Origin of the sequence: Brevibacillus borstelensis, from assembly GCF_003710865.1 — a bacterium.
Classification (GTDB): Bacteria; Bacillota; Bacilli; order Brevibacillales; family Brevibacillaceae; genus Brevibacillus; species Brevibacillus borstelensis.
In genome coordinates this window covers 57,672-172,569 of sequence record NZ_RHHO01000031.1, presented here as the reverse complement: position 1 = coordinate 172,569, position 114,898 = coordinate 57,672, and the positions used below count along the sequence as shown (strand labels likewise).

Below are 114,898 nucleotides of genomic sequence, written 5' to 3'. Positions count from 1 at the left end.
ATCTGGTTGACACAGGAAAAGAAAAAGTCTCACCAGGGGAACAAGCGGGTGTACATGTCGGGGACAGTATCATTAAAATGAATGACTTGTACATCAATGACATGAACGATGTCAAAAAGCTGGTAAGTGAAGCCGGCGAAAAGCAGACACCTTTGCAGCTCCTCATCGTCCGGGGCAAAGAGAAAGTAAATGTGACGCTGAGGCCTGCTAAAGACAAGAAGGATGAGGAGTACCGGATGGGTTTATACATTCGTGATTCGGCTGCAGGTGTCGGTACGCTTACTTTTTACGAGCCGAATTCGAAAGCTTACGGAGCATTGGGCCATGTCATCTCCGACGTGGACACTGGACAGGCCATCGTTGTCGGCGACGGTCAAATCGTACGGGCGAGTGTGACCTCGATTGAAAAAGGGCAGAGCGGGAATCCGGGAGAAAAGTTTGCCCGTTTTTACAATGAAAGCGAAGTGTTGGGCAACATTACGAAAAATTCGCCGTTTGGCATATTCGGGAAAATGAACGAGGAGCCAAAAAGAAGCTTTTATCCCGAGCCCATTCCCATCGCTCTGGCCGAACAGGTAAAAGAGGGACCAGCCAAAATCCTTACCGTGGTAGAAGGTCAAAAGGTAGAAGAGTACTCCATTGAGATCGTGAATGTCGTGAAGCAGCATTTCCCTGCCACGAAAGGCATGATCATCAAGGTGACAGATAAGCGATTGCTCGAAAAAACCGGTGGGATCGTGCAGGGAATGAGCGGAAGCCCGATTATCCAGGATGGAAAGATGGTCGGTGCGGTTACCCATGTATTTGTGAATGACCCGACCTCCGGCTATGGTTGCTATATCGAATGGATGCTGCAGGATGCAGGATTGCAGGTTCGTCCGGGACAGCAATCCAAACCGTCCGGAAGTGCAGCGTAAGCAAAGACGAGGTCGTCTCGCCAAAAGGTGAGCCGACCTTTCACTTTTTGAGCAAAACGTGGAAATCATTGTCGAAATATCGGAAAAATCATTCAATCTTTCGTCATTGGCAGGAATGCCACTGGCATTGTCGAATTATTTTTGGAGTGAAAAGATGGTATGGGCATATGTTGAGGGATTCATTACTTCTGAGAATACTTCCACCTTTTTTCCCAAACAGACCGTTGATTGTAAGGAGGAACGACCTTGAGCAAGATTGAAGTGTTGTTGGCGGATGACAATCGGGAATTTGTGAACCTGCTGGAAGAGTACATAAGCAGCCAGCATGATATGAACGTGATCGGTGTGGCGTATAACGGAAATGATGTCATTCGCCTGCTCCAAGAACGCATTCCGGATGTCCTTATTTTGGATATTATCATGCCTCATCTGGATGGATTGGCCGTATTGGAACAAATCCAAGCCATGAGACTCACTCCTCAACCAAAAATTATTATGCTGACGGCATTCGGGCAAGAGGAAATCACCAAAAAGGCAGTCGAATTGGGGGCCGCCTATTACATCCTGAAGCCTTTTGACATGGAGGTCTTGGCACAGCGAATCCGTCAGATGACGAATAGCAAGCCTTCAAGCTCTTTTGTGACCGCTGTCAAGTCGCAAAACCCATTGCAGATCAGAGGGCGCAATCTTGACGCCAGCATCACCAGCATTATCCACGAGATCGGGGTTCCAGCGCATATTAAAGGATATCTGTATCTGCGGGAAGCGATCACGATGGTGTACAACGACGTGGAATTGCTGGGGTCCATTACGAAAGTGCTGTACCCTGATATCGCCAAGAAGTTTAATACGACTGCAAGCCGTGTAGAGCGTGCCATCCGTCACGCGATCGAGGTGGCCTGGTCCCGCGGAAATCTGGACTCCATCTCCAGCCTGTTCGGCTACACGATTTCCAACACCAAGGCGAAGCCGACGAATAGTGAATTTATCGCCATGGTGGCGGACAAGCTGCGGATTGAGGCGAAGATCTCATAATTGCGATATTACAAAAGGTAATGACCGCAAGCCTTCCGCTGTTTGGCGCAACTTTTATGTTGAGCATTGCGAGGATTCCGCTAAACCGTTACCGGGAAATGTATGGTATTTGATGGCGTGCCGACCGGAAGGCTTTGCGCGATTGAAGACCCCGTATGGGTGTCCGTAACGTACGAAGGCATATCTGTGGCCTTGCAGTACAAACGGACCTGATACGGGGCTTTTTATCGAAGTTGGGGCGATTGCATGCTATTTCGTCTTTCTTAAAGAAAAGGCGAGGAAGATGACATCCAATGAAAGACAGAACCAAGAAAAAACAAGTAGAAAAGTTTGTATTTACCAACTGCTTACTATGATAAACCAGTTTTCAGCGATTAAGTTTTTCAAGTACCTGTGTTTTTAAATAGCTGTACTGTTTATCATTGGTATCACTGAAAGCTTCCTCTCGATTGGAAGGAATGTCTTGGTGGTGAGGTATTTCAGAAAGTTGAGATTCTGTAAAATCACAACGTATTCCGTCAATTTTGTTGTAATAATGCCATCCTTCAGGGGTTTTCGTTTTCAAGATTTCTCCACCAAAAAGATCGTTTACAACCAGTGCAGTTACTCCACATTGTCCATTGGCAGGGTTTTGGGAGGACCATTTTGAACTAGATTCAATCGACCAAACCTTTAGCAATATTTTTGATAAATCGCTAAAACGTTCTTCAATAAGCACAGTAGATTCTCCTTCACAGTGTAAATGGTCCGCGCAATCCCAATATAACACATTGTGTATCGTGTCGATCCAAATCTTAAGATTTACTGTTCTGGAGGATGAGAGTAAAGGCGTAAGCCAAGACTATCCCACTTTCTGGAGGTTCCACATGAGACTGGCTGTCCTGTCAGATACACATGGAAATGCAATTGCTTTTGAAGCCGTTATCCAAGACTTAAACAGTCAAAGCCCCGATGCCATCGTATTTCTCGGAGATATCGTCATGCGGGGACCTCAGCCAAGCGAATGTATACACATGGTAAGGTCATTGGAGCCTCTAGCCGTTATTCGCGGAAATTACGACGATATGTTTACCCGATTCCCAGCACCTGGGTGGGTCCCAAGCAACGACAAGGAAGAGCTGGTCTTGCGGGCCTACGAGTACGACTGTAAACGGATTGCGCACGATGATCAGGAATGGTTGGCAAACCTTCCTGTGGAGCGAGCCTGGACATTTGAAGACGTCCCTACGGAGATGTATCATGCTGGACCCGATTCGCTGGTCAATGTCGTCTATCCGTGGGCAAGCCTGGATGAAATGGACATATTAAACCGGAGTGAGCATACCAGGCTTGTCCTGTTTGGACATGTACACCATGCGTATGCGCGTCAGGGAAAGGGAAGATTGATCGTCAATTGCGGGAGTGTCGGCCTGCCGTTTGATGGCGATAATCGAGCAAGCTACGCCATTGTGGACTTTAACAAAAGGGACATTGCCGTTCAACTCAGAAGAGTTGCCTACGACATCGAAAAAGCGCTTGCCACCGCAAAAGCATTGAAAATGCCGGACGTGGAAGCGTATGAATACGCTCTCAGATTGGCTCGTTATCCGTACAACGATTATAAGAAATTGATACAAACGACTTCATCATGAATGAAAGTGATTTTCTTACAGCAGATGGCGATCGTGCAAAAAAACGGCTGAACGAATGAAGAATGAAAAGGGAATATCCTTCGAGCAATCGGGATGAATATGCAATACGGTTGCACACCGGGAAGAACCATGTAAAATAAAAATGAGAAAAACGGGAAAGGCAGGTGCCGACCAGTGAACATCATTGACGAAATTCTGGCGCATAACCGGGCATTTATCGAGAACAAGGAATACGAGAAATATCAGACAACGAAATTCCCTGACAAGCGATTAGTCGTGCTGTCCTGCATGGATACCCGGCTGGAAGAATTGCTTCCAAAGGCAATGAATTTGCGAAACGGCGATTTCAAGCACGTAAAAAGTGCGGGAGCTGTCGTTTCTCATCCGTTCGGCAGTATCATGCGGAGTATTTTGGTTGCGATCTACGAGCTGAACGCTGAAGAAGTGGTCGTGGTAGGTCACTACGATTGCGGGATGAGCGTGATCAATGCCGACAATATGATGGCGAAAATGAAAGCAAGAGGGATCACAGAGGAAACCTTCAATATCATCAAACATTCTGGCTTCCGCCTGCACTCCTGGCTGCGCGGCTTTGACCACGTGGAGGATAGTGTGAAACAAAGTGTGGAAGTGATTAAAAACCATCCGCTGCTGCCAAAAGAGGTTCCGGTTCACGGCCTCTTGATCGATCCGGTTACAGGCAGACTGGATCGGGTAGTAGATGGATATGAACTGGCAACCCCGGTTAAGTAATTCCAACGCTTCGCATGTTACGCGCAGAACCTTTATGCAAAAAGCGGCACGCTGGTTTTTTGGGGCAATTGGGCTGGGAATAGCGACGACAGGTTACGCCTATGGTGTAGAGAGACACAGGCTCGAGGTAGTCAGTCAACCGGTTGCCATTCCGGATCTTCCGGAGCAATGGAAGGGCGTGCGTATCGTTCATTTCAGCGATTTGCATTTGGGACACTACCTGGGCGTTGAAGAACTTGAAAAGGTTGTTGACCGGATTAATGAACAACAGCCGGATCTGATCTGTTTTACCGGAGATTTGGTAGACAAAAGCACTAGATTGCTGTCTTCCGCGATCCCGATCCTGGCTCGGCTGCACGCGCCTCTCGGCAAATTTGCTGTTCTCGGAAATCACGATTGGCGATACGGAGAACAGGGAATCGTCCGTCAAGCTCTTCTGGATTCAGGATTTTCGGTTCTGATCAATGAGCACATCAAGCTACAAAAAGAAGGCGACGCACTTTTTGTAGCGGGGATGGACAACGTGCTGCACGGCGTTCCCGATCCGCGGAAGGCTCTGGACGGAATAGCTGAGGGAGATACGGTGATTTTGCTCGTCCACGAGCCTGATTTCGCGGAAGAAGCAGCCAAGCACCCTTTTGCCCTGCAGCTTTCCGGCCACAGCCATGGCGGGCAGGTGAGGCTGCCGCTCCTGGGACATGTCATTACGCCCCCCATGGGACAAAAATTTGTGCAGGGACTGCAACACGCGGGAGATGGCAAGCTGCCGGTGTATATCAATCGGGGAATCGGTACGACGATATTGCCGGTAAGACTTTTCTGCCGGCCGGAAATTACTGTACTCACTCTTGTTTAATAGACTTGCTTGATCCATTGGACGAATGGCATGAATGCCTCGTCCTCTTTTTTTGCATGCAGATAAGCAATTAGCGTGGGGCGGGTAAATTCGCCGTGAGAGATATCGAGTGCAGCAAGTCTGCCTGCACGCACCTCATCCTGAACCGTCCGCTCGGGAAGCATCGTCACGCCCAACTGCTGCTGCACCATTTTGATGACGGCGCTAAAGCTGTCCAGCTCCATAATCACATTGGGAAAGACGCCATGCTGAGCGAGGAACCGATCGACGCGCTGGCGAAAAGGAGCGCTTTGACTGCCAAATGCGATGACGGGCTCCGAACCCCAGCGCCCAAATCCGGGAAATGTGTCCGCCCATGGATGTTCGGGTGAGGTGACCAGCATGACGCGATCGCTCGGCAAAAATTCCTGGTGTATGTGGGGATGGTAGACTTCGTGGCCGAGGAAGGCGATGTCTGCCGTACCAGTCAACAGGGAAGAGATGGATTCCTCGTAGAGGGTAGAGCGGACGTAGCAGGTAAAATGCGGATGCTCCTTGCGATACTGCCCGAGCAGGCGGGGCAGTTCGTAGGAGGCAAACGCTTTTCCGGCAACTACGGTGAGGGACTGACGTTCTTCGCGATGAGTCGAAAAGGCGCGAAGCTGTTCCACTACGGTCGCGGCAACAGGCAACAGGCGTCGTCCTTCAGCTGTCAGGCTTACCCCGGTGCTTGTACGGGTGAACAAGGGAGTTCCTACCTGTCTCTCCAATTGCTTCAGCCTGTGCGTTACCGTAGACTGCGCCAAAAAGAGTGCGTGGGCTGCTCGATTCAGCGAGCCGTGCCGGGCAATTGCCAAAAAAATCTCCAGACTGTCCAGATCCATACGGCTTCCTCCCGCAGAATGATTGGTTATCTGATTTCTCGATAACCTGCTATCGATATTCTATAACAAATGGCTGAAAAAAGGGAATATTATGGATGCAGGAGGTGGTCTTCGTGGAGAAAGAAGCGAAAATCAAGCGACAAGTCCAAGAGCAGTTCGGCAAAAACGCCAATGCCTATGTGACGAGCGAGACGCACGCAAAAGGGGAGGATCTTCCGCTCATCATCGAATGGACGCAGCCTCAACCGGAATGGGTGGTGCTGGATGTCGCGACTGGGGGAGGACATGTAGCCAAGACATTGGCTCCTCACTGCAAATGGGTAGTTGCTACCGATCTGACTGGACCGATGCTGGAAGCAGCGAGGGCGGCTCATCAAGCAGCGGGGTTGAGAAACATCGGCTATACGGTGGCTGACGCCGAACGCCTGCCTTTTCTCGCGGACTCCTTTGACGCTGTCTTGTGCCGAATTGCCGCCCATCACTTTCCCAACCCGGGAGCTTTTGTCCAGGAGGCAGCACGTGTACTTCGACCCGGCGGCGTGTTTGTCTTCATAGATAATATCGTTCCCGATTCAGAGGAAATAAGCAGCTTCATCAACCGTTTTGAGGCGATGCGAGACCCGAGTCACGTCCGCTGTCTCTCCCGCACGGAATGGATCAGCCTGGTGGAACAAGCAGGTCTGTCGGTCCAAAGGGAGCGGCAGCGAAAAAAACGGTTTTCCTTCCCCGAGTGGGTAGCACGGACGTCTGAATCGCGGGAGCAGGAAAAAGCCGTTGAACAGTTGCTCATACATGCTTCCAAGGACATTCACGACTATATGGGTGTGACGTTAATCGATGGGCGCGTAGCCGGGCATGAGATCGATGAATGGATGGCAGTCTGCAAAAAGGAAGTCTAAGGAAAAACGAGGAGAGATGCGAGATGCACACATGGTTGGGATTGGATCATGTACAATTGGCAGCGCCGGTCGGATGTGAGGAAGAGGCGCGAAGCTTTTTCAGCGGGATATTGGGAATGAAAGAGGTGCCCAAGCCGGAAGCACTGCGCAAACGGGGAGGGGTCTGGTTTCAATGCGGGCCGCAGACCATTCACATCGGGGTAGAGGAGGGGTTCACCCCAGCGAAAAAAGCGCATCCGGCCTTCCTTGTAAAAAATATCGAGGGATTGCGCCATCGTTTGCTCGAGGCGGGGGTGACGATAAAGCAGGGAGAAGAAATTCCGGGTGTCATTCGCTTTTTTGCAGATGATCCCTTCGGCAACAGGCTGGAGTTTATGGAGGTGACGACAGAATGAGCATTGATTTCCATGCATCCGAAAATCGAAGCTCGTATATCGGCCGTTCAGCCGACAAAGGCTGGCTGAAAGCGATGGCGGAAATCGTCAACCCTGTCGGCAAGAACGTGATCGATATCGGTTGTGGCGGCGGCATTTATACGGCAGGCTGGGCTGAGCTGGGAGCAGAGCGCGTCATGGGAGTCGACTTTTCTCAAGTCATGCTGGAAACCGCACGGGAGAACACCGCTTATTTGCCTCAAGTCTCCTTTCATTGGGGGGATGCTTGTCAGACTGGTCTTGCCGCCGGCTGTGCAGATATTGTCTTCGCCCGTGCCTTGATCCACCACCTGGACAGTGTAGACAGCTTTGTGGCGGAGGTGAACCGGATTTTGGCGCCGGGGGGGATGTGCATCATTCAGGATCGGACGATGGATGATGTATCCGTCCCCGGGTCGACAGAGCATTTGCGAGGGTATTTCTTTGAAGCGTTTCCCCGTCTGCTGCAGAAGGAGGAAAAGCGCCGCCCGTCTTTGACCGAGGTGCAAGCAGCTTTGAAAAATGCGGGCTTCTTCTCTGTACATACAAGCCAGATGTGGGAGATTCGGAAGAGATACAGCACTTGGACGGAGCTGGAAAGCGATCTTCGAAAAAGGACTGGACGCTCGATCCTCCACGAGCTGAATGATGACGAACTGGAAAAGCTCATCTCCTTCGTCAAAGAGAAGCTGGGCGGTCTGCTGCCGATCGTCGAACAGGATCGCTGGACCATTTGGAGGGGAGTAAAGGGATAAATGGCATAATTGTGAAATCGTCTGTCACAATTCCTGATTCGACTTGTATACGTCTGGGGTATTCTATATAATGAAGGTGCTATTCTCTTCCCGTACGTTTTACTTTTTGCCAAAGGAGTTGTGTAGTTCATGAAAGTAACTCTGTTTGATTTTCTCATGTTCGTGTTCACGTTCTTCATCGCGATGGGTGTTTTCCGTTCGATCCGGGCGAAAAATAAATTCGCGGTTGGCTTTGGAATCATTGCCCTCGCCGTATTCCTCTTTGCAGATGGCTTGATCATTTACTTTGCAACGAAAGGCGCGTAAAGCCGGAGGATACATATGTTCAAGAGACTGTGCGCATGCTCGCACAGTCTCTTTTTCATTTTCTGGAAAAACCTGCATGGCCATCCTCCATTTTTCGCATAATAAGGATGGAGGTGGGACAGGTGGGCAAGCAGCGATGGCCTCACAGGTTTTCATACGTCGGGAAGATTGCGGCAGACCGGAAAACGAAGAACCTTTGCAACCGGATCAATCCTTCAGACATTGCTGTCGTCGATCACCCGGATATGGATGAGATTGCCGCTCTGGCACTTGTGAGAGCGAATGTGCGAGCCGTCATAAACCTCTCACCGTTTTTGACAGGGACATACCCGGCTGAAGGCGCCAGACGCCTGTTGGAGGCTGGCATCCCTCTCTATGAAACAGCCAGCGCAGACAAAAGCATATTGGATCAAGCAGATGGCAGACCCGGGGCTGTATGGAAAGAACAACTGTGGGTTTGCTCTGACAAGGGCTGGTTTCGTCAAGCTGAGCTGAGACGGCTGACCACAAAGGAGATCGGCCAGCGATGGCAAGAAGCAAATGAGCGATTGAATGACGTCCTGTCCGCTTTTATCGACAATACGTTGAGATACGCGAGTGCAGAAAAAGAGTGGTTTTTGCGCCCGCTGAAAAAACTCCCGCTGCGTACGAGGCTTTCTGACCGCCATGTCGTCGTGGTCGTCAGAGGCCGGCATTATCGGGAAGATTTGCGGATGCTTTCCTCTTACATTCGCGATTACAATCCTGTTTTGATTGCGGTGGACGGGGGAGCGGATGCTTTGCTGGAAAACGGCTACATCCCCGATATGATCGTAGGGGATATGGATAGTGTCACAGATCAAGCATTGCTGTCAGGTGCAGAGATAGTCGTGCACGCTTTTCAAGACGGGCAGGCTCCCGGGAAGGCAAGAGTGGAGAGGCTGGGGATCAGCTGCCATTTGCTGCCCGCGCCGGGGACGAGCGAAGACATTGCCATGCTGCTCGCCTTTGAGGAAAAAGCCAAATTGATTGTTACGATCGGTACACATTCCACGATGATCGATTTTCTCGAAAAAGGGAGAAAGGGCATGGCGAGCACGCTGCTGGTAAGGACCAAAATCGGTTCCAGGCTGATCGATGCCAAAGGCGTCAGCCAATTGTATCAGCCGCGCTGGTCATGGAATTGGACCGGGTGGCTGGTAGCGGCCACACTCGTGCCGGTCATGGCGGTTCTCTCGCTTCATCCCATCACCCGGCATGTCATGCAGTTGTGGTGGATGCAGTGGAGGAGCTGGGCATTTTTAGGAGGGTAGGCATGATTCCTTTTCGTCATCACCTGATTTCGCTTGTGGCCGTATTCTTTAGTCTCGGGATTGGCATTTTGCTCGGAGGAATGACAGGCCACTCGTGGTTTTCCGTCGAGGAGCAGGCTGTGCTCAGCAAAATGGAGACGAGGTATAGCCAGGCTCTCAAAAGCAACAATGAACTGAAGCAGCAGTTAAATCGGCTTTTGATCGAGATGGAGCGAAACAATGAAGAGGCTGCCCATCTGATGGCAGTCCGTTACGCTGACGCCATGCAGGGCAACAAGGTGTATGTCTGGCAGTCCCCGGAGCTCCAAATCGGGAGACTACTGCGGTTGTTTGAGCAGGTCGGCGTTGAGATCGTTCCGTACGGTCAAGGCAGTGTTCCGTTGGATGGACCGATTCTCGCGCTGGGGAAAACGAAGCCAGACTGGTTGGAACAGCTTCCGGGCGAATGCCGCTGGTTATTTGTGGACAAGGTGCCAGAGACCTTCTCCCAGCAATGGGGGCTGTTGGATCGGGTGCAAAAACTGATGGCGGAGATGAGAGTGGAACGTGAAAAGAGTTAGTGTCATCGTCCCGGCTTACAATGAGGCAGAGTGGATTGTCCCGACTCTGGCGGCGATACGGCAGCGCCTTGTTTGCGACGAGGTGATCGTTGTCGATGACGGGAGCGCGGATCAGACTGCGTTACTGGCCGAGGAGTGGGCAGACCGCGTCATCCGGCATCCGGTCAATCTGGGAAAAGGGGCGGCTCTGCAAACCGGCTGGAGACAGTCCAGCGGCGAGGTGCTTTTGTTTTTGGACGGAGATTTGAAAGAGAGCGCGGGGGAAGCCAACCTGCTGCTTGCCCCGGTCATAAACGATGAATGCGACATGGCTATCGCCGTGCTGCCGGCGCTGCGGCGGAAGGTCGGCTTGGGCCTGGCAAAGGGATTGGCCCGAGGGGGGATACGGGCACTCACCGGATTTTCTTCGGAGGCGCCGCTATCCGGTCAACGGGCAGTGAAACGACAGGTGCTGGAACGCATTGGTCAATTGGAAGGAGGCTTTGGAATCGAAGTGGGACTGACCATCGAAGCGCTCCGCCGCGGGTACCGCTTGACCGAAGTTCCTGTACCTTTTACGCACCGGCAGACGGAAAATGATTGGACAGGCTATCGGCATCGGGGAAAGGAATTCGTTGAAATCGGGAAGGCATTGGGGAGAAAATGGTGGGAGGGAGTGCGTTGGACGCGAACCTGACGAGCGCCTGGGTCCTGGGAGTGGCAGGGCCTTTTTTGTTGCACCGGTTCTATTTTCGCGCCGCATGGGAAAAGCTGCATAATGCCGCTATCACCAGAACCAACTACAGAGGCGAACAAGTGGTTACGGCTGGAGGAGTGATACTGGCTGGGTACGCGGGATTGATCCAATTTGCCCTGTTGGCCTGGGGAGCGGCTTCGGGCTGGAGCTACCAAATGCTTGAATCCGGGCTGCTGCTTTTCTTCGGATCTCTCGCCGTGGCATTATGCGGCTGGCTTGACGACCGTTCGGCAGATAAAGCGCCGAAAGGCTTTCGCGGGCATCTGGGGGTTCTCTGGCGGGAACGGCGAATGACGAGCGGCATGTGGAAGGCATTCGGGGGAGGCGGGACCGCTTTGGCCGTCAGCCTGTTCCTTTTTACCGGCATACCGGGGATTATCGTCGGAACCGGTCTTTTGGCGCTTTCCCCCAACCTGTTAAACCTGTTTGACGTCAGGCCAGCCCGGGCGATTAAGGTGTTTTGGCTTTTGATCGCCGCAGCTGCCTTGTGCATGCCGATGTCCGCGGCTGCTGCAGCTTGCTGGATTTGGATATTGCCGGTCTTGACCGCAAGTGTCCTCTTGTTTCCGTACGATGCACAGGCTTGCTTGATGCAAGGGGACACGGGAGCCAATTATCTCGGGTTTGTTGCGGGCTTTGCGCTCGTGACAAGCGTTCCGTTCGGTGGACAGCTGGCGCTTTTGCTATTTTTCGCAGGGCTGCACCTTTTGGCCGAGTTCGTTTCGTTTTCCCGGGTGATCGAAAACACGCGCTGGCTCAATCGATTGGATGAGTGGGGAAGATCTGCGGAGACAAAATAAAAAAACCGGGAAGCATACCCGGTTTCTGACGTTTGGTCTGTTGCTCGATCATATCCTAATCTTCTTCCGGCTCGCGCTTCATAAACCGGGGTTGGACGCGGTTGCGCTTGCGGTCGTGATGCAGGACAAAGCCGGCGATGAAAAGGACCGGAACGACAAACAACAACACGCCCAAGACGAACTGTCCCCAGAGAAATCCGGTCTCCGATGATACCGAGTAGAAAAATGCATCGCGGATGAGCTTTATCCCAAACATGGCGATCAGTGCCGGGACGACCATGATCAACAGAGCTACCAGTTTCTGACCGATCAAGGGTGTTTCTCCCCTTTCCATCATGCTACCTTCCCATCATATCGGATGGGTAGCTCCTTGTCCAACATCTCCTGTGCATTCCAGCCGGGTTGAGTTACAATGGAAACAGTTTGATTCACTGGAAAGAGGGATTGTTTGCATGCACAAGCTGCTCATCGTTGGAGCCGGCCAGGGAGGAACAGCGCTCTTGAAAATGCTTAGCAATATGGAGCGGATGAAAATCGTGGCCGTCGTGGATGAGCGGGCGGATGCGCCAGGACTTGTCCTCGCCCGCTCTTTGGGAATTGAAGTGGGAACTGACTTTCGTCCGTATTTGTCGAGCGACATCGACGTGATACTGGAGGCGACCGGAGACTCTGCGGCATTCGAAGAAATTTTGCGTCTCAAACAGGAAAAAACGGTGTTAATCCCCGGAACATTTACAGCAATCATCATGAAATTGATAAGTGAACGGGACGAATTGATTGCAGCCTTGACGCAAAACCAGCGCGAGCGGGAAATCATGCTGAACTCTACCCATGACGCGATCATCGCGGTCAACAGGGAAGGGATCGTCACTCTTTTCAACAGAGCGGCAGAACGCCTGATGGGCATTGAAGCCCACGCTGTATTGGGAACGGCAGTTTCCGAGCGCATACCCAATACCCGATTACATATTGTATTAGAGACGGGACAGCCAGAGTTGAACCAGGAGCAGATCCTGCCGAATCAGACGCGGATCATTACCAACCGGGTACCTGTTCGAAACGAACGGGGCGAGGTGGCGGGAGCAGTCGCGATCTTCCGGGATATTACCGATATCATGGCGCTGGCCGAGGAAGTAACCGATCTGAAGGAATTGAAAAGCATGCTTCAGGCGATCATCAATTCTTCGGATGAGGCCATTTCCGTTGTGGATGCAAAAGGAAACGGCCTTTTGATCAACCCGGCGTACACGCGGATTACCGGTTTGACTCATCAGGACGTGATCGGCAAGCCAGCCACTGTCGACATTTCCGAAGGCGACAGCATGCACATGCAGGTGCTGAAAACAAAGAAGCCTGTGCGCGGCGTACATATGAAGCTGGGACCGAAGAGCAGAGACGTGGTGGTAAACGTCGCTCCAGTCATGGTAGACGGAGAATTAAAGGGAAGCGTCGGGGTCATCCATGACGTCTCGGAGATTAAGCGTTTGACCGAAGAACTGGAGACGGCCCACCGGATCATCAGGACGCTGGAAGCGAAGTACAGCTTTGAAGACATCATCGGGTACAGCGAGCCGATGCAGGCGGCGCTCGAGCAAGCGCAAAAAGCGGCATTGACACCTGCCACAGTGCTGCTGCGCGGCGAATCCGGCACGGGAAAGGAGCTGTTTGCCCACGCCATCCACAATGCGAGCAGCCGCAAGTATAAACAGTTTATTCGCGTCAACTGCGCAGCCATTTCCGAGAATCTTTTGGAAAGCGAGCTGTTCGGATACGAAGAGGGCGCATTTACCGGAGCCAAACGAGGCGGCAAGCGCGGATTGTTCGAGGAGGCCAGCGGCGGGACCATTTTCCTTGATGAGATCGGCGAGCTGTCGATGAGCATGCAGGTAAAGCTGTTGCGCGTTCTCCAGGAGCGGGAAGTAGTCAGGGTTGGTGGTACGAAGGCGGTTGAAATCGATGTGAGGGTCATCGCGGCTACACATGTCAATTTGGAATCTGCGATTTCGTCCGGCCGTTTTCGCGAGGATTTGTACTACCGGCTTCATGTCGTCCCCATTTACATACCGCCGCTCCGTCAGCGATTGGAGGACATCCAGCCGCTGGCCAAGCATCTGGTGCGAAAATACAACCAGGAATACGGAAGAAATGTGGAGGACATCGCGGCAGGCACTTTGCAAATGCTGCTTGCCTACCAGTGGCCGGGCAACGTCAGGGAGCTGGAAAATGTGCTGGGGCGGGCCATGATCCACATGAAGTTCGGCGAGCGAGTCATTCTGCCAGAGCACTTGCCCCCCTTGGAGAGAAGGAGCGTACAGTCCGCCGCTTTGACACCGCATTTGCAGATGGAACAGGCTTCCGGCAAGACATTGAAGGAAGCGATGGATGAAGCGGAGCGGGCACATATTTTGCGAGAGCTTGCCGCAGCAAAGGGAAACCGGACGCTGGCGGCGAAGAGGCTCGGGATTTCGATCCGCAGTCTTTACTACAAGCTGGACAAGTGCGGCATATCTGATGAACAGCCGTAATGAACAATAAGTGCAGGCGAATATCCGTGATCAAATTGTGAGCAATCGGGCTGAACAGAGACATAACTGCAATTTTTTGCATGCAAAACATTGCTTGATCCTGCAAAAATGTGCAGAATAGAGGGCAGGCCCAAAAAACAACTGTAGAAAAATGAAGCGCTTTCAAACTGGGGATTTTTTGGCACGATAATTGCAACGTGGTACATTGCTGGGAAATTCTCCAATAGGAGACCTCAGACAAGCAGCACGATCGACGCAAATGAACAAACTAGGGAGGTTTCTTCATGAACATCTTTGACTACATGCAAAAGTACGACTACGAACAGCTTGTTTTTTGCCAGGATGAGAATTCCGGACTGAAAGCAATCATCTGCATTCACGATACAACATTGGGGCCTGCATTGGGCGGCACCCGCATGTGGCCGTACAAAACGGAAGAGGAAGCGATTATCGACGTGCTCCGCTTGGCTCGCGGCATGACCTATAAAAATGCCGGAGCCGGCCTGAACATCGGCGGCGGAAAAGCGGTCATCATCGGCGATCCGCGCAAAGACAAGAGCGAAGAGCTGTTCCGTGCCTTTGGCCGTTACATTCAAGGCTTGAATGGCCGCTACATTACAGCCGAAGACGTAGGTACGACTGTTGCCGATATGGATATGATCCACCTTGAGACTGATTATGTAACAGGCGTATCTCCAGCCTTTGGCTCCAGCGGCAACCCTTCTCCTGTGACTGCCTACGGCGTGTACCGCGGGATGAAAGCCGCTGCCAAGCTCGCGTATGGCAGCGACGACCTGTCTGGCCGCGTAGTAGCGGTTCAGGGCGTGGGGAACGTAGCCTACAACCTCTGCCGCCATCTGCACGAAGAAGGCGCACACCTGATTGTTACCGACATCAATGAAGAAAACGTAAACCGCGCTGTCAACGATTTTGGCGCCAAAGCAGTAGGCGTGGACGAAATTTTCGGCGTGGACTGCGATATTTTCTCTCCATGCGCCCTGGGAGCCATCGTCAACGACGACACGATCCCGCTTTTGAAGGCGAAAGTAATTGCAGGAGCGGCCAACAATCAGTTGAAAGAAGAAAGACATGGCGATATGATTCATGAGATGGGCATCATCTACGCACCCGATTACATCATCAATGCCGGCGGCGTGATCAATGTAGCCGACGAGCTGCAAGGCTACAATCGCGAGCGCGCACTGAAAAAGGTAGAGACGATTTACGACAACATCCTGAAAGTATTTGAAATCGCTGAACGCGACGGGGTGCCTTCCTACAAAGCGGCAGACCGCATGGCCGAAGAACGCATCGCCAGCCTGGCCAAATCGCGCAGCACCTTTTTGCAAAATGGAAAATCGGTTTACCACCGGTAAGCTGATCGTATAAAAAGTACTTATTTCCGGGGCCGCACCTGCTCGCAAAGCAGGCGGTTCCGGTATACATAACCTACTTGTACCTGTTATTATGATCTAGTCATATGAGCAGCCATTTACTGATCGTCCAGCAAGCCACTGACGGTCATGGCGCGTTCACAAGCAATGCAGTTTGCCATCAGAGGGGGAAGAAAAACATGTCGCAGGAATATGATCTCGTCGTGTTGGGAGGAGGAACGGGGGGCTACGTAGCAGCAATCCGTGCCTCACAGCTGGGAATGAAGGTAGCTGTCGTGGAAAAGGGCAAAATGGGTGGCACCTGCCTTCATCGCGGCTGCATTCCCTCCAAGGCGCTGCTTAGAAGTGCGGAAGTATTTGCTACGCTGAAAGAGGGAGACAAATACGGAGTCACGGCTGAAAAGATCGGCCTTGATTTTGCGCGCGTTCAAGCTCGCAAAGAGGGAATCGTCGAGCAATTGCACAAAGGCATCCAGTATTTGATGAAAAAAGGCAACATTACGGTAATCGAAGGATTTGGCCGCGTCATGGGTCCCTCTATCTTTTCGCCGCAGGCAGGCGCAGTCCGGATCGAAACGCCGTCTGGCGAACAGGAAATGCTGGTGCCGCGCTTTTTGCTTCTCGCTACCGGTTCGAGACCCCGTACGCTTCCAGGACTGACGATCGACGGAAAGCAAGTTGTGACCAGCGACGAAGCGCTGCAATGGGAGCAGCTGCCCTCTTCGGTGGTCATTGTCGGCGGTGGTGTCATCGGGATCGAATGGGCCTCGATGCTGAATGATTTCGGCGTTGAGGTCACAGTCGTCGAGTACGCAGACAGGATTTTGCCGACCGAAGATGAGGAAATCAGCAAGGAAATGGCACGTCTGCTGAAGAAACGGAAAATAAACATCGTGACAGGAGCCAGGGTGCTGCCGGAATCACTGGAAACATCAGAGGGAAAGGTAGCCATTCAAGCTGAAACCGCAGGCGGCGTGCAGAGCTTTTCTGCCGAAAAACTGCTCGTGTCCGTTGGCAGACAGGCCAACGTGGAAAATATCGGCCTGGAAGCGACAGAAATCAAGGTGGAAAACGGCTTTATCAGCGTGAACGAATACTTCCAGACCGCCGAGTCCCATATTTACGCGATCGGCGATGTGATCGGCGGTCTGCAGCTCGCTCATGTGGCATCGCACGAAGGGATTCTCGCCGTCGAGCACATGGCAGGTCTAGCTGTCGAGCCGCTTGATTACACCAAGGTGCCGAAATGCACGTACGGCAGGCCCGAAGTTGCGAATGTCGGCTTGACCGAGGCGGAGGCCCGCAGTCAGGGCTTTGACGTAAAAGTGGGCAAATTCAGTTTCAAGCCGCTCGGAAAAGCGCTGGTGCACGGTGAAAACGACGGCTTTGTCAAAATCATAGCCGATGCGAAGACAAACGATTTGCTCGGCGTGCACATGATCGGTCCGCATGTCACCGACATGATTTCCGAGGCCGGGCTGGCACGCGTGCTGGACGCGACGCCATGGGAAATCGGACATACCATACATCCCCATCCGACTTTGTCGGAAGCCATCATGGAGGCTGCTTTGACAGTAGACGGAAAGGCAATTCACAGCTAGCGAAAATGATAAGGAGGGTATCCGAACATGACAAGCAAACGGCATGAAGAAGTAGGCTTGACTGACGCGCAAGTGCTGGAAATGTATTATTACATGCTGCTGGCTCGCAAAATCGATGAGCGTCAGTGGCTGTTGAACCGGGCGGGAAAAGTGCCATTCGTCATTTCCTGCCAGGGGCAGGAGGCTGCACAGGTTGGCGCTGCGTTTGCGCTGGAAAAAGGGAAGGACTACCTGTGTCCTTACTACCGTGATCTCGGATTAGTCCTGGTATTTGGTCAATCAGCAAGAGATTGCATGCTTTCCGCATTTGCCAAAGCCGAGGACCCGAACAGCGGCGGCCGGCAGATGCCAGGTCACTTCGGTGGCAAAAAATGGAATATCCTGACAGGCTCGAGCCCTGTGACCACGCAGGTACCTCATGCAGTCGGAATCGCACTGGCCGGCAAAATGCAAAAGAAAGACCACGTTGTCTACACCTCGTTCGGAGAAGGCTCCAGCAACCAGGGGGATTTTCACGAAGGAGCAAACTTTGCGGGTGTGCACAAGCTTCCCGTCATCTTTTTCTGTGAGAATAACAAATACGCCATTTCCGTTCCGCTGAAAAAGCAGTTGGGCTGCGAAAGTGTGGCTGACCGTGCGATCGGCTACGGCTTCCCTGGTGTCAGCGTCGACGGCAATGATCCGATCGAGGTCTACCGCGTCACGAAGGAAGCGGTGGAGCGAGCTCGTTCCGGCCAGGGCCCGACTCTGATCGAAGCAGTCATGTACCGTCTGGTCCCTCATTCCAGCGATGACGATGATCGCACCTATCGCACGCGGGAAGAAGTGGAAGAAGCGAAGAAAAAGGACCCGATCCTCGTATTTGGCAACTATCTGAAAGAGGTAGGACTTCTCGATGATGCCAAGGAACAGGAGCTGCTGTCCCGTGTTCAGAAGGAAGTCGACGAGGCTACAGATTATGCCGAACAGGCGCCTTATCCGACACCTGAATCTACGCTTACCCACGTATACGGGGAATAAGGGGGAATCCAAATGGCAGTCATCTCATTTATTGATGCGATCACTATGGCGATGCGTGAGGAAATGCGCCGCGATCCGGGTGTGTTTGTCCTGGGGGAAGACGTCGGCGTTCGGGGTGGCGTCTTTCGGGCCACAGTGGGACTGATCGAGGAATTCGGCGAAGAACGCGTGATTGACACGCCGCTCGCCGAGTCGGCAATTGTCGGTGTTGGAATTGGCGCTGCCGCATACGGGATGCGTCCGATCGCCGAAATTCAGTTTGCTGATTTTATCATGCCTGCTGTCAACCAGATCGTCAGCGAAGCGGCGAAAATGCGCTACCGCTCCAATGGCGACTGGACCTGCCCGATTACCATCCGCGCTCCATTTGGAGGCGGGGTGCACGGTGCACTGTACCATTCCCAATCGGTGGAAGCGATGTTTACGAATGTACCCGGGCTAAAGGTAGTGGCGCCTTCTACGCCGTACGATGCAAAAGGCCTGCTGAAGGCGGCCATCCGCGATAACGATCCCGTCCTCTTTTTCGAGCACAAGCGCTGCTATCGCTTGATAAAAGGAGAAGTGCCGGAAGAAGATTACGTGCTGCCGATCGGCAAGGCGGATGTCAAACGGGAAGGAACGGACATTACAGTCATCTCCTACGGCCTGACGCTGCATTTTTGCTTGCAGGCCGCTGAAAAGCTGGCTCAGGAAGGCATCAGCGCGCATGTACTCGACTTGCGGACACTGTACCCGCTCGACAAGGAAGCTATCGTCGAAGCCGCTTCCAAGACCGGAAAAGTATTGATTGTTCACGAGGACAACAAAGAGGGCGGCGTAGGCGGTGAAGTGGCTGCGATCATTGCGGAGCATTGCCTGTTTGACCTCGATGCTCCGATCAAACGTCTGTGCGGTCCTGATGTGCCGGCCATGCCATACAGTCCGCCAATGGAAAAATACTTTATGTTGAATCCGGACAAAGTGCTGGAAGCAATGCGGGACCTGGCCCACTTTTAAAACCAAGGAGGACCATCGAACATGGCGACAAAAGTGCTAATGCCCCAACTGGGAGAAAGTGTGACAGAGGGCACCATTACCAAGTGGCTGGTGAAAGTGGGAGATCAGGTCAAAAAATACGATCCGCTTGCTGAAGTCTCCACGGACAAGGTAAATGCGGAAGTGCCTTCCACGGTTGCCGGCCGCGTGACGGAGATCGTTGTGCCCGAAGGTGACACGGTTGCGATCGGTACCTTGATCTTGTACATCGAAGAAGAGGGGGGAGGGGCCGATCAGCCGGAAAATACCCCCGCTGTCAACAGTGCTGACACCAGCCAGCAGGCAAAAACGGTTCCTGCTCAAGCGGCAGAAGGCAGGGCGGCTGTTTCGGCCAATCTGGCGGCCAATGCTGCTCCAGCTGCAGCAGGGCAGGCTGTTTCCGGAGTAGGTCCGGACACGAACGGTCAACAGGCCCAGCGCGGAAAACAACGCTTTTCCCCAGCCGTGATGAGGCTTGCCCAGGAGCATGGAATTGATCTGTCCCGCGTGCAGGGAACGGGGATGGAAGGGCGCGTGACGCGCAAGGATATTCAAGCGATCATTGACAACGGCGGACAGCCGGCTGCGGCAGCCCCAGAGGCAGCGCCGGTTGTGAATACGCCAGTAGGGGTGCCGGCTTCCGCGGCAGTGGGGCAAAGCCCGCAGCCCGTCCAGGCAGCAGCAAGGGAAGTTCCCGCAGCCGCAGGCGATCAGATCATCCCGGTCACGCCCATTCGCAAGACGATCGCAAACCGCATGGTGCAGAGCAAACACGAGGCACCCCATGCGTGGACGATGGTAGAAGTAGACGTGACCAAGCTCGTCGCTTTCCGCAATCAGGTAAAAGACGAATTTAAACGCAAAGAAGGAGTAAACCTCACCTTCCTGCCGTTCTTTATCAAGGCGGTAGTCGAAGCGCTGAAGGAGTACCCGATGATCAATTCCACCTGGGCTGGGGATAAAATCATCGTCAAGAAAAACATCAACATCTCGATCGCCGTGGCGACAGAGGATGCTCTGTTCGTTCCGGTCATCAAGGACGCGGATCAGAAGTCGATTCTCGGCATCGCCAAGTCGATCGAAGATTTGGCGGCGAAGACGAGGGCAGGCAAATTGTCCGTAGATGACATGTCCGGAGGGACGTTTACGGTAAACAATACGGGCTCGTTTGGCTCGGTCCTGTCGATGCCGATCATCAATTCGCCGCAGGCGGCGATCCTCAGCGTCGAGTCGATCGTGAAGCGGCCTGTCGTGATCGATGACATGATTGCCGTCCGCTCGATGGTGAACCTGTGCCTCTCGCTGGATCACCGGGTTCTCGACGGACTGGTGTGCGGCCGTTTCCTGCAAAGCGTCAAGCAAAAGCTGGAGGCGATCGGGCCGGATACAAAGCTGTACTGATCGACAAAAACAACGCTGTGCCAGCAGCAGGAGGGATGGACTTCTCTCTTGCTGCTGGCTTTTTATTTTTTCGTGTAACTGCTTTGTAACCTTTTGCCATGTTGCTTCGTCATACCATATGAATGCTGTCATGCCTATCATTTTTATGCGAATAGATTCCCTCTATTTCGTAAATATGGTAAACTGATAGCGTTTCGACAAGAAAAGTTTGATCGATTTCAAGAGAAGTATGGGAGGAAGAACATGGAGAAGAGCAAAAAAGCACTTCCAATTATGCTGGCTACAGCCTTGGCAACGACGCCGTTTGTCATCGCTCCGCAGTCCGCTAGTGCAATCACCGATATCTCGATTGATCCAGACGATGACGAGGAAGGTGCGGACAGCAAATATACGATTGACTTTACGATTGAAAAAGCTTTGGATTCCGGAGACAAAATTTATATCACGTTCCCAAAAGGCTTTGATGTCGACAGCAGCATGGACGAAGACGATATCGATGCTGATTTTGAAGTGAAAAGCGTTAGTGTCAGCGGGAGAGAAATTACAATCAAGGTCGACGAAGAACTTAGTAAAGGCTCGGACCTAAGGATAAAAATCACGGACGGAATTACGAACCCCGATAAAAAGGGTACATACTCTATCGACATCAGCACTTCGGCTGAGAGCGAAGAGTCTGAGGATGTGAAAATTACAAGTGGAAGCAGCAGTAGCAAAGGAAGCTCCGATGACTACTCTGTCGATATCGACGACAAAACCGAAAAGAAAGAAACCGAGTATGAAATCGGTCCAATCAAGCTGAAAGACAAATTGACCAAAGGCGACTATATCACTGTTACGTTCCCAAGCTCGGATATGCTGCCAAGCAAGATTTCCAAGGATGACATCGATATTAATGAATACACACCTGATTCTGTAAGCGTCTCCGGCAAAAAAGTAGAGATCAAGGTTCCGTCTAAAGCAGACGGAAAAAAAGAACTGACGCTTAAGTTTTACAAAAGCGCACGAATCACTAACCCATCTGCTGGCGATAAATATACCATTGATGTGAAATGGGATGGAACAACCTATACATCTAAGAAGTTTGACATTAAAAAATCTGGTTCTTCTTCCAGCTCTTCCACTGCGAGTGATTTTACTGTATCCCTTTCTGACAGTTCAGCAGGTGCTCGCACCAGCTTCAGCTTCGAAGCTGACTTCGGAAAGACAGAATTGAAGGCGGACAGTGATGTCATTATCGAGTTCCCATCGTCTGGTATGATTCCAGGGTATTTGAATCCAGATGATTTCAAAATCAACGGAAAGACGCCTAAAAGAGTCGGTTTTGCCGGAAACAGTATTGCATTGACTGCGCCGTCCAACTTTTCTTCCAGCAAAAATGTAAAAGTAGATATCGACTACAACGCTTGGATTACCAACCCGAAAGCTGCGGGCGATTATACGCTCAAGATGACGGTTGACGGCAAAACGGCAACGTCCAAAACGTTCCGGATCAATGGTGCAGGGGCGGTAACGCCGACACCAACGCCAACTCCAACGCCAACGACACCTGGCACTACTGCACCGGCAAACAACAGCACGGCAACAATCACCTTGACCAACACAGCGGTAGGGAAGCAAACTGGCGTCAACATCGCCGTGAAAGCATTTGGCGCTCCGCTGGTGAAACAGCGCGATTTCATTGAAGTCGTATTCCCGGTTGGGTACAAGGTGCCAGCATACATCGCACCGGCAAGCGTTTCTGTAAACGGCGTTGCCGCCAGCTTTGTTGCCGTTCGCGGACAAAACGTGCTGGTTTACCCGGCTCAAGACATCGCTGCAGGAACTGGAGCCAACATCGTGATCGGGGCAGCAGCCAACATCGTGAACCCTGCGGCGAAAAACACGTACACGATCAATGTCTTCAGCTCTGAGGAAAAAGGATTGCTGTTTGGACGTGCAGTTGGAGTGGGCGTGCCTCAACCGGCGCAGCCAGCTCAACCGGCTCCGCAGCAGCCGCAACAGCCACAGCAGCCACAGCAGCCACAGCAGCCGCAGACAGCAGTCCCGGCGAACGCTGCACTGTTTAAAGTAAACAACAAATCGTTTACGTTGCATGGAAAAGTATATCCGTTGCAGGAAGCTCCTTATCTGGCGAACGGAAATACAACAATGGTGCCAGCTCAGTTCTTCAAGGAAGCCATGGCGTTGACTACCCAATGGAACAACCAGACGGTAGCGATCATTAAAGGCAGAACAGTGGTCCGTTTTACAGTTGACTCCAACAAGGCATACGTAGGAAGTCAGGAATTTACCCTGCCAGCGCCAGTTGCGTTGAAAAACGGAATGCCGATGGTTCCGATCCGCTTTGTAACCGACAATCTGGGCTACAAAGTAGGCTGGGATGCCAAAACATCCAGCGTATTCGTCTATCAATAAACAGCAAAAAACCCTTCCCGGTCGGGAGGGGTTTTTCTTATGATGAACCGTCTGGCTGCCCAGAGGGCCTCTGATCATCGGAAGTAAAAGAACGTTGGAACCACGAGAGCGGCAATCATAATAAAGACCATGATTTTTACCAGTGTTGAATGTTTCGGCATATCGAACCTCCTGAATAGCGCGATTGAAAAATTTACTGCACGAAAAGTGGAAATTGTCGCGTTATTGTGTAACTCGCTGTGCTAGAATTATTGGAAGGAGGAGAAGTTCCTTCCTTCGTTTAGACGATCGGTCATTACATGGAAAACGAGGTGTTTGCAGGTGACTACTAAAGATTGTACCGAACTGTACCGAAAGTGGCAACAAGAGCTGAATGAACGGCTGGCCAAGTCGCCCGAAAGAAAACAGCAGTTTGCCACCTCGTCCGCGATCGAGATCGATCCGCTGTATGTGCCGGATCAGATCGATGATGCTTATATGGAAAATGTCGGATTCCCGGGAGAGTATCCGTATACGCGGGGCGTTCAACCCAATATGTATCGAGGAAGACTGTGGACGATGCGGCAATACGCCGGCTTTGGTTCTGCCGAGGAAACGAATAAGCGGTTCCGCTATCTTCTTGAACAGGGGCAGACCGGGCTGAGCGTTGCCTTTGACCTGCCGACACAGATCGGCTACGACTCGGATGACCCGATGGCAACAGGCGAAGTCGGGAAGGTCGGTGTAGCCATCGATTCGCTGGAGGACATGGAAGTGCTGCTGAACGGCATACCGCTCGACAAGGTAAGCACCTCGATGACGATCAATGCACCAGCATCTGTTTTGCTTGCCATGTATATCGTAGTAGGAGAAAAACAGGGCGTACCGGCAGAGAAGCTGTCAGGTACGATTCAAAATGACATATTGAAGGAATACATTGCCCGGGGCACATATATTTTTCCGCCGCAGCCGTCCATGCGTTTGATTACGGACATCTTTGCCTACTGTGCAGAGAACGTGCCCAAATGGAACACCATTTCCATCAGCGGCTATCACATTCGGGAAGCCGGGTCGACTGCCGTTCAGGAAGTCGCGTTTACGATCGCGGACGGCATCGCATACGTGGAAGCTGCGCTCCAGGCCGGTCTCGACATTGACCGTTTTGCTCCACAGCTATCGTTTTTCTTCAACGGACACAATCACTTTTTCGAAGAGATTGCCAAATTCCGTGCAGCCCGGAGAATGTGGGCTCGCTTGATGAAAGAGAGATACGGAGCAAAAAATCCGAAGTCGTGGCAATTTCGCGTTCATACCCAAACGGGCGGTTCCACGCTGACGGCGCAGCAGCCTGACAATAACATCGTTCGCGTCACCCTGCAGGCACTGGCAGCAGTCCTTGGCGGCACGCAAAGCCTGCATACGAATTCCCGCGACGAGGCGCTCGCCTTGCCGACGGAAGAATCTGCCCGCATCGCGCTGCGGACACAACAGATCATCGCGTTTGAAAGCGGCGTAACAGATACAGTCGACCCTCTGGCAGGTTCCTACTTTGTGGAGTATTTGACAGACCAGATAGAGGCCAAGGCACTTTCCTATTTGGAGAAAATCGAGCAAATGGGCGGTGCCGTAGCTGCTGTGGAAGCGGGGTATATGCAGCGGGAGATTCACAAGCAAGCCTATGAAACGCAGCGAAAAATAGAATCCGGCGAGGAAAAGGTAGTGGGAATGAACTGCTTTCAGCTTGAAAACGAGCCACAGCCGGAGCTGCTTCGCGTAGACCCTGAGCTTGGCAGGAAACAAAAAGAGCGGCTAGATGCACTGCGGGCAAAAAGGAATCAGCAATCAGTTGAACAAACGCTCAATCAGTTGCGCGAAGCAGCACAGGGCAAAGACAACCTGATGCCGTACATTATCGAATGCGTCCGCCATTATGCCACGATTGGAGAGGTCTGCGGCGTATTGCGAAGCGTATTTGGCGAGTACCGGGCGGTTTAGTCAGCAAACAGGAAGGTTCTAGTGACAAGGGGGAGCTATTGATGGAACAGAGGATTCGCGTACTGGTTGCCAAACCAGGGCTCGACGGACACGATCGGGGTGCATTGGTAGTGGCGCAGGCCCTTCGCGACGAAGGGATGGAAGTAGTGTACACGGGGCTCCGTCAGACACCGGCCCAGATCGCCGCAGCTGCGATACAGGAGGATGTCGATTGCGTGGGACTCTCCTGTCTTTCAGGGGCTCACAATGAGCTCTTTCCAGAGGTTGTCCGTCTGCTCAGGGAACAGGGAGCGGATGACATCTTGGTCGTTGGGGGAGGCGTAATTCCACAGGAAGATATCCCCTACTTGAAAGAACACGGAGTAGCGGAAGTTTTCACGCCAGGCACGCCTACCAGTGTGACCGCTGACTTTATCCGTGCCCATGTGAAAAGAAAGCAGTTGACCTTTCAAAAAGCCCCGAAAAAGATTGCCCATATCGGCATAGCTGTGAAAAATCTCGATAAGGCTCTGCCATTTTACACCGAGCAGCTTGGGCTTAACCTGCTCGGGACAGAAGCGGTGGAGAGCGAGCAGGTTCGTGTCGCTTTCCTCGGGGTCGGAGAAAGCCGGATCGAACTGTTGGAGCCGATGAGTGCGGACAGTCCGATCGCCAAATTTATTGACAAGCGCGGCGAAGGCATTCACCATATCGCCTTTGATGTCGAGAACGTGGCGGAGCGTCTGCACCATTTGCAGGCAAACGGCATTCCGCTTATAAATGAAGTGCCCAAGCCGGGAGCGCATGGCGCGCAAATCGCCTTTATCCATCCAAAGGCGGCTGGCGGAGTTCTGTTCGAATTGTGTGAGTATCCGGATACATCTGCAGGTAAGGAGGAAGGCAACGATGAGTGAAGCGATGTTCGAAAAAATCGACGAGATGTACGAGCGAAAACGGAAAGTCGAGATGGGCGGCGGAGACGAGCGCATCGCTGCCCAGCACAATCGCGGCAAGCTGACGGCACGGGAGCGTATCTCGCTTCTGCTCGATCCGGACACGTTTGTCGAGCTGCAGCCATTTGTCAAACACCGGGCGACCAACTTCGGGATGGACAAACTCGACGCTCCAGGCGAAGGGGTAGTGACAGGCTACGGCAAAATCAACGGCCGGCTCGTCTATCTGTTCGCCCAGGACTTTACGGTTTTTGGTGGAGCGCTTGGGGAAATGCATGCCAAAAAAATCGCCAACATTATGGATCTCGCGGCCAAAAACGGCGCACCTGTCATTGGTCTTAACGACTCCGGCGGGGCGCGGATTCAGGAGGGGGTCGTCTCCCTCGACGGTTACGGGCATATCTTCTACCGGAACTCGATCTATTCAGGCGTGATTCCGCAAATCTCCGTCATTCTGGGACCTTGCGCGGGCGGGGCAGTCTATTCCCCGGCGATTACCGATTTCGTTTTTATGGTGGAAAAGACGTCACAGATGTTTATTACGGGACCGAAAGTCATTGAAACGGTAACGGGCGAAAAAATATCCAGCGAAGATCTGGGCGGCGCTTCTGTCCACTCTGCCATCAGTGGAAACGCGCATTTTACCGCCGCAACAGAAGAAGAGGTGTTGCTGCAAGTGCGCAACCTGCTGAGCTTCCTGCCGCAAAATTACCGGGAAGAACCGCCGGTAAAAGCATATAGCGGGGATGAGGGGGACTGGCTGGAAGAGCTGATCGACCTGGTCCCGGTAGCGGGCACCAAGGTGTATGACGTAAAAAAAGTGCTGGAAAAGATTGTGGATCATGGAGAGTTTTTAGAAGTACAGCCGGATTTCGCCCGCAATATCGTGGTCGGCTTTGGGCGTATCGACGGACAAAGCGTGGGGCTGATCGCCAACCAGCCAAAGGTGATGGCAGGCGGTTTGGATATCGACTCATCCGACAAGCTGGCACGGTTTATCCGGACATGTGACTGCTACAACATTCCGTTGATTACATTCGTCGATGTGACCGGCTTTTTCCCCGGCATTAACCAGGAACACGGCGGGATCATCAGGCATGGTGCAAAAATATTGTTTGCTTACTCCGAGGCGACAGTGCCGAAAATCAGTGTCATTACGCGAAAAGCGTACGGCGGTGCTTACGTGGCCCTCAATTCCAAGGCCATCGGTGCAGACGTCGTCTATGCCTGGCCGAATGCCGAGATCGCGGTCATGGGCCCGGAAGGAGCGGCCAACGTGATCTTTGCCCGCGACATCGAACAGAGCGCTGATCCGGTGGCTACCCGCCAGGCCAAGATTGCCGAGTATCGCGAGCGCTTTGCCAATCCGTATGTGGCAGCAGAAAACGGAATGGTGGATGACGTGATCGATCCGCGGGAAACCCGCAAATATTTAAAACGGTCGCTGGAAATGCTGAGAAACAAAGAAGAGCGCCGTCCTTCCAAGAAACACGGAAATATCCCCCTGTAAACAAGCAGAAAAAGGCTGGCACGACATGGTAGAAAAAATTTTTTTGCTGTATACTTGTAACAGGTAGACAATGCTATCATCTGGCATTTTCATTAGACAAGCCCCGCGGGTTGCCGTATTGGCCCTGCGGGGGCTTTATTCGGGAGGAATTGTCGTGATCAACCAGGAGCGATTGCTAAACGAGTTTTTGGAGCTCGTACAAATCGACAGTGAAACCAAAAACGAAGAGCAAATCAACAAAGTGCTGAAGGACAAGCTGATTGAAATGGGCTTCACCGTTGAGGAAGACGACGCAGCGGCCAAGACGGGCCACGGCGGAAACAACCTCATTGCCACGCTGGAGGGAAATGCCAAAGGTCCGGCTATTCTGTTCAGCAGCCACATGGATACGGTCGTTCCAGGCAACGGCGTCAAACCGCAAGTTCGTGACGGCTACGTCTACTCCGACGGGACTACGATTTTGGGTGCGGACGACAAAGCCGGGATCGCAGCGATTTTTGAAGCGATTCGGACACTGAAGGAAAAAAATCTGCCGCATCCGACTATCCAGGTTGTCCTGACTGTCGGTGAAGAATCCGGTCTCGTCGGTTCACGCGCCATGGATTCCAGCCTGCTGAAGGCCGAGATGGGCTTCATCCTCGATTCGGAAGGTCCGGTCGGAGCGATTACGGTAGCAGGGGCTGGACAGTATCGTATCGTGACCAAAATTCACGGAAAAGCCGCTCACGCAGGGGTAAATCCGGAAGACGGAATCAGTGCGATCACGATTGCCAGCAAAGCCATTTCCCGCATGTCCCTGGGTCGCATTGACGCCGATACGACGGCCAATATCGGCCGATTTGAAGGCGGCAAGGCATACAACATCGTGACGGACTATGTAGAGGTATGGTCGGAAGCGCGCAGCCTTGTAATGGATAAGCTGGAGGCGCAGGTAAAAAGCATGACTACCGCTTTTGAAGAGGCAGCTGCGGAAATGGGCGGGAAGTGCGAAAACGATGTCATTTTTATGTATCACGGCTACAAGTTTAATGAAGAAACGCCTGTTGTTCAAAAAGCGATTGGCGCAGTGAAGCGCATCGGCCGCAATCCCGAGCTGGTATCGAGCGGTGGCGGCAGCGACGGCAACGTCTTTAACGGCTACAACATCCCGAGCGTAAACTTTGCGATCGGCTACGAAGACATCCATACCAAGAACGAGCGGATGCCGATTGCTGAGCTCAACAAAGCGTCCGAACTCGTGTTGGCGGTTATTGCAGAAGTTCTTGAGTAAAGCGAAAACGATACAATTAAAATGAAGAAGCACAACGCGAAGTGCCGGGTCTTCCATGGGGAGACCTGGTTCTTTTTTTTGCCTGATTCCCATAATTTATCAAAAAGGTACTGGTCTTTGCCGAATTGGTGTTTTGATCAAGGAAGCTGGCGAAAGCGGGGGGATGTGCAGTGCTTCGCCTGGAATCGGGGGTTGTGAAGCAGGTTCTGCTCAAAAGACAAGGCATGCAGGTTCTGGAGGTTTTTTTGCCTGAAACCAGCCAAACCGAACACGCTATTTCATACTCGCAGGAGCATTACGAGGAAGGCGAGGAGCTCCTGATAAATACGACAGCCATTCGACTCCAATTGGGTACGGGAGGGTATCATATTGTAGTAGGAAAATCGGCAGAGAAAAATCCGGTCGATGTATATCCGAGCACGTGGGGCCACGTCATGAAAATGCGGTATGCTCCGTGGCAATTAGCTGTGGATAGCGTGGAAGAGCAGCATAGCCCCTATCACGCGCTGTTCAACAATGAACAGGTCTCATTGGAGGGGACCCCTGTATTGATCGGAGAGCTTCACAGTCTGCTGCCGGCAGTGGCGTCAGCAATCAAACAAACCGACTCAGACCTGAGAGCTGTCTATGTCATGCCCGATGCGGCATCATTGCCAATCGGCTTGAGCCAACAGGCAGACCATTTAAAGCGGAAAGGGCTGCTTGGCAGCACGGTCACGACCGGACATGCGTGGGGCGGAGATTTGGAAACCGTTTCGATTCACAACGGTTTATTAGCTGCCCGTCACGTAGCACAAGCTGACATCATTCTATGCATCTTGGGGCCCGGTGTGGCAGGGACGGCCACTACATTCGGCTTTTCAGGAATGCAGTTGGCTGAAGTAACGCATGCTGTCAGCCTGCTTGGAGGCGTCCCGTTTTTTATACCGCGCATCAGTTTTTCCGACCCTAGGGAGCGGCATCTGGGCGTAAGCCATCACACGATTACGGTGCTGAAAAGGTTTGCGCTTCGTCCAGCCATCGTACCCGTCCCCGTATGGGATGACGAACGCGATAGCCGTATCGCGAGGCAAATGGACGGCATCTGCCAACAGACAGACCATCTTGTCCTGCGTGCAGCCGCACCAGCAGAGGAAGAATTGGATGAGCTGGAGCGCATGTATGACCTGCACTTTTCCACGATGGGCCGAGGCTGGCGGCAAGACCCGGCACCGTTTCAGACAGCTGCTTTGGCCGGGGTGCTTGCGGCAAAGAGCATTCCCTACATAAAAGACAGCATTAGCGACGCGACGAATTGCTGCGTCGGGCGAGATATTCTTGCAAGGTTAGGTCTTTTTTTGACCAGGAGCGGAGTGTAGCGCGAATTTCCCACGCTTTTCCTACCATCCGAATCTGCTTTTCGTCCACATAGGTTTTCATCCTCTCTCTCCTCCTATACAATATGGATTGGACAAGTGTCTTGCTCAAAGCATATGGAGAGACATTCCTGTTTAGAACCAGCCAAACGCAAAGGGTGATGAACCGATGAAGGATACACAGCATTTGTACGAGAAAACGATTTCCAGCCAGACGATTTATGAAGGCAAGGTCATTACGTTGAAAGTGGATGAAGTGCTGCTGCCCAACGGCCATACAGCGAAGCGGGAGATTGTCACCCATCAGGGGGCCGTTGCCGTTATGGCTTTGACCGATGAAGGAAAATTGGTAGCGGTCCGCCAGTTCCGCAAGCCGCTGGAGCAAGTGATCGTCGAGCTTCCTGCTGGAAAGCTTGAGCCCGGCGAGGAGCCGCTTGCATGTGCCAAGCGCGAATTGCAGGAGGAGACGGGGTACCAGGCCAAAGATTATACCCTTCTCAGTTCTTTTTACACCTCTCCAGGGTTTGCCAATGAAATTCTCCACCTCTACCTGGCAACCGGACTGACAAAGGGAGAGAGTCAACCCGATGAAGACGAGTTTGTAGAGGTTTTGGAGCTTACATTGGAAGAGGCCCACGAGCTTCATCGACTCGGGGAGATTCGGGATGCAAAAACAGTAGCGGCATTGTTCGCGTGGGAAAATCGGTTGTTGCATGGCAAAAAATAAGCAGAGCGCGCTGCCGGAGTTTTTTTGTGACATGCATATCCACGTCGGGGGGACATGGACCGGAAAGCCCGTCAAAATCACGGCTTCGCGGCAAATGACTTTGACGAGAATCCTGGAAGAGGCGTCGGAGCGAAAAGGCATGGACATGATCGGGATTATCGACGCCCATTCGCCGGAGGTGCAGGAGGAGCTCCAGCATCTCATCGACCAAGGACATGCAGCAGAGCACAAGGATGGAGGCGTGCAGTACAAACAGACCATGCTGATCCTAGGCTGTGAGGTGGAGATCAAGGAGACAGCCAGAGGAGAAGCGCATTTTCTCTGCTATCTGCCCGATCTGGCAAGGATGAGGCTGTTTACGAAATGGCTTTCCCAGCGCTGCAAAAATGTGCAGCTCAGCTCGCAGCGCATTCGTACGACATTGCGGGAGCTGCAGCAGGTGATTGCCGATTGGGGCGGAGTCGTTGTTCCCGCACATATTTTCACCCCGCATAAAGGCTTATACGGAAGCTGTACGGATTCGCTGGCTGAATTGATGGATCCGAGCCTGATTTATGCGGTGGAATTGGGGCTTAGCGCCAATACGAAAATGGCGGATCGCTTGCTGGAGCTGCATGAAAAGACGTTTTTGACCAATTCCGATGCACATTCCTTGGCGAAAATCGGCAGGGAGTACCAATCCATTGCACTGGGTGAACGCTCGTTCCTGGAATGGGTGAAGGCGCTGCGCAGGGAAGAAGGGCGCGGGGTCAGCGTAAACTATGGCCTTCATCCCCAGCTCGGGAAGTACCATCAGACTGCCTGTCAATCGTGCCAATCGACACAGCCGGCGAACGAGCAGGGACGCTGTCCGCAATGCGGATTCAAGCGTGTGGTTCGAGGTGTATACGACCGGATCGCCCAACTGGCAGATGCGCCTGCAGGAGTGCATCCTCCGTTTCGGCCGCCGTATATAGAGCAGGTCCCGCTGGAGTTTATCCCTGGAGTAGGTCCGAAGCTGCGGGAAAAACTCTATGAGCGCTTTGGAACGGAAATGTCCATCTTGCATCGGACAAGGCAGGAGGAGCTCGCGAGCATTACAGGAGACCGTATTGCAGAGCTGATCGTTTTGGCCAGAGAGGGGCGGCTGGTGGTAAAAGCAGGTGGGGCCGGCACGTATGGCAAGATCCTCCCTTTGCGCGAGGACAAGTCATAGGCGACAGCCCGTCCGCATAAGCTGTATAAGAATCAGCGAAGCGGGAGGCGAGCTGCTGTGCGGTCGCGAATTGGACAAACAATCCACGTATATTCGAAAGAGCACCAATCACTCTACTGGTTTACGATCGTTCTGTTTACGATGGGAATTATTTTTGGCGCGGTTATCGTCAATTCACTGCCGCTCGCGCAAAGGCAAGAGCTGTTCGGATTTCTCCAGTTTTTTTTCAGCAGTATCGGGGAAAAGGGCATTCCCGAACCGAACATGCATTTTCAGCAGTCGTTCGGCTACTATGCAAAAACAGTCGGGATCATGTGGGTGCTGGGGTTGTCCATAATCGGCCTGCCGATGATTTTGCTCCTTCTGTTTTTAAAAGGCGTAGTCATCGGCTTTACGGTCGGTTTTCTCGTCAACCAGCTGCAATGGCAAGGAGTCACCTTTGCGCTGATGGGCGTATTGCCGCAAAATCTGTTGGTTGTTCCGGCCTTGATGATCGTGGGAGTAAGCGGGATTTCTTTTTCACTCAGGTTGATCAGAACGAGGTTGTTATCCAAACGAGATGTGATCATGCCTCATTTCATGGGGTATTCCTTGCTCGTGCTTGCGATGCTGGCGGTTCTGACGATTGCGGCGATGTTTGAAACCTTTGTCTCGCCGAAGCTGATGCAGATCGTGCTCAATCAATAATTATTCTCAAGTAAGAACTTATGTATTTGACTTCTAGGATGCCCCTCTACTATAATAGGAGCAGGTTTCATGTGAGCGGGGAGGGGCAAGCATGTTGGAAGAAAAGTTAGAGAAGATCAAGCAGCAACTTCATTCCCAAAACTATAAACTGACGCCACAACGTGAAGCCACTGTTCGCGTGTTGCTGGAGAACGAGGAAGATCATCTGAGTGCGGAAGACGTCTATCTGCTCGTGAAAGAAAAAGCCCCTGAAATAGGCTTGGCTACGGTCTATCGTACGCTGGAATTGCTGAGTGAGTTGAAGATCATCCACAAGATGAACTTTGGAGACGGAGTCGCCAGGTACGACCTGCGTGACGATAATTCTGAGTATCACCATCATCACTTGATCTGCAACAACTGTGGCTCGGTAGATGAAATTTTTGAGGACCTCCTTGTATCCGCAGAAGAAAAGGTAAAGAATGTTTACAACTTTTATATTACCGATCACCGCCTGTCATTCTACGGCATTTGCAGCCGCTGTATCGACAAGGTCAACGTGGAGGACTTCAAGTAAAAAACTTCTCTTTCAAAAGGAGAAGTTTTTCTTGTTTTGACGCTTTTGGCTGTTAGAGATTCACTTCGGGAGGCATCATAAGGAAAGTGAATGCCAAGTGAAGGAGGCGGCAAAAGCGTGATTATTGGAGTCCCAAAAGAGCTGAAGAACAACGAAAACAGGGTAGGATTGACCCCGGCAGGCGTAAGCGCCTACAGGCAGGCGGGACATCGGGTACTCGTGGAGACACTGGCTGGAGCGGGCTCTGGCTTTTTTGATGAGGACTATCTCGCGGCCGGTGCGGAAATCTTCAGCAGCGCCAGGGAAGTTTGGCAGCATGCAGACATGATCTGCAAGGTAAAGGAACCGTTGCCGGAGGAATACGCATATTTTCGGGAAAATCTGATCCTGTTTACATATTTGCATCTCGCACCGGAAAGAGAGCTGACAGCAGAGCTGTGCGCCAAAAAAGTGGTGGCGATCGCTTATGAAACGATCCAGACCGATGACGGGTCGCTGCCGCTGCTCATGCCGATGAGCGAGGTGGCAGGACGGATGTCTGTACAGATCGGCGCCCAATTTTTGGAGAAGCCTCACGGCGGAAAGGGCATCCTTTTGGGAGGGGTGCCAGGTGTTCCGCCGGCGCACGTAGTCATTGTCGGTGGCGGCATTGTCGGGACGAATGCGGCCAGAATGGCTGTCGGAATGGGGGCAAGGGTAACGCTGCTTGATATTCATGCAGGCAGGCTGCGTGAGCTGGATGACCTGTTCCGGGGGCGTCTGCATACGCTCATGTCCAATCACTACAATATTGCCGAGGCTGTACAATCAGCGGACCTTTTGATCGGTGCGGTCCTGATTCCGGGAGCAAGGGCTCCCAAACTGGTCACGGAGGAAATGGTAAAATCGATGGCTCCCGGTTCCGTCATCGTGGATGTGGCGATTGACCAGGGGGGATCGATCGAGACAATCGACCGGATTACGACCCACAGCGATCCGACCTACGTAAAGCATGGAGTCGTCCATTATGCGGTTGCCAACATGCCTGGAGCGGTTCCCCGCACCTCAACCATCGCCTTGACCAATGTCACCATTCCCTACGGGCTGATGATTGCCAACAAAGGGTACCGCACTGCTATCGCCCAAAGCCGGGCGCTCGCTCGCGGGGTCAATGTGCTCAACGGCCACGTCGTGTATGAAGCAGTAGCCAGATCCTTGAACGTTCCCTTTGTACCGCTTGACGACGTCCTCCAAGACCTTCCCACATAAGCGGGCTGAATGGATTTTTCAATGGCGCATATATATGGAAGGAACGATAACAGGGAGGAAGTCGGCACATGCGAATACCGGTTCGACGATTCATGGAGATCTTGCGCTTTTTTCTCCTGTTTGTCACCTGCACATTGATTTCGTACGGGATTATCTCTCTGCTTACCGATAAACTGTGGTCCGGGAACCAATACCGGGAGCCAAACGGCAATGCGGTAAAAGTCGTGAAGCTCGTCAATACATCTGCTCCAAAGGATTTGGACGGATATATGGCGAGGCTGCAGCTGTTCTATCTGACAGGGGAATAGAGGGGCATTTTTCCTCCAAAAAAGAGGACTTTTCCTTTTCGTGTGGAAAGCAATACGAGATACTTTTCACCTGAAGGGGACAACTTCATGGACATGCTGATTGATCATTTTATCCATTTTCTTTCCGTCGAAAAGGGGCTTTCACCAAATACACTGGAATCATATCAACGGGATATGGTTGCCTATACCAACTATCTGCGGGAGCAGGGAATCACCCGGATAGAAGACTCTACCCGGACACAGATCATCGGGTATTTGATGAGTTTGCAGGAAAAAGGCAGGGCTACGGCGACACTTTCCCGTAATATGGCTTCGATACGGGCCTTTTATCAATTTCTCGTACGCGACAAGTTTATCGACAAAGACCCGTCGATTCATTTGGAAACGCCCAAAATTGAAAAAAGGCTGCCCAAGGTATTATCGGTGGAAGAGGTGGAGCGTCTGCTCGACAGCCCGCCCATGAATCATCCCGCAGGTCTACGCGACAAAGCGATGCTGGAGCTTCTGTACGCCACAGGCATCCGCGTGTCGGAATTGGTGAATCTCAGCGTCTTGGATGTGAATCTGGAGATGGGGTTTGTCAAATGCATGGGCAAAGGGTCAAAGGAACGCATCATCCCGCTCGGTTCGGTCGCCATTCAAATGGTACGGCATTATTTGCAGGCAGGGCGGCCCCGGCTTGTAAAAGAGCAGGGGGAGACTGCGCTGTTCCTGAACCATGTGGGCAAGCAGATTACCAGGCAGGGCTTTTGGAAAATTATTAAGCGATATGCGCAAAAAGCAAATGTCAGAGCAGAAATTACTCCGCATACCCTGCGCCATTCCTTTGCCACGCATCTGCTCGAGAACGGTGCAGATCTCCGTTCCGTGCAGGAAATGCTCGGCCATGCAGACATTTCTACGACCCAGATTTACACGCACGTGACCAGAACCCGGATTAAGGATATTTACGCAAAAACCCACCCGAGAGCATAGTCTCTCTTTTTTTCCTCGTCAGACGTCTGACGACTATCCTTACACCTGGGTGCATTCTTCATACTTACTTGTAGGAGGCGGTTTTTTTGCCACGTTTTTCTCGTGTTTTCTTGATTGTGATGGACAGCGTCGGGATCGGCGAATTGCCTGACGCCCCCCGTTTTCAAGACGAGGGTGCCCATACGCTCGGCCATATTGCCGAACGAGTAGAAGGCTTTGCTCTTCCGCATTTGCAAGCACTGGGCCTGGGGAATATCGCTCCTTTGGCCAATGTCCCTGCTGCGCAGCAGCCAAAAGCCCATTATGGGAAAATGAATGAAGTTTCTATCGGAAAGGACACAACGACAGGGCATTGGGAAATTATGGGTCTGCACGTATCCACACCGTTCCGCACATACCCGGATGGTTTTCCGACCGAGCTGATCCACGAGTTCGAAGAGAGGATCGGACGCAAGGTGCTGGGCAACAAGGTCGCTTCCGGCACAGACATTCTCGATGAGCTGGGCGAAGAGCATATGCGGACTGGCAACGTCATTGTCTACACTTCTGCGGACAGTGTGTTCCAGGTGGCAGCCCACGAGGAAGTGGTCCCGCTGGAAGAATTGTATCGCATCTGTCAGGTTGCCCGGGAGCTGACTTTGCGTGACGAGTTTGCCGTCACCCGCGTCATCGCCCGCCCGTTCGTAGGCCAGCCCGGCTCCTTTGTCCGTACAGCCAATCGGCATGATTACTCCGTTAAGCCGTTCGCGCCGACAGTGATGAACCGGCTCCAGGATGCGGGACTGGCTTCTATTGCGATCGGTAAAATCAGTGATATTTACGCAGATGAAGGGGTTACGAAAGCGATTCGGACCAAGGACAATATGGATGGGGTCGATCAATTGCTGGGTACGATGAAAGAGTCGTTTACCGGCCTCAGCTTCGTAAACCTGGTCGACTTCGATGCGAAATTCGGACATCGCCGCGATCCGGAAGGGTATGGCAAGGCGCTGATGGAATTTGACGCACGCATCCCTGAGCTTATCTCTTCCCTGGGGGAGGAAGATCTGCTGATCATCACTGCCGATCACGGAAATGATCCGGTTCATCACGGAACCGACCATACGCGCGAATACGTTCCGCTGCTCATTTACCACAAAGGGATAGCCACAGGCAGCCATTTGGGCATTCGCAGCACATTTGCCGACATCGGCGCAACCATCGCGGACAATTTTGGCGTCCAGCCGCCAGCCATTGGGGAAAGCTTTCTTTCCAAACTGTAAATGCGGGCATGCAATACGCAATCATTTCGATAGTATGAGAGGAGTTTGACAGATGACAACATATCAAGACGCAATCCGCTACATCGAACCAAAGCTGAGCGAGAAGCCTACCATTGGGCTTGTTCTCGGGTCTGGTCTGGGCGTACTGGCAGACGAGATCGAAAATCCGGTGATCATTCCGTATCATGAGATTCCTGGCTTCACGGTTTCTACCGTCGTCGGACACAAAGGCCAGCTTGTCATCGGCAAGCTGCAGGGCAAACAAGTGGTCGCGATGCAGGGCCGCTTCCATTACTACGAGGGACACGGGCTTGATGCGGTCGTCTTCCCGATCCGCGTCATGAAAATGCTCGGTGTTGAAACGATTATTGTTACGAATGCCGCAGGGGGCATTAATGAAAACTACCAGCCCGGAAACCTGATGCTGATTGCCGATCATATCAATATGACGTTCCGCAACCCGCTCATCGGACCAAACGACGAGCAATTGGGAGCGCGCTTCCCGGATATGTCAGAGGCGTATTCGAAGGCGCTGCGCGGATTGGCAAAAGAGGTAGCTGCCGAGCAAGGCATCGAGCTTCAGGAAGGGGTCTATGTCGGACTGCTCGGCCCATCCTACGAGACTCCGGCAGAAATCCGCATGCTGCGCATTCTCGGCGGAGATGCGGTCGGAATGTCGACAGTACCGGAAGTGATTGTGGCGAAACACATGAAAATGAACGTTCTCGGCATCTCCTGCATCAGCAACATGGCTGCCGGAATTCTGGAGCAACCGCTGTCTCACGAGGAAGTCATGGAAACGACGGAAAAAGTGAAAGCGCAGTTCCTGTCGCTGATTAACGGCATTGTCGCAAAGCTGTAAGAGCGGTGGAAAGGAGGGTATGTTCATGCTTCATACCCTTCTTTCCTGTTGCTCCCTGGGCTTGGGGAAAGACTGTCTACGAGGTGAATAATCATGCGCATGGTCGATATCATTGCGAAAAAAAGAGATGGCCTGGAGCTTTCCAGCGAGGAAATTCAATTCCTGGTTAGCGGTTATACAGACGGAAGCATTCCGGATTATCAGATGTCCGCTTGGGCGATGGCAGTCCTGCTGCGCGGCATGACTCCGCGTGAAACGGGCGACCTGACGCTGGCTATGGCGGGTTCGGGCGAGCAGCTTGATTTGTCCTCTCTGAAAGGAATCAAAGTTGACAAGCACAGTACAGGCGGCGTTGGTGATAAAACGACGCTTGTTGTGGCTCCTCTCGTTGCCGCGGCCGGGATTCCCGTTGCCAAAATGTCAGGACGAGGCCTGGGGCACTCCGGAGGGACGATTGACAAGCTGGAGTCGTTTGCCGGCTTCCAGGTGGAACGGACGAGAGAACAATTTTTGCAGCAAGTACGGGAAATCGGCGTATCGGTGATCGGCCAATCGGGGAATCTGACCCCGGCAGACAAGAAGCTATATGCCTTGCGGGACGTGACCGCAACGGTAGAAGCGGTTCCGCTGATCGCGAGCTCCATCATGTCCAAAAAAATAGCGGCCGGGGCCGATGCGATCCTGCTGGACGTAAAGGTCGGCAAAGGCGCTTTCATGAAGACGCTGGAACAGGCGGAAACGCTTGCATCAGCCATGGTCCAAATCGGCACGCAGGTAGGAAGAAGGACGGTCGCAGTCATCAGTGATATGAATCAACCTCTCGGCTTTGCTGTGGGCAACGCATTAGAGGTCAAAGAAGCGATTGACACACTCGCTGGAAGAGGACCGAAGGATTTGACCGAGCTGGCGCTTGCGATCGGAGCGCATATGCTCGTACTCGGCGAGCTCGTGGCAGACGTCGAAGAGGGCCGAAAGCGCCTGGAAGAGATTATGGACAGCGGGAAAGCCGTGGAAAAGCTCGCCCAGATGATCGAGGCCCAGGGTGGTAACAAAGAGGATGTATACAACCCTGACCGACTGCCCAAGGCGTCTTTGACAGCCGAGGTGAAAGCGAGCCAGGACGGTTATATCTCTGCAATTGATGCGGAGACAGTCGGGCATGCGTCGGTAGTGTTGGGGGCGGGCAGACTGACCAAGGAAATGCCGATTGATCTGGCTGTCGGCATCGTGCTGGCCAAGAAGCGGGGCGATCAAGTGCGCAAGGGCGATGTACTGGCTACCGTACATGCCAATGACGAGATATTGCTCAAGCAAGCGGTAGAAGAGTTGAAAGGCGCATATACTTATGATAGCGAGTCATTGATCGATCAACCATTAATTTACAAAATCATAACCGAATAGGTTTCCTGTAAAACAAATAACGTCGGACGAAATGTCCGGCGTTTGTTCTCCAGGAGATTTGCTGAAAACGCTTTCCCAAACTTTGGAAAATCGAGTGAAGACACTGGTTTATGCGCATTTCGAAGAGCAGGCCTCGAAAAAAGGCATCGTTCGGAAATAAATATGCTAGCATTCGATAAAAAATACGTCTTTCTCGATAAATTTTTATTGATTAATCAACTGAATTGCGGTTCAATAGAGTAAAAGATAGTAAGTGTGAAATGTTAAAAAATTATTTATTGTTCGGATTCACTTTATAATTTTTTATAATTCTACTTGTCAAATTTCGTTGACACCGCTATCATTTCGGATTATGTTTAAAGTGACAGGCAAATTGTAAAAGATTTTTGCGAATTTCGTAAAAAACCAATGGAGGTTCTTAAAAAATCGTATTTATGAAAAAGCTAGACCATGTTGATATGCAGATCTTGCAAATTTTACAAGAAGACGGCAGACGAGCATACACCGATATTGCTCATCAACTTGGCTTGAGCGAAGGGACCATCCGTTCACGGATTACACGCCTGTTACAAGATGGAGTGTTTCAGTTTGTTATTCACCCTGACCCAGAAAAGCTGGGCTTACATGTACAGGCGATCATCGGATTGACCACCAAGCTCGGGCTGCAAAACAGCGTCGCTGAGGAACTGAGCAAATTTCCGGAGGTACGCTTTGTAGGTGCATTCAGCGGTAAGCACGACTTGATCATTCAAGCGTGTTTCCATAATAATGAAGAATTGATCACCTTTGTCAACGAACGTCTCTCACAATGTGAAGGAATTCTGGCGGCGGATGTGTCGCTGGAGCTAAAACAATATAAAGATTCCTTCTCGTTCGTTCGTGATGAAGATGTGGCCATATAAGGAAAGGGGTTGGTAAGCGCCGGTAACAAAGAGGGAAAAAACGGTTTTTTCTTTCCTAATTTTCTGAAAACATACAAAAAAAGAAACAGACAAAAAAGACAATGACATTGGGGGTTATTGCGTTGAAAAAAAGCGTATTTGCTCTTGTCAGTTCCGTTGCCGTTCTCGGTACAGCATTGGCTGGTTGCGGTGGAGGCCAACAGGCTACTACCACAGAACAGAAGCCGGCTGAGAACACAGGCCAGACCCAACAGCCAGCAGCGGCGCCTGCGGAGAAAAAGCCACAAGTGCTGAAACTGAATCTCCATTCGGAACCACCAACGGCAGATCCGGGACTCTCCGAAGATACGACATCTGCCGCGATTATCCGCGCTACCTTTGACGGTCTCACCCGCATCGGTCCGGATAACAAGCCGCAGCCGTCTGTGGCTGAAAGCTACGAGCTTTCCGAGGACATGTTGACGTATACGTTCAAGCTGCGTGATACCAAATGGGCAAACGGTGAACCGTTGACGGCACATGACTTCGAATACGCATGGAAACGCGCTTTGGATCCAAATACGGCATCCAACTACGCTTATCAGCTATACTATGTAAAGAATGGTGAAGCCTACAACAAAGGCAAAGCAAGCCGCGACGAAGTCGGTGTGAAAGCACTTGACGACAAAACATTGGAAGTAAAACTGGAAAACCCGACTCCATTCTTCCTGGAGCTGACTGCATTCCCAACCTATTTCCCTGTTAACAAAGCCCTCCTTGAATCCAATCCGAAGTGGGCAGGGGAAGCAAAGACTCACTTGGGCAACGGCCCCTTCAAGATGGAGAGCTGGGAGCATAAGAGCAAGCTAGTGCTCGTCAAAAACGAAAATTACTGGGACAAAGATTCTGTAAAACTTGATCGCATCGAGTTTGCCATGGTAGAAGACGAGAACACCGAGCTGTCCATGTTTGAAAACGGCGAAATCGATTGGGCTGGTGCTCCGACAAGCGCATTGCCGACGGATGCCATCCCGGCTCTGAAAGAGCAGAACAAAATTACGACTCAGCCAATCGCGGGTACGTACTGGTATAAATTCAACGTAGAAAAACCGCCGTTTAATAATGTGAAAATTCGCAAGGCGTTCGCGTATGCTATCGATCGTCAGTCCCTGATTGACAATATCCTGCAAACTGGCCAAATTCCTGCCACAGGTGCAGTCCCGCCGTCCATGGCGCTGAAACCTGATGGCTACTTCAAGGACAATGATGTTGAAACAGCGAAAAAGCTGTTGGAAGAAGGCATGAAGGAGCTCGGCATTTCCAAGCTTCCGCCAATCACTCTGTCCTACAATACGTCTGAGGCCCACCAAAAAATCGCTGCGGCGATTCAAGACCAGTGGAAGAAAAATCTCGGCGTAGAAGTGAAGCTGGAAAACAAAGAATGGAAAGTCTACCTCGAAGACATGCACCAAGGAAACTTCCAGGTTGGCCGTATGGGATGGCTGGGTGACTTTAACGACCCTATCAACTTCCTCGAGCTGTACAGAGACAAGGATGGCGGAAACAACGACACGCGTTGGGAGCATCCAAAGTACAAGGAACTGTTGATCAAATCCAACACGGAAAGCGATCCGGAAGCACGCAAGAAGATTCTGGCAGAAGCGGAGCAAATCCTCATGGATGAAATGCCGATCATGCCGATCTACTTCTATACAAACTCCTGGGTGCAAAAGGAAAACGTCAAAGGCGTCGTAATCGGCGGTCTGGGCGATGTCGACTGGAAATGGGCTTCGGTAGAGTAATTTTGTTTTCCGCATTGGCATAAAGGAAATCGGTTTGCAGAGATAGGGTATATGGTCGTCCATATACCTTATCTTATGCCGACCGTTCCGATATATATAAAGATGGCGCATAGCCAACAGAAAAAGAGAGAGAAATCCGCAAGAGATTCGAACAACGGGGAATTATTTACACAGTCGATTTTTGCACTGGATCTAGAATGCTGCAGTGTAAAGATGGGACGTGAAAGCAAAAAAATTGTAAGGGGGTAAGTTTGTTGATCCGTTATCTTGGTAAGCGTATCATCTTCATGATTCTTTCGCTTTTCTTGATCGTAACGGCCACCTTCTTCATTATGAAAGCGGTGCCGGGCGGTCCATTCACTTCCGAAAAGAACGTACCAGATGAAATCAAGGCAGCTCTGGAAGCAAAGTACAAATTGAACCTGCCGCTCCACGAGCAGTATCTGGACTATCTGAAGGGTGTCATTACGTGGGATTTGGGCCCATCCTTTGTTGAGAAGTCTTCCACAGTAAATGACATGATCAGCCGGGGCTTCCCCGTATCCGCCCATTTAGGAGCACAGGCCTTGCTGCTCGCGATCTTCGGAGGGATCACGCTAGGCGTTGTCGCAGCGCTCAAGCACAATAAATGGCAGGACTACTCAGCCATGCTTATCGCCGTTCTCGGCCTGTCCGTCCCTGGATTTATTTTGGCATCATTTTATCAATATTTCTTTGCAATCAAATGGGGCATCTTTCCCATTGCAAAGTGGGAAGGTTTTGAATATACCGTACTGCCTTCCTTGGCTCTCGCCGCGATGCCGATCGCTTTCATCGCCCGTCTGACTCGTTCCAACATGCTGGAGGTTCTCGGGCAAGACTACATCAAAACGGCTAAAGCCAAAGGCTTGAATACAGTGACGATTACTGTCAAACACGCTATTCGCAACGCTCTTCTGCCTGTTATTACTTATCTCGGGCCGCTGCTTGCAAACATCCTCACCGGTGCATTCGTAATCGAGCGAATCTTCGGTATCCCTGGTTTGGGTCGCGAGTTCGTTATCTCGATTACAAACCGTGACTACACCGTTATTATGGGGACCACGGTGTTCTATGCGATCATTCTGGTTGTAGGAATTTTGCTGGTTGATATCGCTTATACGCTGGTTGACCCGCGGATCAAGCTAAGCGATGCAGGAAGGGAGTAATGATACATGCAACTGACGAAAGAGCATTTTGAGCCGATTTCTGTCGACCTTCGCCAGGCAGAATCCATTAAGCGCCCGAGCCTTTCCTTCTGGGCGGACGTATGGCGCCGATTGAAAATGAACAAGGTAGCGATGGCGTCCCTTGTCTTTATCTTGATTTTGGTCGCTTGTGCGAGCCTGATTCCGATCCTTAGCTCCAATGACTATTTTACGACTGATTTGGCAGGTAAGAACAAAAAACCTTCTGCTGAACACTGGTTTGGTACCGATGACCTGGGTCGCGACGTCTTCGTCCGCGTATGGTACGGGGCACGCATTTCTTTGGAAGTAGGCTTCGCCGCAGCGTTTATCGACCTGATCATCGGCGTAATTTGGGGCGGTCTTGCTGGTTTCTACGGCGGTAAAGTCGATGAAATCATGATGCGTATTGCCGATATTCTGTATGCGATTCCTTATCTTCTGGTGGTTATTTTGCTCATGGTCGTCTTAGAGCCCGGGGTCGGGACGATTATTATCGCCTTAACGATAACGGGCTGGATTGGGATGGCGCGGATCGTCCGCGGTCAGATTCTCCAGTTGAAAGCGCAGGAGTTTGTATTGGCAGCCCGCTCTCTCGGTGCTGACAACAACCGTCTGATCTTCAAACACTTGATCCCGAACGCTTTGGGCCCGATCATCGTAACGCTCAGCTTGACTGTTCCATCTGCCATTTTTGCCGAGTCGTTCCTCTCCTTTATCGGTCTTGGGGTATCCGCTCCGGTAGCATCTTGGGGAACGATGTCCAACGAAGGTTTGTCGGCGATGAAATACTACCCGTGGCGCTTGATGTTCCCGGCTCTGTTCATCTCGATAACGATGTTGGCATTTAACTTGCTTGGCGACGGTCTGCGTGACGCCGTAGACCCACGCTTGCGGAAATAGGAGGGATCACAGTCATGGAAGAACGCATTCTCGAAGTAAAAGACCTGCACGTCTCCTTCCATACCTATGCGGGGGAAGTCAAAGCTGTACGCGGCGTCAATTTTCACGTGAAGCGCGGAGAAGCTGTTGCGATCGTAGGGGAGTCCGGCTGCGGCAAGTCTGTAACCGCCCAAACCTTGATGAAGCTTATCCCGATGCCGCCAGGCGAGATCAAAAAAGGCGAAATTCTCTTTAACGGAGTCAACCTTGTCAATAAATCAAACAAGGAAATGGAATCTATCCGCGGTAAAGATATCGGGATGATTTTCCAGGACCCGATGACTTCATTGAATCCGACTTTAACGATCGGCAACCAGATCATGGAGGGTTTGATCAAGCACCAGAACATGTCGCGTTCCGATGCCCGCAATCGTGCCATCGAACTGCTGACGTTGGTAGGAATTCCGCAACCGGAAAAACGTGTCGATCAATATCCGCACGAATTCTCCGGCGGGATGCGCCAGCGTGCGATGATTGCGATCGCGCTGGCTTGCTCTCCGCAGCTTCTGATCGCTGACGAGCCGACAACAGCGCTCGACGTGACGATTCAGGCGCAAATTCTGGATCTGATGAAAGAGCTGCAAAAGAAAATGAATACGTCGATTATCCTGATTACGCATGACCTTGGCGTCGTGGCTGAAATGTGCGATCGCGTCATCGTTATGTACGCAGGCAAGGTAATCGAGACCGGTACCGTAGACGATATCTTCTACAACCCGCAGCACCCTTACACAAAAGGCCTGCTGCGCTCGGTACCTCGACTGGACCTGAACCGCGACGAACCGCTCACTCCGATCTTTGGTACGCCGCCGGATCTGCTTCGTCCGCCGGTTGGATGCGGCTTTACCGCGCGTTGTGAATCAGCGATGCGCGTCTGCCAGGAGTACGATCCTGAATTGAATGACATTAGCTCGACACAGCGGGCTGCTTGCTGGCTCCAGCACCCGTTGGCACAGAATCGCGCAGGATCGTAAGAGGGGGGAGAAGACAAGTGGATAATCGTGATACATTGTTAGAAGTTCGCAACCTGAAAAAATTCTTCAAAATCGGCGACAATACGTTGAAAGCCGTGAACGACATTTCGTTCGAGATCAAGCGTGGAGAAACTCTCGGTGTGGTAGGCGAGTCCGGCTGCGGAAAATCGACAGCCGGGCGGACCATTCTCCGCTTGTATGATGCTACCGCAGGGGACGTCTTGTTTGAAGGCAAAAGCATCATGAAGCTGAACAACCAAGAGATGAAAGCCATGCGCCGCAACATGCAGATGATCTTCCAGGACCCGTATGCTTCCTTGAACCCGCGGATGACAGTCGGGGATATTATCGGAGAAGCTCTGGATATCCACGGTCTTGCCGCCGGACAAAAGCGCAAAGAGCGTATCCAGGAGCTGCTTTCGCTGGTCAGCTTGAATCCGGAGCATATGAACCGCTTTCCGCATGAGTTTTCCGGTGGTCAACGCCAGCGGATTGGTATTGCCCGTGCACTGGCGGTAGAGCCCAAGTTCATCGTTTGTGACGAACCGATCTCTGCCCTCGACGTTTCCGTACAAGCGCAGGTCGTAAACCTCCTGGAGCAGCTGCAGGAAAAAATGGGCCTTACCTACATGTTTATTGCCCACGATTTGTCGATGGTTAAATACATTTCCGACCGTGTAGCAGTTATGTACCTCGGAAAAATGGTAGAGCTTGCAGAGAGTGACAAGCTGTATGAAAAGCCGCTTCACCCATATACACAAGCGCTTCTGTCTGCTATCCCGATTCCTGATCCAGAGGTAGAGCGCCAGCGTGAGCGCATCGTTCTGCAAGGCGATGTTCCAAGTCCGATGAATCCTCCGAGCGGTTGCCACTTCCGCACGCGTTGCCCGAAAGCAATGCCTGAATGTGCTGCAGCTGAGCCCGTATGGAAAGAAGTAGAGCCTGGTCATTTCGCTGCCTGCCATTTGTACAACTAGATTACAGCGGCAGGATTTCCACCATATGGGGAATCCTGTCTTTCCATCATGCGAGATACTGTGGCCTCCGCGAATGGATGGGGGAATCGCCCCATTCTTTGCGTCCGGGGCCTCTTTTCATTTTTCCATCTGAGTATTCAGGACGTCAAAAGAGAGAAGGGGGTAGTTACCATGCGGATATTCCGATTGCCGCGTTTTCGCCCAAAAAATCTGTCAGCACCGCAAAAGCTGGCTGACGTGGTTGGCAGTCTCAACAAGCAACTGCAGGGTTCCATGGCCAAAAAAATGATTACCTTTGGAATTATTCTTGTTATCGTGATCATTGGTGCATTGCAATACATAGCACTTTCTTTTTCCAAAAGCACGTTGATTGACATTACTTCCAACCAGGCGAAAATGCTGGCGGAGCAGTATGCCGAAAGCATGGAAGACTGGATCGATGACCTGAAAAGCTCGTCTCTGGAGACAGCGGCCAAAAGGGTCATGACCACGGATCTGGAGCCGCTCATTATGGAGCAGTTCCGGCTCTTGCGTCAAAGCCATAAAGAGGTCTCAAAAATATATTTGGTTGATCCCGGCACAGGCAAATCGTTGTATTCGTTGACCGGCAAAAATGAGATCGACTTCAAGCAGAAGCAATATGTGCAAAATGCGCTCTCTTCTGGGGGACCTGTTTTTTCTGATGAGGAAGTCGTACTTGGGGCGGAAAGAAGCTTCATTTACTTGGCTACTCCGGTAGGGGAGAAGAATAAAGACACCTCCCGCCTTCTCGTGGTTGGTTTTCAGATCGACCCAATCGTAAAAAAGGCAGAAGAAATTCCATTCATGCAAAACGGCTATGCGTATGTCGTTCGCAAGGATGGGTTGGTCGTTGCCCACAAGGACTCGGCGCAAAACAACAAGCTGTCGCTGGCAGAAAATGGGGATTATACAGAATTGCTTGCATTGGTGCAAAACGGCACAAGCCAGAGTCTGGAATATGAAGCGGATGGCGTGGATTCGTTTGCAGCCGTCGCTCCCATCGCCTCGCTGGGCTGGGCGCTTGTCCTGACGACAGCTTCCTCGGAGGTTTACGGCGAGTTGAATGGCATGGGAATTACATTCGGGCTGATCAGTATTCCCATCATCGCTGTGGCCGCCTTTTCCATCTGGTGGTTTGCACAGCGGATTCGCAAATCGCTCCTGGCGATCGCGCAAGACATGGAGAAAATCGGGTCCGGCCGTTTTGACGTGCAGGTGCAGGTAAAAGGAAAAGACGAGATTGCCATGGTCGGGCACAAGATGAACGAAATGGCGGGCGAGCTCAGAAAGCTCGTATCCCTTGTCCAGGGACAAGCGAATCGCCTGAACATCGCGGCGGAAGAGCTGAATCAATCGGCTCAGGAAAACACCGGCTCCATTCATTTTATTACGGAGAATATCTCTTCGATTTCCGAGAGAGTTTCGCAGCAGACAAAAGAGGTGCTTTCCGCTGCCACGACCGTTTCAGAAATTTCCCAAGGCGTCGAGCAGGTGGCGATTGCGGCAGAATCGACGACCAGGGCGACGAGTCGCACTTTTGAGCGAGCCCAGGACGGCATGAAGCTGGTCGAAAACGTCATCTCTACCGTCAGACAAGCAAATGGTGAAGTAGAGCGTACGGCCCAGCAAATGCATGGATTGCGAGAGCGGGCCAGACAGATCACAAGCATTGTCGAGATGATCAGCAGCATCGCCTCCCAGACGAACCTGCTTGCCTTAAATGCGGCAATTGAAGCTGCGAGAGCGGGCGAGGCCGGCAGAGGCTTCTCTGTTGTAGCCACCGAAGTCAGGAAATTGGCAGAGGAGAGCAGCTCCTTTTCTGAGCGGATCGCGTCGATCGCGCACTCGATCAACGACGAAGCCATGGATATGAGCAAGCATATGGATGAGATCGTCGCCATGGTCAGCACCGGTCTCCAGTCCGTCGAGACCGTAGGTACGGCCTTCCAGCATATCGTATCCGATATTCAATCTGCTGCAGAGCAGAGCGAATCCATGTCTGCCGCTTCTGAGGAGATGGCAGCAGGCAATCAGGTTGTCACAAGCTCGATGCAGCGTCTTTCCGAAGTATCGGATGAAATCAATCAATCACTGAGCGGTGTCGTGGCGACTGTCGACGAACAGCTGCAGTCCATTGCGCGAATCAGTGAAAATGTAGAAGAATTGAAAAAGCTCGCGGATGATTTGTCGGAAAATGTAAGCAAGTTTAAGATCTAGATGGTTACAACAAGCGAAACTCCCTCTGTTGTCAATTCGGAGGGAGTTTTTTTGCTGCTTACGGAGGCAGTTTTAATCTAACAAGGCAGCTTTTAATCGAACAAAGGCAGTTTTGTTTTTGAGAAGTAGCTGCCCCGGTTCGGCACGATTTTCTCTCAATCATATTTTTCAGAGTGCGAAAACCCCGTTTTTTTCTGTGAATATTTTCCTTTCTGTTTGGTGAGAATAGAACCATGAATGGAGGGAAGAGTTTGCTATGAAAAGGAGTCTGTATCTGAGCTTATGCTTCATCTTGTGCGTTGCGTTCTTTTCTCCGATAGCGACGGCAGCCAAGGAAAACACGCCGGCGAAAGACGGACAGATGAATTTTGCACCGCATGCAACCTCCGCCATATTGATGGAAGCGGATACGGGAACCGTCTTGTTCGAAAAAAACGCAAGCGAAAAGCTGCCTCCTGCTAGTATTACCAAGGTCATGACGCTTCTATTGATCATGGAAGCGCTGGAGCGCGGAGAAATCAAGCTGACGGACAAGGTTCGTACGAGCGAACGAGCTGCATCCATGGGTGGTTCGCAGATTTTTCTCCAGCCTGGCGAGGAAATGACGGTAGAAGACATGATCAAGGGGATCGCGATTGCCTCGGGGAATGACGCTTCCGTCGCGATGGCCGAGCATTTGGCGGGAACGGAAGAAGCGTTCGTAGCCAAAATGAATGAGCGGGCCAAGCAGCTTGGAATGAAGCAAACGCATTTCGTCAATTCCAACGGGTTGCCTGCACCGGAGCATGTCTCCTCCGCATTGGACATTGCAATTATGTCCCGCGAACTTTTGAAACATGAAGCGATTACCAAATATACAGGAATTTATCAGGACTATTTGCGAAAAGAAACGTCCAACCCGTTCTGGTTGGTGAATACGAACCGGCTCGTTCGCTTTTATGAAGGCGTAGATGGTCTGAAAACAGGCTATACAAGCGAAGCCAAATACTGTTTGACGGCTACGGCCAAACGAAATAACATGAGGGTCATTGCCGTCGTTATGGGCGAGCCCGATACAAAAACGAGAAACGCCGAAGTGTCGACACTGTTCAATTACGCTTTTGCTCATTATCAGGTAGCTCCCTTGTACAAAAAAGGGGAGGTTGTGCAAGGCTTGAGCGTGGACAAAGGAAGACAGCCAACGGTTAACGCGGTCACGCCGCACGCTGTCAGCCTGTTGATGAAGCGCGGGGAGTCTGCCGACCAATATGACCGCGAAGTCGTGTTGCAGTCTGACATCAGCGCTCCGCTCGATAAGAATCAAGTGATCGGACATATTTTTATCCGCACGAAAGACGGCAAGGAAGTAAACCGGATCGACCTGTTCCCGGAACAAACGGTCGACAAAGCAGGCATGTGGGAGATTCTCAAGCGGACAACGAGAAACGTATTGATTAGCTATTAACCTGACAGCGAGAACGCGAAAAGAATCGAGTTGCCTCGAATTGTACCATGTGGCCGCTCGATTTTTTTGTTCTTTTGTCGGCTGGCAGGAAATGGAACAGAGAGAGAAGAAATGAGAGTGTACTACGGGATGAAGGAGTGTTTCAGCCATGAGTCTACGCATCATCATGGAAACAAAACAGGACGTCTTGGTTGTCCGTTTGCAAGGAGAACTGGACCATCATACAGCAGAGGAATTGCGCGGGAAAGTAGACGACCTTTTGCGCCAATCGTCTATTCGCCATATCGTGCTCAGCCTGGCAGAGCTCTCATTTATGGACAGCTCCGGCATTGGAGTCATCCTGGGGCGGTACAAGCAGATTTCGGCTCGCTCCGGTGAAATGGTGGTGTGCTCGATCAATCCAACCATCTACCGGATTTTCGAGATGTCCGGGCTGTTTAAGGTGATCAAGTTTCGCGAGAACGAAGCGGAAGCACTGCACGTATTGGGGGTGGCGTAATGATGGCCAAACGCAATTTTATGAGCGTGGCGTTTGCTGCCGTAAGTCAGAATGAAGCGTTCGCCCGCGTCGCGGTTGCCTCGTTCATCTCTCAGCTTGACATCTCGGTTGAGGAACTGGAAGAGATCAAGACCGTTGTTTCGGAAGCAGTGACCAATTCCATCATCCACGGGTACGACGAAAACCCGGATGGTGTTGTCCGCATCTCGGTCAGCATCGATGAGGGTGTCGTGGAATTGGTAGTGGAGGATGAAGGCAAGGGAATCGAGGACGTCGACCAGGCAATGCAGCCGCTGTTCACCAGCAAGCCCGAGCTGGAGCGTTCGGGAATGGGCTTTACGATTATGGAAAATTTTATGGACTCGCTTGAAGTGGCAACTGCTGTCGGGAAAGGGACGACTGTCCGCCTGACAAAACGCCTTTCCTTTGCCAAAGCATTACAGAATTAGGAGTAGTGCCTATGGGTGCCGATATTAAAAACGCCAGTCAGCCGTTTCTTACCAACGACCAAGTAAAAGAACTGATTGCCCAGAGCCAGGATGGGGATGCACAAGCGCGAGAGCTGCTTGTAAACAGCAATATTCGGCTTGTCTGGTCAGTTGTTCAGCGTTTCATCAATCGTGGTTATGAAGCCGACGACCTGTTTCAGATCGGGTGTATCGGACTTTTGAAAGCCGTGGACAAGTTCGACCTGAATTACGATGTGAAGTTCTCCACGTATGCCGTTCCCATGATCATCGGTGAGATACAGCGCTTTTTGCGGGACGACGGCACTGTAAAAGTAAGCAGGTCGCTAAAGGAAACCGCAAACAGGGTAAGGCGGGCGAAAGACGAGCTGTACAAGCAGTTCGGACGGGCTCCTACGATCTCTGAAGTGGCGGAAGCGGTAGGAATTACACCGGAGGAAGTGGTGTTTGCCCAGGAGGCAAGCAGGGCCCCTTCGTCGATCCATGAAACTGTATTTGAAAATGATGGCGATCCGATTACACTGATTGACCAGATCGCAGATGAAAGTGTCAACAAATGGTTTGAAAAAATCGCGCTGAAGGATGCGATCAGCCGTTTGACAGAAAGAGAACAGCTGATTGTCTACTTGCGCTATTACAAGGATCAGACCCAATCAGAGGTGGCTGAGCGGCTGGGTATATCTCAGGTCCAGGTGTCCCGGTTGGAAAAGCGAATCCTGCAAACGATCAAAGACCAGATTGAGCATTAGCTCAGCCTGGTCTTTTCTTATGTGCATGGCTTTTGTCCACACGCACATACTAGCAGGACATAGTCTTTGAAAGGAGGGGGAGCAGATGAACCAGCCGCTGTTTCTCAAGCTGCGCAAACGGTTGGCTGTCAAGCCGAACGCGACGATTACGCTGGGAGATATTTGCCAGTTGTATTGGGATGGCGACCGTGAAAAAGCATTGGCCCGTCTGCCTGTCTATCAGGTGAAACCTGCTGATGGAAACCTCATTATCATTGATATTATGCAGGTCATCAAACAAATCCGGCGCGTGCACCCCGAGCTGGCATTGGAGGTACAGGGCGCGGCTCATATTGTCGTAGAAGTTTTGAACCCTCGCAAAAAGGCAAATCTCCTCATGGTTACACTGGTATGGGTCCTGCTCTTCGTCGGTGCCGGTCTTGCGATTATGAACTTCCACACGGACGTCAGCATGCTGCAGGTCCATCAGCGCATCCACTATTTGATCACCGGACAGGCAAGCGACCAGCCCCTTTGGTTGCAAATCCCTTATTCCATCGGGATTGGTCTGGGGATGATCCTGTTTTTCAACCATATTTTTCAGAAGCGAATCAACGAAGAACCCAGTCCGTTGGAGGTTGAGCTGTTCTTGTACCAGCAAAATCTCGATCAGTATTACATTCAGCATGAAAATAAGGAGAATGAGCGGATCAAGCCATGAGCAGCTTGTGGCAGCATATCTTGCTGGCAATCATCGGACTGGGTGGAGGGCTCGCTGTAGGCAGCGGGTTCGTTGCTTTTATTACGGTTCTGGACATTATCCCCCGGCTGGCTCAGCTCACCAACGCGCATCGCTACATACGAGCATTGGAATGGTCACTGGTTAGCGGCGCTCTGTTTTTTACGCTGGCCGATTTTTTTCAATGGGTGGCCGCATTGCCTATCTTGTTTACTTCTATCTACGGCGTATTTGCAGGTGTCTTCGTAGGCACATTGGCCGCCGGACTGACCGAAGCACTCAACGTCTTTCCGATCTTGGCAAAAAGGCTCAACATGGACTCGAAATTGATTTTCTTGTTGATGGCGATGGTTCTCGGGAAAATCATCGGATCTCTTCTTCAGTGGTGGCTGAAGCTTTGACCCGCCGACTGGTAAATTCAGCCATTCATAGAATGGAGACGAGGAGACAAGATATGGATATGTGAGTATGTTGACCAGACAGGACGAGTGGGAGGAACAAAGATGGCGACAAAATCGAAGTCCAATGGTTCGAATCAAATGACGAAGCAGCTCTATCAGCAGCAGGCGGCGAAGTACCAGCCAAAACGGAACGTCCTGCTCAATTCGATACGCGCTTTTTGGGTTGGGGGGGCCATCTGTCTGCTGGGCCAGGTGCTGCAAAACATCTATATCAACTTCTTCGGATTTTCGGAAAAGGCTGCGAGCAATCCTACCGTTGCCACGCTCATTTTCCTCTCTGTGCTTCTGACCGGACTAGGCATTTACGACAATATTGGACAGTACGCAGGTGCGGGCTCAGCGGTACCTGTCACCGGATTCGCCAACTCGATCGCTTCTGCAGCGATTGAGCATCGAAGCGAAGGATTCGTTCTTGGAGTAGGAGGAAATATGTTTAAGCTGGCCGGCTCCGTCATTGTTTTTGGCGTGGTCGCCGCTTTCATAGCCGGCGTGTTGAAAACGGTTTGGAAGATGATCGTGTGAGGGGAGCTGCTATGAATAATGGATCCAGCGATTTTCGGGTAAGCCGGCAGACCTGGCACTTCCCGAATGACGTCCGCATTCTATCAACAGCCACTGCTGTCGGTCCAAAAGAAGGGGAGGGACCTCTGGGAGCCTTGTTCGACAAGGTCTACGACGATATGTATGCCGGACAGGACTCGTGGGAGAACGCGGAAAGACAGCTGCTGGAGGATGCCGTTAATCTTGCTTTGGACAAAGCGAATCTGAGCGGACAGGACATTGACGTGTTTTTCGCCGGGGATTTGCTGAACCAAAACATTACGACCAGCTTTACTGCCGAGAAGGTGTCGATTCCGCTCATGGGCATGTACGGGGCTTGCTCGACTTCGATGCTCACCCTGGCCAATGCCGCTGCCCAGATCAACGCCGGGTATGCGAATAAAGCATTAGCCGCTTGCAGCAGCCACAATGCGACAGCCGAGCGGCAATACCGTTATCCAACCGAGTACGGCGGACAGAAGCCGCCATCGGCACAATGGACGGTGACAGGAGCGGGTGCTGCCGTTGTCGGTACTGGCGGGAGCGGGCCGCGGATTACGTACGCCACGATCGGCAAAGTCGTCGATATGGGGATTAAAGACCCATTTGACATGGGATCGGCGATGGCGCCTGCTGCAGCATCTACCTTGCAGACACATTTCAAGGATACCGGCCGCAATCCGAATGATTACGATTTGATTGTAACAGGAGATCTCGCAGCCGTCGGATTTCCCATCCTCAAGGACCTGATGAAAATGGATGGGTACGATTTGGACCGGGTTTACAACGACTGCGGTCTGATGGTGTACTCGCCGGATCAGGAGGTTTTTGCCGGCGGCAGCGGATGTGCCAGCAGTGCAGTAGTGACGTACAGCTATATCATGGACCAGTTGAACAAAGGAAAGCTAAACAAGGTTTTGGTATGTGCAACTGGTGCATTGCTAAGCCCGGTCAGCTATCAGCAGGGCAACTCCATTCCCTGCATAGCCCATGCGGTTTCGATAGAAGGAGGAGGAAGCTGATGGAATATGTGATCGCCTTTGTTGTTGGCGGATTGATTTGCGTGATCGGTCAGTTGTTGCTGGACGTGGCGAAGCTGACCCCCGCCCACGTGATGAGCACGCTGGTCGTCGCCGGGGTTGCGCTCGATTTTATTGGCGTCTATGACAAGTTGATTGATTTTGCCGGTGCGGGAGCGACTGTTCCGATCACCAGCTTCGGCCATTCCCTATACCATGGCGCCATATCGGAAGCGGAGCAGCACGGCCTGATCGGAGTCGTTACGGGAATCTTTGAAGTTACGAGTGCGGGCATCTCCGCCGCTATCGCGTTCGGGTTCCTGGCGTCGCTAGTCTTTAAACCAAAGGGATGATCCCCCCGTGAAGAGGAAGGGGAGAGGTGCATGCCAGAAAAGCGACGGAAGGTCATTCTGATCACAGACGGTGATCATGTAGCGCAAAGAGTGGTAGAAATGATAGCCAGAAAGATTGGGGGACGAGCGGTTTCGTTGTCGGCGGGGAATCCGACGCCGCTGAGCGGAAGCCAAATGGTCGAGCTGATCAAAATGACGCCGCAAGACCCCGTTCTGATCATGTTTGACGACAACGGAGACAGGGGCCGGGGCCGCGGAGAGCAGGCAATCGAATACGTTGTCAAACATCCCGATATCGAAGTGCTGGGTGCGATTGCAGTGGCATCCAATACAAAGTGGGTGAACGGGGCTGCGGTCAAGGTTTCCGTGGACAACCTCGGCCGGATTGTCAATGAGGCTGTTGACAAACACGGTTATGCGGAAACAGAGCTGGAGAACCGAATCTACGGAGATACCGTCGATATCCTGAACAAGCTTAATGTGCCCAATATCATCGGAATCGGCGATATTGGAAAAATGCAAGGGAGGGACAGCTTGCGCAATGGTTGCCCGATTACCATGGCTGCAGTGAATTGGATATTGGAAAGGAGCGGGTTCCATGCCGGAAACCAAGAGTGAGAAGAAGCGGCTGATCGTGGAAGATCTGGATGAAAACAAGGAATACCTAAACGACAAGCTTGGCATTGGAGTTAGCTTTGACGTCGGGGTTCACGAATTTACAGTTGGCCGGACTCGCATTTTGTTGTACTACATCAATGGCTTTGCGAGCGACAACATCATTACGCAGGTTCTCCGGGATTTGAATGACTTGCGGGAGAGAGAGCTGCCTGCCGATGTTTTTGAGCACTTGTACCACAGATATATTCCTTACTTTCAAATGGCCAAGGTGGCAACGGCAAATGAGTTCATCGATAAACTGCTCGTCGGTCAGGTCGGACTCGTCATCGAAGGTTCACACAATGCCATCATCATGGACGCAAAAGTGTTGCCGACACGCTCGCCAGAGGAGCCGGATACGGAACGGATTGTACGCGGTGCGCATGACGGTTTTACCGAAACGCTTGTGCTCAACACCGTACTGACACGCAGGCGTATCCGGGATGAACGCTTGCGGTTTGAGATCATGCAAATCGGAGAAAGGACAAAAACGGATGTAGCCATCGCCTATATCAAGGGTGTGGCCAATACAGAGCTGATTGATAAATTAAAACACCGGCTGCAAAATATCCAGATTGACGGCATCCCGATGGCCGAGAAGACGGTGGAAGAGTTCATCATCGGCAAGACCTTTAATCCGTTTCCGCTCGTACGCTATACGGAGAGGCCGGATGTGGCCGCCGTCCATTTGCTGGAAGGGCATGTGCTGATCTACGTGGATACCTCGCCGAGTGTCATGATTACACCGGCCACGTATTTTCACCATGTACAGCACGCAGAAGAATACAGACAGACCCCCGTCGTTGGAGCGTACCTTCGCTGGGTGCGTTTCTTTGGCATCTTTGCTTCGGTATTTTTGCTCCCCGTCTGGCTGTTGTTGGCCATGCATCCATCGCTCATCCCCGAACCGCTGCATTTCATCGGGATCAAGGACAAAGGGAGCATACCGCTGCTGGCACAATTTTTGATGGCGGAGGTTGGACTTGATCTGATGAGGATGGCTGCCATACATACGCCTTCCCCTCTGTCAATCGCGATGGGTCTGCTGGCTGCGATCTTGGTCGGGGATGTCGCCATCGACGTCGGGCTGTTTGCCCCTGAAGTCATTTTGTACCTGGCCGTCGCAGCTGTCGGTATGTTCGCGACTCCCAGCTACGAGCTGAGCTTGGCAAATCGGCTGGTACGGATATTCTTGATCCTGATGGTCGGATTTTTCTCGACTGCGGGTCTGATGATCGGCTTGCTTGTCGTTCTCATCGGTCTCGCTGTGACACGCTCTCTCGATACGCCGTATCTGTGGCCGTTCATTCCCTTCAACTTTAAAGCCATGAAGGATATCTTGGTGAGGATGGCTGTCCCGATGAAAAACAGACGGCCGAGCATTGTCCGTTCACCCAACTCTTCCCGGCAATAAATATTCTGACAATGAAGGCTTCACCCATTGTCAAATGCGCTTTATTATAGTAAATTGATTGATAAGCCAAAGCAGGTAGAGGTGGCAACTGTAAGGTCATACAGTTGCCTTTCTATATAGAGAAGCGGCGCTACACGAACATTTATCCAGCAGCGTATCGGGGAGGATTTGGGGATGTATCTACACGGAACTAGTCGAGTCAATGAGAAGGGCCACTTGGAAATTGGAGGTTGCGACGTCACGGATTTGGCTGCTGAGTATGGAACGCCTTTATACGTGTACGATGAAGCGCTGATTCGCAGCAAGTGTCGAGCCTTCGTGGACGCTTTTCGCGAATCGGGATTTTCATTTCAAGTAGCATACGCCAGCAAAGCGTTTTGTACGATGGCGATGTGCAAGCTGATTGAAGAGGAAGGGCTGTCCCTTGACGTCGTGTCGGGGGGAGAATTGTTCACGGCTCTCCAGGCTGGCTTCCCAGTGGAGCGTATCCACTTTCATGGCAATAACAAGTCCATAGAAGAAATAGAGATGGCTCTGGATGCCCGGATCGGCTGCTTTGTCGTTGACAACTTTTATGAGCTTTCGCTGCTGGCCCAGCTCGGCGAGGAAAGACAGGAGAAGGTAGCTGTACTGCTGCGCGTGACGCCAGGCGTAGAGGCGCATACGCATGAGTACATCTCCACTGGGCAGCAGGATTCGAAATTCGGGTTTGACGTAAAGAGCGGGCAGGCTTTGGAAGCGATCCGCCAGGCGAACGAAAGCAAGTGGCTGCATCTGCTCGGTGTCCACAGCCATATCGGTTCGCAGATTTTTGAAACAGACGGATTTTTGGTCGCGATCAAACGTTTGGTGGAATTGCTTGAAGAGGCCAAAGAAAAATTCGGTTTTATTTCCCAAGTGCTGAATGTCGGCGGCGGGTTTGGCATTCGTTATGTAGAAGGCGATACACCGCTGGCGCCGGGCGATTATGTCAAAGCGATCACGGCTGCGGTTCGGGCCGAGCTTTCCGACCGGCAAATGCCGCTGCCTGAGCTGTGGATTGAGCCGGGCCGAAGCATTATCGGCGATGCAGGAACCACTTTGTATCACATCGGGTCCCAAAAGGAAATTCCCAATGTTCGCAAGTACGTCGCTGTCAATGGCGGGATGACCGACAACCTGAGACCGGCTCTCTACCAGGCCCAGTATGAAGCAGCAATTGCCAATCGGATGAACGAGGCTGACACGGAAACGGTCTCCATCGCGGGAAAGTGCTGCGAAACCGGCGACATGCTCATCAGGGACATTGCCTTGCCTCGAGCGAAAGCCGGCGACATTTTGGCTGTCAGCAGCACAGGCGCATACGGCTACGCCATGTCCAACAATTACAATCGCATTCCGCGCCCCGCCGTTGTCTTTGTTCATGACGGTACGGCGGAACTGGTCGTAAAACGAGAAACATTTGCCGATGTGGTAAGTCAGGACGTACTGCCCAAAGGCTCGAAAGTGTTGCGCTAACTTACATCAGACCAAGACCTTCCCTGCTGTACGGGGGAAGGTCTTTTCTATTCGTCCTCTGATCCATTCGTTCTCAAGACTGCTGCATTTATAAAATGTTCATTAACTCTTTACATGGCCTTAAGAGTCCCTTGTCATAATGAGGGGGCGAGGAGGCAAGAGCCATGATGTGGTCTAAATTGCGAAAGCGATTCCGCCGATTTTCCGTCTTCGCTCTGGACAAACGTCGAACGATCACGTCGATGATTGCCGAGGAAGTGGGCAACGGTGCGACGGTCGTCCTGTTTTACGTAGACATCGTCAAATTGACGGACATCGAAAATCGCTATGGGGATTTGATCGCGAAAAGAGTGCTGCATATATTTGAGCGGACGCTGCCCACGGTCTGCCAGGATGTACTGGAGATCAAGGGGCGGGTATTAGCCATTCAAAAGCTGTGGGGAGACGATTTTGCCATCTATGTTTCCTTTCCGAAAGGCTCCCATGAGGAGGAATGCCGGCTTCTCTCGATCAGCTTTCAGGAGCAGGCCGAATTGCAGCTCAATCGGCATGTGAGCTTTGTCAACCGGGAGGACCTGCGGGTGCATATCGGCTATGCGGCATTTCCTGGCCAGGACGTCGTCAAAGAGATGTACACGTCTGTCAAGCATGCCGTCCACATGGCGAAATACGGGATTTCTTCTGAGAAGTATACATTCGTGACACAGTACCACAAGCTGCTGCAGGATGAAGACATTCACACGCAGTTCATGCCGATCGTCGACCTGCGGGACGGCATGCCGCTCGGGTGGGAGGCTTTGGCCAGAGGACCGGAGAACACGCCTTTTTTCTCTCCCGCTGCCTTGTTTGGCTATGCCGAGGAGACGGATACCGTGTTTCGGCTGGAGCATATTTGCAGGAAGCGGGCATTGGAGCATCTCCGATATCTAAAGCCGCACCAAAAGATGTTTATCAACATTGATCCGAGAGCGATTGACGACCCGTATTTATTGCGCGGGGACCTGATCAAGCTGCTGGAGCAGACCAAGCTGAATCCGCATAATATCGTACTTGAGATTACCGAGCGGCATGCCATCAGCAATTACAGCGTCTTTCGCAAAATTATCGAGGAATACCGGAAAAAGGGGTATCTGGTGGCGGTCGACGACGCCGGAGCGGGCTATTCCAGTCTGGAATCCATCACCGAAATCTATCCCGATTTCATCAAGCTGGATATGTCGCTCATCCGCAATATTGACGTCGATCCGATCAAACAGGCGCTGCTGGAAACGATTGTGCAATTCGCTGAAAAGGTGAAGTGCAAAATCATCGCCGAAGGCATCGAGACGGAACGGGAGCTGGAGTCGCTGATGGAGCTGGGGGTTACATACGGACAAGGCTTCTATCTCGGATCTCCGGCAAAAGGGATGGCACACATCTCGGGCCAGGCCATGAATTTTCTTCGCCGTGTCCGCGAAGCAAGCGCCAAAACAGATCGGGAGCCGCGGATTCACGCCCCCGTCATGACTGACATTGTGACCAAGACGATCTGTGTGGGAAAACAGACAAAAGTGCGTCAGGTCCATCAAATCTTTGAACAGAACCAGCGAATCGAAAGTGTCGTCGTGCTGGAAGAAGGCAAACCGATCGGGCTGGTGATGCGATTTCAGCTCTATCAAATTTTGGGAGGGCAATACGGGATCGCACTTTACTATGAACGGCCGATTTCGCAAATCATGAATACGAATCCGCTCACGGTCAAAAAAGACGACCAGATAGATGAGGTGTCCAAAAGGGCAATGGCCCGGGATGCCTATCACCTCTACGACGTCGTGGTGATCACCGGTGACAATGGGGAATACATCGGAATTATTACGGTTCAGAGCTTGCTTGATAAAATGGCGTCCATCAAGCTCGAGATGGCCAGCTCTGCCAATCCGTTGACAGGGCTGCCGGGAAACGTCCAGATCGAACGGGAGCTGCAGGCGAGGATCAAAAGAAGCGAGCAGCAGGTCGTCATTTACTGTGATCTGGACAGGTTCAAATGGTTCAATGATCGCTACGGGTTTGAAGTGGGCGATCAAATTATCGTGAGAACGGCCAGACTGTTAAAGGAAGCGGTGCAGCACTATGGCAATGAGCGCGATTTTCTCGGACACATCGGCGGGGATGATTTCATCGTCATGACAACGCCAAATTGTCTGGATGCGATGACTGCTTTCATAATCCAGGCGTTTTCATCCTATTTCTTAGATATTTATCACAGGCGCAATCTCACAGACGCGAATGGACTGTCGATGTCGATGGCAGGTGTGCGGCTTTCACCAGGACGATTTGGCAGTGTCGAGGAGCTCGCCCAGCAAGCCGCTGCGATGAAAAAAATCGCCAAAAGCATTCCGGGAACCGTATTTGTCGCCGACAAAGCGGAGGAGCACGGGGTCAGTTTTTCTGACGCAGTCCGGGAGTGTTAAGGCATTCTGTCGGATATTCGAACTGCTTGCTTGTCCGCGGTGTGTCAGGGAAATAAGCGTGTCACTGCGCTCGGGGCATTGCACCTTTGATCTACTGTTTTCCTTTTTTGTCTGATTCGCGTATAATCGTAGTCGTACATATTTCGAGACTGAAAGGGGTCCTTACATATGAGCAAGTATGCAACAATCGAATTGGAAAACGGCGGAACCGTAAAGCTGGAGCTGTTTGAAAAGGAAGCGCCCGGCACGGTAGCCAACTTTGAAAAATTGTCCAAAGAGGGTTTCTATAACGGCCTGACGTTCCACCGCGTAATCCCTGGCTTCGTTGCCCAAGGCGGCTGCCCGCATGGCACTGGTACTGGCGGCCCTGGCTACACCATCAAATGCGAAACCAAAGGAAACCCGCACAAACACGTTCGCGGCGCTCTGTCCATGGCTCACGCAGGCAAGGACACAGGCGGCAGCCAGTTCTTCATCTGCTACGATGCTTTCCCGCATCTGGACGGCGTTCACACCGTTTTCGGACAAGTGGTGGAAGGCATGGAGCACGTAGACAAAATCAAGCAGGGCGACAAAATGAAGGAAGTAACGATTTCTGAATAAAAAACGCCGAATGTGGCACAAAACCCGCGAATCGATGACGCGGGTTTTTTTATGAAGACCGGCCAGCAGAATATACCGAGGCTGCAATCAACCAAGAAGACCGAATCAAGGATTGACATATATTGGCGGTTTGTGATAAATAGTAGTTATAAGTCAAACTACTAACGGAGCAATCATGGAAGAAATCTACAGAGAACTGCAAAAACTGAACTTTTCCTTGTACGAGTGCAAAGCTTATGTCGGCTTGCTGCAAGGGTCGCCGGTTACCGGATACGAGCTTAGCAAGCGTACCGGAGTGCCCCGTTCGATGATTTATGAGGTGCTCGGCAAGCTGCTGGACAGAGAGGCCGTTCACACCGTTCCTTCCGATCCGGTCAAATACGCTCCAGTCCCTGCCAAGGAGTTGATTGGCCGTCTGCGAAAAGGCATGGAAGAGACGCTCGATTACCTGGAGCAGGCCTTGGATTCTGTAGGAAATACGACGGAAATGGACGTGATCTGGCATATTCGAGGCAAGCAGGCAGTGTTAAACGAGATGCTGGCCGTTATGGAGCGAAGCAAGCAGGAATGCTGGCTGTCGGTCTGGGAGCAGCAGTACGAGGCTTTGCTTCCTTGCGTGCAGACACTGCTGAAGCGGGGCGTTTCGGTTTACTCGATCCTGTTCGGCAGCGAGGATAAACGCTTGGGGAGTACCTTCCACCACAATTATATGCCGCCAGAAGTGGTTGAGGAGCGGATGGGCGGAAGACTGACGATCGCGGCTCGGGACGGAGAAGAAGTGGTCATTGCCCACTTTTCGGAAAAGGGCGTGGCATGGGCTGTCAAAACGACCGATCCTGCACTCGTTCAGGTTGCAGTCGAGTACATCAGGCATGACATCATGATCGAAGAGCTGACGAGAGAATTTGGCTCTGAAAAACTGGAAAAGCTTTGGCGCAGCAATCGGATTTTGTCCGAGGTAGTGACCGGCAAGCGGTTCATGGAAGAGTGAACCGTTTTTTACCGGCACTATATTAGTCGTTAGTATACTAACTTCATAAACAGGAGGAAACAGAAATGACCCAGACATTGTTTTTGGAGGACAGCTACAATCAGGAATGCACCGTTTTGATAAAACGGGTAGACGGCGAAAAAGTCATTTTGGATCAGACCATCTTTTATCCGACTGGCGGGGGCCAGGAATGCGATACAGGTGTATTGATGCAAAATGGGCACGCATATGAAGTCTATCAGGTCAAAAAGGAAGCTGGCCAAATCGTTCATTACGTAAAGGGTGCCGAGACGCTGAACGAAGGAGAGGCAGTAGTAAAGATCGACTGGCAGCGCCGGTACGGGTTGATGCGGCATCACAGTCTGCTGCATGTGCTCGGAGCGGTCGTTTATGAAAAATACGGCGCTCTTTGCACCGGAAACCAAATATATCCCGAGCGTGCGCGCATTGATTTCAACCAATTGCAGGACTTGTCCTCAGAAGAGGTGGAGGAGATTGTCAGAGAAGCGAACCGCATCATTGCCGAAGATCATCTGATCACGTACCGGACTGTCAGCAGGGAGGAGGCCGAGGCGACTTCCGGCATGATCAAAACGATGATCAGCCTGCTGCCTCCAGCCGTCCGTGAGGTGCGGCTTGTGGCGATCGGCTCAATCGATGAGCAGGCTTGCGGGGGCACGCATGTAAAGCGAACGAGTGAAATCGGGTCATTGGTGATCACCGATATAAAAAGCAAAGGGAAAAACAACAAGCGGATGGAAGTAAGGGCCGTGCTGCCGGCCGCGGTGGAAAGCTGATGAACGAGCAACAACAGATGGCCTCGTGGAAGCAAGGAATCCGGGATTCCGTCCCCGTCGGCATGAGCTTTCTGGTCTTTGGCGGGATATTCGGCATGCTGGCTCTGCAGACTGGCATGAGCACAGCAGAAAGCGTATGGATGTCCTTTTTTGTACATGCGGGCTCGTCGCAATTTGCGGTTCTGCCCATGCTGGTGGAAGGGGCTGGCTTTTGGACGATGGTCATGGTCACCTTTTTCATGAATTCGAGGCATTTTCTTATGGCGATGTCTCTGGCTCCCTACTATTCCAGGCAAAACAAAAGATTTGCCGATCTCATCGCGTTTTTCCTGTCAGACGAACAGTATGCGATCACCTACAACCGGATTCAGCAGTACGGCTTCGACAAGTCCTACATTTTATCCGTAAGCCTTTTTCTGCATTTGTTCTGGGCGCTGGGTACATGGCTGGGCAGCTTGTTCGGGTACTTGCTGCCGGACCCGCAAAGGTTTGGGCTTGAGTACAGCTTCACCGCCATGTTTCTTGCGCTGTCAGTCGGCATGCTGTCTTCGCCAATCCGCGTAGCGATTTTCCTCGGCTGCGGTGCTGTGGCCTGTCTTTTGAGCATGGCCTCAACCAGCGGCCTGCATGTCCTGGGAGCCGGACTGCTCGCATTTGCAGTCGGATTTATCCGAAAGCCCGCAGACGGAGGCAAGGGAGCGCAAGGAGAGGAGCGAAAAGCGGGATGAACGGCGATTTGCGTATGTTTTTGCTAATCCTGGCGATGGGCATCGTGACTTATTTTACGCGCAGGGCGTTTCTTACCTTGCCGGAGTCTTTTTTCACTGCGCGGCTTAAAAACGGCCTGGACATGATTCCGCTGGGCATATTCGCTGCTTTGATTTTTCCCTCCCTGTTTGTCAAGGGAGGGGAGTGGACCTTTAATCCGTTGTATGCGGGAGCAAGCGTCATTTGTGTACTTGTCATGATCCGCTGGAAAAATGTGTTCCTCGGCTTCGGGATCAGTCTTTTTCTCGTGCTTCTCGTCAAATTCCTGGCGCCAGTCTCGGCTTGATTCCTTCTCCTCCGCGAACAGACAGGCTTGTAAGCCCGGCGCTCTGCTGGTATGCTAGAAGATAGCCTTTTTACGGAGGAGAACGGAATGGACTTTGGGAATTTGTTTCACTTTGATTGGGAGACGGTGCCCTTTCGCCTGATTGCATTTGTCATCGCCTTTACGTTGCATGAATGGGCACACGCCTTTGTCGCCTGGAAACTGGGAGACGACACCGCGAAACAAATGGGGCGTCTTACGCTAAACCCTGTTCCGCACATCGATCCCTTCGGATTGATTTTGATCTTGTTCGGTCCTTTTGGCTGGGCCAAGCCCGTACCGTTCAATCCGATTAACTTTCGCGGCAACAAACGGCTGGGGATCGTCTATGTTGCAGCGGCGGGACCGCTCGTGAACTTTATTTTGGCCGTCTTTTTCATGGTCATTTTCGTCGTGGTGATGCAATCCGGCGTACTGCTGGACATGAGCGACAAAATGAGCCTCGCCATCAGATTGACGCTCGTCAACTGTGTGGTCATCAACTGCGCGCTGTTTGTATTTAACCTGCTGCCGATCCACCCGCTGGACGGGTCGAAGATCGTCCGGTTTTTATCGCCGCGCCGGTGGGACAGCTTCTTTTACAAATGGGAGATTTACGGCCCGTGGCTGTTGCTGTTGTTAATTTTCTTGCCTGCGATCAGGGGGCTGATCCTGGGAGTGCCGCTGGAATTAGCCCTGAAGAGCGTGGAAGAAATTGCTTTTTCAATTTTAGCGCTGTTCTAGTCAAGAAACGAGGGAGAAGTCGTGTCTTACAGCATCAAACTTGATTCCTTTGAAGGGCCGCTTGACCTCCTCTTGCATCTGATCGACAAGGCGGAAGTGGATATTTACGACATTCCCATCGCGGAGATCACCGAGCAGTACTTGGCGACGATCGACACGATGCAAGAGCTTCAGCTGGACGTGGCCAGCGAGTTCGTGGTAATGGCAGCGACGCTGTTGTCGATCAAGAGCAAGATGCTATTGCCGCGCAAGGAAGAGCATGTCTTCCAGCCTCATCTGGATATGGAAATGGAAGAGATCGATCCCCGCGAAGAGCTCGTTCAGCGACTGCTTGAGTACAAGCGATATAAAATGCTGGCGGAGAATTTGCGTGAGATGGAAGTAGGCCGCAACCAGGTGTTCACCCGTCCGGCGGAAAATTTGGCCCCCTATGTGCGCGAAGAGGAAAATACGGTGAAGGACGTAACGCTGTACGATCTGCTTCACGCCTTGGAGAAGCTGGTAAAAAGGGTAACCCAGACAGACCCGGTGGCCAAAGTATCCCGTGATGAAATTTCGATCAAGGACAGGATGCAGGAAATCCGCCAATTGTTGAAGGTTGGCGGAGGGATGGTTCGTTTCTTTCAGTTGTTTTCAGCGAATGCCACGCGCACGGAAATCGTCACGACATTTCTCGCCTTGCTGGAGCTGATGAAGTCCAAGCACATTACATGCGTACAAACCAAGCTGTTTCATGACATCATGATCTGTGAACAATCGAAAGAAGGGGGCCTTTAGCTGATGGATTACGACAAGCTGAAAGGCGTCATTGAGGGGCTGCTGTTCATTTCGGGCGATGAGGGAATCGACGCCAAGCAAATTAGCGAAATCGTCGAAGTGCCCGAAGAGACGATTGTCGATCTGATCGAGGATATGAAGGCGGATTTTCGCCGAGCCGGGCGAGGGATCCAAATTGTCGAGGTAGCCAGAGCGTATCAATTGACGACACTGCCTGAGCATGTTCCCTACTTTGAACGACTCGCTACTTCCCCCAGTCAGTCGACCCTTTCCCAGGCAGCCTTGGAGACGCTGGCAATCGTGGCCTACAGACAGCCGATTACGCGTTCGGAAATCGAGGAAATTCGCGGGGTAAAATGCGAGAAGGCGCTGAATACGCTGCTCTCCAAGCAGTTGATCCGGGAGGCTGGCAGAGCCGAAGGCGTAGGGCGTCCCATCTTGTATGCCACGACGAAAGAATTTCTCGAGCATTTCGGGCTGCGCGAACTGAGCGATTTGCCGGAACCGCCGGTCAGTTTAAATATTGAAGAAGCGAGAATGGAGGCTGCAGCACTCTTTGGCAGCCCGGAAGAACCCGTAAACGACTAGCTTCGTCCAGGACAGATTCGGTACTATTGAATAACTCGTCCCCATATACTGGTACAAACACTGGTATCGCAAAATGGGGAGGACGTTATGAACGTACGGAAATATCTGTCCGGCGCGCTCGTCGTTTTTCTTTTTTTCCTGCTAGGGACGCCGAATATCGCAAGTGTGAAAGCCGCATCCAAAGCACCCGGAATCTCAGCGGAAGCGGCAGCCCTGATCGATGTAGCCAGCGGTCGGATTCTGTATTCCAAAAACGGTTCGAAAAAAATGAGGATTGCCAGCTTGACGAAGACGATGACAGCCATTGTTGCGATTGAAAACGGCCGGTTGGAGGATATCGTGAGCGTGCCGAAGGAAGCTGTCGGCGTGGAGGGCTCCTCGATTTATTTGAAAAATGGCGAGAAGCTGACGCTGGAGGAACTGCTGTACGGACTGATGCTTCGCTCCGGAAATGATGCAGCGGTTACTGTAGCGCATCACATTGGCGGTTCGGTGCCCGGTTTTGTCTACCTGATGAACGAGAAAGCGGCCATGATCGGGATGAGTCACACCAATTTCACCAATCCGCATGGACTTGATGACAGCAACATGCACTACTCTACAGCGGAAGACATGGCAAAGCTGTCCGCCTATGCGCTGAAAAATCCCGTCTTTCGGCAGATCGTTTCCACGAAAGTAAAAAACATCTCCTGGGAAGGCGAGGAGTACGACCGCCGGCTGCAAAACAAGAACAAATTGCTCCATCTGTACCAGGGCGCAGACGGCGTGAAGACAGGCTATACCAAGCTGGCGAAAAGATGTCTCGCATCCTCGGCGACCAGAGACGGAAGGCAGTTGGCAACGATTACGCTCAATGCACCGGATGACTGGAATGATTCGATGGCGTTGATGGATTGGGGCTTTCAGCAGTTTTCCAATGTCACCGTGGTAGAAAAAGGGGAGATCGTGGAGACAGCGTTGTCCGACAGGGGCCAGGGGATCAGGCTGGCGGCGCTCAACGAATGGATTTATCCGCTGCGAAAAGAGGAAACCGCACAGATCAAGAAAAAGGTTGTCTTGACCGAGAAGCAGGTCAGCCAAGCGGTCGCGGGGAGTCATGCCGGCTTTTTGCAAATATTTATCGGCGACCGGCAGATCGGGCAGGTTCCGCTCGCGGTTCTGGGCGACTCGCCGACCATGGCGAAAAGCGGCCATCATCCAACCTTCTGGGAGAGGGTATGGAAGATCATCGCAGGGGGAATGTGGAGTGCTTAACTACATCTGGCTTGCCTTGATCGTGATCAGTATCGTCGTTGGTGCGCTCAACGGCCGGATCGAAGCGGTGAACCAGGCGGCTTTCGAGGGTGCCAAGACGGGGGTGACCGTCTGCTTTGGCCTGTTGAGTGTCCTGGCGTTCTGGATGGGGATGATGCGGATAGCGGAGAAGAGCGGCCTTTTGGAAGGGCTGGCCAGGCTGCTTTCGCCCATTATCAGCCGCCTGTTTCCCGACGTGCCGAAAGGCCATCCGGCGATGGGATACATTCTGTCCAATATGAGCGCCAACCTGCTGGGGCTGGGAAATGCCGCTACTCCCATGGGACTGAAGGCGATGGAAGAGCTTCAGAAGCTGAACCCTGACAAGCAGAAGGCCACTCCTGCCATGTGTACGCTGCTTGCGATTAATACCGCCAGTATTACGCTGATACCGACGACGATGATTGCCATTCGCATGCAATACGGCTCAGCCAATCCTGTAGAAATTGTCGGCACGACCTTGCTTGCATCCTTTGGCGCTACTGTTGTCGCCCTCACACTCGACCGCCTGTACCGCTACCGTCACGAACGCAAAACAAGATAAGGGGGCGCAGCCATGTACCAATGGATTTCCATGATCTCTCTGTGGGCTATCCCGGTCATGATCGCCTTTATTTTGGTTTATGGCTGGAGCAGGAGCGTTCCTGTATATGAGACGTTTGTAGACGGGGCAAAGGGGGGCCTGACCACCACAGTCCGGATATTGCCCCACTTGGTTGCGATGATGGTAGCTGTCACGATGTTTCGCGAGTCGGGTGCGCTGGAATGGCTGCTCTCCCTGATGTCGCCGCTGCTGGAGCTGCTGCATGTCCCGGAGGAAATCGTCCCGCTCGCCTTGCTTCGTCCGATTACCGGGACAGGATCGCTTGCCGTAGCGACGGATATGATTGCACAGTACGGCCCGGACTCATTTTTGGGAAGATTGGCAGCGACTATGCAAGGAAGTACAGATACGACCCTGTATGTGCTGACTGTCTATTTCGGAGCGGTGGGCATTCGCAATTCCGCTTATGCTCTGCGCGTGGGTCTATGGTCCGACCTGGCCGGGGTCATTTTTTCTTTGGTGATCGTATCCTACGTGTTTGGATAAAATGCTTCGCTGCACGCTGATGTATCCGTGTTTTGTCTGATTAAAAGAAAAGCCAAACACTCTGAAGGCTGCAGAGCGTTTGGCTTTTTTCGTCCTGGATGATCAAGCGAGGTGACATGCGGTTAACTGCGCTGATTGACCGTTTTTGCTATATCGACAAGCTTCTTCATCGTTCGTACGACCTGCTGAAGCTCGTCGAGATCGACCTTTGAATAGTAGCTATTGATGAGTCGCATATCGATCGACTCAAGTACCTTTTTATACTGCTCACCCTCTGCGGTCAGCTTGAGAAAAAACTCGCGCTTGTTCGCGGGATTGGGCTGGCGGTATATCAGATGGCGGCTTTCCAGCTTCGAGATGACCTGGCTGACTGCGCTTTTGGAGATGTTGAAGCTGTTGGCCAGCTCATTGGAGGTGATCTCGTCCCTTTGAATGATTTGCAGCATGATAATCTCCTGCTGCGCAGTCAGCTTATACTGATCCAGCTCTTTGGTATCGTTTAAAATCAAGGCGTTAAACTCGTCAATCGCCTTGTGCAATTCGGTTGTTACCTGCTGATATTGCTCGAACATCCGCAACACTCCTGAGAAAAGTAGAATGAACGGCATAAGTGAAGAACATAACCATCCTTATTATTGTAACGATAAGGTCATGGTTCGTACAGGCTTTCCATTGAAACATCATCAGCAACGAAGACAATGCGACGTGGCGGTCATTGCTTGCTGCCCCAGCCTGCAGCGACAGTAGGACTGGTCGGCACCGGCTGTTGCAATCGGTTTATGAAAACAACTGCGAGAGCGGTAACTGCCTGAACGGCAGGGTAGACAAACCAGATCCCGTCTACTCCAAACCATTTCGGGAACAGCCATAGAAACGGAGGGACGAGAAGCAATCCCTGGCTGGCAATGATCACTAGCGATTTTTTTATTTGTCCAATAGACTGGAAATATTCGGCGTAAACCAGGTTGTATCCGAGAAACAGGTACGCCAGAAAGAACATGCCTATCCCTTTTACCGTAAGAGTAAAGAGCTCTTCAGACTGGACGTCGAACAAATTGACGAGCGGGCCGGCAAATACAAATCCGCAGCAGACGGCGACAACTCCGGCAACCAAGGCGGTCTGCACACCGAGCCTCAGGCTTTTTTTCAGCCTTCCGAAAAGACCTGCTCCAAAATGGAAGCTGGCGATCGGCTGCAGCGCTGCGCCAATGCCCAGGAACAACAGAACCATGACGGCGTGGATGTAGTTCACGATCGCGTAGGAAGCGACACCAGTTTCACCCATCGCTTTCATGAAAGCGATGTTGAACCCGATGGTCACGATTGCTGTCGACGCTTCAGCGACAAAGCTGGGAAATCCGATGCTCAGGATGTCTTTGAAGATTTTCGGCTGCAAGCGGAAGGCAACGACCCGCAGAGTGCTGCTCCTTCTGAGAAAATGGGTCAGCAAGACGAGAAAGCCGACTGCCGCAGACAGGACCGTAGCAGCCGCCGCCCCTTTCACACCCATGCCCCAAATGAAAATGAACACATAGTTGAACAAAATGTTCAGGATCGCTGTGACGATCAATGAAGCCATCGAAAGAGTCGGGTTTCCGTCATTGCGGACAAAGACACTCAAGATATTTTCCAGTACGTAGACAAAGCCAAAGGCCAGGAGCACAGTCAAATAATCCCGAACGTAGGGAAGGATGACTTCGTTTGCTCCGAACAGATAGGCAATCTCATCGAGCTTCCATAGACAAAGGGCGGTAATGGAAGCTACGAGGAAAACAGCAAGTGCTATGGCGTGAGAAAAGATCGTTCTCGCTTGCTTGATTTCATTTTGTCCCAGAGCGATCGAGTACATGGTAGCCCCGCCCATCCCGATCCAGAGTGAGATGGAGAGAAAGATAGAGAAAGCGGGGACCGCGATATTGACCCCGGCCAAACCGTTAGGTCCCACACCGTGCCCGACAAAGATGCCATCGACGACGATATTGATCGACATCAGCAGCATGCCGAGGACAGAGGGAATCAAATACGAAATGAAAAGCTTTCTGATAGGTGTTTCTCGCAATTTTACGCTAGTATCTGTCATGATAAACAAGCTCCTGTTTCTATATGGTTAAGTTAACTTAACTAAACTCTAATATATTTATGCCTCGTTGTCAACCCACTTGAAGAAACTTGCAAACCAGCAGGGAGATTTTCCGTTGTTCTTGTCCACACTGGTAAGAATGGGTATGATGTTGTAGAGGTGATTCGACATGGAACGTTTACAGAAGGTGCTGGCAAATGCAGGAGTTGCCTCTCGTCGACATTGCGAGGAGCTGATCGTCCAAGGCAGGGTTCAAGTCAACGGTCAGATCGTGAAGGAACTGGGGACACGGGTTGATCCGGATAACGACAAGATCAAGGTCGATGGAAAGCTGGTGCATCTCGAAAGGAAGATATACGTCTTGCTGTACAAGCCCACCGGCTACATCACCAGCGTCTCGGATCCGCAGGGAAGACGGGTCGTGGTCGATTTGCTAAAAGGAATCAAAGAGCGCGTCTATCCAGTCGGGCGTCTCGATTACGATACGTCAGGTCTGCTGCTCTTGACGAACGACGGAGAAATGGCTCATATGCTCACCCATCCCTCCTATGAGATGGACAAAGTGTACAGGGCATGGGTCAAAGGGGTTCCTGCCAGAGAGAAAGTGAGCCAGCTCGAGAGCGGGATCAGGCTGGAGGACGGAATGACCGCGCCGGCACAGGCCAAGCTGCTGAAAACAACTTCGGCTCGTGACCGTTCACTGCTGGAGCTCACCATCCACGAAGGACGAAATCGGCAGGTGCGCCGGATGTGCGAAGCGATAGGCCATCCGGTATTGAGTCTGGAGCGCATCCAGTTGGGTTTTTTGACATTGGAGGGCTTGCAGCCGGGGCAGTATCGCCCGCTTACTTCTGCTGAGGTAGAGAAAATAAAGAGCGGACTTTCGGCGGGTCCAAAAAGAAGGAAACGGCATCGTTAAGCCGTTTTTTGCGACGTTCAAAATCTGTTCATATGTTGTAGGCTGTCAGAAAAAAAAGCAAGGCTATAATAGAAGGGAAATATGGGTAACAAACGAGAGCTGCATACCGCCGAACCGTTTATCTGGTTACCCAAAAGATGCAGGATGGGAGCTAGGGCAGAATGGACAAAAAGAATCGTACATACATCAGGGTGGCGATCCTGGGTGTTTTGCTGGCGGCGCTCGTCTTCGCCGTTTATACCAGTTTCGTCAAGGACCCCAATGCAGTCAAAGTAGGGAAGGAAGCCCCCAACTTCAGCCTGGAGCAGTTGAACGGCCCGGCTGTCACGTTGTCGGATTTCAGAGGAAAAGGCGTCATTCTCAACTTCTGGGGTACCTGGTGCGAACCATGCAAAAAAGAGATGCCAGATCTTCAGAAGCAGTATGAGGCTTACAAGGACAAAGGCTTGGTCATCCTCGGGGTGAATATCGGAGAATCTCCTGTTACAGTTGAGCCGTTTACGAAGCAATTCGGGATTACGTTCCCGATCCTGATGGATAAGCAATCGGAGATTACCAAGCTCTATCGAATCGTTCCAATTCCCAGCACATTTTTCATCGACCCGGATGGAAAGGTGCAGGAAATCTTTTTGGGACCGCTCAACGAGGACATGATTACACAAAAAGTGGCAAAAATCTTGCCTAAGTGAGGAGCAATATGGATCAGATAAAATGCGAATGCGGTCATGCCAATCCGGTCGGAACCATGCTCTGCGAGTCGTGCGGCAGGCCGCTGGAATTGGAGATCAAAGGAGAAGCATCGTTCCCGGACATGCGCTATGAAGGGATGGCTCGCCGTTCACAGACGTACTCCCGGACCATCATCGACCGTATCTGGAACTACTTCTCCTCGGTAAAGGTTGCTATCGGCATTATCGTTATTATTTTAGTCGCTTCGGCAATTGGAACCGTTTTCCCCCAACAGCAATATATTCCTGTTCCGGTTCCGACAGAGCCGGACGTCGCGAGGTTTTACACCGAAACATACGGAAAGCTGGGAACGATCTACTATACCCTGGGCTTCCACAATATGTACTCATCCTGGTGGTACGTCACGCTCTTGGTAGCGCTGGGTACGTCGCTTGTGATCTGCAGTCTGGACCGGGTTATCCCTTTGTACAAGGCGCTGAGCAAACCGCGCGTCAATCAGCACAAGTCCTTTTTGAAAGGACAGAAATTTTACGGCGAAGCCGAATTGCCTGCAGAAACAGACTCCGCCGCATTGGTGGAAGCCGCTTCGGCAGCATTGCGGAAAAAGGGATACCGGATTTTCCAAAACGATCAAGCGATGATGGCGGAAAAGGGCCGTTTCAGCCGATGGGGCCCGTACATCAACCACATCGGTCTGATCATCTTCTTGCTTGGTGTGCTGCTTCGGAATGTCCCGGGCTTCTATCTGGACGAATTCGTCTGGGTACGCGAAGGGCAGACCATAGCGATCCCGGACACGCCGTACTACGTCAAAAATGTTCAGTATCACACAGAGTACTGGAAAGAGGAGGAAATGGCTCAGGAGCTGGATCTCAAAGGCGGAGCCGTCGTAAAGAGTTACCAGACAGACGCCATCCTCTACCTCAACAAAAATGCTGATCTGCCAGGGGCCAACCCGGATCTGGTCGAGATCAAAAGCGGTCCGATCATCGTCAACCACCCGATGGAACACGAAGGACTGGCCCTTTATCAAACTGGCGTTCAGGAAATGCAGCTGGGAGCCTTGAATTTTGTTCTGGTCGACAAAAAGGCCGGCAACAAGGAGATCGGACCGATCAAGCTGGATCTCTACAATGTCCCGGCTGAGCAACAGGTCGCAGATGGTGTCAAGGTTCGCGTCCTGGATTACTTCCCTGACTTTGTGATGGGAAAAGACGGGAAGCCGGCGACCCAGACGAATTTGCCGAAAAACCCGATGTTTGCGCTCGAGGTTGTCTCGGAGGCGGACAACGCTTCAGAAAAGCTGGTCTATCTGAGCGGATCGATTATTACGGAAAAAGACGACTCCCGCTATACACTTGAAATAAAAATGCCGGATCTGATCGACATCAGCGGTTTGATGGTTCGCAAGGACAAGGCTGTTCCGCTCATCTATTTCGGCTCCTTTATCTTCATGATCGGCGTGGCGATGGGATTCTTTTGGCAGCACCGACGCATCTGGCTCCAGTTCCATGGCACCAGAGTCATGTTGGCCGGACATACCAACAAGAACTGGTACGGTTTGAAACAGGAGGCGGGGGCGATGATCGAGCAAGCCAAACTGCCGATTGCGATCGAAGATAAATCAAAAGCGTAAACAGCTTTGAGGAGGTTTTTAGACGTGCAGCTTGTACAATTAAGTGATTGGTTGCTGGATATTGCTTTCGTGCTGTACGTGTTGGCGTCCATCGTTTTTGTCGTAGCCATGACGGGGAAAAATTGGGCGGGACGCGATCCCAAGCAGCATGAATTAAAATACGGCCGGATCGCCTATTGGCTGGCGCTCATCGGCTTTATCGCCCAGACCGGGTACGTCATTTTCCGTTGGATCGCAGGGGGCCACAGCCCGACGAGCAACATGTTTGAATTTATGGCCTTCCTGGATTACTGTATTATCCTTGCGTATCTGATTATTTATCGTATTTACAAGCTTACCGTGATCGGCGCGTTCGTTCTGCCGCTCGGTGTTATCATGCTTGCTTATTCCTACGTTTTTCCAAAGGAAATCACGCCTTTGATTCCTGCTCTGCAAAGCTACTGGCTGCATATTCACGTGACGACGGCAGCTTTGGGAGAAGGGATTCTCGCTGTCGGCTTTGCCGCAGGCTTGATGTATCTGGTGCGTACGGTACCGCAAGAAGCGGCTACCAAAAGCACGCGCTGGCTTGAAATTGTTCTGGCAGTCGTCATGATGCTGGTGGGCTTTATCGGTATGGAATCTACTTTTTCGCGCCTGGATCACAAAACAGTATTCGAATTGCCAAAAGAACAATTGAACTTTCAGGGTGAAATGGAGAAAATGAAGGTAGAGTATACGCTGCCTGCAATCGTCGCTCCGGAAGGATCGAAGATTATCCAGGCAGGTCCCATGACACCGCTGTTTACAGCTCCGAGCTGGATGGAAGGAAAAGACGCGGCTCGAAAGCTCAACACGATGATCTGGTCCGTGATTTCCGGTTTGGTTTTGTACGGGGGATTGCGCTTGATCCTGCGCAAACGGTTGGGGGCGGCTATGCAGCCAGCCGTCAAAGACATTGACCCCGAGTTGATCGATGAGATCAGCTACCGGGCGATCAGTATCGGATACCCCGTATTTACGCTGGGCGCCTTGATCTTCGCGATGATCTGGGCAGAAGAAGCCTGGGGACGCTTCTGGGGCTGGGACCCTAAAGAGGTATGGGCGCTGATCGTATGGCTGTTCTACAGCGCATACCTGCATTTGCGCTTGTCGCGGGGATGGATCGGGGCGAAATCCGCCTGGATGTCTGTCATCGGATTTGTCATCATTCTAATAACGCTTGTCGTCGTCAATCTGGTGATTGCCGGATTGCATTCTTACGCAGGCGTGTAAGGGAAAACTGGATGTCTAAAAAGCTGGTTTTGATGCCAGCTTTTTAGACTATCATCCGGTTGTTGAAACAGATCGAATTTAAAGGGAGCCACGAGGTGATCTTATGGAAAAAACAGCAAGCATTTTGGTCGTTGACGACGAGGAGCGCATTCGTCGCCTGCTGAGAATGTATTTGGAGCGCGAATCTTTTCTGATTGACGAGGCCGATAACGGCGAACAGGCATTGGAGATGGCTTTGACATCCGATTACGATATTATTTTGCTTGATCTGATGCTGCCTGGGATGGATGGAATTGAAGTATGCCAAAAGATCCGCGAGCGAAAAGCGACGCCGATCATCATGCTTACGGCAAAAGGCGAGGAAACGAATCGCGTTCACGGCTTCGAGGCTGGCGTAGATGACTATGTGATCAAACCGTTCAGCCCGCGTGAAGTCGTTTATCGTGTAAAAGCGATCCTCCGCCGTTCTTCAGCAACGGCTTATCTCAAGACAGAGACCTATAACAGCCACTCCGTTCTCGTTTTTCCGGAGCTGACGATTGATCACGACGCGCATAAGGTGATTGCAAGCGGACAGGAGGTCAGCTTGACACCAAAGGAATACGAGCTGCTGCATTATTTGGCGCTTTCACCCGACAAGGTGTTCACTCGCGAAGAGCTGCTGAAAGACGTCTGGCACTACGAGTTTTTTGGCGATTTGCGCACAGTGGACACGCATATCAAACGGCTTCGGGAAAAGCTGAACCGCGTGTCGCCGGCAGCCGCACAGATGATCGCGACGGTCTGGGGCGTCGGCTACAAGCTTGAGGTGCCAAAGTAAGTGGATATTGTTCGCAGCGTAGTTGGAAAACTATGGATGACCATCATCGCGCTTTTCGCTCTTGTTCTGACGCTGTTCAGTCTGATGATCGTACAGTCCTTTGACAGCTTTTACTTTCAACGACAAACGAAAAATTTGCAAAACGTGGCAGAAGGCCTCTCGCAAACCTTGTCGGCCTATACCGATAAAACGACGGCTCTCTCAGTAGCAGCCAGCTTTTCCGCCGTGCATCGCACCGGACTGATCATGGTGGACGAAAAAGGGAAGCCGATCGGGGCGAGCGAGGGAAACGATTTTTCGTTTATCCCTGTTGAGCAGCTGCTGGAAGCGCCGGAGCTGAAGCTGGGCGAAGCGCTGCAGGGCAAGCACCATACGCCTGAACGAATTATCTTTTCGCACAATCCGGCGGACCGAAATGGAGCCGTGCAGCTATTGGCTGTGGCTGTTCCGATCGAGCTGTCGAAGGACAAGCAGGGCGCACTTGTTATGTATCAGGCGATTGAAGATTTTGACGATACCGTGAAGGAAGTCAGAAAGCTGATATTCGTAGTAGGCGTGATCGGTTTTATTTCGACAACGGTCTTTGCCTTCTTCCTGTCTTCGCGGATTACCTTTCCGCTTCGGCAGATGAAAGAGACAGCCCACCGCATCGCGGAAGGCGACTTCCATGCCGAAATCCCCATCCGCACGAACGACGAGATCGGGGAGTTGGCGGCTTCTTTCAACAGCATGGCTAGTCATCTGAACAAGCTGGTCGACGCCTTGTCCAAGGAAAAGGAACAGCTCGCAAGTGTTTTGAGGAGCATGGTTGACGGTGTCATCATGATCGACGAGCAAGGAAAAATTGCCGTTACGAACCCTCCGGCCGAGCACTTTTTGCGGGACTGGACTTATGAGCATCCAGACGAGCCTATCCCATTGTTCCCGTTCTATCAAATGGTTGTACAGACAGGGCAGGAAGTGACAGATGAAATCCCGGCACAGGGGCGAATCTGGTCACTGGTGATGATTCCGCTCACGGATCGCGAGCAAATCCGCGGGGCGGTTGCCGTCGTCCGCGAGGTGACCCGTGAGCGCAAGCTGGACAAGATGCGCAATGACTTCGTGGCCAATGTTTCACATGAGCTGCGAACGCCGCTGTCGATGCTTCAAGGGTATAGCGAAGCGATCGTGGATGACATCGCCGCTACCCCCGAGGAGCACAAGGAACTGGCACAGATCATTTACGACGAGTCCGTACGCATGACCAAGCTGGTAAATGAGCTTCTCAATCTGGCAAGGATGGAGGCCGGCCATGTGGAGGTCTCGCTGGAAAAGGTCGAGGTCAGCCCGTATCTGGAACGGATTCAGCGCAAGTTTGTCAATCTGGCCAGGGAGCAAAAGATTCACCTCCTCCTGGAAATCAACACATCTGTCACGAGCATCTGGATCGATCCGGACAAAATGGAGCAGGTGCTGACCAATTTGATCGACAACGCGATCCGCCATACCCCGGAGAACGGTAATGTCACGTTGCGGGCGCGCGGCGATCGGACACTCCTCCTGGAAGTAAACGATACAGGCAGCGGCATTCCCCAGGAAGACCTTCCGTTTGTCTTCGAACGCTTTTACAAGGCAGACAAGGCTCGCACCCGGGGAAAAGCCGGGGGGACGGGTCTGGGCCTGGCAATCGCCAAGAACATTGTCGAGGCGCACGGAGGCACGATTGGCGTACAGAGCAAGCTGGGAGAAGGGACGACCTTTACGATAGCCCTGCCTGACAAACAGAAACAGAAATAATTTAGAGGAGTGAGAGAGAATGATCAAAACCATCCTGTTTGATGTAGACGGTGTTATGTTGAGCGAAGAGCGCTATTTTGACGCCTCGGCGTTAACCGTGTGGGAATTTCTGCACAGCCCTCTCTATCTCGGGTTGAGCGGCGATATCTTTACCGCTTCACCGGAAGAAAAAGACATCCGCCGCGTCCGCGAACTCGTTTTTGCGAATGACGAAGTGCTCAATTTCATCAAGTCGCGAGGGATCAACTCCAACTGGGATATGGTCTACTTGACTGTTGCCTACCAGATCATCAGACTCTGTGAGCGGCTGAAAGCGGAATTGGGCCAAAAGGTCACCGATCTTTTGACTGGACAAATCAATCGTGCAGAGCTGGCGCGTCTGGCTGAATGGGCGAAAGAGTACGCTCCGGACTTTGCGATCGAGTATGCGAAGTTTACTACCGACTTTTCCCGCGGGAATGCCCAGAAGGCGGAAATGCTCCTGTATCTCAACCAGATCGCCCGCGAACGGTGTGGTGTCGTCACCAACGTCTTTTCCAGAAACAGCGACCTCTGGCAGCTCTGCCAGGAGACCTTTCAGGAGTGGTACCTGGGTGATGACCGTATCGCGGCTTCGATTGGCCGTGAAACGATGCAGCCCGGCAAGAAAGGCTTTCTGAATGATGAAATCCCGATTGTCAGCCCGGAAGAGATGATTCAGCTGTTCCGGACACTAAAAGAGAAGGGCTACACATTGGGAATCGGCACAGGCCGTCCGTCTATCGAAACGCACGTGCCGCTGGGAGAGCTGAAGCTGCTGGAGTGGTTTGATCCCAACCGTGTCGTGACGGCGACACATGTGCTGGAAGCAGAAAAGGAATCACCGGCCCACGCGCCTTTGTCCAAGCCGCATCCATTCTGCTATGTAAAAGGACTGCTCGGCCTGGATACGCCAAACAGCGAAGTTCATAGCTTTGCACTGCCTGTTCCAAACGGGGACGAAGTGTTGATCGTCGGAGATTCCCCCGCAGATATGCTGGCTGCACAGGCGATGGGATGCCGTTTTGCTGCAACACTGACAGGTTTGTCCGGAAAGGCGGCACGGAGCAAATTCGAAAGCGCAAAAGCGGACTATATTTTAGACGATGTTCGCGACATTCTCTCGATTCTTGAATAATGGCAAGTGTTTGGCTCCGTCAGCAGTGGTTGGCGGGGCTTTTTAAATGAGGATCAGGGGCTGTTAGGGTCATTTCCAGCCGTCTCCCAGCTTGCGTCGCGGCGCTGCATGGATGCAGTCAGACAGTAAAAAAAGGTTGCTTGGGACTCATCGCAAGCGATGACGAATGCGTGAAAAAATAAAAAAAGCCGGGTCGCAGAGAACCGGCTTTTCGTATGCTTTCAATCAATTGCTTTCAATTAATAGTGAAATTCGTTGATTACTTCCATTGAAGAGATTCCAGACAGCGGAAGCGGAAGGCTTGTACGAGGAAAGGAATAACCGCATCCTTACGCACGATCACTTCGTAAGAGCCGCCTTGACGGGAGTAGAAAAAGGCATCGGTATAGTCCTTGTTGTCCTCAAAATAGGAGCGAATCTGCTTCAGACGATTGCGCATGTCTTCGGACTTCACTTCGATGGAGAAGGTAACATCGTTTTCATTTTCCGTTTCCTGAATCTCGATCAGGGACTGATCAAACGTATATGCAACCATACCCGATCCTCCTTATTAGAAAAAGTAGCGCAGGAAAATGTATGCGTGCGACAGGATGATGGACATGATCATCAGCGGAAAAGCGACCTTCAGGAAGCCGACGAAACTGATGTGATGTCCTTCCTTGGCCGCCAAGCCGGCCACAATCACGTTTGCACTCGCGCCAATCAGCGTACCGTTGCCGCCGAGACACGCACCCAATGCCAGGCTCCACCAGAGCGGCTCCAGATTGGTAATTCCCAGTGCGCCCATCTCCTTGATCATCGGAATCATCGTGGCGACAAACGGGATATTGTCGACGAACGCCGATGCAATCGCACTCAACCAGAGGATCAAAAACGAAGTCTTCATGGCATCTCCGCCAGTCAGGTTGATCGCTTCTGCGGCCAGCTTCGCGATTACGCCTGTTTCCACCAATCCGGAGACGAGTACGAACAGACCTACGAAGAAGAAGATGGTTGTCCATTCCACTTTGCTGATAGCCTCTTCCAAATAGTGCTCACCAGTGATGAGCAGGAGCAGGAAGGCGCCGGTAAGGGCAATCGTTGCGGATTCGAGATGCAGCATTCCGTGGAGCATGAAGCCGACAATCGTAAGTCCAAGGACGGTGAGCGATTTTTTGAGCAGCTTGGAGTCTGTGATCTCATCCAGCTCATTGAGGCTCATAATTTTTGTTTTCAGTTCCGGCGTCGTCTTGAGATCCTTTCGATAGATCAGAGCAAAACAGAAAACGGTTACAATCATAATGACGATAACGACTGGAGCCAGGTTTGTCAGAAACGCCATGAAATCCAGCTCAGGCACAGAGCTTCCGATCATGATGTTCGGTGGGTCGCCGATCAGCGTTGCCGTTCCTCCGACGTTCGAGGCAATGATCTCCGAGATCAGATAGGGGAGAGGATTGACCTGCAGTTGTCTTGCAATGCTGAATGTGACCGGTACGATCAGCAGAACAGTCGTCACGTTGTCGAGGAAAGCAGATGCGGCTGCTGTAATGAGACTCAGATAGATCAGGATACGCAGGGGATCTCCCTTCGCGGCCTTGGCAGCACGAATCGCCATGTACTTGAACACGCCTGTTTGCGCTGTAATGGCGACAAGGATCATCATGCCGATCAAAAGGCCGAGGGTGTTGAAATCAATGTGATGCACGGCCTGCTCCTGATCGATGACGCCAAACAGGATCATCAGGATTCCGCCAAACATGGCGACAATGGTACGGTGAAGCTTTTCGCTGATAATGAAGGCATATGTAACCAAAAAGATGCCGATTGCGATTATCGCTTGTGTGGCCATAAGAATCTCCTCTCGGTGAATGGATTAGTCTGGATATAATTATAACGATAACTTTAATATGGGTAAAGGAAGAGCCTGGTCAATAGACCAGGCCGTGTGGATGGAAAAGCAAGCATAAGGCGGCTACAGCTCGATTTGGGTCACACTTTTCACTTCAGCAAGTTCGCCCATTGTGTCCAACAGTTCGGCGGTAATCGGTTTATCCACAGACAGCATCATGATCGCATCGCCGCCCATGTCACGGCGTCCTACCTGCATCGTGGCGATGTTGACGCCGTTTTCACCGAGGATGGAACCGACGCGCCCGATGACACCGGGACGGTCGTTGTGGTGAATGTAGAGCAGATAGCCTTCTGGAGCCACGTCGATGGCAAACTCGTCGATTTTCACGATGCGCGCTCCGTAACCGTTGAGCCGGGTGCCGGCGACCTTGCGCGACTGCTGAGTCGTTTTGAGCGTAACGGTCAACAGATTGGTAAAACCTTTGTTCTGAGCCGCTTTTTGTTCGGTGACGGTGATATCGCGAACCTTTGCGAGCAGAGGCGCGTTTACGAAATTGACCTCCTCGCCCAGGTGGAACGAAAGCACGCCTTTCACGACTGTCCGGGTGAGTGGAGCAGTGTCGACGTCGGTCAATTCTCCACTGTATGTGATGGCTATTTCCTGAACAGAACCAACCGTTACTTGAGCCAGGAAATGACCCAGTTTTTCGCCCAAGGTGAAGTAAGGCTGGAGGCGCTCCATTACATGAGGCGGCATGGAAGGCAGGTTGACCGCATTTTTAAACGGCTCGCCGCGAAGCACCTTCAAAATTTCCCCCGATACGTCGACAGCGACGTTTTCCTGCGCCTCGACAGTGGATGCTCCCAAGTGTGGCGTTACGACTACCTGGGGCAGTCCGATCAGCGGGTTGTCGACAGGCGGCTCCACTTCAAATACGTCAAGCGCGGCTCCGGCTACTTTTCCTGTCAGGATCGCTTCGTAGAGTGCTTTTTCGTCGATAATGCCGCCACGTGCGCAGTTGATCAGGCGAACGCCATTCTTCATTTTGGCAAATTCTCTGCTGCTGATCAGGTAGCGCGTTTCCTTTGTCAGCGGAGTGTGGACGGTAATGAAATCAGCCTGGCGGCAAATTTCGTCCACCGTTGCGTTGGCAACACCCAGCTTTTGGGCACGCTCCTCAGTCAGAAATGGATCGTAACCGAGCACGGTCATCCCGAACGCTTTTGCCCTTTTGGCTACCTCGGTCCCGATACGTCCCATGCCGATGACACCCAGCACTTTGTTGTTCAGTTCAACACCTTGGAAGCTTTTCCGATCCCACGTGCCGTCAGCAAGTTTTCGGTAGGCTTGCGGAATATTGCGGGCGACAGCCATGAGCATGGCAAAAGAGTGTTCCGCAGTAGAGATCGTATTTCCGTCTGGTGCGTTGATGACGACGACACCGGCTTCCGTAGCTGCATTGACATCAATATTATCCACACCGACACCGGCGCGTCCGACAGCCTTCAGGCGTTTGCCGGCTGCCAGCACTTCTGCTGTGACCTGTGTCTGGCTGCGAACGAGCAGCGCATCGTATTCTCCGATGACCGTTAGCAGGTCGGTAGGGGAGAGGCTTGTGTTGCGGACAACTTCTACATCTGGTGCGTCCAACAGCTGTTGGATGCCGTATTCGCTGAGCGGATCCGTAATCAATACTTTATACATGAGTAAGGAGCACCTCCTGGGCAGCTTTTACACCGGCTCCCAATTCTGCGGGAGCGCCGATTTGGCGAAGCGACAATTCAATGGCGGCAACGACCTGAAGGACATCAAGCGGTTCGCAATAACCCATATGGCCGATGCGGAAGATCTTTCCTTTCAGATGCTGCTGACCGCCGGCAATTACGATGTTGTGATGATTTTTCAGCACCTTTCTCAACTGCTCGGGGTCGAATGCATCCTGCGGATGGCAAGAAGTAACGGTAGCGGCAGCGAATTCATCCTGGGCCATCAATGGGATGTTCAGCGCACGCATCGCTGCACGGGTCATATCACGCATGAGCTCGTGACGTTTGATGATCGCCGGCAATCCCTCTTCCTCGAGCATATTGCATACCTCTGCCAGGCCAAAAACGAGCGAGACGGCTGGTGTGTACGGAGTTGTTTTGTCAGCGAAGCTCTTCCGGTACGCTTTGAGATCCAGGTAAAAGGCGAGTGGCTTTTTCCTGTCAATCACTTCCCATGCCCGCTTGCTCGCTGCCAGAAAAGCAAGTCCCGTAGGCAGCATGAATGCCTTTTGCGAGCCGGTAACCACGATGTCTACGCCCCATTCGTCCATTTCGCAAGCGACCGCGCCAAGGCAGCTGACTGCATCGACGATAAAGAGGGCATCGGATTTTTCGCGAACGACTTGTGCAAGCTCGCGGATTGGATTTTGTACCCCTGTTGAGGTTTCGCAATATGTTGCAAATACCGCTTGCACAGACGGTTTATTCGCCAGGAACGTCGCCAGCTTTTCTGCTGTGACAGCCTCGCCCCAAGGAACCTCCAGGCGATGCACCACGATGCCGTATCGCTCGCAAATTTTGGCAAAACGCTCGCCGAATGCGCCGCTGACCAGTACGGCGGCCTCTTCGCCAGGCTGAAGCGTATTCACCACGCTCATTTCCAGTGCGCTCGTACCGCTGCCGGCCAGGATAAAGACGTCTCCCGATGTCCCGAAGTAGGGACGCAGCCGCTCTGCCGTACTGGCAAACAAATCGGAAAATTGTCCGCTGCGATGGCCGATCATCGGCTGATTCATCGCTTGTTGGACACGGGGCGGGATCGGGGTAGGACCTGGTATTCTCAAAATCATTTTGTCTGCAAACATGGTTTCTCTCCTCCTTGGTTATCGATCTGTGAGTGGAAAGTAAGCAACATGACGGTTCGAGCATCGAAGATCGCCATGAAAATAGCAAATCGAAAGTGCAGGCAAACATTTGCTGAATGCAAAAAAGCCTCCCGTTCCCACACTGCTCCCAGCTTGGAAACAGTGAGGGACGAGAGGCTATGCTTCGCGGTGCCACCCTCATTTGTCCTTCTTCTCGCAAAGAAAGACCTTGGCAGGTACAAGACCTGAGAGATAACGGATCTACCGTTCGCGCCTACTGCGATACCCGGGATATCGGTTCAGCGCAACAACTCGGAAGTGCTCATCCTAGTGCGGAACCACCGATTCGCAGCTACCATCGGCTCTCTGAGGGTTTCCGGGCTAGGCCTATCTTCGTCACCGTTGTTGAAGTATTCGCTAAGATTTGTATCTACGATAACACGGGTAATTATAGTCGTCAAGCACAAAAAACAGAAAAAAAGAACATTGATACAAAAAAACAATATATAGTTCGTGAAATATAGGGGGTTTTACCAAAAGGGATTAATGAAAATAACCTAAAACCGAACGTTAAGTAATAAGTTTCCTATAAAATGGGTTTTTGCGCGGAAAATGTTCGGGTTTTGCTTGATCGAATGCCCATTGAAGAAAAATGCCCTTTACCGTCAGCTCACAGAAGGGTACAGGGCATTTTTCTCAAGTGCTTACGAAAGGAAGTGATGCAGGGGAGAGTGGTTACATGTTGGTCAGCGTATCCGTCAGAACAGGTACGATTTGTTTTTTCCGTGACACGACGCCTTTCAGTACCGCCTGATTATCAACAAGGCTGACGTTGTATGCCTTTTCTACCGCATTCGAAGCGCGTCCAAGAGCAAGGCCGATGGAATCGTTGTTCAAAATATCGGTTACCACGAACAGGAACAAATCCAGGCCCTTGTCGGAAATAATTGCAGAAAGTGCTTCTTCCAGCTCCGCTTTGCGTGCCAGAACGTCGTTCACATCGACTGCATTTACCTGAGCAATTTCCACCTTGTAGCTGCCCATCTGGAATTCCTTCGAGTCAAGAGAGATCAGCTGGGCGATCGATTTCGTACTCAAATCGGCACCGGCTTTCAGCATATCCAGGCCGTACGCATTCAGATCGACTCCGGCAATCTCCGCCAATTCATGGGCTGCCGCTACGTCCTGCTCCGTGCAAGTAGGGGATTTCAACAGCAGCGTATCGGAAATAATCGCAGACAGCATCAGCCCAGCCATTGTCTTCGAAATTTCAACGCCGTGTTCCTTGTACAGCTTTTTCAGGATGGTCGTTGTGCAGCCGACTGGTTCGGCCCGGTAATACAGAGGATTGCTCGTTTCAAAGTTGGCGATTCGATGGTGGTCGATGACTTCGACTACTTGGACCTTATCAATGTCGTTTGCACTTTGCTGGCGCTCGTTATGGTCTACCAGGATGACCTCGTTTGCTTCGTTTGCCACAGTCTCGACCAGGCGGGGGGCATCTACTTTGAACGTATCCAGCACAAATTGCGTTTCGCTGCTGATCTCGCCCAGGCGAACGGGCTCCACATCTGCACCCAGCTTGGTTTTGAGATCCGCATATACGATTGCAGAACAAATGGAATCAGTGTCCGGATTTTTATGTCCGAAAATAAGTGTTTTTCCCATTCTAATGCTCCTTCGTTGTTTTTGGCGAGAAAATTATACCATGAAAAGGGGGAGAAATGCGATGAAAATGAAAAAACCCCCCACAGCTGAAGAGCGGTGAGCGGTTTTTTGTGAGCTGGGAATCTTACTCTTCCACTTTAATGGAATCAGTAGGGCATCCTTCAGCCGCGTCGCGAACGTCGTCAAAAAGGATTTCCGGAATCTCAGCACTATTGGTGTTATCGTCGATCTTGTTGAAAGCAAGGCCTTCGTCATCGTAATCGAAAACGTCAGGAGCCGTTGCGCCACAAGCACCGCAAGCGATACAGGTTTCTTTATCTACCCATGTGGTCATCGTGGTTTCACCTCCCATACCTGATGGTACGTCCACTGTCATAACTCATTGTATGCTCTGTCTGGAAAGATTTCAAGAATGAATCGTATCTAAAAATGTACGACTATCGATAAAGCGGTATCTCAGGTGCCTTCAGGCTGCTGTAATGCTTGCCTTGTACCTCTTTAAAATCTCCGCTGTGCACCGCATCAGTCGCTGTCAACAGGCGAACTGCGGCGTCAACGTCTTTTATACCCAAGTTCTTGGCATCGTCAGAACCAAACAGCAAGTCGAGACGAGCGGTCAAATCCTCCGGGCTGTAGCTCTCCCATTTTTTATGGGCGCTGATGGAATGAGCCGCGATGTACGTCTTGTAGTGGAACGGCAACTGCTTCCATTGGTCTGCGCTCACATTGGCTGGGACGTCTTTTGGGAGCGTCTGCTTTGTAACGTACGCCGACTCCCAAACGGCCAATGAATGGTAGAACTGCTCGCTTCCCTTGAACCAGCCGTCCAAGGACAGCCGAGAAGAGATTGCAGCCGGAGAGAGAGCATTACTATTCTGATCGGAGAGCAATTGCTTCATACCATCCAAATAAGCCCGCACCCCAGTATTAAATTGGCTGTGTGCCTGAACGAGAAGAGGAGAGGTTGGCAAGGGAACTTCTTTGTCCAACTGTTTGCCAGTCTGCTTTGCGGCTTCGACCAGTTGCTCCAACGCATCCTTTTGCGCGGACTTGTCCAGATTCGGCCAAGCTGCCATCTTCTCAAAATGCGCTCGTTTCAATTCCTGCACAGGAGCATAAACGGCGTAGTAAAAACGGATAAAGTCCTGTTCGCTGTACAGCTTTTGCTCGCGCAACTGGCGTTCCCGTTCTGCTTCCAGCTTCTGCTGTTCGAGAACGGCTGCTTGCTGTGCTTCAATCTTTGATTTCATATAGTAGGCACCGAAAAAAAATCCGCCAACAAAGCAAGCAAGTGTTATGATGATCATGTAGGCAAAGATAAATTCTGACTTCGACAGACGCTTGTTCATACAATCCTCCACAGTTGTTGGTACGATTAAGGGATGAGTCTCGTGTTGGCAGCAGGAGAGCAATCATACACGGGTCTGTATCCCGATATGGAAAAGGAGTACCCATGAGCAGTTCAACTCTTCATGATCGGGAATGGGCTTTCATACGTTCGCTGACCATTACAGGGATGCTTCCCTTGGCAGGCGAGCGGACGGTTCAGGCCCTTTATTACATATTGCGTGGCAGAAAAGCAAACCAGACCCTGCAGGACGTTCATTTATACAGCCTTTATCCGTATTATCGGATGTTTCCCCGTCTTTTGAAAGAGGATTGGGAGAAAATTGTTTATAAATTGCAGGAGGAGTCTTTGCTGATCCCGATGCAGAGGGCGGAAAGTGGAAGAAAACCGTCATTTGTCTTGACGGAAAAAGCTCTTCAAATCGCGTCCGAAAGCGAAAGAGAGTACAACTTTTCGTACTGGTTTGAACCCTTTACCGCCGCAGATATCGCCGAGCAGATTGATTTGTTTTGGCTGCGGCTGCATCTGATCGTTCAGACGGTTTCCCACTTATTGGAAGGCGATCTTTCCTTTCAGCCGATCGTCCAGGAAAAACGCACCCAGCGCTGGGTAAAAGAGTGTCTGGCGGACAAGGAGCGGCGGGCTCGCTGGACAGAAGGCTTGGCACAGGAGCTGTTCTGTTCCATGTCTCCGCTTTCTGAGTCCGTCCAGGAAATGATCTTCCAGCGTTTTTCGGGCGTTTCCCAGTCGGGACTCACGCTGTCACAACTGAGTTTGCGAAAACGGGAAGCTCCAGCTTATATTCACATGCAGATTCGCTGCGGGCTGGCTCGGATGATCCGTACGATTCAGGACAATCGCGCTGAGTTCCCCCTGCTGTCTGCTTTGCTGAAAAATGAGGGGGGAAAAGACCCGCGTCTGACTGAAAGCGCATCTTTGACATACGTATTGGCCAAACAGGGAAGCAGCATCGAGCAGATTGCCAATAGGCGGGGCATCAAGCCGGGTACGGTCGAAGACCACCTGGTGGAAATCGCTTTGCGCTGCCCGGAGTGGGACGGCTCGCGATATCTTTCAGCTGAACTGGCAGAAGAAATTGTCAAAATCAGTGAGCGGCTTGGGACGAGCAGGTTGAGACTCATTAAAGACCAGCTCGGCCCGGGCGTTTCGTATCTGCAAATCCGACTGGCGCTGGCAAGAAAGAAAGGAGGAGAAGAAGATGCAAAAAGAGACGCTTGACCTAAGACTCGGGGATCTTCTGAAGCGTCATTTCGGCTACTCCTCTTTTCGTCCGGGACAGTGGGAAATCATCGAGCGGATTCTCCGAGGCGAAAACGTGCTGGGACTGATGGCTACGGGGGGAGGCAAGTCCGTGACATATCAGCTTCCTGCGCTTTATTTGCCAGGGACGGCAGTCGTCGTTTCCCCGCTAATCTCTTTGATGACCGATCAGGTGCAGCAGCTTCGCGGGAAGAGAAAAATCCCCGCTGCGTACATCAATAGCACTATGGAGCCTGCAGAGACGCGGGAGCGCCTGTTTGAAATCAGCCGCGGAGCGTACAAGCTCATTTATGTATCACCGGAAAAATTGCAAAATTCCGCAGTTCAAAAAGCGCTGGTCCGCGCTGGCGTATCTATGCTCGCGATTGATGAAGCCCATTGCATTTCGCAGTGGGGCCATGATTTTCGCACTGATTATTTGCGTCTGCCACAGGTGGTCCAAAGCTTGGGATCGCCTCCTGTGCTGGCAGTGACGGCAACGGCGACGCCAGGGGTGAAAGCGGAGATTTGCGATCTCTTTGACATCAAGCAGGAAAATGTCATTACCCAGCCGCTCAATCGGGAAAATATCGCCATAGACGTCATCCTGGCTGAGTCCGAAGCGGATCGCAGACAGATGGTAAAAAAATCCATAGACGAATTGCAAGGACCGGGAATCGTTTATTGCAGTACCCGGCAAACAGTGGAACTGCTCGTTGCGGAGTATCAGCTTTCCGGGAAAAAAAGTGTGCATGGCTATCACGGCGGGATGAGCAGCATGGAGAGAATGGTTGTGCAAACGCAGTTTTTGCGGGGGGAGCTCGATGCCATCATAGCTACCAATGCGTTTGGCATGGGAATCGACAAATCCGATATCCGCTTTGTTCTGCACTATCACTTTCCGCCAAGTCTGGAAGCCTATGCGCAGGAAATCGGCAGAGTCGGAAGGGATGGAAAAGCAGGCTATGCCGGGCTTTACTACGTCCCGGAAGACAGGCTGATTCACACCCATCTGCAGGAGAAGGAGTATCCCACCACGGAGCAGGCGCTTCGGTTTTTGCAAGGGCTTTCCCAGGCAGGGACCAAGCCCATCTCCGAGCTTGCGATGCATGACATCCCGGAAGAGATGGCAGCTCTCTTATTTTTCTATGCAGAGCTAGCGGGGATCGTCAGTGACGTGGCAGCGGGACGAGAAGAATACCGCTATGAACTGAGTGATGCCTCGCAGATGGGGAACCTCGCCGAAAAAGCATCCCAAATGATCGAAGCGATGGAAAAGCCGAAATGGCTAAAGCGTCAAAAACTGTTGGAAATGCTTCGCTGGCTCGAAGGGAACGAATGCTATCGGATGCGATTAAATAGATACTTTGGCGAGCTCGATCATACTTCATCGGCTGCCTGCTGCAGTCATTGCGGGTTGGACAGATCCGCCTATTTGGACAAGTCCGGATCGCGAACGGAAAGAACAGGGAAAAACGCATGGAATCTGAGGAAGGCATTGGAAAAGCTTTTGCCGAATAAAAAGGGAGGAAGCATCTTTTGAAGCGCGTGCACCATGGTCTGGACGATGCGACATTGCGATTTAATCTCTGGCTGACACAAGTCGTCGTCATTGGTGTGGCCCTGATCGGCAGCCTCTTTGTCCACGGATGGGCAGACACGCTTTCCCTGTTTCGCTTTCCAGGCATCGGGTCGTTGATGTGGGCGATAGGGGTTGCTGCTGTCGTCGTCGGGTCAAGCATTGGCATGGACCGTTTTTTGCCTCCTCGCTGGCAGGACGACGGGAGTATCAATGAACGCATTTTTTCCGGGCTCTCTATCGGCGGCACGTTCGTTCTCTGCTGCGTCATTGGCATTGGCGAGGAATGGCTGTTTCGCGGTGTCGTCCAGCCGGTTATCGGCAATGTGTGGACGAGCGTTCTTTTTACGCTGGTTCACGTCCGCTATTTGTCCAAACCATTGCTTGTCGGGAGTGTATTTGTCACCAGCTGGCTGTTGGGGTGGCTGATGGAGACGAGCGGTTCCCTGCTTCCGTCCATTCTGGCCCACATCGTCATTGACCTTTTGTTGGCCTTCTATATTCAACATGGATATTCCCGTGAGAGGAGGAACCTGGAGTGACACCAAACGAGAACAAAAAACAGCCCGAGAGCATAGAAAGCTTTGAGTACGGAGCAAACGCTCAGCATGGAGGCTTGCCCCCCAGGAGAACAAAGCACAAGCAGGCCGGTCAGGTGAAGATGCCAGCCTTTTCTTACAGGACCATCCTGCAATCAGGGCTTGCTGTCTTTGGAACTTTGTTTTTGATTCTGATCGGATTCGAATTGTACAAGGCGTCACAAGCAGTGCCAGGTGCCGTTTCCTTTGTAGAGAGTTCGCAAGGAACAGAATCTTCGCAAGCAGAGAGGGGGCCAGTCGAAGCCTCAGCAGAGGGAGCGGTACATCCACAGGCAGATACGGCGTCGGGCCAAGACTCGTCAACCCCTGGGCAACAGCAAAATGCGGAAAACCAGTCGCCTGGATCACAAAAGCTCGGTTCTGCCTCCCAGTCTCCTTCTGCGAGCCAAGCGGAGACCAATGCTGTTGCGGGAGGAGAAAAACAAGCAGAGAAGGCTGCTTCGGAAGCCCATCAGGGAAGCGGCAGCAGTTCCCCGGCGACCAAACCGGAAGACAAGCCTGCCGCTGTGGAAAAGCAACAGGCTTCTTCGCCGCAATCCGAAGTAAAACAGCATAAAGTGAAAAAAGGGGAGACGCTGTTTCAGCTTTCCCGGATGTACTACGGCCATAACAGCGGGGTAAAGAAAATTGCAAGTTACAACGGGATCAGCGCGGAAGCACAGCTTTTGGAAGGGCAAATCGTACAAATTCCGCTTTCCCGGTAATGAGCCGGGGATGTCTGGGGAAAAATAACGGAAACCAGACAGACGAGGTGGAATGACCATTGACATTTGACACCGTGATAATTGGCGGCGGGATCGCTGGCTGGCAGGCTGCCATTCAATTGAGCCGAAGCCTGCGAAAGGTAGCGGTGATCGATGACGGTGGCGGGCGTTCGTCTGCGGCCAAGAGGTATCGAAACCTGTTGGGCTTTCCCGCCGGAATCAGTGGCGACGAATTGCGGCAGGCAGGACGGACGCATGCGATGCGCTATGGAGCGGAGTACTTCGAGGATGAAGTGGTCTCCCTTGTTCAGGATGCTGATCAGCTCTTTCGCGTAGAAACGAGACGTACGCGTAGTACAATCCGGGGGCGCACAATCGTGCTGGCAACGGGAATCGCAGACCCGTTCCCTGATATCGACGGATTGCACGAGTGCCTCGGCATCTCGGCTTTCATCTGTCCTGATTGTGACGGGTATGAAACCGTCGGCAAGCAAACAGGGGTGATCGGCCGGGCAAGGCAGGCAGTTCAGATGGCAAATGCGCTTTCTTATTATACGGACAAGCTGCAGCTTTTCATCTCGAGCACGGAGGAAGAAACAGCGGACATTGACAGCGCCAAGAACTCTTCGTACCCCTGTTGCTTTGAACCGGTAGTGTCGCTTGAACATCAAGCCGGTGAAGTGCGGTGCTTGCATTTGGCAACCGGAGAGCAGGTCGAGCTGTCCAGAGTTTTTCTCGCATTCCCAGGAGCACGTGCACAATCCCATTTGCTGCGGGCGTTTCCGGTTGAGATGAATGAGAAAGGGCATGCAATCGTGAATCCCCGCACGAAAGAGACAAGCTATCCCGGCATTTGGGCGATCGGTGACGTTGCTGCCCATTCTCAGCAGGTAGCCATCGCTATGGGGGATGGTTCCCAGGCGGCCATTTGGATACATAAACGGTTGCTACAACAAGATTAGGTGTAGACGGATTGCATTTTGACAGGTGCAATCTTTTTTCATGGGTTGATAGGCACAAGTGAATAGGAACGCCATATAATTTGATAGCAAGTATGGTATTGAGGAGGATGGGGGAGAAGTGACGGCGTACCTGAAGGATTTGATAGCCGGCGTTCTTGCCTGGTGGTCTATGAATGGCGCTTACAAATTGTTTCCCGTCAAGGAGCTGGCTGCACGCGGCTTGGGAGAAGGGATGACATTACTGTTGTTTAAGCCCATCGAATTGATCATCTCTGTTTCCTTGTTTTTAATTGCTTCGCTCCTGTGGGGAAAACCATTTGTAGGCCATTTTCTCCGGTTGACGCAGCGGCCTCTCTCCATGGACAGCTTCTTGCATCTGATGATGTGCGGGTATTTCTCGCTGATTGCCTACATCCAGTATGTGAAGATGCCCGGCCCGACAGCTGTACTGCTCATCTTTCTCTTGTTGTTTTCAATAATCAAGCTCATACGGCGAAGGGCACTCTATACGGAAATCACTCAACTGACGCGAAAGAAATGAGTGCGAAAATCTTTCCTGGGAAAGCGCAGGAAGCGACATCCCCCAACCTTGCAAAGGTGACAGTTCGCTAGCTTTCGACACGGTCAAAGTGTTCTCCCCGATTGAAAAGACAGGTAGAGCGCTATGTACTTGTCCATAAATGTGATATGATATAGGTATGACCGAAATGTAGGAAATTGGGTCATCCGCTGCCAGGTATTCGTCGGAAAATGCGGAGAACTCTTACAGGCTTTCATTCATAATTTGTAGTACGACTGGATGGCGAGGAGGGGACGGTCATGCGTGTTGAACGCCTTGGTCAAGACAAGATACGAATCTTTCTCACGTTCGACGATTTGTCGGAACGAGGAATCGAAAAAGAGGACATGTGGCGTGACATTCCCAAAGTTCATGAACTGTTCAACGATATGATGGAGCAGGCTTACCAGGAACTTGGTTTCGAGGTGTCGGGTCCTGTCGCCGTTGAAGTGTTTGCCTTGCCAGCTCAGGGGATGGTCGTAATCGTAACTCGCGGAAAAACAGGCTCAAAGACTGAAAAAGATGAGGAAGAGTACGACGAGGACGATGTGTACGAACTCGAGGTCACACTCGAGGAAAGCGATCTTGTCATTTATTCTTTCCGCGACTTTGAGCACCTGGTTGAAGCCGCTCATCGTATAAACGCATTCCTGATCAACGGAGGCGCAGCTTATTTCTATCAAGGGAAATACTATTTGGTACTGGAAGAGCTCGACCTGGATCAGGACCGCTACCAGAAAATGATTGCGATCCTCTCGGAATATGGAGAGGCGACGCCAACGACCGTATACGTTTTGGAGGAATACGGGAAAGTGGTTGTCGCAGATGATGCTGTCAAGGAAATATGCAGGCACTTTACCTAACGAACTTCCGCATATACGCGTGAAAACAGCACCTAGTTGCGCAACTAGGTGCTTTTCCTGTTTTCATCAAAATGTAGGCTTCTACGTCGTTATGCCGCTGAAAAGGTCTGTTTCCTTTTCCTCTACAGAGGTTTCCCGGGGACGGTCGCCGACGAGAATGAAGTGATTGACTGTACGAACATAAGTCGTATCGCCCTGCAGGACGCCAGGGAAGACACGGCTGACGGACAGGTGCTGTGTCCGGTGGGCGGCCAGTGCTTGGGCTACCTGCGGTACATAAGCAGGCGCGGAAATAATCGTAGTGATGCTGTCGATCGGATCGGTATAGGGAGGTGACGCTATGCCGAAATTCTGGTCCGCAGCATGAGTAACATAATACAGTTTCTGGGTAACTGAGCCGGCAGGCAAGGCTTGAACCGCGCTCGTAGTTGCGGCTGATATCGCCTGATGGTCCGGATGGCCGGAGATGCCATGCGGAGCAAATGTAATGACGACCTGTGGCTTGATCCGCTCAATCGCTTCATTGATCTTCTGCTCTAGCTCCGCCGGAGGGATATTCGATAGTTCTTTGTCTCGGTAGCCCATGAATTCCACACGGGAAATGCCGAGGATGGAAGCAGCCTTTCGCAATTCGGCTTCCCGTACCGCCGGCAGCTCCTCCATCGTGCAGATGGGCGGATCTCCGGGCTTGCCTGCCTCTCCTCGGGTTGCGCACAAAAGATGTATGGATACATCGGGCTGGGATGCGTACTTGCAGATCGTGACGCCAGAGGTAAACGTTTCGTCATCGGGGTGAGCAAAAACGAACAAGATTCTTTTCTCTTTCATGATGAACCTCCGTTAGGCAGCATGGGGTGATAATCTATATTATGGCACAGAAAATCGGTTTTGACAGTCGGGGAAGTGCAGCAAAGGTAATGTTTTTCCAATAAAATGGGCAAGCTAACGACACGTCTGAAAGGAGGAGCAGCCTCCCTTGAATTTGCTGTCAGGACAGGCTTTCAAGCATATTTACCTGCTGAATAAACTGCTGAAAAAAACGTGCCGGGTCTAGCCCGAAAGTGCCTATTCCGCATGAAAAGGGAATTTTCATCTTCTCATCCCTGATACAAGCGTGTATACTTAACGATGGGTTTACCGACAACTATTTTGAGGTGAATAAGTAATGGGTAATCACGAAGTGGTAACCGAAAACACCCAAGGGAAAAAAGAACAACAAGAAAGCATGAACTTGCTGCATTCGACCCAAACGGTGATCAAAGAGGCACTGGAAAAGCTAGGTTACCAGGAAGCAATGTACGAACTCTTGAAGGAGCCGTTGCGCGTTCTGACCGTACGTATTCCGGTTCGCATGGACAACGGAGAAGTTAAGGTCTTTACAGGTTATCGCTCACAGCATAATGATGCAGTGGGTCCTGCCAAGGGGGGCATTCGTTTCCACCCGGAAGTTACAGAAGATGAAGTTAAAGCGCTTTCTATTTGGATGAGTTTGAAAGCGGGTATCGTCGACCTGCCATATGGTGGCGGTAAAGGCGGTATCATTTGTGACCCGCGTGAAATGTCGTTCCGCGAACTGGAGCGCCTGAGCCGCGGGTACGTCCGCGCGATCAGCCAAATCGTAGGCCCGACAAAAGACATTCCAGCACCAGACGTGTTCACCAACTCGCAAATTATGGCCTGGATGATGGACGAGTACAGCCGCATCCGCGAGTTTGATTCGCCAGGTTTCATTACAGGAAAACCGATTGCGCTGGGCGGTTCCCACGGCCGCGAAACAGCTACCGCCAAGGGTGTAACTATTTGCATCCGCGAAGCTGCAAAACGCCGCGGCATTCAACTGGAAGGAGCTCGCGTAGTCGTTCAAGGCTTCGGTAACGCAGGAAGCTACCTGTCCAAATTCATGCACGATGCAGGTGCAAAAGTCGTCGGTATTTCTGATGCTTACGGTGCCCTGTACGATCCGAACGGTCTTGATATCGACTATCTCCTCGACCGTCGCGATTCTTTCGGTACTGTTACAAAGCTGTTCAACAACACCATTTCCAATAAAGAATTGCTGGAACTGGAATGCGATATTCTCGTTCCTGCTGCGATTGAAAACCAAATCACGGCTGAAAATGCGCACAACATCAAAGCGCAGATCGTGGTGGAAGCAGCAAACGGACCAACCACTCTCGAAGCTACAAAAATTCTCACAGAGCGCGGCATTCTGCTGGTACCAGACGTATTGGCGAGCTCTGGCGGGGTAACCGTTTCCTACTTCGAGTGGGTGCAAAACAACCAGGGCTACTACTGGTCCGAAGAAGAAGTTATTGAAAAGCTGGAAAAAGTTCTTGTAAAAGCGTTTGAGAATGTATACTCCCTCGCTCAAACACGCCGCATCGACATGCGTCTGGCCGCCTACATGGTGGGTGTACGCAAAATGGCAGAAGCTTCCCGCTTCCGCGGTTGGGTATAAGACAGGCTTTGTTCCGAAAAAAAACCTCCTTGCGTATGCAGCAAGGAGGTTTTTTTATTGCTCGAACAATTGTTGAAGCTCTTGAAAGTCGCGGGTTTGCTGCAGGGCGACCATCAATTTCAGGCGTGCCTTCTGGCCATTCAAGCCATTTGAAAACAAGACGCCCATTTCCTTGAGCTGGCGGCCGCCGCCGGCGTAATCGTAGACATCCTGGACTTGGCCGTTGTAGCAGCGCGAGACGAGGACGATCGGGATTTTCTTGTCCAGCAGCTCTTGCAGGACAGGGACGATCGCAGGTGGCAGGTTTCCAAGCCCGAATGCCTCCAGAACAAGACCGTCAACCGGCTGCTCCAGCAAAAAGCCAAGCCAGCGAGGGTCCATCCCGGAAACAGCCTTCAGCAGCGGCACATCGGCCTGGGCGCTGGCGATCGGGTAGTATTCCCTGACCAATGGAGCATGATGGTAACTGACGCTTTTTTTGGAAATAGTCCCGATCGGACCGTATTGCGGCGATTGAAAGGTAGCGACATTGCTGGTGTGGGTCTTGGTTACATGTCTGGCTGCGTGAATCTCATCGTTAAACACGACCAGTACACCTTTGTTCCTGCTCTGGGGATCAGCGGCAGTTCGTACGGAGGAGATCAGGTTGACAGGTCCGTCAGCTCCCAGCTCATTGCTGCTCCGCATGGCGCCGGTCACAACGACTGGCACGGTCACAGGCAAGGTTAGGTCGAGGAAATAAGCGGTTTCTTCCAATGTATCGGTTCCATGGGTGACCACGACCCCGTCATAGCCGTGCTGGCTCAACTCGTGTTGAATGAAAAGGCGAAGCTCATTCATAATCGCAGGAGTGATATGGGGACTTGGCAGATTGATGTGATTGATCATGGTTACATCGGCGTACCGATCCAAAAAAGGCAAAATTTTTTCGACAGCGTGATCTTCCAGAGGCTTGACTCCTTCTGATTCGTCGACGGACATGGCGATGGTGCCGCCTGTGTTAATGACTAAAATTTTCTTTTGCATAAAGTCTCTCTCCTGTAGCGGTTTTCAAGTAACCATTATTCATGGTACGATGAATAATAGTCTTGTGTAAAGGAGCAATACTCAGATGCTTGCTGTCATTGGGGCCGCTATCGCCCCCGGTATCGCCATCCTGAGTTATTTTTATCTCCGTGACAATTTGGAGCCCGAGCCGATATCCATGGTGATTCGGACCTTTATTTTCGGGGTTCTCTTAGTCTTTCCCGTGATGGTCCTGCAGCATATTATGCAGACCGAGTGGAACTGGCGAAGTGAGCTGTTTGCGAGTATTTTCCAGTCAGCGGTGGTAGAAGAATTTTTTAAATGGATGGTCCTGTATTTCACTGTCTATAAACACGTGGAGTTTGATGAGCCTTATGACGGAATTGTGTATGCGGTAGCCGTTTCCCTTGGGTTTGCCACATTGGAAAACTTTATTTACCTGATCATTAATGGGGTGGATATTGCCTTTTGGCGCGCTTTTTTGCCCGTTTCCAGTCACGCGCTGTTCGGCGTGTGGATGGGGTATTATTTAGGGAAAGCCAAGTTTTCGGGAAAAGCAAACCTGGAGCTGAGACGTTTGTTTGTCTCCCTTGCATTGCCGATCATTTTGCACGCGTTGTACAATTCCATCTTTTTGACGACAGAGCACTGGATTTGGATCATAGTTCCCTTTATGCTGCTTCTATGGTGGCAAGGGCTGAAAAAAGTGCAGAGGGCCCACGATTTCGGTTCTAAAACACTAACTTCCCGTCCACAATAAGTAGCGAGGAGGAGAAGAGACGTGTCTAGGAACCAACGAACGAAAGTGACGATTCGCTGCAATGAATGCGGAGAAAAGTTTACGCTCCGGGGACGGCGAGAGCCCAGCGGAGAAGTGGAGACCGGCTTTAAACAATGTCTTTGCAACAACGACAGACATTTCAGCATTCAGGAACAACCATAGTCTTTGCCCTAATCGAATAGCGTTAGCTTCGACGAGATCGCGGAGCAGAGAAGAATCGGCCATGATGCCGGTTCTTTTTTTCTGCCCGGAAAGGTGGATTCGTGAATAAACATTTCTAGCTCCACTAACACTATGCAAAGATTGCATGATATGTCAAGGAGGATGTGTACCGTGGGAACGAAGCTGATCGCAGGGGTACTGGCAGTGCTGGCTGCAGTTGCCGGGTACTGGATTTATTCAGACGAACCGGATAAACAGGTGGCGACTGCACAGGAAGTGGAAGTCGCTGCACCGGCAAAAGGAAAGGCGCAGGCAAAGACGCAAAGCTTCCATCCCTCCCGCTTGTCGGACAATGAGCTGAAGATGATGGCCAATGCTGTTTACGGTGAAGCCAGGGGAGAGCCGTATGAGGGGCAAGTAGCGATTGCGGCAGTCATTTTGAATCGGGTGGAAAGCCCTTCGTTTCCCGATACACCCTCCGGTGTCATTTTTGAGCCAAGAGCATTTACGGCCGTTGCAGACGGGCAAATCTGGCTGACTCCAAATGCCCAGGCGAAAAAAGCTGTCCGGGATGCCTTGAACGGCTGGGACCCGACAGGGGGCTGCACGTATTACTTCAATCCGGCGACCGCTACTTCAAAATGGATTTGGAGCCGACCGCAGGTAAAAAGAATCGGCAGACATATATTTTGTCGTTAACTAGTGAAGGGGGGACTATCACAACATGGTATATGCAGCAATTGCACGTGTTGCTTTGCCCGTTGCTCTCGTTGGCTTGGTAGGAGCGGGCATGTGGGGCTATCAGGAGCACAACGAAAAAAACTCGGTGCTGATCAAGGCCGAAAACCAGTATCAACGCGCATTCCATGACTTGAACCACCATATCGACAAGCTTCATGACGAACTGGGGAAATCTCTCGTAATCAACTCGCGGAGTCAGATGACCCCATCTTTGACAAACGTGTGGCGACTTGCTTATGCAGCTCAATCCGATGTCGGCCAATTGCCGCTGACACTGATGCCGTTCAACAATACAGAGGAATTTTTGGCCAAGGTAGCTGACTTTTCATACAGGGTAGCCGTGCGCGACCTGGACAAAAATCCGCTCACCAATCAGGAATATCAAACGTTAAAGAGCTTGTACAACAATTCCAAAAGCATTCAAAAGCAGCTTCAGCACGTACAGACGAAGGTGATCGACAAACGGCTGCGCTGGATGGATGTGGAGACCGCTCTTGCATCTGATGACAAAAAGACGGACAACACCATTATTGACGGTTTCCGAACGATTGAAAAGAAGGTACAGGAATTTCCGGAAGTAGACTGGGGCGTAGGCATCAAGAGCCTGGACAAGAAAAAGCAGCAGCGGATCAAAGGAATTGACGGAAACCCGGTTTCCAAGGAGGAGGCGCAAAAAATCGCTCTGTCCTTTACCGGTTTAGACCCGGCCAATACAAAGGTAGAGGTCGACGATAACGGCAAGGCGGAAACGTATTCGGCGTACAGCGTTCGCTTAACCTCCCCCCAGTCGCCGACACCTATTTACATGGATGTGACGAAGCGCGGCGGCAAGGTAGCATGGTTGATGAACGAACGGGATGTAGGGGAACAGCGGATGTCCATGGAGCAAGCGGAAGCGAGCGCCAAGAAATTTTTGGAGGCGCATGGCTTTTCGAATATGGTCGTAGCGGAAAAAGACGGTTATGAGGGCATGGCCGTTATGACCTTTGTCCCCGAGCAAGATGGCGTCCGCATCTATCCCGATGCAGTTGCGGTGAAAACGGCTTTGGACAATGGCACAGTAGTCAGCTTCAATTCGACCGAATATCTGTTTAACCACAAGCAGCGAATCCTTTCCAAGCCGAAAGTGACAGCTGAGCAAGCAAAGAAAAAAGTGAATCCCAGCGTAAAAGTCACCGACCAGCGGCTGGCGCTCATTGAAGGAAAAAACGATGGAAATGAAGTGCTGTGCTGGGAGCTGGCCTGCAGCTTTGAAGGGAATTCGTACATGGTCTACATCAATGCAATGACCGGCGAAGAGGAAGAAATTGTGAAAATGACCACAGGACAAGAAAGCAAAGCTACAGAATAGATGCTTCTTCAAAGGGAAAGCCGGCTGGCGACGGTTTTCCCTATTTGCCGTTTATTGGGCCCCCGGGTTATAATGGAAGGCATGAGGAGAAAAAGGGGGAAAAGCATGATCATGTTGCTGCCTAGAATCGGACAAACACTCCGCCTTAACCTCGTCGATGCCTGGGATGAGAACCGCGATCATACATTAAAAACAAGAGTTGCAGACCTTCGGGACGACACGGCAGTAATCGAGCTTCCCATTAGCGAGAAGACCGGAAGAACCGCCCCGCTGTTGACTGGTACTGAATGCGATGTGTGGTACATCGGAGAAGACGGCTCCCGCTATGAGTTTCGCTCAACGATCATCGGCAGGCAAACGGAAAACATTCCGGTCCTGCTAATGAGTCTCCCAAGTAAAGATGCGGTCATTCGGAATCAAAGGCGCAATTACCTCCGTATTCAAACGGCTGTAGAGATTGCAGTGAAAATGGACGATCCGCTGAGACAGTACCATTTTCTCGCTCGGACAGTCGACTTGAGTGGAGGCGGCCTCTCCTTTACATGCGAGGACAACATGCGCTTGCAGGAGAAGGATAGTCTGGAGATATGGCTGTCGCTGCCCAGCAAGGCAGGTCAGGTGCATCACGCTTTTGCCCTTGGAGAAATTGTGCGGCAAAAGCCTGCAGATGAAAAGGGGAAGCATCAATGGGTGTCAGTGAAATTCACGAAAATCAACGAATCCGATCGGGCAAAGATCGTTCGTACATGCTACGAGAGACAGTTGGAAATGAGAAAAAAAGGCGTACTGGAATAACAACTGCTGAAGGGTGATACCGGATGGCTGAAGACTTCGACCAGCAATTTGACCGTTTATCCAGGCGAGTAGAAAGAGCAATGGTCCTGCTTATTTTCGTCTGCGCAGCTTTGCTCATAGCTGGTGAACTGCTGCTTGCGGTTGATCCGCTGCGAGTCTTCCTGTTGGAAACAGAACGTCTGGAAGGCGTGTCGCATATTCCTTAAGGGTTTGCGCATGCTTCCATACTATGGTACTATTATAGACAACATAGAGAGTTGAGAAAGTTATGAAAGGGCTTCGACAGAAGCTTTTCTTGTTTTTGTATCTTTCCGGCACTCATACATAGCGGGTGAGAAACAGAATGAACATTGCAATAGACGGCCCAGCAGGAGCGGGGAAAAGCACTGTAGCCAAGATGGTTGCAGAACAGCTCGGCTACCTGTACATCGACACCGGCTCTATGTACCGGGCCTTGGCCTGGGCTGCCCAAGAGCACCAGATTGAAATAGAAGACGAGCAAGCCGTCTCCGAATTGTTGAAAAACAACGTTATTCACTTGAAGCGAGACTCTGCGCAGCAGCGCGTTTATTGGAATGACGAGGATATTACCGATCGAATCCGGACACCGCAGGTAAGTCAATACGCTTCTGTCGTAGCCAGCTATGGTGCGGTCAGAGAGCAAATGCTCGTTTTGCAGCGGCAACTGGCTCAGGTAGGCAATGTCGTCATGGATGGGCGGGACATTGGCACGCATGTGCTGCCCGATGCAGAAGTAAAGATCTTTTTGACCGCATCCATCCGTGAGCGGGCAGAGCGAAGATTGAAGGAATTGCAGCAAAAAGGGCATCAAACGGATCTGGCCGAGCTGGAAGCGGAGATCGCGCAGCGAGATAAACGCGATATGGAGCGGGAGGTTGCTCCGCTGCGACAGGCAGAGGATGCCGTTCTGTTGGATACGACAGGCATGACCATTCCGCAGGTTGTCGATCGGATCCTACAAATTTGCAAGCGATCGGGTGAGTAAGAACGTGAGTTACTATCGTGTATTTCGGGGCTTTTTCCGCTTTATATTTTCTACATTTTACCGTTGGCAAGTAATCGGTGCCGAACATATACCTAAGGAAGGCCCTGTAATTCTTTGCTGCAACCACCTCTCCTTGTGGGATCCGCCGTTGCTGGGCAGCGGGATCGACAGACAGGTGCATTTCATGGCAAAGGAAGAGCTGTTCCGGATCCCGGTCATTTCGTTTCTGATCACCAAATTCGGCGCCTTCCCCGTGAAAAGGGGAGCTGGCGACCGCGGAGCGATCCGCGCGACTCTCAAATTGCTGGAAGAGGGAAAAATCTTTGGAATTTTCCCGGAAGGAACTCGCAGCAAAACGGGAGAGTTGGGCGCTGGTATGCCCGGTGTCTCCATGTTTGCCCTCAAATCTGATGCTGCAGTCATACCAGTGGCCATCATCGGTCCATACAAGTTGTTCCGGCCGGTCAAGATCGTCTACGGACAGCCGATTGACCTCTCGGCTTTGCGGGAGAGAAAAACGGACTCCGAAACGTTGCGTGAGACGACTGACCTGATCATGAGCCATATCCAATCGCTGCTGGATCAACATCGATTCTCGCGCAAGGCGGAATAGAAACAGCAAAGGGTAGAATACTAACTTTGCTGGAACTTCCTGGCTTGTCAGCTAACTGTCAGCCATTTGGCGTCAGTTGCAAATATACATGTTCCCGGTTCTTATACAGTGGAGGTTTAAAAAGGAGGAGTAACCGGCTGGATGACAGTCTGTTTCCTGCAATCATGCAAAATTTTGGTTGCCTCGCTTTTTAAACAGCCTCTAAATAGACGCTTGGGACTTGATGGTATCGAAGGAGGTTTTACTCATGATGGAAGAAAGCAACGTAAGCCTGACGGATGCAACAGTGATTTCCGTGGGTGATGTAGTTAAGGCTACGGTTACCAAGGTGGAGGAAAAACAGGCATTGGTAGACGTCGGCTACAAATACGACGGGCTGATTCCGATCAGCGAACTTTCTCCGCTGCACGTGGAAAAGGTGTCCGATGTCGTTTCGGTAGGGGACACATTCGATGTAAAGGTAATCAAGCTCAACGATGAAAAAGAAGAACTGGTTGTCTCCAAAAAGGCTGTTGCCATGGAAACTTCTTGGAGCGATCTGGAGCAAAAAATGGCTTCTGGCGAAGTAATTGAAGCCGTTGTAAAGGAAATCGTCAAAGGCGGTCTCGTCGTAGATGTAGGGGTGCGCGGTTTTATCCCTGCCTCCATGGTTGAGCGTCACTTTGTTGAAGATTTCAGCGAGTACAAGGGCAAAAACCTTCGCTTGAAGGTTGTCGAAATGGATAAAGAAAAGAATAAGGTAATCCTCTCCCATAAAGCGGTTTTGGAGGACGAGGCGAAACAGCAGAAGAGCGCTGTTTTGGATCAACTGCAGCCCGGTCAGGTACTGGAAGGTACCGTGCAGCGAATGACTGATTTTGGCGTATTCGTTGACATCGGCGGAGTTGACGGACTGGTACACGTATCCGAGTTGGCCTGGAACCGTGTCGACAAGCCTTCTGATGTCGTCAAAGAAGGCGACAAAGTAAAGGTGAAGGTTCTGAAGGTTGACAAGGAAAACGAACGGATCAGCCTCAGCATCAAGGAAACGCAGCCGGGACCTTGGGCAGAAGCCGCTGAGAAATTCAAAGCTGGCGATGTGGTCTCCGGTACGGTAAAACGCCTCGTCTCCTTTGGAGCATTTGTAGAAGTGGCGCCAGGGATCGAAGGCCTCGTCCATATCTCCCAAATCGCGAACCGACGGGTAGCGACTCCAGGTGAGGTGCTGAAGGAAGGCCAAGAGGTTCAGGTGAAAATCCTGGATGTGGTGCCGAAAGAGCAGCGCATCAGTCTCAGCATTCGTGCCGTTGAAGAAGATCGTGTAGAGCAGGCAGAGCGTGCGAGCAAGCGCGAACAGCAGCAGTTCCAGCAAGAGAACAATCAACCTTTGGGTGTGACGCTGGGAGAACTGTTTGGAGACCTGAAAGATAAACTGAAGTAAGAATAAAAGGGGATGCGCATAGGCGTGTCCCTTTTTCTGTAGATACGGAGGTAATCCATGGATCGTTCGCGTCGGAAAATGGACCATATACAATTTGCATTAGAAACGAGAGAGGAAGAAAGCAGTATCTGGGATGACATATCCTTTGCGCCAAATAGTTTACCGAATATATCTTATGGTAACTGCAATCTTGCTGCATCACTGCCTCCCCTCCAGCTTTCTTCTCCCTTGCTGATAAATGCCATGACCGGGGGTGCTCCTGCGGTCACCGCAATCAATCAGAAGCTTGCGGTCATCGCCCGCGAAAGAGGGTTGGCGATGGCAGTGGGGTCACAAATGGCGGCGTTGCGCGATCCTGCCGTCAGAGAAAGCTACCAGGTTGTCCGGCGTGAAAATCCGAAAGGGATGGTGTTTGCCAACCTGGGTGCGGAAGCAACTGTTGAACAAGCAGTACAAGCAGTGGAGATGATTGAAGCAAATGGCCTTCAGATTCACCTCAATGTCATGCAAGAACTCCTGATGCCGGAAGGAGACCGTGACTTCCGAGGTTATCTCGATAACATCAGGCGCATCAAGGAGCACGTTGGGGTCCCGGTGATCGTAAAGGAAGTAGGGTTTGGCATGTCTGCAGAAAGCATGGAAAAACTCGCAGATGCCGGTATCACCCTCCTGGATGTAGGGGGCAGGGGAGGTACCAACTTTGCCAAAGTTGAGAACAGACGCCATCACACGCCGATGTTCATGTTCGAGGATTGGGGCTTTACAACACCGGAGAGTCTGTTGGAATCGGCCGAGCTTCAATCAAGGGGAATCACTTTTATTGCCTCGGGAGGCATTCGTCATGGGCTTGACGCTGTCAAAGCCATTGCTCTGGGAGCGTCCGCCGTTGGCATGGCCGGTTCTTTTTTGCGTCTTGTTCAGACGGTTTCCATAGAGGAGTGCCTGGCGACCGTCGACCTCTGGCATCATCAGATCCGCGTGGCCATGACAGCACTGGGAGCAGCCTCGATCAACGAACTGCAGCAGGTGACGGTAATGATCACAGGCAGAACGGCAGAGCGTGCTCGCCTGCGCGGAATAGCGCCTGAAAAATATGCGAGGAAAAGACTGGGCAAGCGAGATTCCTGATTCATGAAAGGATGAAAAATGAGGCATACTTGGGGAAGACAACCGCATCTAGAGGGAGATGGACATGAACGATGGAACGCTAGCGATCCTCATCCAGTGGTGCTTCCTCTGTCTGATATGGATGGGTGTCTGCGACGGAGTTTTTCACCGCTGGGGGATCAAGAGAGCTGGTGCGTTGGCTGTAGTGACCCTTTTTCTCGTCTGCACGTTCGTCAGCTGGCAGCTCTCCTTTTTTCCGGCTATTCGCGTCAGCGTCAGTGGAGCGATCCTGCCCTTTCTGTGCGCCGGTTGGCTGTATTCGAACCAGCAGCACGGGCGGAAGAGAATCTACGTGATCATCGGCGGATGTATCGGGATAGCGCTGTTTTGGTTTCGCTGGCTGCTCTTTACAGATCCGGTGCTCGCCGTCTGGGATGTAAGGTGGATGGTGCCTGTATGTGCTGTTTTTGCCGCTTTGACAGTGAGTCGTTCAAGCCTAACCCAGATGTTCTTGCTGCTCCTCTCCTTGCCTCTAAGCGATTTGCTGTATTCGCTTTATGAGTGGAAGCTGACTGGCTCCTGTCAAATTGGCAACGAGTATGCGCACGATTTGTTGTGGAGCGCAATTTCCTTGTGGGGAGTATGCGCCGGCGGCTGGGCGATGGCGAGAATGCTCTTCCGGTTTGGGGGGAGGAAGACTTCCAATTCAGACACGAACAGGTGATGCTCATTGTTTCAAGAACTGCTCTCCAATGAATATGTAATTCCGCTCTCGCTTGGCTTTGGATTCGGGATCGTTTGCCGCATATACCTGTTGCAAACGGATTATCGGCAGTACCCCACCTATCCGCACGGCAAGATTATACACGTTTCTCTGGGAGTCATTGCTTCTGCTCTCGGCGCTCTTGCAGTTCCCTCGCTGCTAAAGCAGGATTATACGGCGGTAACCTTTTTAACGGTTGCTGCCCAGCAGTTTCGCGATGTGCGCAACATGGAACGCACTACTTTGACGGAGATCGACAAGAGGGAGCTGATCCCCCGCGGAGGTCCCTATATCGAAGGTATTGCGATGGTGTTCGAGGGAAGAAACTATTTGGTTATCTTCACTTCCCTGCTGACGACCTTTGCAACGGTCCTGTTCGACTGGTGGGGCGGTGTTTTGGCGGGTATCGGTACTTTGCTGGTCTCCCGGTGGCTGAAATCAGGCAAGAACTTGTCCCATATCGTCGATGTCGTTCCCGCGGAGGTGCGAGTCGACGGAAAGGATTTGTATGTCGGCGATATCTATATCATGAACGTCGGACTTCGAGATGCACAGGACGTCATCAAGAAGCAGGGGCTGGGATTTATCCTTGTACCGAAAGACGCGAATGCCAGCGTTACGATTGCGCACCCGGGCCAGCGCCAGGCTATTTTGCATGACGTTGCTGTTCAGATGGGCCTGTTCACGGACGAGGGAGAGCCATCCCTGACCCCTTTAATCAAGAGAGATTTGGCTAGTGGTCGGCTGGGCGTATTTTTGCTGCCGCAGGTCATGGATCAGGAGCGGGCAAAAATCGTCATTGAGTCTGTGCCGATTTTGGAAAGCGTGTTCCGAAAGCCGCTGGAATCGCCTGCTGCGGCGGAGGGAGGCGCTCATGGCGGGTAAGATCATGGCCATCGTTACGATGAAGAAAGAGCAAGTAGCAGGCGGAGCCCCCATTTTCGCAGTAGAGGACAAGGAAAGTCTGCAGAAGACAGCCTTTGTTCTGGAAAAAATTTTGGATGCGATGGTCCACGAATTGAATGATGATACCCTGGTCATTGTGAGTCACAAGTAGTGTGTGGTATGATTGTCTAGTTAAAAACAGATACGAGAGAGAGTGTTGTCAACTATGGGATTGCCAGTGGTAGCCATTGTGGGGAGACCCAACGTGGGCAAATCCACGATATTTAATCGATTGGTCGGTGAACGTATTGCCATTGTAGAGGACAAGCCAGGCGTTACCCGGGACCGTTTGTACGGGAAAGGGGAATGGCTGGATCAATATTTTCACGTGATTGACACGGGAGGTATTGAGTTCGGCGAGACCGACGAGATTTTGACGCAAATGCGCCATCAGGCGGAGCTTGCCATCGATGAGGCGGACGTCATCATCATGATCGCAGACAGCCGTACTGGTGCGACAGACGCCGATCTGGAGCTTGCGCGCATGCTGAACCGCACGGGAAAACCCGTCGTATTGGCCGTAAATAAGGTAGACAATCCGGAGATGCGAGCGGAGATTTACGATTTCTATACGTTGGGGCTTGGAGAGCCGTTTCCCGTATCCGGCAGCCATGGTTTGGGACTCGGAGACGTGCTGGAGGAAGTGGTCCGTCATTTCCCTGCAAAAGAGGAAGAAGATCAGGCCGACGACGTCATCCGCGTCTCGATCATCGGGCGCCCGAATGTGGGCAAGTCTTCTTTGACGAACGCCATTCTCGGTGAAGAACGCGTCATTGTCAGCGATGTTGCCGGAACTACGCGGGATGCGATTGATACTCCGTTCGAACGCGACGGACAGCAGTATGTGCTTGTGGATACGGCAGGTATGCGCAAGCGCGGAAAAGTGTACGAGACCACGGAAAAATACAGTGTGATGCGCGCTATGCGTGCCATTGAGGAATCTGACGTGGTATTGGTCGTTTTGAACGGGGAAGAAGGAATCATTGAGCAGGACAAAAAGATTGCCGGATATGCCCATGAAGCGGGACGTGCCGTCATTATCCTCGTGAACAAATGGGATGCGCTCGAAAAAGACGACAAAACGATGAACCGCTTTACCGAGCTGATCCGCGAAGAGTTTAAATACCTCGACTACGCTCCGATCCTGTATGTGTCGGCGAAGACGAAGCAACGTGTTCACACCATCCTGCCAAAGGTAAACCAAGTGGCGGAAGCCCATTCGATGCGGGTGCCTACATCGGTTCTCAATGACCTGATTACCGATGCGACAATCATGACGCCGCCGCCTTCAGACCGCGGGAAACGCCTTAAAATCAACTATGCGACACAGGCGACGGTCAAACCGCCTACTTTCATCCTATTTGTCAACGATCCGGAACTCATGCATTTCTCCTATGAGCGTTACATAGAAAACAAAATACGAGAAGCGTTTGTCTTTGAGGGAACGCCGATTCGTATCTGGACGCGCAAAAAAACATAGGGAGAGGAAACGACCATGGTGTATTTGTCCTTGCTGATCAGCTATTTGATCGGATCAGTCAGCTTCAGTTACCTCATTGCCAAAAAAATCGCGGGTATCGATATACGTTCTCACGGCAGCGGCAATGCCGGCGCTACCAACACGCTGCGTGTCCTGGGGAAAGGACCCGCTGTCACCGTGCTGGTATTGGATGCTTTGAAAGGTCTGGCCGCAATGGGACTTACCCATTTGTTGACTGATGGGAATGCACTGGCGTACGCTTTGTCCGGTTTGTTTGCCATCATTGGACACAATTGGCCTGTCTTTTTCGGATTCCGCGGAGGAAAGGGGATTGCCACAACCGTTGGGGTGGCATTCGGCTTTTCTCCGCTTGCCTTTCTGATTTCGGGCATTATTACGATTATTGTTATTGCGATTACGCGATACGTTTCCCTTGGTTCACTCGTGTTGGTGACGATGCTTCCAATTTTTCTATACGTATTTGCCAAGGAACCTGCCTTTATATGGGTGAGTACCGTACTCGCTATTTTCGCTTACATTCGTCATTACAGTAATATCCGAAATCTTCTCTCAGGCAAGGAACGAAGGCTGGGGGAATCTGCCCAGCGCCCGTTTAAGTAAGTTCCGAAACAATGTGTAGTGTGGAGGGGGAACTATTGAGTTTACAAGTTGCAGTCATAGGTGCGGGAAGTTGGGGAACGGCGCTGGCATCCGTTTTTGCATACAACGGCCATCAGGTCACTTTGTGGATGCGGGATGCAAAGCTGGCTGAGAAAGTAAATACGTTGCACGTAAACGAAAAGTATTTGCCGGAGGCTCGGTTGTCCCCGCAAATCGTCGCGACGACAGACATGAAGGAAGCGGTGCAAGGGAAGCCAGTCGTCCTGCTGGCTGTTCCGTCGCATGCCATGCGGCAGGTAACGCGTGAGCTGGTGCCTTACCTGGAACCAGACGTACTGCTGATTCATGCGACCAAAGGCTTTGAGATGGAAACGCTCAAACGGATGTCGGAGGTGATCGGTGAAGAAGTGCCGGCATCGATCGCCAGCGGACTGGTCGTGCTGAGCGGCCCCAGCCATGCCGAGGAAGTGATTCTTCGCTCTCCGACGACAGTAGTGGTAGCGTCTGCTTCAGATGAAAAGATGCTGCGAGCCCAAGACCTGTTGATGAACAACTATTTCCGCGTGTACACCAATCCGGATATGGTCGGGGCAGAAATTGCGGGGGCGCTCAAAAACATCATTGCGCTCGGAGCGGGGATGTCCGATGGACTGGGGTTCGGAGACAATGCAAAAGCCGCATTGCTGACGCGGGGCTTGGCGGAAATCACGAGGCTGGGCATCCAGCTCGGAGCAATGCCGCTTACCTTTGCCGGTCTTGCCGGAATTGGCGATCTTGTGGTTACGTGCACGAGCAAGCACAGCCGAAATTGGCGGGCAGGCTATTTGCTTGGACAAGGAAAGCCGCTTGACCAGGTGTTGGAACAAATGGGGATGGTCGTGGAAGGCGTCCGGACAACCAACGCTGCCTATGCGCTGGCGGGACGGGAAAATGTCAGCATGCCCATCACGGACGTTTTATACCGGATCTTGTTTGAAGGAACCTCCCCCCGGCAAGGAGTGGAGGAATTGATGGGACGCGGGCGCACACGTGAAAACGAATACCTCGGCCCATACAGTATCTAAGCCGATTCGCTCACCTTTTTAGGCTCCTGCACATACGTTAATGGTGTAATCCAAATGTTGCAAGGAGGGCTTTGAGCGATGAGCAACAGTATTTCTCGCCGTTTTTTGGAGAGGTTGCAAAAACAGGCTTCAGATAAAGTCGATGAAGGGAAATTGCGCTCGCTGGCCGGTCAATTCCAGCGCAGCGACTTTGAGGATGAAACCAAGCTGCGTCAAATCATTCGTTCGCTTGCAGCGCTGAGTGGGAAGACTTTGAATGAAGAGCGGGAAGACAAGATCGTGGAAATGTTCCGCAATCAGGAGATCAGCCTAAACGACATCCAGTCCCTTACAAAACTATTGCGCTCGTAGAGAAATGGGCGGTTATGACCGTTGCATGCTTGACAAAATGTCATACAGTATGACTAGGAACAATCATGGCTCTACAGGGACATGGCTGGTCTGCAGGATCAAGAAAAAAAGAGGGAGATTATCCCTCTTTTTTTCGTTTTGCTGCGCCGTTTGTCGACTGGCTCAGCAGGTTTTGAACGAGAGGAGATTGCAAAAGCCCCAGAAGCTGTCCGATATCTATGTTTGCCAAAGGGTTTGATCCGCTGTTTTCTGCTTCGTCCCGCACGGTTTCAGGTTCCTGGCTGCTCTCTGCGGTTTGTTTTTTGGAAACGGGCCTGTCTGCGGGTCTTTCCACAGATTTTTCTGTGGCGTTTCCTTTGGCGCTGCGCTTGCCAATCGATTCAAACATCTCCATGGCACCGTAAAGCGTATCCATGGTTTCTTCGACTTGGCGGATCGTGCTGCTGATCCCCTTGATATTGGTGCGCATCTTTGATACGGATGTCCGGAGATCGACTGGCTGCACCACTTTCTTTGGCGTCACAGCCAAAGAAACATCGGTTATTTGATCGCTTAGCTTTTTACTCGGTATGGGGGCATAAGGATTGCGCCATTTTTTCGTACTCATCTGTATCCCTCCATTGGGCGGATTCATCAAAATAGTCTATGCGGGCGTCTAGTGCATGGTTCAGATGAAAAAGCGTGGAATACGGGAAGTATGGTATAATAAAGCAAAACTTAAAGAGAAAAGGATGCTGTCAAGACAATGCCTATCGATCCGATGACCAAGATGAACATCTCTTTGGTTGCGATTGCGCTGATGTTCATCTGTAATTTTTTGATGATTTTTGCACGAAAGACCGCAAACAACCTGGTTCGCTTCTTGTTGAAGACGTTTGCTTTTCTCATGCTATTGGTCACCTTCGTCATGATCATCATCGTTATATTTGCCTAAGGGGAGTGGCAGAAGTTGAAGGAATTGACATTACATACGCGCTCCGGCACGCACCAGCTGCCTCTTGTGATGGGAAAAACAATCGTCGCTATCGCAAAGGAGCATAAGCTGAGCTGGGGCTATGCTTGCGAGCGGGGGATATGCGCGCAATGCCGAACGCATGTTGAGGCAGGCGCGGAACACTTGAATGAGATTACGGATGCGGAAAAGCTTCGTCTGAGAAAAGCGGAGCGGGCCGAAGGGTATCGGCTTGGTTGTCAAATCAAAGTGATTCACGAGGGCAATGTTACTCTGGCTCACCGTCCGTATTGACGGGAGAGTGGTGAAATGGCAAAAATTACGTTTCTGCCTGCGGGCAAGTCGATAAAAGCGAGGCCGGGGCAATCGATTACGAGTGTAGCGAAGGCGGCAAGAATCGTCATTCCGCAGCGATGCGGGGGACATGCGTCCTGTCTCATGTGCCGGGTAGTTGTGGAAAGCGGGCAACTCAGTGAGCCGAGTACGCTGGAAAAGCGGAAAATGCCTGAAGCGGACCTTGGCAAAGGCATCCGGCTTGCCTGTCAGGCAAAGGTGATGGGGACCGATTGTTCCGTCCGGATTCCGGAGAGCAAATGGAAATCGGTCGTTCAGGCGGCGCTGGAGAGACAGCGCCTGGAGGAAGAAGAATGGTAGCTAGAGGAGTAGCGAGAGATGTTGCGTAAAATGAGAAACACAGGACTGTTGACAGCGCTGCTGGTGATGATCGCGGCACTGCTAGGCGGCTGTATGTATCCCGAGGAAAAAAAGCTGGAAAACCAGATCCCTAGTGAATTTTACCTGGAAGCGACCCAAAAGGCTGTCGAGCAGTTCCAGAAGGACACAGGGGTGCTTCCGATTGCTACAAAGGACATCAACACGCCGATCTTCGAAAAGTATGAGATCGATTTTCGGAAGCTGATGCCCAAATATTTGCCTGACGTACCTGCCAACGCGTTTGAAAAGGGCGGTATTTATATGTACACCCTGATCGATGTCGAGACAAAACCGACAGTGAGATTGATCCATCTCGGATCGGTGGGCAAGGTGGCGGACATCCAGGCTGCCGTCATCCGTTATCAACGAAATTACGAAAAGCTGCCGATTAAGGCAGACATCGGCAACGGTTACTATTCCATTGATTTTTCAAAGCTGAGCATGAAGGAAGTGCAGGTTCCGGGCACAGCAGGCAATTACCTGTTGCCACTGGTGATGAACGAAAAAGGAGAAGTAGGGATCGATTATGCGGCGGACATTGCGACGGTCCTGCGGAATTCAAAGGCGGAGGTCCCCAAGGCTACGGATCCGAGATACGTCATGGCTAGAAAATCTATGTTTGTCCCGGCAAAATCATTCCCCTACGAAATGGTCAATGGGGAACCGAAATTGCTCAAATTGAATAATTGAAATGATCGGGGCAGCTCAAGTTGAGCTGCTTTTTTTTGTTCTACGGAACTGATTCTCACATATATTTGTATTGTCCAAGATTCTAGTACGAGATTCACGGGAAAATGCAGGCGGTCAGGGATAATTCGGAAAAACGGTCATAGTGTAACAATAGACAAATAGAAGGAGGTCATCGATGGTGGAACGAGTCGATATCTTTAAAGACATTGCCGAACGGACGGGCGGGGATATCTACCTGGGGGTAGTTGGCCCGGTTCGCACGGGAAAATCGACCTTTATCAAAAGGTTTATGGAACAGGTCGTCATCCCCAACATTCACTCGGAGGCGGAACGTATTCGGGCGACAGATGAATTGCCTCAGAGCGCTTCCGGGCGAACAATCATGACTACGGAGCCGAAATTCGTTCCGAACCAAGCCGTCCAGGTAGACGTTACAGAAGGGCTCAGCATCAACGTTCGCCTCGTTGACTGCGTCGGCTATACGGTTCAAGGAGCCAAGGGCTTCGAGGACGACAACGGACCGCGCATGGTGCATACCCCTTGGTATGAGGAGCCGGTACCGTTCGAGGAAGCGGCCGAAGTGGGGACGCGAAAAGTAATCCAGGAGCACTCCACGATCGGTATCGTCGTCACAACGGATGGCAGTATCGCGGAGATCCCGAGGGCCGGTTATATCGAAGCGGAGGAGCGAGTCATCAACGAGTTGAAAGAAGTGGGGAAACCCTTTGTCATTATCGTCAACTCGACTCGGCCGCGCTCGGATGAAACTCAGAACCTGCGATTGGACTTGCAGGAGAAATACGATGTGCCTGTTGTGGCGTTGTCCGTCGATCACATGTCTGAGCAGGAAATATTGATGCTCATGAGAGAAGTGCTGTTTGAATTCCCTGTACATGAAGTAAACGTGAACCTGCCCAGTTGGGTGATGGTACTGGAAAATGGACACTGGCTGCGTCAAAACTACGAGGAAGCCGTCAGAGACACTGTACAGGACATCCGGCGCTTGCGCGATGTCGACAGGGTCGTAGGGTTCTTTAATGAATATGACTTTGTCGAGCGGGCTTCGCTTGCCGGTATGCATATGGGGCAGGGTATCGCTGAAATCGATCTGTATGCGCCGGATGAACTGTACGATCGGATTTTGATGGAGATCGTTGGTGTAGAGATAAACGGAAAAGACCACCTCTTGACGATTATGCAGGATTTCGCACATGCAAAACGCGAGTATGACCAGGTTGCCGAGGCGCTTCACATGGTTCGTACCACAGGCTACGGCATAGCGGCACCGTCCTTGCATGAGATGACCTTGGACGAACCTGAACTTATCCGACAGGGACCTCGCTTCGGTGTGAGGCTAAAAGCGACGGCTCCGTCGATTCACATGATTCGCGTTGATGTTGAATCGGAGTTTGCGCCGATCATCGGAACGGAAAAACAGAGTGAAGAGCTGGTCCGTTACCTGATGCAAGATTTTGATAAAGATCCGCTCTCCATCTGGAATTCGGATATATTCGGGCGTTCGCTCCATTCGATCGTCCGCGAAGGAATTCAGGCGAAAATCACCATGATGCCGGACAACGCACGCTACAAGCTGCAGGAAACACTCGGTCGCATCATCAACGAGGGCTCGGGCGGACTGATTGCTATTATCTTGTGAAAATAGGTATAAAGAACCAGAATATAGACAGGCAAAGGAGGCTCCCGGCATGACGGGAAGCCTTTTTTTCTTGGATTTCGTTTAAATTCGACATCAGGGGGCTTGAATTTACAAGAATGGTGTATTACTATAAGCTTGTCAGAGCGGTAAAAACACCCAATCGCGTATAAAACGCAGGGTTTCGGTAAAGAAAAGTAATACCTACGACTCAACCGTCATTGAGGGGAGGTGAACAATATGAACAAAACAGAACTGATCGCAAAAGTGGCTGAGACCACCGAGCTCACAAAGAAAGATGCAACGAAAGCTGTTGACGCGGTTCTCGATGCAATCGCTGAAGCGTTGAAAGACGGTGATAAAGTCCAACTGATCGGCTTCGGTAACTTCGAAGTTCGCGAGCGCGCGGCTCGTAAAGGTCGTAACCCGCAAACTGGTGAAGAAATCGAAATCGCATCCAGCAAAGTCCCTGCCTTCAAACCTGGCAAACAACTCAAGGACTCTATCAAGTAATAACGTCTGCTAAAGTTTCACTTACATAAAATCCACATTGAATAAATGTGGATTTTTTTACGTTTTATGCCTTTTTCGGTCAAAGTGTTTCTCAAGCACAGTTCGTTTTGTCTTTTCTGGGCTAATGTGGTAAGATGGGCTTGTTTCGCTGTGTGAGGAGGAGGTACGAGAATGAACGTCGATTTGGAAAAGATTCAGACTGCCGTTCGAATGATACTCGAAGCGATCGGTGAAAATCCGGACCGGGAAGGTCTGCTGGATACACCGAAGCGCGTAGCGAAGATGTACGCAGAGGCATTCGAAGGCCTTGGCATAGATGAAGAGAAGTATTTTGAGACGGTTTTCAGCGAAGACCATGAGGAAATGGTGCTTGTAAAGGATATTCCGTTTTACTCCATGTGCGAACACCACCTGGTTCCGTTTTTTGGCAAGGCGCATGT

The 114,898-nt window shown here is 51.7% G+C and carries 121 protein-coding genes and 1 other annotated feature (2 of these 122 only partly in view); of the genes, 105 read left to right on the top strand and 16 right to left on the bottom strand.

Annotated elements, in window-relative coordinates:
* Together spoIVB and spo0A are read left to right on the top strand one after the other, a co-directional pair.
* Positions 1 to 917 carry the 3' portion of a SpoIVB peptidase gene (gene spoIVB / locus EDM54_RS15295; protein WP_003387243.1) on the top strand. Its footprint begins 415 nt before the window's first position, so only the last 917 of its 1,332 coding nucleotides appear in the window; its start codon lies beyond the left edge, outside the window; the stop codon is at positions 915 to 917.
* 246 nt (positions 918 to 1,163) lie between these two features.
* The gene (gene spo0A, locus EDM54_RS15290) at positions 1,164 to 1,952 is read left to right on the top strand and encodes a sporulation transcription factor Spo0A (protein ID WP_024984907.1); all 789 of its coding nucleotides are present in this window, start codon (positions 1,164 to 1,166) and stop codon (positions 1,950 to 1,952) included.
* A gap of 367 nt (positions 1,953 to 2,319) precedes the next feature.
* Here spo0A and EDM54_RS15285 read toward each other — a convergent pair whose 3' ends face one another.
* Complete coding sequence (locus EDM54_RS15285; RefSeq protein WP_031931807.1) at positions 2,320 to 2,670, bottom strand: YunG family protein; 351 nt, start codon at positions 2,668 to 2,670, stop codon at positions 2,320 to 2,322.
* Between the two features lie 148 nt (positions 2,671 to 2,818).
* On the opposite strand from EDM54_RS15285, the gene EDM54_RS15280 reads away from it, so the two are divergent.
* From EDM54_RS15280 to EDM54_RS15270, 3 genes are all read left to right on the top strand, one after another.
* Positions 2,819 to 3,583: a metallophosphoesterase family protein gene (locus EDM54_RS15280; RefSeq protein WP_122958420.1), complete on the top strand. Its 765-nt coding sequence runs from the start codon at positions 2,819 to 2,821 to the stop codon at positions 3,581 to 3,583.
* Positions 3,584 to 3,757: 174 nt separating this feature from the next.
* A complete protein-coding gene (locus EDM54_RS15275) occupies positions 3,758 to 4,336 on the top strand; it encodes a beta-class carbonic anhydrase (protein ID WP_003387239.1) in 579 nt (192 codons plus the stop codon).
* On the top strand, positions 4,311 to 5,192 hold the full coding sequence (locus EDM54_RS15270; protein ID WP_031931809.1) for a metallophosphoesterase: 882 nt from the start codon (positions 4,311 to 4,313) through the stop codon (positions 5,190 to 5,192). The genes EDM54_RS15275 and EDM54_RS15270 overlap by 26 nt, the downstream gene beginning before the upstream one ends.
* On the opposite strand, the gene EDM54_RS15265 is transcribed toward EDM54_RS15270, so the two are convergent.
* Positions 5,189 to 6,055: a LysR family transcriptional regulator gene (locus tag EDM54_RS15265; RefSeq protein WP_031931810.1), complete on the bottom strand. Its 867-nt coding sequence runs from the start codon at positions 6,053 to 6,055 to the stop codon at positions 5,189 to 5,191. The genes EDM54_RS15270 and EDM54_RS15265 overlap by 4 nt on opposite strands.
* Positions 6,056 to 6,168: 113 nt before the next feature.
* Between EDM54_RS15265 and EDM54_RS15260 the strand changes: the two genes are divergently transcribed.
* From EDM54_RS15260 to EDM54_RS15225, 8 genes are all read left to right on the top strand, one after another.
* Positions 6,169 to 6,954, top strand: coding sequence for a class I SAM-dependent methyltransferase (locus EDM54_RS15260; protein WP_024984910.1), 786 nt, complete (start codon positions 6,169 to 6,171; stop codon positions 6,952 to 6,954).
* Between the two features lie 23 nt (positions 6,955 to 6,977).
* Positions 6,978 to 7,349, top strand: a complete 372-nt coding sequence (locus tag EDM54_RS15255; RefSeq protein ID WP_003387234.1) for a VOC family protein — start codon at positions 6,978 to 6,980, stop codon at positions 7,347 to 7,349.
* A complete protein-coding gene (locus EDM54_RS15250) occupies positions 7,346 to 8,122 on the top strand; it encodes a class I SAM-dependent methyltransferase (protein WP_003387233.1) in 777 nt (258 codons plus the stop codon). Before EDM54_RS15255 ends, EDM54_RS15250 begins: the two co-directional genes overlap by 4 nt.
* A gap of 129 nt (positions 8,123 to 8,251) precedes the next feature.
* On the top strand, positions 8,252 to 8,428 hold the full coding sequence (locus EDM54_RS15245; protein ID WP_081607723.1) for a DUF2759 family protein: 177 nt from the start codon (positions 8,252 to 8,254) through the stop codon (positions 8,426 to 8,428).
* A gap of 122 nt (positions 8,429 to 8,550) precedes the next feature.
* Positions 8,551 to 9,720, top strand: coding sequence for a putative cytokinetic ring protein SteA (steA, locus tag EDM54_RS15240; protein WP_031931811.1), 1,170 nt, complete (start codon positions 8,551 to 8,553; stop codon positions 9,718 to 9,720).
* Positions 9,721 to 9,722: 2 nt separating this feature from the next.
* Positions 9,723 to 10,280, top strand: a complete 558-nt coding sequence (locus EDM54_RS15235) for a copper transporter (RefSeq protein ID WP_003387229.1) — start codon at positions 9,723 to 9,725, stop codon at positions 10,278 to 10,280.
* Positions 10,267 to 10,956 carry a glycosyltransferase family 2 protein gene (locus EDM54_RS15230; RefSeq protein WP_031931812.1) on the top strand — a complete coding sequence of 230 codons (690 nt, stop codon included), beginning with the start codon at positions 10,267 to 10,269 and terminating at the stop codon, positions 10,954 to 10,956. The genes EDM54_RS15235 and EDM54_RS15230 overlap by 14 nt, the downstream gene beginning before the upstream one ends.
* A complete protein-coding gene (locus EDM54_RS15225; RefSeq protein WP_003387227.1) occupies positions 10,941 to 11,816 on the top strand; it encodes a hypothetical protein in 876 nt (291 codons plus the stop codon). Before EDM54_RS15230 ends, EDM54_RS15225 begins: the two co-directional genes overlap by 16 nt.
* A gap of 55 nt (positions 11,817 to 11,871) precedes the next feature.
* On the opposite strand, the gene EDM54_RS15220 is transcribed toward EDM54_RS15225, so the two are convergent.
* Positions 11,872 to 12,150, bottom strand: coding sequence for a DUF2627 domain-containing protein (locus EDM54_RS15220; protein ID WP_003387226.1), 279 nt, complete (start codon positions 12,148 to 12,150; stop codon positions 11,872 to 11,874).
* A 118-nt stretch (positions 12,151 to 12,268) separates the two neighbouring features.
* On the opposite strand from EDM54_RS15220, the gene EDM54_RS15215 reads away from it, so the two are divergent.
* From EDM54_RS15215 to EDM54_RS15160, 12 genes are all read left to right on the top strand, one after another.
* On the top strand, positions 12,269 to 14,341 hold the full coding sequence (locus tag EDM54_RS15215; RefSeq protein WP_003387225.1) for a sigma-54 interaction domain-containing protein: 2,073 nt from the start codon (positions 12,269 to 12,271) through the stop codon (positions 14,339 to 14,341).
* Positions 14,342 to 14,625: 284 nt separating this feature from the next.
* Positions 14,626 to 15,717 (top strand): Glu/Leu/Phe/Val dehydrogenase dimerization domain-containing protein, encoded by a 1,092-nt coding sequence (locus EDM54_RS15210; protein WP_003387224.1) that lies wholly within the window; start codon positions 14,626 to 14,628, stop codon positions 15,715 to 15,717.
* A gap of 197 nt (positions 15,718 to 15,914) precedes the next feature.
* Positions 15,915 to 17,336, top strand: a complete 1,422-nt coding sequence (lpdA, locus tag EDM54_RS15205; protein ID WP_122958419.1) for a dihydrolipoyl dehydrogenase — start codon at positions 15,915 to 15,917, stop codon at positions 17,334 to 17,336.
* A gap of 27 nt (positions 17,337 to 17,363) precedes the next feature.
* Positions 17,364 to 18,356 carry a thiamine pyrophosphate-dependent dehydrogenase E1 component subunit alpha gene (locus EDM54_RS15200; protein WP_003387221.1) on the top strand — a complete coding sequence of 331 codons (993 nt, stop codon included), beginning with the start codon at positions 17,364 to 17,366 and terminating at the stop codon, positions 18,354 to 18,356.
* Positions 18,357 to 18,368: 12 nt separating this feature from the next.
* Positions 18,369 to 19,352, top strand: coding sequence for an alpha-ketoacid dehydrogenase subunit beta (locus EDM54_RS15195; protein WP_003387220.1), 984 nt, complete (start codon positions 18,369 to 18,371; stop codon positions 19,350 to 19,352).
* 21 nt (positions 19,353 to 19,373) lie between these two features.
* The gene (locus EDM54_RS15190; RefSeq protein WP_122958418.1) at positions 19,374 to 20,771 is read left to right on the top strand and encodes a dihydrolipoamide acetyltransferase family protein; all 1,398 of its coding nucleotides are present in this window, start codon (positions 19,374 to 19,376) and stop codon (positions 20,769 to 20,771) included.
* 243 nt (positions 20,772 to 21,014) lie between these two features.
* Positions 21,015 to 23,186, top strand: a complete 2,172-nt coding sequence (locus EDM54_RS15185) for a copper amine oxidase N-terminal domain-containing protein (RefSeq protein WP_122958417.1) — start codon at positions 21,015 to 21,017, stop codon at positions 23,184 to 23,186.
* Positions 23,187 to 23,507: 321 nt separating this feature from the next.
* Positions 23,508 to 25,160, top strand: coding sequence for an acyl-CoA mutase large subunit family protein (locus EDM54_RS15180; protein ID WP_003387217.1), 1,653 nt, complete (start codon positions 23,508 to 23,510; stop codon positions 25,158 to 25,160).
* A 41-nt stretch (positions 25,161 to 25,201) separates the two neighbouring features.
* Complete coding sequence (gene mce / locus EDM54_RS15175) at positions 25,202 to 26,053, top strand: methylmalonyl-CoA epimerase (RefSeq protein ID WP_003387216.1); 852 nt, start codon at positions 25,202 to 25,204, stop codon at positions 26,051 to 26,053.
* Positions 26,046 to 27,602, top strand: coding sequence for an acyl-CoA carboxylase subunit beta (locus tag EDM54_RS15170; protein ID WP_024984920.1), 1,557 nt, complete (start codon positions 26,046 to 26,048; stop codon positions 27,600 to 27,602). The genes mce and EDM54_RS15170 overlap by 8 nt, the downstream gene beginning before the upstream one ends.
* Positions 27,603 to 27,750: 148 nt before the next feature.
* A complete protein-coding gene (locus EDM54_RS15165) occupies positions 27,751 to 28,872 on the top strand; it encodes a M20/M25/M40 family metallo-hydrolase (protein WP_122958435.1) in 1,122 nt (373 codons plus the stop codon).
* A gap of 170 nt (positions 28,873 to 29,042) precedes the next feature.
* Complete coding sequence (locus EDM54_RS15160; protein ID WP_039070845.1) at positions 29,043 to 30,230, top strand: DUF3866 family protein; 1,188 nt, start codon at positions 29,043 to 29,045, stop codon at positions 30,228 to 30,230.
* Here the strand turns inward: EDM54_RS15160 and mciZ are convergent.
* The gene (gene mciZ, locus EDM54_RS27395) at positions 30,151 to 30,414 is read right to left on the bottom strand and encodes a Z-ring formation inhibitor MciZ (protein ID WP_081787855.1); all 264 of its coding nucleotides are present in this window, start codon (positions 30,412 to 30,414) and stop codon (positions 30,151 to 30,153) included. The genes EDM54_RS15160 and mciZ overlap by 80 nt on opposite strands.
* Here mciZ and EDM54_RS15150 point away from each other — a divergent pair.
* The 41 genes from EDM54_RS15150 (at position 30,397) to EDM54_RS14945 (ending at position 68,690) form a co-directional block, all read left to right on the top strand.
* Positions 30,397 to 30,954: an NUDIX domain-containing protein gene (locus EDM54_RS15150; RefSeq protein WP_003387212.1), complete on the top strand. Its 558-nt coding sequence runs from the start codon at positions 30,397 to 30,399 to the stop codon at positions 30,952 to 30,954. The genes mciZ and EDM54_RS15150 overlap by 18 nt on opposite strands.
* Complete coding sequence (locus EDM54_RS15145) at positions 30,941 to 32,149, top strand: endonuclease Q family protein (RefSeq protein ID WP_122958416.1); 1,209 nt, start codon at positions 30,941 to 30,943, stop codon at positions 32,147 to 32,149. Before EDM54_RS15150 ends, EDM54_RS15145 begins: the two co-directional genes overlap by 14 nt.
* Before the next feature lie 57 nt (positions 32,150 to 32,206).
* Positions 32,207 to 32,836, top strand: coding sequence for a stage II sporulation protein M (spoIIM, locus tag EDM54_RS15140; protein WP_122958415.1), 630 nt, complete (start codon positions 32,207 to 32,209; stop codon positions 32,834 to 32,836).
* A gap of 91 nt (positions 32,837 to 32,927) precedes the next feature.
* Entirely contained in the window at positions 32,928 to 33,392 is a 465-nt protein-coding gene (gene fur / locus EDM54_RS15135) for a ferric iron uptake transcriptional regulator (RefSeq protein WP_003387207.1), read from the top strand.
* Positions 33,393 to 33,509: 117 nt separating this feature from the next.
* A complete protein-coding gene (ald, locus tag EDM54_RS15130; protein ID WP_003387206.1) occupies positions 33,510 to 34,640 on the top strand; it encodes an alanine dehydrogenase in 1,131 nt (376 codons plus the stop codon).
* Between the two features lie 68 nt (positions 34,641 to 34,708).
* Positions 34,709 to 34,948, top strand: a complete 240-nt coding sequence (locus EDM54_RS15125; protein WP_003387205.1) for a DUF4227 family protein — start codon at positions 34,709 to 34,711, stop codon at positions 34,946 to 34,948.
* Positions 34,949 to 35,035: 87 nt separating this feature from the next.
* Positions 35,036 to 35,923, top strand: coding sequence for a site-specific tyrosine recombinase XerD (xerD, locus tag EDM54_RS15120; protein ID WP_003387201.1), 888 nt, complete (start codon positions 35,036 to 35,038; stop codon positions 35,921 to 35,923).
* Between the two features lie 86 nt (positions 35,924 to 36,009).
* Positions 36,010 to 37,185 carry a phosphopentomutase gene (deoB, locus tag EDM54_RS15115; protein ID WP_003387200.1) on the top strand — a complete coding sequence of 392 codons (1,176 nt, stop codon included), beginning with the start codon at positions 36,010 to 36,012 and terminating at the stop codon, positions 37,183 to 37,185.
* A gap of 52 nt (positions 37,186 to 37,237) precedes the next feature.
* Positions 37,238 to 38,047 (top strand): purine-nucleoside phosphorylase, encoded by an 810-nt coding sequence (locus tag EDM54_RS15110; protein ID WP_122958414.1) that lies wholly within the window; start codon positions 37,238 to 37,240, stop codon positions 38,045 to 38,047.
* A 93-nt stretch (positions 38,048 to 38,140) separates the two neighbouring features.
* Positions 38,141 to 39,448 carry a pyrimidine-nucleoside phosphorylase gene (locus EDM54_RS15105; protein WP_003387198.1) on the top strand — a complete coding sequence of 436 codons (1,308 nt, stop codon included), beginning with the start codon at positions 38,141 to 38,143 and terminating at the stop codon, positions 39,446 to 39,448.
* Positions 39,449 to 39,882: 434 nt separating this feature from the next.
* Complete coding sequence (locus tag EDM54_RS15100) at positions 39,883 to 40,350, top strand: Lrp/AsnC family transcriptional regulator (RefSeq protein WP_003387197.1); 468 nt, start codon at positions 39,883 to 39,885, stop codon at positions 40,348 to 40,350.
* Positions 40,351 to 40,472: 122 nt separating this feature from the next.
* Entirely contained in the window at positions 40,473 to 42,131 is a 1,659-nt protein-coding gene (locus EDM54_RS15095) for a peptide ABC transporter substrate-binding protein (RefSeq protein ID WP_003387196.1), read from the top strand.
* A gap of 254 nt (positions 42,132 to 42,385) precedes the next feature.
* Positions 42,386 to 43,318 carry an ABC transporter permease gene (locus EDM54_RS15085; RefSeq protein WP_003387195.1) on the top strand — a complete coding sequence of 311 codons (933 nt, stop codon included), beginning with the start codon at positions 42,386 to 42,388 and terminating at the stop codon, positions 43,316 to 43,318.
* A gap of 6 nt (positions 43,319 to 43,324) precedes the next feature.
* Positions 43,325 to 44,239, top strand: coding sequence for an ABC transporter permease (locus EDM54_RS15080; RefSeq protein ID WP_122958412.1), 915 nt, complete (start codon positions 43,325 to 43,327; stop codon positions 44,237 to 44,239).
* A 14-nt stretch (positions 44,240 to 44,253) separates the two neighbouring features.
* A complete protein-coding gene (locus tag EDM54_RS15075; RefSeq protein WP_003387193.1) occupies positions 44,254 to 45,252 on the top strand; it encodes an ABC transporter ATP-binding protein in 999 nt (332 codons plus the stop codon).
* Positions 45,253 to 45,269: 17 nt separating this feature from the next.
* Positions 45,270 to 46,229, top strand: a complete 960-nt coding sequence (locus EDM54_RS15070; RefSeq protein ID WP_003387192.1) for an ABC transporter ATP-binding protein — start codon at positions 45,270 to 45,272, stop codon at positions 46,227 to 46,229.
* Between the two features lie 171 nt (positions 46,230 to 46,400).
* On the top strand, positions 46,401 to 48,467 hold the full coding sequence (locus EDM54_RS15065) for a methyl-accepting chemotaxis protein (protein WP_003387191.1): 2,067 nt from the start codon (positions 46,401 to 46,403) through the stop codon (positions 48,465 to 48,467).
* Between the two features lie 256 nt (positions 48,468 to 48,723).
* Positions 48,724 to 49,911, top strand: a complete 1,188-nt coding sequence (locus tag EDM54_RS15060) for a D-alanyl-D-alanine carboxypeptidase family protein (protein WP_003387190.1) — start codon at positions 48,724 to 48,726, stop codon at positions 49,909 to 49,911.
* Positions 49,912 to 50,059: 148 nt separating this feature from the next.
* On the top strand, positions 50,060 to 50,410 hold the full coding sequence (gene spoIIAA / locus EDM54_RS15055; protein WP_003387189.1) for an anti-sigma F factor antagonist: 351 nt from the start codon (positions 50,060 to 50,062) through the stop codon (positions 50,408 to 50,410).
* A complete protein-coding gene (spoIIAB, locus tag EDM54_RS15050) occupies positions 50,410 to 50,859 on the top strand; it encodes an anti-sigma F factor (protein WP_003387188.1) in 450 nt (149 codons plus the stop codon). The genes spoIIAA and spoIIAB overlap by 1 nt, the downstream gene beginning before the upstream one ends.
* Positions 50,860 to 50,870: 11 nt before the next feature.
* A complete protein-coding gene (sigF, locus tag EDM54_RS15045; RefSeq protein ID WP_003387187.1) occupies positions 50,871 to 51,626 on the top strand; it encodes an RNA polymerase sporulation sigma factor SigF in 756 nt (251 codons plus the stop codon).
* An 85-nt stretch (positions 51,627 to 51,711) separates the two neighbouring features.
* Positions 51,712 to 52,326, top strand: coding sequence for a stage V sporulation protein AA (locus tag EDM54_RS15040; protein ID WP_003387186.1), 615 nt, complete (start codon positions 51,712 to 51,714; stop codon positions 52,324 to 52,326).
* A complete protein-coding gene (locus EDM54_RS15035; protein WP_003387185.1) occupies positions 52,323 to 52,745 on the top strand; it encodes a stage V sporulation protein AB in 423 nt (140 codons plus the stop codon). The genes EDM54_RS15040 and EDM54_RS15035 overlap by 4 nt, the downstream gene beginning before the upstream one ends.
* A 102-nt stretch (positions 52,746 to 52,847) precedes the next feature.
* Positions 52,848 to 53,327, top strand: coding sequence for a stage V sporulation protein AC (gene spoVAC, locus EDM54_RS15030; protein ID WP_003387184.1), 480 nt, complete (start codon positions 52,848 to 52,850; stop codon positions 53,325 to 53,327).
* An 11-nt stretch (positions 53,328 to 53,338) separates the two neighbouring features.
* Entirely contained in the window at positions 53,339 to 54,367 is a 1,029-nt protein-coding gene (gene spoVAD, locus EDM54_RS15025; RefSeq protein WP_003387183.1) for a stage V sporulation protein AD, read from the top strand.
* The gene (gene spoVAE, locus EDM54_RS15020; protein ID WP_003387182.1) at positions 54,367 to 54,717 is read left to right on the top strand and encodes a stage V sporulation protein AE; all 351 of its coding nucleotides are present in this window, start codon (positions 54,367 to 54,369) and stop codon (positions 54,715 to 54,717) included. The genes spoVAD and spoVAE overlap by 1 nt, the downstream gene beginning before the upstream one ends.
* 30 nt (positions 54,718 to 54,747) lie before the next feature.
* Complete coding sequence (spoVAEA, locus tag EDM54_RS15015; protein ID WP_003387181.1) at positions 54,748 to 55,335, top strand: stage V sporulation protein SpoVABEA; 588 nt, start codon at positions 54,748 to 54,750, stop codon at positions 55,333 to 55,335.
* Positions 55,316 to 56,788, top strand: a complete 1,473-nt coding sequence (locus tag EDM54_RS15010) for a spore germination protein (RefSeq protein WP_003387176.1) — start codon at positions 55,316 to 55,318, stop codon at positions 56,786 to 56,788. Before spoVAEA ends, EDM54_RS15010 begins: the two co-directional genes overlap by 20 nt.
* Before the next feature lie 174 nt (positions 56,789 to 56,962).
* Positions 56,963 to 58,285 carry a diaminopimelate decarboxylase gene (gene lysA / locus EDM54_RS15005; RefSeq protein ID WP_003387175.1) on the top strand — a complete coding sequence of 441 codons (1,323 nt, stop codon included), beginning with the start codon at positions 56,963 to 56,965 and terminating at the stop codon, positions 58,283 to 58,285.
* Positions 58,286 to 58,452: 167 nt separating this feature from the next.
* Complete coding sequence (locus EDM54_RS15000) at positions 58,453 to 60,735, top strand: bifunctional diguanylate cyclase/phosphodiesterase (RefSeq protein ID WP_031931826.1); 2,283 nt, start codon at positions 58,453 to 58,455, stop codon at positions 60,733 to 60,735.
* A 168-nt stretch (positions 60,736 to 60,903) separates the two neighbouring features.
* On the top strand, positions 60,904 to 61,338 hold the full coding sequence (locus tag EDM54_RS14995; RefSeq protein WP_003387173.1) for a peptidylprolyl isomerase: 435 nt from the start codon (positions 60,904 to 60,906) through the stop codon (positions 61,336 to 61,338).
* A 175-nt stretch (positions 61,339 to 61,513) separates the two neighbouring features.
* Positions 61,514 to 62,329 (top strand): TrmB family transcriptional regulator, encoded by an 816-nt coding sequence (locus EDM54_RS14990; RefSeq protein WP_122958411.1) that lies wholly within the window; start codon positions 61,514 to 61,516, stop codon positions 62,327 to 62,329.
* A 65-nt stretch (positions 62,330 to 62,394) separates the two neighbouring features.
* Positions 62,395 to 63,126 (top strand): alanyl-tRNA editing protein, encoded by a 732-nt coding sequence (locus EDM54_RS14985; protein WP_003387171.1) that lies wholly within the window; start codon positions 62,395 to 62,397, stop codon positions 63,124 to 63,126.
* A complete protein-coding gene (locus tag EDM54_RS14980; RefSeq protein ID WP_003387170.1) occupies positions 63,126 to 63,854 on the top strand; it encodes an AzlC family ABC transporter permease in 729 nt (242 codons plus the stop codon). The genes EDM54_RS14985 and EDM54_RS14980 overlap by 1 nt, the downstream gene beginning before the upstream one ends.
* Complete coding sequence (locus tag EDM54_RS14975; protein ID WP_003387169.1) at positions 63,851 to 64,180, top strand: branched-chain amino acid transport AzlD family protein; 330 nt, start codon at positions 63,851 to 63,853, stop codon at positions 64,178 to 64,180. Before EDM54_RS14980 ends, EDM54_RS14975 begins: the two co-directional genes overlap by 4 nt.
* A gap of 87 nt (positions 64,181 to 64,267) precedes the next feature.
* Positions 64,268 to 64,942 (top strand): site-2 protease family protein, encoded by a 675-nt coding sequence (locus EDM54_RS14970; protein WP_003387168.1) that lies wholly within the window; start codon positions 64,268 to 64,270, stop codon positions 64,940 to 64,942.
* Positions 64,943 to 64,963: 21 nt separating this feature from the next.
* Complete coding sequence (locus EDM54_RS14965) at positions 64,964 to 65,719, top strand: segregation and condensation protein A (protein ID WP_003387167.1); 756 nt, start codon at positions 64,964 to 64,966, stop codon at positions 65,717 to 65,719.
* A 3-nt stretch (positions 65,720 to 65,722) separates the two neighbouring features.
* Entirely contained in the window at positions 65,723 to 66,307 is a 585-nt protein-coding gene (scpB, locus tag EDM54_RS14960; protein ID WP_003387165.1) for an SMC-Scp complex subunit ScpB, read from the top strand.
* An 87-nt stretch (positions 66,308 to 66,394) separates the two neighbouring features.
* Entirely contained in the window at positions 66,395 to 67,561 is a 1,167-nt protein-coding gene (locus EDM54_RS14955) for a D-alanyl-D-alanine carboxypeptidase family protein (RefSeq protein WP_024984928.1), read from the top strand.
* Entirely contained in the window at positions 67,554 to 68,144 is a 591-nt protein-coding gene (locus tag EDM54_RS14950; protein ID WP_003387162.1) for a nucleoside recognition domain-containing protein, read from the top strand. Before EDM54_RS14955 ends, EDM54_RS14950 begins: the two co-directional genes overlap by 8 nt.
* 12 nt (positions 68,145 to 68,156) lie before the next feature.
* A complete protein-coding gene (locus EDM54_RS14945; protein ID WP_003387161.1) occupies positions 68,157 to 68,690 on the top strand; it encodes a spore maturation protein in 534 nt (177 codons plus the stop codon).
* Between the two features lie 122 nt (positions 68,691 to 68,812).
* On the opposite strand, the gene EDM54_RS14940 is transcribed toward EDM54_RS14945, so the two are convergent.
* Both EDM54_RS14940 and EDM54_RS14935 read right to left on the bottom strand, forming a co-directional pair.
* The gene (locus EDM54_RS14940; RefSeq protein ID WP_031931832.1) at positions 68,813 to 69,262 is read right to left on the bottom strand and encodes a MarR family winged helix-turn-helix transcriptional regulator; all 450 of its coding nucleotides are present in this window, start codon (positions 69,260 to 69,262) and stop codon (positions 68,813 to 68,815) included.
* Between the two features lie 140 nt (positions 69,263 to 69,402).
* Positions 69,403 to 70,770: an MATE family efflux transporter gene (locus EDM54_RS14935; protein WP_031931833.1), complete on the bottom strand. Its 1,368-nt coding sequence runs from the start codon at positions 70,768 to 70,770 to the stop codon at positions 69,403 to 69,405.
* Between the two features lie 169 nt (positions 70,771 to 70,939).
* On the opposite strand from EDM54_RS14935, the gene EDM54_RS14930 reads away from it, so the two are divergent.
* The 7 genes from EDM54_RS14930 (at position 70,940) to EDM54_RS14900 (ending at position 79,024) form a co-directional block, all read left to right on the top strand.
* Positions 70,940 to 71,689 (top strand): pseudouridine synthase, encoded by a 750-nt coding sequence (locus tag EDM54_RS14930; RefSeq protein WP_003387157.1) that lies wholly within the window; start codon positions 70,940 to 70,942, stop codon positions 71,687 to 71,689.
* A gap of 161 nt (positions 71,690 to 71,850) precedes the next feature.
* A complete protein-coding gene (resA, locus tag EDM54_RS14925) occupies positions 71,851 to 72,378 on the top strand; it encodes a thiol-disulfide oxidoreductase ResA (protein WP_031931834.1) in 528 nt (175 codons plus the stop codon).
* Positions 72,379 to 72,386: 8 nt separating this feature from the next.
* Positions 72,387 to 74,015: a cytochrome c biogenesis protein ResB gene (gene resB / locus EDM54_RS14920; protein WP_003387155.1), complete on the top strand. Its 1,629-nt coding sequence runs from the start codon at positions 72,387 to 72,389 to the stop codon at positions 74,013 to 74,015.
* Between the two features lie 24 nt (positions 74,016 to 74,039).
* Positions 74,040 to 75,269, top strand: a complete 1,230-nt coding sequence (ccsB, locus tag EDM54_RS14915; RefSeq protein ID WP_003387154.1) for a c-type cytochrome biogenesis protein CcsB — start codon at positions 74,040 to 74,042, stop codon at positions 75,267 to 75,269.
* 103 nt (positions 75,270 to 75,372) lie between these two features.
* Positions 75,373 to 76,089 carry a response regulator transcription factor gene (locus tag EDM54_RS14910; RefSeq protein ID WP_003387153.1) on the top strand — a complete coding sequence of 239 codons (717 nt, stop codon included), beginning with the start codon at positions 75,373 to 75,375 and terminating at the stop codon, positions 76,087 to 76,089.
* Positions 76,090 to 77,868, top strand: a complete 1,779-nt coding sequence (locus EDM54_RS14905) for an ATP-binding protein (RefSeq protein WP_122958410.1) — start codon at positions 76,090 to 76,092, stop codon at positions 77,866 to 77,868. It begins immediately after the preceding gene.
* Between the two features lie 19 nt (positions 77,869 to 77,887).
* Positions 77,888 to 79,024 carry an HAD family hydrolase gene (locus EDM54_RS14900; protein WP_122958409.1) on the top strand — a complete coding sequence of 379 codons (1,137 nt, stop codon included), beginning with the start codon at positions 77,888 to 77,890 and terminating at the stop codon, positions 79,022 to 79,024.
* 259 nt (positions 79,025 to 79,283) lie between these two features.
* On the opposite strand, the gene EDM54_RS14895 is transcribed toward EDM54_RS14900, so the two are convergent.
* The 7 genes from EDM54_RS14895 to EDM54_RS14865 all read right to left on the bottom strand — a co-directional run bounded on the left by EDM54_RS14895 (position 79,284) and on the right by EDM54_RS14865 (position 86,726).
* Entirely contained in the window at positions 79,284 to 79,559 is a 276-nt protein-coding gene (locus EDM54_RS14895) for a hypothetical protein (protein ID WP_122958408.1), read from the bottom strand.
* A 15-nt stretch (positions 79,560 to 79,574) separates the two neighbouring features.
* Positions 79,575 to 80,855, bottom strand: coding sequence for an ArsB/NhaD family transporter (locus EDM54_RS14890; RefSeq protein WP_122958407.1), 1,281 nt, complete (start codon positions 80,853 to 80,855; stop codon positions 79,575 to 79,577).
* Between the two features lie 123 nt (positions 80,856 to 80,978).
* The gene (serA, locus tag EDM54_RS14885; RefSeq protein ID WP_031933252.1) at positions 80,979 to 82,562 is read right to left on the bottom strand and encodes a phosphoglycerate dehydrogenase; all 1,584 of its coding nucleotides are present in this window, start codon (positions 82,560 to 82,562) and stop codon (positions 80,979 to 80,981) included.
* On the bottom strand, positions 82,555 to 83,709 hold the full coding sequence (locus EDM54_RS14880; RefSeq protein ID WP_031933253.1) for a pyridoxal-phosphate-dependent aminotransferase family protein: 1,155 nt from the start codon (positions 83,707 to 83,709) through the stop codon (positions 82,555 to 82,557). The genes serA and EDM54_RS14880 overlap by 8 nt, the downstream gene beginning before the upstream one ends.
* 162 nt (positions 83,710 to 83,871) lie before the next feature.
* Positions 83,872 to 84,118, bottom strand: a binding site (T-box leader).
* Between the two features lie 326 nt (positions 84,119 to 84,444).
* On the bottom strand, positions 84,445 to 85,377 hold the full coding sequence (locus EDM54_RS14875) for a manganese-dependent inorganic pyrophosphatase (RefSeq protein WP_003387145.1): 933 nt from the start codon (positions 85,375 to 85,377) through the stop codon (positions 84,445 to 84,447).
* Positions 85,378 to 85,501: 124 nt separating this feature from the next.
* Entirely contained in the window at positions 85,502 to 85,711 is a 210-nt protein-coding gene (locus EDM54_RS14870; protein ID WP_003387144.1) for a ferredoxin, read from the bottom strand.
* Between the two features lie 103 nt (positions 85,712 to 85,814).
* Positions 85,815 to 86,726, bottom strand: a complete 912-nt coding sequence (locus tag EDM54_RS14865) for a hypothetical protein (protein ID WP_003387143.1) — start codon at positions 86,724 to 86,726, stop codon at positions 85,815 to 85,817.
* A gap of 104 nt (positions 86,727 to 86,830) precedes the next feature.
* Between EDM54_RS14865 and EDM54_RS14860 the strand changes: the two genes are divergently transcribed.
* The 7 genes from EDM54_RS14860 (at position 86,831) to EDM54_RS14830 (ending at position 93,251) form a co-directional block, all read left to right on the top strand.
* Positions 86,831 to 87,964, top strand: coding sequence for a YpbB family protein (locus EDM54_RS14860; protein WP_122958406.1), 1,134 nt, complete (start codon positions 86,831 to 86,833; stop codon positions 87,962 to 87,964).
* Positions 87,945 to 89,528 carry a RecQ family ATP-dependent DNA helicase gene (locus EDM54_RS14855; RefSeq protein WP_122958405.1) on the top strand — a complete coding sequence of 528 codons (1,584 nt, stop codon included), beginning with the start codon at positions 87,945 to 87,947 and terminating at the stop codon, positions 89,526 to 89,528. The genes EDM54_RS14860 and EDM54_RS14855 overlap by 20 nt, the downstream gene beginning before the upstream one ends.
* Positions 89,529 to 89,533: 5 nt before the next feature.
* Complete coding sequence (locus EDM54_RS14850) at positions 89,534 to 90,106, top strand: CPBP family intramembrane glutamic endopeptidase (RefSeq protein ID WP_227277478.1); 573 nt, start codon at positions 89,534 to 89,536, stop codon at positions 90,104 to 90,106.
* Positions 90,103 to 90,867 (top strand): LysM peptidoglycan-binding domain-containing protein, encoded by a 765-nt coding sequence (locus EDM54_RS14845; RefSeq protein ID WP_122958403.1) that lies wholly within the window; start codon positions 90,103 to 90,105, stop codon positions 90,865 to 90,867. Before EDM54_RS14850 ends, EDM54_RS14845 begins: the two co-directional genes overlap by 4 nt.
* 59 nt (positions 90,868 to 90,926) lie before the next feature.
* A complete protein-coding gene (locus tag EDM54_RS14840) occupies positions 90,927 to 91,829 on the top strand; it encodes an NAD(P)/FAD-dependent oxidoreductase (RefSeq protein ID WP_122958402.1) in 903 nt (300 codons plus the stop codon).
* A 118-nt stretch (positions 91,830 to 91,947) separates the two neighbouring features.
* Positions 91,948 to 92,370: a hypothetical protein gene (locus EDM54_RS14835; protein ID WP_003387129.1), complete on the top strand. Its 423-nt coding sequence runs from the start codon at positions 91,948 to 91,950 to the stop codon at positions 92,368 to 92,370.
* Positions 92,371 to 92,648: 278 nt separating this feature from the next.
* On the top strand, positions 92,649 to 93,251 hold the full coding sequence (locus tag EDM54_RS14830; protein WP_003387128.1) for a genetic competence negative regulator: 603 nt from the start codon (positions 92,649 to 92,651) through the stop codon (positions 93,249 to 93,251).
* Between the two features lie 81 nt (positions 93,252 to 93,332).
* On the opposite strand, the gene EDM54_RS14825 is transcribed toward EDM54_RS14830, so the two are convergent.
* On the bottom strand, positions 93,333 to 94,079 hold the full coding sequence (locus EDM54_RS14825) for a PIG-L deacetylase family protein (protein WP_039070924.1): 747 nt from the start codon (positions 94,077 to 94,079) through the stop codon (positions 93,333 to 93,335).
* Positions 94,080 to 94,476: 397 nt separating this feature from the next.
* On the opposite strand from EDM54_RS14825, the gene EDM54_RS14820 reads away from it, so the two are divergent.
* A complete protein-coding gene (locus EDM54_RS14820; protein ID WP_371862578.1) occupies positions 94,477 to 95,709 on the top strand; it encodes a Glu/Leu/Phe/Val family dehydrogenase in 1,233 nt (410 codons plus the stop codon).
* Positions 95,710 to 95,763: 54 nt separating this feature from the next.
* Here the strand turns inward: EDM54_RS14820 and EDM54_RS14815 are convergent, their stop codons facing one another.
* Positions 95,764 to 96,735, bottom strand: a complete 972-nt coding sequence (locus EDM54_RS14815) for an asparaginase (RefSeq protein WP_003387125.1) — start codon at positions 96,733 to 96,735, stop codon at positions 95,764 to 95,766.
* Between the two features lie 85 nt (positions 96,736 to 96,820).
* Between EDM54_RS14815 and prsW the strand changes: the two genes are divergently transcribed.
* The 17 genes from prsW (at position 96,821) to EDM54_RS14735 (ending at position 109,935) form a co-directional block, all read left to right on the top strand.
* Entirely contained in the window at positions 96,821 to 97,495 is a 675-nt protein-coding gene (gene prsW, locus EDM54_RS14810; protein WP_003387124.1) for a glutamic-type intramembrane protease PrsW, read from the top strand.
* 21 nt (positions 97,496 to 97,516) lie between these two features.
* A complete protein-coding gene (locus tag EDM54_RS26510; RefSeq protein WP_170208336.1) occupies positions 97,517 to 97,678 on the top strand; it encodes a hypothetical protein in 162 nt (53 codons plus the stop codon).
* A gap of 171 nt (positions 97,679 to 97,849) precedes the next feature.
* Complete coding sequence (locus tag EDM54_RS14805; protein WP_003387121.1) at positions 97,850 to 98,377, top strand: cell wall hydrolase; 528 nt, start codon at positions 97,850 to 97,852, stop codon at positions 98,375 to 98,377.
* Between the two features lie 25 nt (positions 98,378 to 98,402).
* Positions 98,403 to 99,770 carry a germination protein YpeB gene (gene ypeB / locus EDM54_RS14800; RefSeq protein WP_122958401.1) on the top strand — a complete coding sequence of 456 codons (1,368 nt, stop codon included), beginning with the start codon at positions 98,403 to 98,405 and terminating at the stop codon, positions 99,768 to 99,770.
* Positions 99,771 to 99,875: 105 nt separating this feature from the next.
* Complete coding sequence (locus tag EDM54_RS14795; RefSeq protein ID WP_003387118.1) at positions 99,876 to 100,565, top strand: flagellar brake protein; 690 nt, start codon at positions 99,876 to 99,878, stop codon at positions 100,563 to 100,565.
* Between the two features lie 23 nt (positions 100,566 to 100,588).
* Positions 100,589 to 100,771 carry a hypothetical protein gene (locus EDM54_RS14790; RefSeq protein WP_003387117.1) on the top strand — a complete coding sequence of 61 codons (183 nt, stop codon included), beginning with the start codon at positions 100,589 to 100,591 and terminating at the stop codon, positions 100,769 to 100,771.
* A 137-nt stretch (positions 100,772 to 100,908) separates the two neighbouring features.
* On the top strand, positions 100,909 to 101,571 hold the full coding sequence (cmk, locus tag EDM54_RS14785; protein WP_003387116.1) for a (d)CMP kinase: 663 nt from the start codon (positions 100,909 to 100,911) through the stop codon (positions 101,569 to 101,571).
* Positions 101,572 to 101,575: 4 nt separating this feature from the next.
* Positions 101,576 to 102,184 (top strand): lysophospholipid acyltransferase family protein, encoded by a 609-nt coding sequence (locus EDM54_RS14780; RefSeq protein WP_003387115.1) that lies wholly within the window; start codon positions 101,576 to 101,578, stop codon positions 102,182 to 102,184.
* Between the two features lie 247 nt (positions 102,185 to 102,431).
* On the top strand, positions 102,432 to 103,604 hold the full coding sequence (rpsA, locus tag EDM54_RS14775; protein ID WP_003387114.1) for a 30S ribosomal protein S1: 1,173 nt from the start codon (positions 102,432 to 102,434) through the stop codon (positions 103,602 to 103,604).
* A 57-nt stretch (positions 103,605 to 103,661) separates the two neighbouring features.
* Complete coding sequence (fni, locus tag EDM54_RS14770; RefSeq protein ID WP_122958400.1) at positions 103,662 to 104,732, top strand: type 2 isopentenyl-diphosphate Delta-isomerase; 1,071 nt, start codon at positions 103,662 to 103,664, stop codon at positions 104,730 to 104,732.
* A gap of 64 nt (positions 104,733 to 104,796) precedes the next feature.
* The gene (locus tag EDM54_RS14765; protein WP_003387112.1) at positions 104,797 to 105,435 is read left to right on the top strand and encodes a YphA family membrane protein; all 639 of its coding nucleotides are present in this window, start codon (positions 104,797 to 104,799) and stop codon (positions 105,433 to 105,435) included.
* Positions 105,436 to 105,441: 6 nt separating this feature from the next.
* On the top strand, positions 105,442 to 106,359 hold the full coding sequence (locus EDM54_RS14760; RefSeq protein ID WP_003387111.1) for a YIEGIA family protein: 918 nt from the start codon (positions 105,442 to 105,444) through the stop codon (positions 106,357 to 106,359).
* Positions 106,349 to 106,531, top strand: a complete 183-nt coding sequence (locus EDM54_RS14755) for a capping complex subunit for YIEGIA (RefSeq protein ID WP_003387109.1) — start codon at positions 106,349 to 106,351, stop codon at positions 106,529 to 106,531. Before EDM54_RS14760 ends, EDM54_RS14755 begins: the two co-directional genes overlap by 11 nt.
* Positions 106,532 to 106,585: 54 nt before the next feature.
* On the top strand, positions 106,586 to 107,899 hold the full coding sequence (gene der / locus EDM54_RS14750) for a ribosome biogenesis GTPase Der (protein ID WP_122958399.1): 1,314 nt from the start codon (positions 106,586 to 106,588) through the stop codon (positions 107,897 to 107,899).
* A gap of 15 nt (positions 107,900 to 107,914) precedes the next feature.
* The gene (plsY, locus tag EDM54_RS14745; RefSeq protein ID WP_024984947.1) at positions 107,915 to 108,520 is read left to right on the top strand and encodes a glycerol-3-phosphate 1-O-acyltransferase PlsY; all 606 of its coding nucleotides are present in this window, start codon (positions 107,915 to 107,917) and stop codon (positions 108,518 to 108,520) included.
* An 11-nt stretch (positions 108,521 to 108,531) separates the two neighbouring features.
* A complete protein-coding gene (locus tag EDM54_RS14740) occupies positions 108,532 to 109,584 on the top strand; it encodes an NAD(P)H-dependent glycerol-3-phosphate dehydrogenase (protein ID WP_031933259.1) in 1,053 nt (350 codons plus the stop codon).
* A 78-nt stretch (positions 109,585 to 109,662) separates the two neighbouring features.
* Entirely contained in the window at positions 109,663 to 109,935 is a 273-nt protein-coding gene (locus EDM54_RS14735) for a stage VI sporulation protein F (RefSeq protein ID WP_003387105.1), read from the top strand.
* Between the two features lie 118 nt (positions 109,936 to 110,053).
* Here EDM54_RS14735 and EDM54_RS14730 read toward each other — a convergent pair whose 3' ends face one another.
* On the bottom strand, positions 110,054 to 110,542 hold the full coding sequence (locus tag EDM54_RS14730) for a hypothetical protein (RefSeq protein ID WP_003387104.1): 489 nt from the start codon (positions 110,540 to 110,542) through the stop codon (positions 110,054 to 110,056).
* Positions 110,543 to 110,680: 138 nt separating this feature from the next.
* Between EDM54_RS14730 and EDM54_RS14725 the strand changes: the two genes are divergently transcribed.
* The 7 genes from EDM54_RS14725 to folE form a co-directional block, all read left to right on the top strand.
* Entirely contained in the window at positions 110,681 to 110,869 is a 189-nt protein-coding gene (locus EDM54_RS14725; protein WP_003387103.1) for a DUF2768 family protein, read from the top strand.
* A 15-nt stretch (positions 110,870 to 110,884) separates the two neighbouring features.
* Positions 110,885 to 111,181, top strand: a complete 297-nt coding sequence (locus EDM54_RS14720; RefSeq protein WP_024984949.1) for a 2Fe-2S iron-sulfur cluster-binding protein — start codon at positions 110,885 to 110,887, stop codon at positions 111,179 to 111,181.
* 15 nt (positions 111,182 to 111,196) lie between these two features.
* Positions 111,197 to 111,541, top strand: a complete 345-nt coding sequence (locus EDM54_RS14715; RefSeq protein WP_031933260.1) for a 2Fe-2S iron-sulfur cluster-binding protein — start codon at positions 111,197 to 111,199, stop codon at positions 111,539 to 111,541.
* Between the two features lie 18 nt (positions 111,542 to 111,559).
* Positions 111,560 to 112,291 (top strand): YphF family lipoprotein, encoded by a 732-nt coding sequence (locus EDM54_RS14710; protein ID WP_122958398.1) that lies wholly within the window; start codon positions 111,560 to 111,562, stop codon positions 112,289 to 112,291.
* Positions 112,292 to 112,469: 178 nt separating this feature from the next.
* A complete protein-coding gene (gene spoIVA / locus EDM54_RS14705) occupies positions 112,470 to 113,948 on the top strand; it encodes a stage IV sporulation protein A (protein WP_003387098.1) in 1,479 nt (492 codons plus the stop codon).
* A 237-nt stretch (positions 113,949 to 114,185) separates the two neighbouring features.
* Entirely contained in the window at positions 114,186 to 114,458 is a 273-nt protein-coding gene (hbs, locus tag EDM54_RS14700) for a non-specific DNA-binding protein Hbs (RefSeq protein ID WP_003387097.1), read from the top strand.
* Positions 114,459 to 114,629: 171 nt separating this feature from the next.
* Positions 114,630 to 114,898 carry the beginning of a GTP cyclohydrolase I FolE gene (gene folE / locus EDM54_RS14695; protein WP_003387096.1) on the top strand. 292 nt of this gene lie beyond the right edge of the window, so the window shows 269 of its 561 coding nt (coding positions 1-269); it begins with the start codon at positions 114,630 to 114,632; its stop codon lies beyond the right edge, outside the window.

Coding starts and splice junctions, on each gene's coding strand:
- EDM54_RS14725 (WP_003387103.1), top strand. CDS start 110,681: ATGCCTATCGATCCGATGACCAAGATGAACATCTCTTTGGTTGCGATT.
- resA (WP_031931834.1), top strand. CDS start 71,851: ATGGACAAAAAGAATCGTACATACATCAGGGTGGCGATCCTGGGTGTT.
- EDM54_RS15215 (WP_003387225.1), top strand. CDS start 12,269: ATGCACAAGCTGCTCATCGTTGGAGCCGGCCAGGGAGGAACAGCGCTC.
- serA (WP_031933252.1), bottom strand. CDS start 82,562: ATGTATAAAGTATTGATTACGGATCCGCTCAGCGAATACGGCATCCAA.
- fur (WP_003387207.1), top strand. CDS start 32,928: ATGTTGGAAGAAAAGTTAGAGAAGATCAAGCAGCAACTTCATTCCCAA.
- resB (WP_003387155.1), top strand. CDS start 72,387: ATGGATCAGATAAAATGCGAATGCGGTCATGCCAATCCGGTCGGAACC.
- spoVAEA (WP_003387181.1), top strand. CDS start 54,748: ATGCCAGAAAAGCGACGGAAGGTCATTCTGATCACAGACGGTGATCAT.
- EDM54_RS15185 (WP_122958417.1), top strand. CDS start 21,015: ATGGAGAAGAGCAAAAAAGCACTTCCAATTATGCTGGCTACAGCCTTG.
- prsW (WP_003387124.1), top strand. CDS start 96,821: ATGCTTGCTGTCATTGGGGCCGCTATCGCCCCCGGTATCGCCATCCTG.
- EDM54_RS14790 (WP_003387117.1), top strand. CDS start 100,589: ATGGCTGAAGACTTCGACCAGCAATTTGACCGTTTATCCAGGCGAGTA.
- mce (WP_003387216.1), top strand. CDS start 25,202: ATGGAACAGAGGATTCGCGTACTGGTTGCCAAACCAGGGCTCGACGGA.
- EDM54_RS15150 (WP_003387212.1), top strand. CDS start 30,397: ATGAAGGATACACAGCATTTGTACGAGAAAACGATTTCCAGCCAGACG.
- EDM54_RS15065 (WP_003387191.1), top strand. CDS start 46,401: ATGCGGATATTCCGATTGCCGCGTTTTCGCCCAAAAAATCTGTCAGCA.
- EDM54_RS14830 (WP_003387128.1), top strand. CDS start 92,649: ATGCGTGTTGAACGCCTTGGTCAAGACAAGATACGAATCTTTCTCACG.
- spoIIAB (WP_003387188.1), top strand. CDS start 50,410: ATGATGGCCAAACGCAATTTTATGAGCGTGGCGTTTGCTGCCGTAAGT.
- EDM54_RS14740 (WP_031933259.1), top strand. CDS start 108,532: ATGTGTAGTGTGGAGGGGGAACTATTGAGTTTACAAGTTGCAGTCATA.
- EDM54_RS15220 (WP_003387226.1), bottom strand. CDS start 12,150: ATGGAAAGGGGAGAAACACCCTTGATCGGTCAGAAACTGGTAGCTCTG.
- EDM54_RS15100 (WP_003387197.1), top strand. CDS start 39,883: ATGAAAAAGCTAGACCATGTTGATATGCAGATCTTGCAAATTTTACAA.
- EDM54_RS15010 (WP_003387176.1), top strand. CDS start 55,316: ATGCCGGAAACCAAGAGTGAGAAGAAGCGGCTGATCGTGGAAGATCTG.
- EDM54_RS14855 (WP_122958405.1), top strand. CDS start 87,945: ATGCAAAAAGAGACGCTTGACCTAAGACTCGGGGATCTTCTGAAGCGT.
- EDM54_RS15075 (WP_003387193.1), top strand. CDS start 44,254: ATGGAAGAACGCATTCTCGAAGTAAAAGACCTGCACGTCTCCTTCCAT.
- spoVAE (WP_003387182.1), top strand. CDS start 54,367: ATGGAATATGTGATCGCCTTTGTTGTTGGCGGATTGATTTGCGTGATC.
- EDM54_RS14735 (WP_003387105.1), top strand. CDS start 109,663: ATGAGCAACAGTATTTCTCGCCGTTTTTTGGAGAGGTTGCAAAAACAG.
- spoIIAA (WP_003387189.1), top strand. CDS start 50,060: ATGAGTCTACGCATCATCATGGAAACAAAACAGGACGTCTTGGTTGTC.
- sigF (WP_003387187.1), top strand. CDS start 50,871: ATGGGTGCCGATATTAAAAACGCCAGTCAGCCGTTTCTTACCAACGAC.
- lpdA (WP_122958419.1), top strand. CDS start 15,915: ATGTCGCAGGAATATGATCTCGTCGTGTTGGGAGGAGGAACGGGGGGC.
- EDM54_RS15105 (WP_003387198.1), top strand. CDS start 38,141: ATGCGCATGGTCGATATCATTGCGAAAAAAAGAGATGGCCTGGAGCTT.
- EDM54_RS15200 (WP_003387221.1), top strand. CDS start 17,364: ATGACAAGCAAACGGCATGAAGAAGTAGGCTTGACTGACGCGCAAGTG.
- EDM54_RS14755 (WP_003387109.1), top strand. CDS start 106,349: ATGGCGGGTAAGATCATGGCCATCGTTACGATGAAGAAAGAGCAAGTA.
- hbs (WP_003387097.1), top strand. CDS start 114,186: ATGAACAAAACAGAACTGATCGCAAAAGTGGCTGAGACCACCGAGCTC.
- EDM54_RS14975 (WP_003387169.1), top strand. CDS start 63,851: ATGAACGGCGATTTGCGTATGTTTTTGCTAATCCTGGCGATGGGCATC.
- EDM54_RS15265 (WP_031931810.1), bottom strand. CDS start 6,055: ATGGATCTGGACAGTCTGGAGATTTTTTTGGCAATTGCCCGGCACGGC.
- spoVAD (WP_003387183.1), top strand. CDS start 53,339: ATGAATAATGGATCCAGCGATTTTCGGGTAAGCCGGCAGACCTGGCAC.
- EDM54_RS15080 (WP_122958412.1), top strand. CDS start 43,325: ATGCAACTGACGAAAGAGCATTTTGAGCCGATTTCTGTCGACCTTCGC.
- EDM54_RS15125 (WP_003387205.1), top strand. CDS start 34,709: ATGCGAATACCGGTTCGACGATTCATGGAGATCTTGCGCTTTTTTCTC.
- EDM54_RS14910 (WP_003387153.1), top strand. CDS start 75,373: ATGGAAAAAACAGCAAGCATTTTGGTCGTTGACGACGAGGAGCGCATT.
- EDM54_RS15270 (WP_031931809.1), top strand. CDS start 4,311: ATGAACTGGCAACCCCGGTTAAGTAATTCCAACGCTTCGCATGTTACG.
- EDM54_RS15000 (WP_031931826.1), top strand. CDS start 58,453: ATGTGGTCTAAATTGCGAAAGCGATTCCGCCGATTTTCCGTCTTCGCT.
- EDM54_RS14715 (WP_031933260.1), top strand. CDS start 111,197: ATGGCAAAAATTACGTTTCTGCCTGCGGGCAAGTCGATAAAAGCGAGG.
- EDM54_RS14930 (WP_003387157.1), top strand. CDS start 70,940: ATGGAACGTTTACAGAAGGTGCTGGCAAATGCAGGAGTTGCCTCTCGT.
- EDM54_RS14890 (WP_122958407.1), bottom strand. CDS start 80,855: ATGGCCACACAAGCGATAATCGCAATCGGCATCTTTTTGGTTACATAT.
- scpB (WP_003387165.1), top strand. CDS start 65,723: ATGGATTACGACAAGCTGAAAGGCGTCATTGAGGGGCTGCTGTTCATT.
- EDM54_RS15245 (WP_081607723.1), top strand. CDS start 8,252: ATGAAAGTAACTCTGTTTGATTTTCTCATGTTCGTGTTCACGTTCTTC.
- spoVAC (WP_003387184.1), top strand. CDS start 52,848: ATGGCGACAAAATCGAAGTCCAATGGTTCGAATCAAATGACGAAGCAG.
- EDM54_RS15195 (WP_003387220.1), top strand. CDS start 18,369: ATGGCAGTCATCTCATTTATTGATGCGATCACTATGGCGATGCGTGAG.
- EDM54_RS14900 (WP_122958409.1), top strand. CDS start 77,888: ATGATCAAAACCATCCTGTTTGATGTAGACGGTGTTATGTTGAGCGAA.
- EDM54_RS15255 (WP_003387234.1), top strand. CDS start 6,978: ATGCACACATGGTTGGGATTGGATCATGTACAATTGGCAGCGCCGGTC.
- EDM54_RS14895 (WP_122958408.1), bottom strand. CDS start 79,559: ATGGTTGCATATACGTTTGATCAGTCCCTGATCGAGATTCAGGAAACG.
- EDM54_RS14860 (WP_122958406.1), top strand. CDS start 86,831: ATGAGCAGTTCAACTCTTCATGATCGGGAATGGGCTTTCATACGTTCG.
- EDM54_RS14865 (WP_003387143.1), bottom strand. CDS start 86,726: ATGAACAAGCGTCTGTCGAAGTCAGAATTTATCTTTGCCTACATGATC.
- EDM54_RS15280 (WP_122958420.1), top strand. CDS start 2,819: ATGAGACTGGCTGTCCTGTCAGATACACATGGAAATGCAATTGCTTTT.
- cmk (WP_003387116.1), top strand. CDS start 100,909: ATGAACATTGCAATAGACGGCCCAGCAGGAGCGGGGAAAAGCACTGTA.
- EDM54_RS14935 (WP_031931833.1), bottom strand. CDS start 70,770: ATGACAGATACTAGCGTAAAATTGCGAGAAACACCTATCAGAAAGCTT.
- lysA (WP_003387175.1), top strand. CDS start 56,963: ATGTATCTACACGGAACTAGTCGAGTCAATGAGAAGGGCCACTTGGAA.
- EDM54_RS15250 (WP_003387233.1), top strand. CDS start 7,346: ATGAGCATTGATTTCCATGCATCCGAAAATCGAAGCTCGTATATCGGC.
- EDM54_RS14765 (WP_003387112.1), top strand. CDS start 104,797: ATGAACGATGGAACGCTAGCGATCCTCATCCAGTGGTGCTTCCTCTGT.
- EDM54_RS15235 (WP_003387229.1), top strand. CDS start 9,723: ATGATTCCTTTTCGTCATCACCTGATTTCGCTTGTGGCCGTATTCTTT.
- EDM54_RS14825 (WP_039070924.1), bottom strand. CDS start 94,079: ATGAAAGAGAAAAGAATCTTGTTCGTTTTTGCTCACCCCGATGACGAA.
- EDM54_RS14980 (WP_003387170.1), top strand. CDS start 63,126: ATGAACGAGCAACAACAGATGGCCTCGTGGAAGCAAGGAATCCGGGAT.
- EDM54_RS14940 (WP_031931832.1), bottom strand. CDS start 69,262: ATGTTCGAGCAATATCAGCAGGTAACAACCGAATTGCACAAGGCGATT.
- EDM54_RS14820 (WP_371862578.1), top strand. CDS start 94,477: ATGAACTTGCTGCATTCGACCCAAACGGTGATCAAAGAGGCACTGGAA.
- EDM54_RS14990 (WP_122958411.1), top strand. CDS start 61,514: ATGGAAGAAATCTACAGAGAACTGCAAAAACTGAACTTTTCCTTGTAC.
- EDM54_RS14870 (WP_003387144.1), bottom strand. CDS start 85,711: ATGACCACATGGGTAGATAAAGAAACCTGTATCGCTTGCGGTGCTTGT.
- EDM54_RS14880 (WP_031933253.1), bottom strand. CDS start 83,709: ATGTTTGCAGACAAAATGATTTTGAGAATACCAGGTCCTACCCCGATC.
- xerD (WP_003387201.1), top strand. CDS start 35,036: ATGGACATGCTGATTGATCATTTTATCCATTTTCTTTCCGTCGAAAAG.
- EDM54_RS15170 (WP_024984920.1), top strand. CDS start 26,046: ATGAGTGAAGCGATGTTCGAAAAAATCGACGAGATGTACGAGCGAAAA.
- EDM54_RS14875 (WP_003387145.1), bottom strand. CDS start 85,377: ATGGGAAAAACACTTATTTTCGGACATAAAAATCCGGACACTGATTCC.
- rpsA (WP_003387114.1), top strand. CDS start 102,432: ATGATGGAAGAAAGCAACGTAAGCCTGACGGATGCAACAGTGATTTCC.
- plsY (WP_024984947.1), top strand. CDS start 107,915: ATGGTGTATTTGTCCTTGCTGATCAGCTATTTGATCGGATCAGTCAGC.
- EDM54_RS15060 (WP_003387190.1), top strand. CDS start 48,724: ATGAAAAGGAGTCTGTATCTGAGCTTATGCTTCATCTTGTGCGTTGCG.
- EDM54_RS14995 (WP_003387173.1), top strand. CDS start 60,904: ATGAGCAAGTATGCAACAATCGAATTGGAAAACGGCGGAACCGTAAAG.
- EDM54_RS15040 (WP_003387186.1), top strand. CDS start 51,712: ATGAACCAGCCGCTGTTTCTCAAGCTGCGCAAACGGTTGGCTGTCAAG.
- EDM54_RS14730 (WP_003387104.1), bottom strand. CDS start 110,542: ATGAGTACGAAAAAATGGCGCAATCCTTATGCCCCCATACCGAGTAAA.
- mciZ (WP_081787855.1), bottom strand. CDS start 30,414: ATGCTGTGTATCCTTCATCGGTTCATCACCCTTTGCGTTTGGCTGGTT.
- fni (WP_122958400.1), top strand. CDS start 103,662: ATGGATCGTTCGCGTCGGAAAATGGACCATATACAATTTGCATTAGAA.
- EDM54_RS14985 (WP_003387171.1), top strand. CDS start 62,395: ATGACCCAGACATTGTTTTTGGAGGACAGCTACAATCAGGAATGCACC.
- EDM54_RS14795 (WP_003387118.1), top strand. CDS start 99,876: ATGATCATGTTGCTGCCTAGAATCGGACAAACACTCCGCCTTAACCTC.
- EDM54_RS14955 (WP_024984928.1), top strand. CDS start 66,395: ATGAACGTACGGAAATATCTGTCCGGCGCGCTCGTCGTTTTTCTTTTT.
- EDM54_RS15190 (WP_122958418.1), top strand. CDS start 19,374: ATGGCGACAAAAGTGCTAATGCCCCAACTGGGAGAAAGTGTGACAGAG.
- EDM54_RS14710 (WP_122958398.1), top strand. CDS start 111,560: ATGTTGCGTAAAATGAGAAACACAGGACTGTTGACAGCGCTGCTGGTG.
- ypeB (WP_122958401.1), top strand. CDS start 98,403: ATGGTATATGCAGCAATTGCACGTGTTGCTTTGCCCGTTGCTCTCGTT.
- EDM54_RS14945 (WP_003387161.1), top strand. CDS start 68,157: ATGTACCAATGGATTTCCATGATCTCTCTGTGGGCTATCCCGGTCATG.
- EDM54_RS15035 (WP_003387185.1), top strand. CDS start 52,323: ATGAGCAGCTTGTGGCAGCATATCTTGCTGGCAATCATCGGACTGGGT.
- EDM54_RS15110 (WP_122958414.1), top strand. CDS start 37,238: ATGACAACATATCAAGACGCAATCCGCTACATCGAACCAAAGCTGAGC.
- EDM54_RS14815 (WP_003387125.1), bottom strand. CDS start 96,735: ATGCAAAAGAAAATTTTAGTCATTAACACAGGCGGCACCATCGCCATG.
- der (WP_122958399.1), top strand. CDS start 106,586: ATGGGATTGCCAGTGGTAGCCATTGTGGGGAGACCCAACGTGGGCAAA.
- EDM54_RS15145 (WP_122958416.1), top strand. CDS start 30,941: ATGGCAAAAAATAAGCAGAGCGCGCTGCCGGAGTTTTTTTGTGACATG.
- EDM54_RS14970 (WP_003387168.1), top strand. CDS start 64,268: ATGGACTTTGGGAATTTGTTTCACTTTGATTGGGAGACGGTGCCCTTT.
- EDM54_RS15210 (WP_003387224.1), top strand. CDS start 14,626: ATGAACATCTTTGACTACATGCAAAAGTACGACTACGAACAGCTTGTT.